Source organism: Streptomyces sp. NPDC056160 (assembly GCF_042268205.1).
Classification (GTDB): domain Bacteria; phylum Actinomycetota; class Actinomycetes; order Streptomycetales; family Streptomycetaceae; genus Streptomyces.
In genome coordinates, this window is sequence record NZ_JBHJUW010000004.1 from 1 (window position 1) to 113297 (window position 113297).

Below are 113297 nucleotides of genomic sequence, written 5' to 3' on the forward strand. Positions count from 1 at the left end.
GCCCGGGACCGGGCCCGCCCCCGGCGCGCGTGCCCGCGCACCCGTGCGGCACCGCCAACACGCCGGCCGCGGGCCGCCCGAACTCCTCGCACGGCCGGGCGTGTTGCCCCGGCTCCTCGCACACGCGCGCGGCGGGCGGCGCCGGTTCGGCCGTACGACCGGGCGCGCGTGAGGGGAGGGCCGGGGCGGGGCCCCGGGCCGCCGTTACTCGGGGACGGTGAAGTAGCGGGCGAAGGCGGGCACGATCTCCTCTTCGCCCACCCGGCCGTCGGCATCGGTGTCGAGCGCGGCGGCGGTCGCCCGCGCGACCTCCTCGGGCACCCCGAGCACCCTCAGCACCCGCACGGTGTCCTCGACGGTCGCGGCGCCGTCGCCGTCGGCGTCCGCGACGGCCAGGGCCGCGTGCAGGAAGGGGCGGGCGATCTCCGCGAACCGGCCCGGGTTGTCGCGCAGCCGCTTGACCGCGCCGGTCACGAACTCCTGCCGGGTGATGCGCTGGTCGCCGTCGCGGTCGGCGATCCCGGCCATGCCCTGCCAGAAGGCCTCCGCACCGGCGTAGAGGGCCTGGCCCTTGTCGGAGCGGGCGGCGATGTGGAACTCGGTGAGCAGCGCCTTGGCCGCCACGCTGAAGTCCCCGCGGTCGATGTAGCCGTTGCCGTCCTGGTCGAAGGTGGCGAACCGGGCCGCGATCCTGCGCTCGTACTCGCTGCTGACCATGTCTTCTGGGGCCGCCTCACGTGTGGGGGTGCAATTGGCAGGGAGCGTACGACGCGAGCGGCCGCCCGGGGACGGGAAAGCCACGGTTGTGCCAGGACCGGGTGAATTCCGGGAGCCGGAACAGGGCCGTGGGGCGCAGGGGTGGCGGGGTTGCGGGGGCTGTGGGTGCTCAGGCCGACAGGGGTTCCTGGGGTTCCTCGTCGACGGCCGCCGCGAGATCGGGGTAGACGTCGAAGAGGCGGCGGACGCCGAGCGCGCCGAGCACGCGGTTGACGTGGGACCCCTCGACGGCGCCGCCGGCCGGCAGGATCAGCCGCAGCCGGCCCTGGCAGGAACGGATCAGGCGGCGGGCGGCGATGAGCACGCCGACGCCGCTGGAGTCACAGAAGAAGACGTCCGAGAGGTCCAGCACGAGGTCGTGCCGGCCGTCGGCCACCACCTCGTGGATGCGCTGGCGCAGCATCGGCGAGGTCACGAGGTCCAGTTCGCCCGCGACCCGCAGGACGCTCCACCCGCCCTGCTCGTCGCCGGTCACGTTCAACGCCACGGCCTGCCCTCCGCTCGCCGGATCTTCCCCGGAACCGCCCGGAAACGGAAGCAGTTCCTACGCTTCTTTCCGCGCGGCTGCCCAGCGGCCGTTCCCCCAAACACCGTGCTGCAAACGACCATGATCCTCCACAGGTCTTGTTTCGGTCACCTTCCATCGTGTTCGATCAGACTTGATCTAAAACGATGGGGTAATCGCCTATCCGTGCGCCCCTCTACCACCTGGGGCTCTTCAGGGGGCGCACATCACCATAAAGGGGCGTGCGCGGGTGAACGTGCCGACTACATTCGAGGAGACCGGACAGACACGCTGGACCAGGAACCGGCCGGGGCAGCCGCACGGCACGGCCGGGCGTGAAGGGGGCCGCATGGCGAAGAAGGACGCACCGCCCCACTGGGACCGCAGGATGCAGCAGCGGCTGGCGCGCGGGGAGGCGGCCGCCCTCGGCGAGCTGTACGACCGGTTCGCCTCGCTCGTGCACAACCTCGCCCACCGCGTACTCGGGGACGAACGGGCTGCCGACAGCGTCACCCGCGAGGTCTTCGTCCACGTCTGGCAGCACCCCGGCGCCTACGACCCCGCGCAGGGCCCGCTGCGCTCCTGGGTGGCCACGCTCACCCACCGGCTCGCCGTGCAGCGCCTGCGCACCACCGGGGCCGCCGCCCTCGCCGACGGCGGGCCGGGCTCACCCGAGGAACTGGAGCGCAAGGTGCGCCGCGCCTCCGTGGCCGCCCGCGCCGACTACATCGTCCACTCCATGCCGGCCCCGCTGCGCGCCGCCCTCGAACTGGCCTACTTCCAGCGGCGCGACTACCGCCAGACCGCCGCCGACCTCGGGGTCGGCGAGGACGAGGCCCGCCGGCGCCTCCGCCTCGGCCTGCAACTGCTGTCCACCGCCCACGACGCCGGCGGCCTCGGCGCGCCGCCCGGGTACGGGGGCGCGGCATGAGCGGCGCGCGGGCGCCCTGGGCCGGTGCACAGCCGCCGCCCGCCCGGGGAGGACCGACAGAGCGGAAGGACGGGACCGTGCTGGAGCATCACGTCCTGAAGTCGCTCCTCGGAGCCTGGGCGCTGGCGGCCTGCTCCGCCGAGGAGGCGACGGCAGTCGAGGAGCACCTGGGCGGGTGCGGCGACTGCGCGGACGAGGCGCTGCGGCTGCGCGACGCGGTCGGCCTGCTGCACCGGCCCGACAGCCTCGACCTGGACCCGGGCCTGCGCACCCGAGTCCTGGACGCCTGCCTGGAGCGGCGCCCCGCGCAGATCCCGGTGCCCGGCTGGGCGGCGCCCTACGACACGGAGACCGCGCGGCTCGACGCGCTGCTCCAGGACTTCGGGGACGCGGAGTGGCACGCGCCGGTGCGGCTGCGGTGGTTCGAGGACGGGCAGGCGGAGAGCCGCCGTACGACGGTCGCCGGGGTCATCGCGCACCTGCTGAGCGTCGACGGGCTCGTCGCCCTCTCGCTCGGTCTGGAGGACCCGCTCGGCGAGGCGCCCGCGGCCGGCCCGACACCCGCGGCCCGCACCGAGGCCCGCCGGCGGGCCTCGCCCTTCCCGCCGACCCGCTCCGTACGCGGCCCGTGGCGGGACCAGACGCACGCGATCGTACGGACGGTGTCCCTCACCGGAGGGGACGGCGGAGCACGTACGGCGGGGGCCGCGGCTGCCGGGGCGTCCGCCGGCGCGGGGGCGACCGGTGCCACCGGGGCGGCAGGCGCCGCCGTGGCCGCCGGCGGGGCGGGGACGACCGCCATGGCGGGGGCCGCCCGTGCGGCCGGTGCCGCCACCGGGGCCTGGGGGCCGCCGCCGGTGCCCTACGGCGGCTTCGCGCTGCCGCTGCGGGACGCGCTGCTCGACCGGGCCTTCGAGTGCTGGGTGCACGCGGAGGACATCGCGGAAGCGGTGGACTACCCCTACGACCCGCCCGCCCCGCGGCACCTGCACGAGATGATCGACCTCGCCGCCCGGTTGCTGCCGGGCGCGCTGGCCACGCGGCGCCGGGCGGGTCTCGCGGCGCCCGCCCGCGCCCGGCACCTCGTCCCCGCGGGCGCACCGGGGCGCAGCCTGCGGCTGGAGATCGAGGGCAGGGGCGGCGGCGAGTGGCTGATCCCGCTCGACGCGCCGGGCGCGGCGGGCTCCGCGGAGCACCAGGTGGCCCACGTGGCGCTGGACGGGGTGGAGTTCTGCCGACTGGCCGCCGGGCACGTCGCTCCGGGCGAGGCGGCGGCCGGCCGGGTCGGCGACCCCGACGCGATCAGCGACGTGCTGTACGCGGCCGCGTCCCTGAGCCGGATGTGACGCCCCGGGGGAGAGGCCGCACGCGGCTGCCCCGACGTCGGGTGCCGGTGCCGCGACCGGGAACGTTCACCGGCACGCGACGCCGGCGACCCTGTCCGGGCACAGCGCTGGTCAGGCGAAGACCACCGTGCGCCGGCCGTTCAGCAGGATGCGGTGCTCGGCGTGCCACTTCACCGCGCGGGCGAGGGCCTGGCACTCCACGTCCCGGCCGATCGCGACGAGCTGGTCCGGGTCGACGCCGTGGCCGACCCGCTCGACCTCCTGCTCGATGATCGGGCCCTCGTCCAGGTCGGCGGTGACGTAGTGCGCCGTCGCGCCGATCAGCTTCACGCCCCGGGCGTGCGCCTGGTGGTACGGCTTGGCGCCCTTGAAGCTCGGCAGGAAGGAGTGGTGGATGTTGATGATCCGGCCGCTGAGCTGCTTGCACAGGTCGTCGGAGAGGACCTGCATGTAGCGGGCGAGGACGACCAGTTCGACGTTCTCCTCGCGCACGATCTCCAGCAGCCGCGCCTCGGCCTCGGCCTTGGTGTCCCGGGTCACCGGGAGGTGGTGGAACGGGACGTTGTACGAGCCCACCAGCTCGGCGAAGTCCGTGTGGTTGGACACCACCGCCGCGATGTCCACCGGCAGCGCGCCGATCCGCGCGCGGAAGAGCAGGTCGTTCAGGCAGTGCCCGTACTTGCTGACCATCAGGACGATCCGCATCTTCGTCTCGGCCCGGTGGAGCTGCCAGTCCATGCCGAAGGAGTCGCCGACCGCGGCGAAGCTGGCGCGCAGCTTGTCCACGGTCACCGGGGACTCGGCGGAGAAGTGGACGCGCATGAAGAACAGTCCCGTGTCCTGGTCGCCGAACTGCTGGCTGTCCACGATGTTGCAGCCGGTCATGAACAGATAGCTCGACACGGCGTGCACGATGCCCTTTTTGTCCGGGCAGGAAAGAGTCAGGACGTACTGGTCGGCCGGGGCCGCCTCGGATCGGGGGGACTGCTCAGTCATGCAGGACAGGTTCCCACACGGGCGGCCCGCCGCGGACGCCCGTCCGCAGGACGGGACGGGCGCGACGGCACGGCGGGACGGCCGCGCGACGCGCGGACGCCGCTCCCCTACGCGGCGTGGGTCATGAGGCGCAGCGCCTCCAGGCTGCGCGGCGCGGCCTGCGGGTCGTCGCCGTCGCCGGCCGCCAGGCGCAGGTGCGCGTCGCGCGCCGCCCGCACCGCCTCGGGCCAGCCGTGGTGGTCGAGGTACGCGGCCACCGGGGCGTCCGGACCTACCTGGTGCATGATCCGCAGCACCCGCAGCACGGCCGTGTCGACGAGTGCCGCCTCCTGCGAGTCCCGGAAGATGGTGCCGACGTACTTCTCGGCGGACCAGTTGTCCAGCCAGGTGTCCTCGACCAGGCGGTAGACGGCGTCGGTCACGTCGCCGTACCCCTCGACCCCCGCCAGCCAGACGTCCCGCTGGAACACCGGGTCGGAGAGCATGTGCAGCGCGGAGCGCACATTGCTGCGCCAGCGCCACCACGGCATGTCGTTGAGTGGCATGCCGCCCATGGTGGAGGAGCGACGGCCGCGACGGGAAGAGTTCTCCGAACCTTGCACGGTCATCGATCGTACGTTCTCCTTACCGGCGTCCCCGCCGCCCCCCGCAATTCACCCGTACGTCACCCATTGTCGACCACGAGTCACTCCGGGGTTGGCGATGTGCCGGAATCGTGCGGAACATGACCGGCAGGCGACACAGGCGCACCGCACTCCTCCCCGCCCCCGCACGGGCCGCCGGAAGAGGAAGGCGCCTGCTGACCGCGGGCGCGCTGGCGGCGTGCGCGTCGCTGTCCGCCGGATGCGGTGTCGTTCCCGGTGCCACGGGGGGCTCCGGGAACGACACCGTCACCGTGATGACCTGGGCGCCGGATGCCACCCCGGCGACCAACAAGCCCGGCATGCCCGCCCTGGCCCGCGCCTACGCCCGCTGGGTCAACGCGGCGGGCGGCATCGCCGGGCACAAGCTCAAGGTCGTGACCTGCAACGAGAGCAACGACAGCGTGGCCGCGGCGAAGTGCGCCCGGCTCGCCGTCAAGGAGGGCGTCGCCGCCGTCGTCGGCTCGTACAGCCAGTACAGCGACTCCTTCTTCCCTCCGCTGGAGAGCGCCGGCATCCCCTACATCGGCGGATACGGCGTCACCACCGCCGAGTTCACCCGTGCCCTGTCCTACCCCGTCAACGGCGGGCAGCCCGCCCTGCTGGCCGGACTCGGCCGGGAACTCGCCGCGCGCTGCGGCCCGGTCGCCCTCGTGCGGCCCGACAGCATCGCGGGCGACGAACTGCCCGGCCTGCTCGACGCGGGGCTCGAGGCCGGCGGCCACGCCCCGGCCCACGACCTGCTCGCCGCCGACGACGCCACCGCGTACACCGGGCAGGCGGCCACGGCACTGGCACGGGCGGCCTCGGTACCGGGGAAGAAGGGCTGCGTGATCCCGGCCCTGGGGGAGCGCACCAACATCTTCATGGACTCCTTCCGCCGGGCCCGGCAGAAGTACCCGGCGGTGCGCACCGCCGCCGTGCTCGGCAGCGTCGACCAGACCGTGATCGACGCGAGCGGCGGGCGGTCGGGGCCGTACGAAGGGGCGTCCATCACCGGCTGGTACCCGGTGGCGGACGATCCGCGCTGGGACGCGATGAAGAAGGTGATCAACGAGCAGGCCTTCGGCGACAACCGCGTGGATCCCACGGACGCCGGGGTGCAGACCACGTGGATCGCCTACACCGTCCTGCGGGCCGTCCTGGAGAAGATCGGCTCCGGGCCGGTGAACGCCGACACCGTACGGCGCACCCTCGACTCCGGTCTGGCCGTCGAAACGGGCGGCCTGACCCCGCGGCTGCGGTGGCCCCTGTCGGGCCCCTTCGCCTCCACCGGCTTCGCCCGCCTGGCCAACGCCGACGTGACGCTCCAGGTCGTCCGCCAGGGCCGCCTGGTGTCGGCCACCCACGGCTTCGTCGACGTGACGGCGTCGCTCCAGGCCGCCGACACGGAGTGAGCCGCGGCACGGGCCGGAGCCCCTGAGTCCCTGCCACGGACGGGAGCCCCCGCCACGGGCCGAACCGGGGCACGGGGTGCACTGGGGCGCGGGGTGCACCGCGGCGCGGGGAGCATCGCGGCGCGGGGAGCATCGCGGCAGGGACGGAACCGCCTCGGTCCGGGCTCAGAGCTGGGTCGGCTGGCGTTCCGTCAGGCCGTACTTCTTCGCGATGGCGTTCCACAGCCGCGCGGCCTTGTTCTTCTGCGCGCTGGCCACCCCGCTCTGGCGGTTGCCGGCCTGGGCGTGGCTGGTGTTACGGGCGTGGCCCTTGTCGCACCCCTTCTTGCCGTGCGCCTGGTCGGCCCAGGCCGCGTAGTGCTGGTCGGCCGACTGGGACGCCTTCCAGGCGCTGGTGAGCGCGCTGGTCAGCGCCGCGTGGTCGGGCAGCTTGTCCACGGGCAGCGACCCCAGCCGCGTCACCAGCGAACCCCGCTGCTTGGCAGCGCCGCGCAGGTCGGCGGCGGCCTGGCCGAGGTTGTCGCACCCCTTGACGTCGGCCACCGCCTTGATCACGGAGGCGCGGCTGCTGCCGCTGTCGGCCAGCAGCTTGTCCAGCGCGACGGCCTGCTGCCGGGCCGGGTCCGGGGCGGGGGCCGAGGCGGAACCGTCGGTGGCGGGAGCGGTCGCGGAGACGCCGGCGGTCTTGTCGGTGTGCCCGCCGCTGTCACCGCCGCCACCGCTGAGCAGCGCACCGGCGCCGACGCCGAGCACGACGATGCCGGCTCCGACGGCCGCGATCAACGGCACCCGCGACCGGGTCCGCCGGCCGCCGCCGTCCCCGCCGCCCTCCGCCTGCCCGGCGTACGGCGTCCCGCCCGGGCCGCCAGGACCGGGCTGACCGTACTGACCGGACGGGACGCCCGGCCCGGGGCGGGCGCCGGGACCCGGCCTGCCGTCGTGCGGCTGCTGGAAACGCGGGAGGTGCTGCGTGGCCGGGGCGCCGCCGCCCGCGCCGTCGCGGAAGAGGTTGTCGAACTCGGCCGGGGTCTGCCGGCCGCCCTCGGCGCCGGGCACCGCGCCGTAGGGCGCCGCCCCGCCGGTCCGGGCGTCCACCGGGGCAATGAACTGGGTGGCCTCGGCGTCCGGGCCGGTGCCGGGCGCGCCGGGCGCCGGCGTGCCGCCGTCTGGCGGTACGTGCCCGAGGAACCGGGTCGACGGGTCGCCGGCCGCCGGGGGCATGGCGCCCGCTGTGACCGGCGGTATGAACTGCGTCGCGCCCTCGTCCGCCGGTGCGGCGGCCACGGGCGGCAGGTACTGGGTGGCGCCCTCGTTCACCGGGGCGGGGGCGACCGGGGGCAGGAACTGGGTCGCGCCCTCGTCGCCGGGCGCGCCGGGGCCGCCGCCCTGCCCGGCCGGCAGGCCGTAGGGGGCCGGACCGGCGGGCGGCAGCGGGACGCCGTGCTGCGGGGCGCCGGGGGCCTGCGGAGTGCCGTACGGGGTGGCCGGACCCGCCGGAGGCAGGGGCGCCGCCTGCCCGGGAGCACCTTGATACGGCTGGTGCTGCTGGTGTGGCTGGTGCTGCTGGAACCCTTGGTCCGCCCCCGGGAACCCCTGGTTCTGCTGGTACGGCGGCTGGGCGCCGCCGCCGTGCGTGCCGTGGGCCGGCGCTGGGGCGCCCTCCGGGGGAAGCGGGCCCGCGCCGGTGTGCCCGCCGGGGCCGCCGGTCTGGCCGTGGGCGTCCCACTGGGCCGGTGGAGTCTGCGGGTGGGGCTGGGTGGAGTCCCAGTGCTGGGCGGGCGGCGTCGGCCAGCCCTGCCCGGACTGCTGCGGCGGCGCCTGCCCCGCCTCCGGGCCCCACGGCTGGCCCCAGGACTGGCCGCCGGCCGGAGCCTGGGCCGGGCCCTGCCCCGGGGGCTGCGCGGGTGCCAGTCCGCCCGGTCCGCCCGGTCCGCCCGTCGTGCCCGGCAGCAGGGGCTGCCCACCGTCGGAAGGCAGCACGATGCCTTCGCGCGCGGGCCGCGCCGAGGGCTCCTCGCCCTGTCCACTCTGCGTCACCGGGACTCCTACGAATGGGGGACTTGCGGAATCGTCGGCTCACGCTACCGGGTCCCCCGAGCCCGGTGCTACGCAGCACAGGGCTCGACCTCCTTCCCCGCCTCCCCAGTAACAAAACCCGCGGTCGGCACGCTGTTATATGGGTCACGGCGCCGCTCTCACGCCGCCATCTGCACCTCCAGCCGGGCGCCGAACTCCCGTACCACCGCCTCGTCCCGGTACGGATCGAGGCGCTGCTGGAAGTCCTCCAGGTACTCCGCACCCCGGTTGGACCGCAGCGTCTCCAGCAACTCCACCGCCTTCAGACCGGTGTTGCAGGCCTGCTCGACCTCCCGCTGCTGCACCTGCGCCGTGGCGAGGAGCACGTACCCGATGGCGCGGCGCCTGGCCCGCGAGGCCGGATGCCCGCTCAGCGCCTGCTCCGCGTGGCGCGCCGCCGCCTCCGCCTGCCCCAGATCGCGGTGGCAGTGCGCCAACTCGTCGGCGAGGTAGGCCTCGTCGAAGTGCGCGATCCAGGCCGGGTCGTCCCCGGTGTCCGGCTCGGCCCGCTCCAGCGCGGCGACCGCGCGCCCGCACGACACCTGGGCCGCCCGCGCGTCCGCCAGCAGCGCGTGCCCGCGCGCCTCCGCCGCGTGGAACATCGCCTCCGCGCGCGGGGTCACACGACCGCGCGCCCCCTCCTGCGCCGCGCGCGCCAACTGGGCGATCTCCCGCGGGTTCCCGAGCTGGGCGGCGAGGTGGCTCATGGAGGCGGCCAGCACATAGCCGCCGTACCCGCGGTCCCCGGCCGCCTGGGCCAGCCGCAGCGCCTGGATGTAGTAGCGCTGGGCGAGCCCCGGTTGCCCGGTGTCCACGGCCATGTAGCCGGCCAGTTCCGTCAGCCGCGCCACGGCGGCGAAGAGATCCCGGCCCACCGCCTCCCGGTACGACCCGGCCAGCAGCCCGGAGACGACGCTGTTGAGGTAGTGCACGACCACCGGGCGCACGTGTCCACTGCCGTAGCTGTGGTCCAGGTCGACCAGCGCCCGCGTCATGGCCCGTACGGCCGCCACGTCGCACTGCCCCACGCGCGGGCCGGCCGAGCGCGCGACCTGCCCGTCCGGCGCGGTGATCAGCCAGTCGCGGCTGGGCTCCACCAGCGCCGAGGCGGCGACCGAGGAACCGGACAGGAAGTCCCGGCGGCCCACGTCACTGCGCCACAGCTCGCAGACCTGCTCGATGGCCCCCAGGACCGTCGGCGAGAACTGGAGGCCCACGCCCGAGGCGAGGTTCTTGCCGTTGGCCATGCCGATCTCGTCGATCGTGACCGTACGGCCCAGTTTGCGGCCCAGCGCCTCGGCGATGACCGCCGGGGCGCGCCCGCGCGGCTGCTGCCCGCGCAGCCAGCGCGCCACGGACGTCTTGTCGTACCGCAGGTCGAGGCCGTGCTCGACGCCGCACATGTTGACCCGGCGGGCCAGCCCGGCGTTGGAACAGCCCGCTTCCTGAATGAGCGCCTGCAGCCGTTCGTTCGGCTGCCGCGCGACGAGAGGCCTGGCGGCCATGGCGTAAACCCCCTGCTTCCTGGCGGCTCGCGTGGCTGCGGTGCCCTGCCCACGCACCGACTTTGACGTGTCTTGCGCGACCGGATCCCGCCGTGTTCCGGCGGAGTTGTCCGTTCGTGAAGATCAATGCCCCACGGACATGACGAAAATGCGGGACATGCGAAGATTGCCGGAGTACCGGAACGGAAAGTGCAGCGGATCCCCCCTCGTGGCCTCCCCCTGCGGCCCTCCCTCCACAGGCCTCCAACAGCCCGTCCCCCTAGGCCTCCACGCCCTTCCGCACCCACGCGGACGTCCCCCCACAGCCCTACCCAGCACCCCCCGGTGCCCCTCCCGCGCGCCCCCGCGGATGCACCCGTGCGCCCCGGGCGCCGACCGGGTGCCCCTCCCCGCGCGCGGGCCCGTCACGGACCGGTGCCATCCGCCCGTAACTCCAGGTGGGCACGGAAGTTGAGAGGAACGTGGAAGAGACGATCCCGGGCACCGAAGCCGCACAGATTGCCGGCCAGATCCCCAAGCAGCGCGGAGACTCGCTGCTGGAGACCGCCGTTCGCTACGCCGAGGAGCGCCACTGGGACGTGTTCCCCGGCACCTGGCTGGAAGTCGTCGACGGCACCCAGCGCTGCTCCTGCGCCGACCCCGCCTGTGCCGCGCCCGGCGCACACCCCGCGCGCGACGACTGGACGACCCAGGCCACCGGCAGCGCCACCGTGGCGCGCAGGATGTGGCAGAAGCAGCCGGCCGCCTCCATCCTGCTGCCCACCGGCCGCTCCTTCGACGCGCTCTGCGTCCCCGAGACCGCCGGGTTCCTCGCGCTGGCCCGGCTGGAGCGGAGGGAGCTGACCCTCGGACCGGTCACCCTCACCCCCGAGCGCCGGATGCAGTTCCTCGTACTGCCCGGCGCGTGCGCGAAACTCCCCGACCTCGTGCGCAAGCTGGGCTGGTCGCCGGGCTCCCTCGACCTGGCCGCGCTCGGTGAGGGCGCGTACATCGCCGCACCTCCCACCCGGTACGGCTCGCGGGGAGCCGTGCAGTGGGCCTGCCGTCCCACCGCCGCCAACCGGTGGCTGCCGGACGCCGAGGAACTGGTGTCGGCACTGGCGTACGCGTGCGGCAGGGACAAATAGCCGCATAAGAGGGCACTTGGCGGAACGGCACGGTACAACGGCGCCCGTGGGCGCCCCGGCCACTCCCCCGTAGGGTTCTTCCTGACGGAGGGAGCACAGCAGTGGTGGACACCAGCGCCGTACGGATCCAGGGACTGTGGAAGCGGTTCGGGCAACAGGTCGCCGTGGCCGGGATCGATCTGGAACTGCCGGCCGGCAGGTTCATCGGGCTGGTCGGGCCGAACGGAGCGGGGAAGACCACCACGCTCTCCATGGTGACCGGGCTGCTGCGGCCCGACGCCGGCAGCGTCGAGGTCGTCGGGCACGACGTGTGGCGCGACCCGGTCGCCGTGAAGGCCCGGATCGGCGTCCTGCCCGAGGGCCTGCGGCTCTTCGAACGGCTGTCGGGCCGCGAACTGCTCTCGTACTCCGGCCGGTTGCGCGGCCTGCCCGCCGCCGAGGTGGAGCGCCGGGCTACGCAGCTGCTCGACGTGCTCGACCTGGCCGGCGCCCAGCACAAGCTGGTCGTCGACTACTCGACCGGCATGCGCAAGAAGATCGGACTCGCCGCGGCGCTCCTGCACAACCCCGAAGTGCTCTTCCTGGACGAGCCGTTCGAGGGCGTCGACCCGGTGTCCGCGCAGACCATCCGGGGCGTCCTGGAGCGGTACACCGCCTCCGGCGCGACTGTCGTGTTCTCCTCGCACGTCATGGAACTGGTCGAGTCCCTGTGCGACTGGGTGGCCGTACTCGCCGCGGGCCGGATCCGCGCCCAGGGCCCGCTCGCCGAGGTGCGCGGCGAGGCACCCACCCTCCAGCAGGCCTTCCTCGAACTCGTCGGCGCCCAGGGCCGCGACGCCGGCTCCGACCTCGACTGGCTCGGCGGCGGCACCCGATGAGCACGGACCCGAAGGACGCGGACCCGATGAGCCCGGACCCCGTGAGCGCAGACCTCAGGAGCGCGAACCCCCTGAGCACGGACCCGATGAACGCGGACGCGATGAACGCGGGGCGCGCACCGGAGGGCATCACGCCCGTTCTGGTGCGGTTGAAACTGTCCCTGCTGCGCAACGGGCTGCGCCAGTCCGGCGGCCGACGCGCCGCCTACCTCACCTCGGCCGTGTTCGCGCTGCTCTTCGCCGCCTTCCAACTGCTCGGGTTCGCGTTCCTGCGCGGCCACGCGCACGCCGTCTCCGTGGCCGTGCCGAGCGCGGCCGTGCTCGCCCTCGGCTGGGCGGTGATGCCCCTGTTCTTCCCCAGCGGCGACGAGACCCTGGACCCGACCCGCCTCGTGATGCTGCCGCTGCGTCCGCAGCCGCTCGTGCGGGCACTGCTCGCGGCCTCGCTGGTCGGCATCGGACCGCTGTTCACGGCACTGCTGCTGGTGGGCTGCGCGATCTCGGTGGCGCACGGCGCGGCGGCGTACGCCGTCGCCGTCCTCGGCGTCGCCCTGGCGCTGCTGGTGTGCGTGGCGCTCGCCCGGGCCGTGGCCGCCGCCAACACGCGGCTGCTGTCCAGCCGCAAGGGCCGCGACCTGGCCGTGCTCAGCGGACTCGTCGTCGCGGTCGGGGCCCAGCTGGTCAACTTCGGCGCGCAGCACCTGGGGTCCTCGGGGCTCGGCAAGCTCGACCCGGTGACCTCCGTGCTGCGCTGGGTGCCGCCCGCGTCGGCCGTGGACGCGATCAACTCGGCGAGCGAGGGCTCGTACGCGGTCGCCGTGGCGCAGCTCGCCCTGACCGCCGTCGCGCTGGCCGCGCTGCTGGGCCTGTGGTCCCGCAGCCTGACCCGGCTGATGACCTCCCCCGACTCCTCCACCGTCCAGGCCTCCGACGCCACCGCCCGCAAACGCTCCCGCGACGGCAGCCGTCCCCGACTGCTCCCGGCCGGCCGCACCGGCACCGTGATGGAACGCTCGCTGCGCTACGTCCTGCGCGACCCGAAGACGAAGGCGTCCTGGGTGACCTCGCTGGCCATCGGCCTGATCGTCCCCGTCTTCAACGCCCTCCAGGGCACCGGCTCCGTCTACCTGGCCTGCTTCGCCGCCGGCATGCTCGGCGTCCAGATGTACAACCAGTTCGGCCAGGACACCTCCGCGTTCTGGATCGTCGCGCTGACGATCTCCTCCCCACACGACGCCTACCTGGAACTGCGCGGCCGGGCCCTGGCCCTCCTGGCCGTCACCCTGCCCTACGCCGTCCTCGTCACCGTGCTGACGGCGGCGCTGGTCGGCGACTGGGCACAGCTGCCCGAGGTGCTCGGCCTCTCCCTCGCGCTGCTCGGCGCGATGCTGGCGACGGGCGCGTGGGCGTCGGCGCATTTCCCGTACTCCATCCCGCAGGAGGGCTACAAGAACGTCGCCCCCGGGCAGGCCGGCCTGGCCTGGATCGCCATCTTCGGCGGCATGCTCGGGGCGGCCCTGTTGTGCGCCCCCGTCATCGCCCTGGCCATCTGGACGAACGTCAGCACGACCGGCGAAGGCCTCGGCTGGCTCCTGCTGCCCGTGGGCGCGGCCTACGGCGCCACGATCACCCTCCTGGGCCTACGCCTCTCCGCCCCCCGCACCGCGACCCACCTCCCGGAAATCCTCACCGCGGTGAGCAAGGGCTGAGACGGCTCGCTCGCCTGACAGACATCGCGCGCCTGAGGGGTCTGATGCGGGGCTTGTCCGCCCCCTGACGCGAGGCACCTGGGCGGGCGCGGCCGGGTGGCGGGCGTTGCCCGTGACCGCCGGGTGCTCGGCGTGGAAGGCCCTCAGGAACTCCTCCTGGACGGCCGACGGCACGAAGGGAACCGCGGAGGGTGTCGCGCTCATGGGGTGAGGACCGCCTCCAGGAAGGGCATGACGGCCGCCCGCCAGGCATCGGGCTGGTCGTAGTGGATGAGGTGGCCGGCGTCGGCGACCTCCGCGTACTCGCCGCGCGGCAGGACACGGACCATCTCCTGCGCCTCGGCGCGGCCGAGCTCACCGTCGAGGCCGCGCACGACGAGGGCCGGGCACCGCACCTGGGCCAGCTCCTCCCAGTGCGCGTCGTAGACCCACGTCTCCCTGGAGGCGAGCATGTGTTCGGGCTCGAACACGGGACGCCAGCCGTCCGCGCACTCGTGCATGATCTCGGCGTAGAAGGCGCCCCGGGCCGGATTCGGCCGTTCCACCCACGGGTCGTCCTCGCCGAACCACTTGCGGACGTCGGCGAGCGTGGCGAAGGGCGTCGGCCAGGTCTTGAACCAGTCCTCCCACTCTCGCTGGGAGGAGGCGCCGAGCGCGGAGGCCCGCATGTCGCAGACGACCAGCCCGCGCACCAGGTCGGGGCGCTGGGCGGCGAGCTGCCAGGCCGTCAGTGCCCCCATCGCGTGACCGACGAGGACGACGGGTCCGAGACCGAGCTGCTCCACGGCCGCCGCGGCGTCCTCGACGTAGGCCTGGCGGGTGTGGGCGCCCGGCGGGGGCTTCTCGCTCTGGCCGTGGCCCCGCTGGTCGAGGGCGACGGCCCGGTGCCGCTCGGCGAGCCAGCGGGCCGTCGGCGCCCAGTGCGAGGCCCGGCCCATCAGTCCGTGGAGCAAGAGCACCCCGCCGCTCCGCCCGGCCGGGGCGACCTGCGCGGGACCGTTCGGATCGGGCGGCCCCGGCAGTCGCTGCGGCACGTCGTGCCGGTGCGCCCCGTTCTGGGCCGGTACGAACGGCGGGCCCTTGGGGGGTTCGGCGAACTCCCAGGCGGCCAGCCGTACGCCGCCCGCCCCGGTCACATCGATGCGTCGCGCCATGTGGTCCGGCACCCCCTACCTCTGACCCAGCCCTGACCCAGCTCTGTCCCGGCTCCCGGAAGCCGCGGTTCCACCCGCCGGTTCCGCTGGCCAGATTATCGAATGCTCATTCGAAAAAGCCGCTTGCGCCACGAACTCCCCTCGTTCGAGTGACCCCCCACAAGGAATGATCGCCGCCGCCGAGGGGAGATCTTCAACGGGAGGCGGACCACTCGGGGAAAAGCGGTCCGAGGGGGACGACCCTGAGAGCTCGGGGCTCCGGGTCGTACAGGGGAGGACAGGCCCCGGCGCCACACGGCGCCGGGGCCCTACCCCTGTCTGCGGCACATCCTCCCCCACCCCTGAGCGTCATATGCCTCCGGAGACCGGCGGCGCAAGCCACCGGGCGGCCGCCCCGGGTCCGCCACCGGATCAGCGCTTGGCGACGAAGACGTGCGAGGCGACCTCCGCCTCCAGCTCCGCCGCCTCACCGCCACTGCCCACCAGCACCCCGCCCGCCGACTCCGTCACGCTCACCACCGAACCGGGCTGCACACCCGCCCGGCGCAGCGTGTACATCAGCTGCGCGTCCGTCTGGATCGGCTCGCCGATCCGGCGCACCACGACCGTCTTCCCGTCGGCCCCCGGGTCCAGCTCGGCCAGCGACACCAGCCCCGCGTCCAGGAACGGGTCCGCGCCGTCCTTCTCGCCCAGCTCCTCCAGGCCCGGGATGGGGTTGCCGTACGGCGACTCGGTCGGGTGCCGCAGCAGCTCCAGCACCCGCCGCTCCACCGCCTCGCTCATCACGTGCTCCCAGCGGCACGCCTCGGCGTGCACCTGCTCCCACTCCAGGCCGATCACGTCGACCAGCAGACACTCCGCCAGCCGGTGCTTGCGCATCACGCGCGTGGCCAGCCTGCGGCCCTCGTCCGTCAGCTCCAGGTGCCGGTCCGCGGCCACCGAGACCAGGCCGTCGCGCTCCATCCGCGCGACCGTCTGGCTCACCGTCGGCCCACTCTGGTCCAGGCGCTCCGCGATCCGGGCGCGCATGGGGACGACGCCTTCCTCCTCCAGCTCGAGGATGGTGCGGAGATACATCTCCGTGGTGTCGATCAGTCCGGACATACGTGCCCCTCGATTACCTCTGCCGGAAGCCCTGCGACTCCGCGGCGCGTGCGCTGGCCCTGGACTCAATTCTGACGCATACCACTGACAACCGGAGCGCTCCGCGCGAACGCCGGGCCGGGCACGGGCGGGCGCAGCGTTCCTTGCGGACGCAGACGACCCGCGAGCTGGGTCCCTCCGCCTGACGGCGGAGAAGCCGGCCGGACGTACCGGCAGCTCGCGGGTCGGGTGACTGCTTGGGATTGGGCCGGCCGCACACGCGTCTCACGTGCTGGTCCGGCACCGCACTGGATGTGGTGACGGGCCGCTAGCCCGCAGCCACCTCACGCGTCCGGGATTCATACATTCTCCGGATCACCTCCTTTCGGTGTGAGCCCCACACTAGGAACCGCGCGGCCGCCGCTCAACTGTTTTTTCATCCGGACCGAATGCGTGGCCTGCCCCGTCACCTCCCCGGGCGCCCGGGCTCCAGCAGTGCCGCCAGGTCCAGGGCGGTCGCGATGCGTACGGCGACGTCCTCGGCGTGGGCCGCGTCGGTGCGTTCGAAGGGGGCGCGGCCGGCGGTGCGCAGGAAGGTGACGACGCCCAGGGTGCGGCCCCGGCTGCGCAGTACCGCGCACAGGGCGTGCACGGTGTCCGCCGGCCACTGCCGGGCCAGGGCCCATTCGCGTGCCTGGTCGGCCGGCGCGGGTCCGACGGTGGCCCGTACCGAACCGTTCCGTTCGACGCACTGCAGGGCAGGGTGCCCGGCGGCGTAGCGGACGGGGAGGCCGGGGCCGCCGGTGGGCAGGCTGGGGCCCTGGCCGGTGGTGGGGGTGGCGGCGGCGCGGACCAGGCGTACCGGTGCCGCGGGGCCGTCGTCGGGCGGGGTGCCCGCCCCGGTGCCCGAGGGGGGCCGCACCCGGTCGACCAGGGCGTGGTCGGCGAAGCCGGCGAGGGCGAAGTCGAGGTGGACGGTGGCGGCTTCCAGGGGGTCGTCGCACTCGGCGGCGGCGCGGGCGGCGCGGTGCAGCTGGTTGGTGCGGAACCGCAGCAGGGAGGCCTCCTGCTCGGTGTGCCGGGAGTCGGTGACGTCGACGAAGAGCCAGGCGACGCCGAGGGGGACGGGCTCCTCGGCGAGGGGTGAGGCGAGCCGTACGAAGCCGCTGCGCCAGCAGCGCCGCCGCTCGCCCTCGGGGGTGCGCACGCCCACCCAGATCTCGGCGGGCGCGGGCGGTGCGCCCTCGGCCAGGACGTGGGTGAGTACGCCCTCCAGTTCCTCCACGCCCTGGGAGAGGAGTTCGCCCAGGGGGCGGCCGAGGGGGGCGGTGCGGCCGGTGCCGAGGGCGTGGGCGGCGTGCGCGTTGACGATGGCGGGGCGCAGGTCGGCGTCGATGAGGACGACGCCCCAGGAGGCGTCCTCGAAGAGGGCCTCGCTCAGCGCGATGGACCGTTCCAGGTCGATCTGCGCGTGCACCTCGCTGAAGGCGCAGTACAGGCCCGCGGGCGTGCCGTCGGGTCCGCGGACGGCGGCGGACTGGGTGCGCACCAGGACGCGCCCGCCGTCCTTGGTGACCAGGGCGAACTCGTGGACCTGCCGTCCGGGGGCGTGCATGGCGGCCATGAGCCGCCGTTCGACCTCCTCGGCGTCCGCGCTGCGCACGGCCCATCCGGCGAAGCCGTGCCGTCCGACGGCTTCGGCGGCGCTCCAGCCGAGGATGCGTTCGGCCTCGCGGTTCCAGTGGGTGACGACGCCGGCCGCGTCGAAGGCGCACAGGGCCGCGTCCATGCCGTCGAGCAGGGCGGCGAGCAGGTCGGAGCCGTCGGGCCCGTCGGGGACGTGCTGTCCCCCGGGACCGTCCCGGCGGCGCTCGGGCTCGTCCGGCCCCAGCTCGTCGGTGGTTCCTCTACGCCGGGAAGCACTCACCTGAACCCCCTGCAGGCTGCGTCCGCACGTACGGCGCGTCGGTTCACTCACTGGCCATCATTCAACTTGAACGTGATGCAGCACACATCGAGTTCCCCAAGATTGGGAGGAATCGTTGTACGCGGAGATGTTCGGGAGGCGTCCGGGAATCGTCCGGGACCTCTGTGCGCGGCGTCCGCGGCTACGGCGTCGGGGCGGCCGTCAGCCGCAGGGTCAGCCATTCGTCGGTCTCGCCGGGCAGCACGTACCGTTCGGTCTCGGTGAAGCCGTGGGCGGCGGCGAAGCGCACGCCGTCCTCGTCGGCCGCCAGGACGACGGTCTCGATGCTCCGGGCGCCGAGCACGCGCGCGTGTGCCAGGCCGTTCTCGTAGAGCGCGGTGCCGATGCCGGTGCGCCGGTGGGCGGGGAGCACGCGCGCGATGACGGTGGCGACGGCGTCGTCGCCCGTGGGCGGGCGCACGGTGGAGCAGCCCACGAGGGTGTCGCCGCGGTAGGCGTTCTCCAGGCGGTTGCAGCCCGCTCGCCCGCGTACCTCGTCGAGGGTCATGGCGGCGGGCGGCACGATCACGTTGTGGACGTGCCGCCAGTCACGAAGCGTGCTTTCACCGGACACGGGTTCGATACGGAGATCAACATCGGGCACGGGGGCAGCGAACCGTACCTCCCGCGCGCGGTCAACCGCATTCGGCCCCGGCGCCGCCGGCCTGACGGCGCGGGCCACCGTGCTCAGCGCCGGTAGAAGATGCGGTCCGCGTACCGCTCGAAGATCCGTCCGTTCCATTCGTGGCCGCCGTCGACGTTGCCGGAGCGCAGCAGCGGGGGTTCGATGCCGCGGTCGGCGAGGACACCGGCGGCGGTGGCGACGACCGCCTGGAGGAGGGCGGAGGTGACGACGGTGGAGGCCGGGGCGAAGGGTGCCGGGACGGTGTCGAGGGTGAGTTCGGCGTCGCCGACGGCGATCTTGGAGTCGAGGACGAGGTCGCAGTGGTCCTTCAGGAAGGTGCCGGAGGCGTGCCGTGAGCTGGTCTCGGTGGCGTAGGCGACCGAGGTGACGCCGATGACACGCACGCCGCGCGCGCGGGCGTTCATCGCCATCTCGACGGGGAGGGCGTTGCGGCCGGACAGCGAGACGACGACCAGGGTGTCGCCCGCGCGCAGCGGCGAGGTGTCGAGGACGGCGGCGGCGAGGCCGTCGACGCGTTCGAGGGCGGAGCCGAGCGTGGCGGGCACGACGTCGACGCCGACGGCGCCGGGCACGGTCAGCAGGTTGACCAGGGCGAGACCGCCGGCGCGGTAGACGAGGTCCTGGGCGGCGAGGGAGGAGTGGCCGGCTCCGAAGGCGAACAGGCGTCCGCCGGCGGCCACCGTGTCGGCGAGGAGGCCTCCGGCGGCCGCGATGGCGTCGGCCTCCTCGTCGCGGACCCGCTGGAGGAGGCCGATGGCGGCGTCGAAGTACTGGCCGGCCAGCGTGCGGTCGCTCATGCGAGGTCCGTCCCTTCGGGGTGGCTGCGTGTCGCGGATCACGGTGAGGTCTAAACCACAGCCGTGTCAATACGGCACCGCCGCGCGCGTCGCGGGCCCACCGGGCCCCGGGGCGTGGCGGATCGGCCGCTCAGGAGTCCAGGAACACAGCCGCCCGAAGACGCACGCCGCAGCGCTCAGGGGCCCGGGTCTCAAGGGCCCAGGACCTCAGAACTCAGAACTCAGGGCTCAGGGCCAGGGCTCAGGGGCCGGGGGCTCAGGGCTCACGACCCCGGCATCAGGGGCTCAGCCGCTCCACGCGCCACCCGCCGTCCGCCTCGGCCACGTAGCGCAGGCGGTCGTGGAGGCGGTTCTCGCGGCCCTGCCAGAACTCGACTGTCTGCGGGGCGACGCGGAAGCCGCCCCAGTGGGGCGGGACGGGGACCTGTTCACCTTCCGGGTAGCGGTCGGCCAGTTCGGCGTAGGAGGCGTCGAGGGCGCCGCGGGTGGCGATGACCGTGGACTGGGCGCTGGCCCAGGCACCGAGCTGGGAGCCGTGCGGGCGGGTGCGGAAGTAGGCGGCGGTCTCGTCGCGGCCGGTGCGGCGGGCGATGCCCTGGACGATGACCTGCCGGGCCATGGGGTGCCAGGGGAACAGCAGGGAGACGTAGGGGTTGGCGGCGAGGTCGCGGGCCTTGCGGGAGTCGTAGTTGGTGTAGAAGACGAAGCCCTGTTCGTCGAAGCCCTTGAGCAGGACCGTGCGGGAGCTGGGGCGGCCCTCGGCGTCCGCCGTGGAGACGATCATGGCGTTGGGCTCGAAGAGGTGCCCTTCGGCCGCGGCCTGCTGGAACCAGCGGGCGAACTGCGCCACGGGCGTGTCGGCCAGGCCGGCCTCGGTCAGGCCCTCGGCGCGGTAGTGCTTGCGCATGGAGGCGAGGTCGAACGGCGCGGTTTCTCCGGCTTCTCGGTCGGTCACGCGGTCATCTTGCCGTATGGGTGACCGGCACCGGCGAAGTGTCCTTCGTCACTGAGTGGCACTGAGTGCCGCACACTCTCCCCAAAGGTGGCACTCAGGGATATCGTGCTGTTGCCGACCCGGTGGGGTGACCGCGGACCGCACGGGGCATGACAGGGATGACCGCCCTCGGACCGCGAGTCATCACCTGCGCGACCGCGGATCCGTACGGCGCCCCACTTCCGACCTCCGACACCTGGTCGTCGTCTCCGTCGCACCATCTGTCGCACAGACCACGAGGAGCCGCCTGATGTCCGACTTCGTACCCGGACTCGAGGGAGTCGTCGCGTTCGAGACGGAGATCGCCGAACCCGACAAGGAGGGCGGCGCCCTGCGGTACCGGGGCGTCGACATCGAGGACCTCGTCGGTCACGTCTCCTTCGGCAACGTGTGGGGGCTGCTCGTCGACGGCGCCTTCAACCCCGGCCTGCCGCCCGCCGAGCCGTTCCCCATCCCGGTGCACTCGGGTGACATCCGGGTGGACGTGCAGTCGGCGCTGGCCATGCTCGCGCCGGTGTGGGGTCTGAAACCGCTGCTGGACATCGACGCCGAGCAGGCCCGTGAGGACCTGGCGCGGGCGGCCGTCATGGCGCTGTCGTACGTCGCCCAGTCGGCGCGCGGGCAGGGCCTGCCGATGGTGCCGCAGAGCGAGATCGACAAGGCGGCCTCCATCACCGAACGCTTCATGATCCGCTGGCGGGGCGAGCCCGACCCGCGGCACGTGGCGGCCGTGGACGCCTACTGGTCCTCCGCCGCCGAGCACGGCATGAACGCCTCCACGTTCACCGCCCGCGTCATCGCCTCCACCGGCGCCGACGTGGCCGCCGCCCTGTCGGGCGCGGTGGGCGCGATGTCCGGCCCGCTGCACGGCGGCGCCCCGTCCCGGGTGCTCGGGATGATCGAGGAGATCGAGCGGACCGGGGACGCGGCCGGGTATGTGAAGCGCGCGCTGGACCGCGGTGAGCGGCTGATGGGCTTCGGCCACCGGGTGTACCGGGCCGAGGACCCGCGCGCGCGGGTGCTGCGCCGCACCGCCCGGGAGCTGGGCGCGCCGCGCTACGAGGTCGCCGAGGCGCTGGAGAAGGCCGCGCTGGAGGAGCTGCACAACCGCCGCCCGGACCGGGTGCTGGCCACCAACGTGGAGTTCTGGGCGGCGATCATGCTGGACTTCGCCGAGGTGCCGGCGCACATGTTCACGTCGATGTTCACGTGCGCCCGTACGGCGGGCTGGTCGGCGCACATCCTGGAGCAGAAGCGGACCGGCCGCCTGGTGCGCCCCTCCGCCCGCTACGTCGGTCCCGGCCCGCGCAGCCCGCGCGAGGTGACGGGGTACGACGCCATCGCGCACTGAGACGCCGTCGCGCACCCAGAGGTGACGCGGCCGTCCCCGCCCCTCAGCCGAGCGCCTCGTCGAGGACGACCGCCCACTGGGCGACGACGCGGTCGCGGCGGGCCGCGTCGTCGGTGAGGAGGTTTGCCAGGCCGAGGCCGCGGGCCATGTCCAGGAAGCCCTGCACGGTCTCGCGGGTGCCGGGGCGGCTCTCGTCGGCGCCGAGCAGGTCCACGGCGATGCGGTGGGTCTCGCGGCCGACGCGGGCCTCCAGTTCGGTGACGCGCCCGCCGAGCTGGTCCTCGTTGGAGGCGGCGACCCACAGGTGGAGGGCGGCGCGGAAGAGGGGGCCGGTGTAGAGGTCGACGAGGGCGTGCACGACCGCGCGCCGGTCGCCCTGCGCGCCCTCGGGGAAGAGGGCGCGCAGGGCGGTGGAGCGTTCCTCGGCGACGTACTCGACGGCGGCGGTGAACAGGTCCTCGCGGGTGGGGAAGTGGTGCTGGGCCGCGCCGCGGGAGACACCGGCGCGTTCGGCGACGACGGAGACCGTGGAGCCGGCCCAGCCGCGTTCGGCGAGGCACGCGACGGCCGCCTGGAGGAGCCGTTGCCGGGTGGCCCGGCTGCGGTCCTGTTTGGGTGCGCGGTCCGCCGCGGTCACGCCCATGGCGTGCTCACCGCCCGTCTCACAGCACCCATGCGGCGTCCCGTCGTTCGAGGAAGGCCGTCATCCCCTCCCTGGCCTGGGCGGAGGCGAACAGCCGGGCCGAGAGCGCGGTCAGGCCGGCCGCGTCCCGGTCGAAGGTCTCCAGCACCTTAGCCGTGAGCAGCCGTTTCGTCTCGGCCAGGGCCTGCGGCGAGGATCTGCGCAGGCCGTCCAGGACGGGTTCCAGTACGGCGTCCACGTCGTCGCCCGCCGCCGTGAGCAGGCCGGTCCGCACCGCCTCGGCCGCGTCGAAGCGTTCGCCGGTGAGGTAGTGGCGGGCCAGGGCGCGCGGATCGGCGCGCGGCAGCACCGTCAGCGAGATCACGGCGGGCGCGACGCCGATGCGTACCTCGGTGAAGGCGAAGGTGGCCGTGGTGGCGGCGGCCGAGATGTCACAGGCCGCGAGCAGTCCGAGGCCGCCCGCGCGCACGTGCCCGCTGATCCGGGCGAGCACCGGTTTGGGCAGTTCGACGAGCCGGCGCAACAGGGCGACCAGGGCGTCCGGGCGGGGAGGGTCGCGCAGGTCGGCGCCGGCGCAGAAGGTGGTTCCGGTGTGGGTGAGGACGACGGCGCGTACGCCGGGGTCCTCACCGCAGTCGGCGAGCGCGTCGGCGAGTTCGGCGACGAGGGCCGCGGACAGGGCGTTGCGGGTGTCCGGGGAGTCGAGGCTGAGGGTCTCGATGCCGCGCGCGCGGGTGCGGCCGATGAGGGGGGCGTCGGTGGTCATGGGTGTTCCCTGAGCTGTCGCCGCAGGATCTTGCCGGAGGCGGCCCGCGGCACGGTGTCGATGAAGGTGACGCGACGGACGCGCTTGTAGGGGGCGACGCGCTCGGCGACGTACGCCATGACCTCCCCTTCGGCGAGGCCGCTCGCGGACGGCCGGCGCACCACGTGGGCGTGCGGTACCTCGTTGCCGTCGCCGTCGCGCGCGCCGATGACGGCGGCGTCCGCGATGTCCGGGTGGGTGAGCAGCAGGGCCTCCAGCTCGGCGGGGGCCACCTGGAAACCCTTGTACTTGATCAGTTCCTTGACCCGGTCGACGACGAACAGCCAGCCGTCGCCGTCCACGTGTCCGACGTCCCCGGTGTGCAGCCAGCCGTCGGCGTCGATCAGGGCGGCGGTGGCGTCGGGGCGCCCCAGGTAGCCCTTCATGACCTGGGGGCCGCGGATGAGGATCTCGCCCGCCTCGCCGGGGCCGAGATCCTCGCCGGCGTCCGTGCCGGTGCCGTCGAGGGAGACGATCCGCATCTCGGTGCCCGCGATGAGCTTGCCGACGGTGCCGGGGGGCGCGTCGTGCAGGGCGGCGGGCGGGACGACGTGGGTGCCGGGGGACAGTTCCGTCATGCCGTAGGCCTGGCCGACCGGCGGCAGGCCCAGGCGCCGGGAGCAGGCCCGCGCCAGGTCCGCGTCCAGGGGCGCCGCCGCGCTGATGACGTACTTCAGCGACGACAGGTCGTACCGGTCGACCACCGGGTGCTTGGCGAGGGCGAGCACGATCGGCGGGGCGACGTACAGGATGCCGATGCGGTGGTCCTGGACTGCGGCGAGGAAGGTGTCCAGCTCGAAGCGGGGCAGGACGACGACGGTGGCACCGTTGCGCAGCGGCGCGTTCATCAGGGCGGTGAGCCCGTAGATGTGGAAGAACGGCAGGACGGCGAGGACGCGGTCGCCGGGGCCGACGGAGATCGCCGGTTCGAGCTGGGTGAGGTTGGTGGCGATCTGCCGGTGGGTGAGCATGACGCCCTTGGGGGTGCCGGTGGTGCCCGAGGAGTACGGCAGTACGGCGACGTCCGCCACGGGGTCGACGGCGACGGCCGGTTCGGGTGCGGTGGAGGCCGTCATGTCGAGCAGCGAACGGTGTCCCGGCACGCTGTCGCAGACCAGGATCTCCCGGACACCGCCCGCGAGTTCGGCGGCCCGGCGGGCCGTGCCGAGCAGGGGTGAGACGGTGACGACCCAGCGGGCCGCCGAATCCCTCAGTTGCCCGGCGAACTCCTCGGGTGTGGCGAGCGGGTGCACGGTGGTGACCGTGGCACCCGCGCGCGTGGCCGCGTAGAAGGCGAGCGGGAAGGCGATCGTGTTCGGGCTGTGCAGGGCGAGGACGTCGCCCTTGCGCACGCCGGCCTCGGCGAGCGCGGCGGCGACCCGCCGGTGGAGCCGGTCCACCTGCGCGTACGTGAGGGTGGTGCCGTCCGTGCCGTCGACCAGGGCGGGCGTGTCGCCGAAGTCGGCGGCGTGCCCCAGCACGGCGTCGTGGATGGGCAGTTCAACGGGGGGAACGTCTGCGTACTCGCTGCGGAACACGGTTCCTCCTCGCCCCGCCGGCGCGGGGTCGTCGCGGCTCGGTGCGGCTCAGTACGACTTGGGCAGGCCCAGGCTCTGGTGGGAGACGTAGTTGAGGATCATCTCCCGGCTCACCGGGGCGATACGCGCCACACGGGCGGCCGTGATCAGGGAGGCGAGTCCGAACTCGCGGGTGAGGCCGTTGCCGCCGAGGGTGTGCACGGCCTGGTCGACGGCCCGCACGCAGGCCTCCCCGGCCGCGTACTTGGCCATGTTGGCGGCCTCCCCCGCGCCGATGTCGTCGCCGGCGTCGTAGAGGTGGGCGGCCTTCTGCATCATGAGGCGGGCGAGTTCGAGGTCGATGTGGGCCTGGGCGAGCGGGTGGGCGATGGCCTGGTGGGCGCCGATGGGCGTCTTCCACACGGAGCGTTCGCGCGCGTACTCCAGGGCCCGCTCCAGCGCGTAGCGGCCCATGCCGATCGCGAAGGCGGCCGTCATGATGCGTTCGGGGTTGAGTCCGGCGAACAGTTGCAGCAGGCTGGCGTCCTCGTCGCCGACGAGCGCGTCGGCGGGCAGCCGTACGTCGTCCAGAACCAGCTCGAACTGCTTCTCGGCCGCGCTCAGTTCCATGTCGATGGGGTGGCGCCGAAAGCCCTCGGCGTCCGGCGGGACGATGAACAGGCAGGGCTTGAGGCGTCCGGTGCGGGCGTCCTCGGTGCGGCCGACGATCAGGACCGCGTCCGCGATGTCGACGCCGGAGATGAACACCTTGCGGCCGGTGAGCAGCCAGTCCCCCCCGCCGTCGCGGCGGGCGGTGGTGGTGATGCGGTGGGAGTTGGAACCGGCGTCGGGTTCGGTGATGCCGAAGGCCATCGTGCGGGTTCCGTCGGCGAGCCCCGGCAGCCAGGTCCGCTTCTGGGCCTCGGTGCCGAAGCGGGCGATGACGGTGCCGCAGATGGCGGGCGAGACGACGAGCATCAGCAGGGGCGCCCCGGCCGCGCCCAGTTCCTCCAGCACGATGGACAGTTCGGCGACGCCGCCGCCTCCGCCGCCGTACGCCTGCGGCAGGTTGACGCCGAGGTAACCGAGCTTGCCGGCCTCCGCCCACAGTTCGGTGGGGTGGCGGCCCTCGGCGACGGTGCGGGTGATGTAGGGGCGGCCATAGCGCTTGCCGAGGGCGGCGACCGCGGCGCGCAGGGCCTTGTGCTCGTCGGTTTCCAGCATGACGCTCACTGATCCTCCTGGGGTGCCTGTACGACGGTTTCCTCGACGACGGCGAGCAGGGCGCCGACCTCCACCCGGTGGCCGGGCGCGGCGTGCAGGACGGCGAGCGTCCCCGTGACGGGCGCGGTGATCTTGTGTTCCATCTTCATCGCCTCCAGCCACAGCAGGGGCTGACCGGCCTGTACGGCGGCTCCCTCGGAAAGGCCGTCGGCGAGGCGGACGACGGTGCCGGGCATGGGCGCGAGCAGCGACCCGGGGGCGCGCTCGGCGGCCGGGTCGGGGAAGCGGGGCAGGGCGGTCAGCACGGTGCCGCCCACGTGCACCTGGTCGCCGTGGCGGGCGACCTCGAACCCGCGCCGCACTCCGTCCACCTCCAGGACGACCCGGCATGCCTCCACGTGCACGACCCGCACCCCGTCCTCGTCGGCGGCGAGCCCCGCGCGGGTGTGCCGGTAGCGCGCTTCGTGCTCCTCGCCGGCCATCAGGTACCGCTTGACGTGCGGCTGCGAGGGAACGTTGCGCCAGCCGCCGAACCGGGAGCGGCCGCAGGCGTCGGCGAGCGCGGCGGCCAGCGGCGCGTACGGATCGCGGGCGGGCTCGGTCAGCGTGGCGAGGTGGCGGTCGTAGAAGCCGGTGTCCATACGGGCGCCCGCGAACTCCTCGTGCCGCAGCGAGCGGACGAGCAGGTCCCGGTTGGTGACCGGGCCGTGGACGGCGGCTCGCTCCAGCGCGCCGGCCAGCTTGCGGACGGCCTCCGCGCGCGTGGGGGCGTGGGCGACGGCCTTGGCGAGCATCGGGTCGTAGTGGACGCCGATGGTGTCGCCGTCGGTGTACCCGGTGTCCAGGCGGACACCGTCCGGGACGGCCAGGCGGTGCAGGGTGCCGGTCTGCGGGGCCCACTCGCGGGCCGGGTCCTCGGCGTAGAGGCGGGCCTCGACCGCGTGCCCACGCGCGCGTGGTGGATCGTTCGCCAGTGCGTGGCCCTCGGCGACCCGGATCTGCTCGGCGACGAGGTCGATGCCGAACACGGCCTCGGTCACCGGGTGTTCGACCTGGAGACGGGTGTTCATCTCCAGGAAGTGCGCCCGGCCGCCGGCCACCAGGAACTCGACGGTTCCGGCGCCGACGTAGTCCACGGCCCGCGCCGCGCGCACGGCCAGCTCGTACAGCTCGCGCTCCAGCTCGGCCGGGAGTCCGGGCGCGGGGGCCTCCTCCACGACCTTCTGGTGGCGCCGCTGGAGCGAGCAGTCCCGGGTGCCGAGCGCCCACACGGTGCCGTGGGAGTCGGCGAGGACCTGCACCTCGACGTGGCGGCCGTTCTCCAGGTACGGCTCGACGAACACCTCCCCGTCACCGAACGCGCTCGCCGCCTCCGCGCGCGCGGCGGCCAGTTCGGCCGCCAGGTCCTCCAGACGCCGTACGACCCGCATCCCGCGCCCGCCGCCGCCCGCCGCCGCCTTCACCAGGACGGGCAGGTCGGCCTCGGTGACGTCCCCCAGGGGCGCGATGCCCATGAGTTCCTTGGCGCGGGTCTTGGACGCCATCGCCTCGATCGCCCCGGGCGGCGGGCCGATCCACACCAGACCCGCGTCCAGGACGGCACGGGCGAAGCCGGCGTTCTCCGACAGGAAGCCGTAGCCGGGGTGCACGGCGTCCGCGCCCGCCGCGACGGCGGCCTTCACGATCAGGTCGCCGCGCAGGTACGTCTCGGCGGGCGTGTCCCCCGGCAGGCGTACGGCGGCGTCGGCCACGCGCGCGTGGAGGGCGTTCGCGTCGGCGTCCGAGTGCACGGCGACCGTGCCGATGCCCAGCTCACGGCAGGTGCGGAAGACACGGCAGGCGATCTCGCCCCGGTTGGCGACGAGCAGGTTCGAAATCACGGGGTCCCTCACATCCGGAAGACGCCGAAGCCACCGCGCGCGCCCTCGTAGGGCGCGGTGTGGACGGCCGACAGGCACAGGCCGAGCACGGTGCGGGTGTCGCGCGGGTCGATGACCCCGTCGTCGTACAGCCGCCCGGACAGGAACATCGGCAGCGACTCGGACTCGATCTGCTGCTCGACCATCGCGCGCAGCGCCGCGTCCGCCTCGTCGTCGTAGGGCTGCCCCTTGGCCGCCGCCGACTGCCGCGCCACGATCGACAGGACGCCCGCGAGCTGCTGCGGTCCCATCACCGCCGACTTGGCGCTGGGCCAGGCGAACAGGAAGCGCGGGTCGTAGGCCCGCCCGCACATGCCGTAGTGCCCGGCGCCGTAGGACGCCCCCATGAGCACGGACAGGTGCGGGACACGGGAGTTGGAGACGGCGTTGATCATCATGGCGCCGTGCTTGATGATGCCGCCCTGCTCGTACTCGCGGCCCACCATGTAGCCGGTGGTGTTGTGCAGGAACAGCAGCGGGATGTCACGCTGGTCGGCGAGCTGGATGAACTGGGCGGCCTTCTGCGACTCCTCGCTGAACAGCACGCCCCGGGCGTTGGCGAGGATGCCGACCGGATAGCCGTGCAGGGCCGCCCAGCCGGTGACCAGGCTCGTCCCGTACAGCGGTTTGAACTCGTCGAAGTCGGAGGCGTCGACGATCCGGGCGATCACCTCGCGCGGGTCGAAGGGGACCTTCAGATCGCCCGGAACGATCCCGAGCAGCTCCTCGTTGTCGTATTTAGGCGGTTCTGCGAAGGGGGGATCGGGATGAGCCTTGCGGTGGTTGAGGCGGGCGACGACGCGACGCGCCTGCCGGAGCGCGTCCCGCTCGTCGACGGCGAAGTGGTCGGCGAGACCCGACACGCGCGCGTGCATCTCGGCGCCGCCCAGCGACTCGTCGTCGCTCTCCTCGCCGGTGGCCATCTTCACCAGCGGCGGCCCGCCGAGGAACACCTTGGCGCGCTCCTTGACCATGATCACGTGGTCGGACATGCCGGGGACGTAGGCGCCCCCGGCGGTCGAGTTGCCGAAGACGACGGCGACAGTGGGGATACCGGCCGCCGAAAGCCGGGTCAGGTCACGGAAGACGGCGCCCCCGGGGATGAAGATCTCCTTCTGGGAGGGCAGGTCGGCGCCGCCCGACTCGACCAGGCTGATGCAGGGCAGCCGGTTGGTGAGCGCGATGTCGTTGGCCCGCAAGGCCTTCTTCAGGCTCCACGGATTGCTGGCCCCGCCACGCACGGTCGGATCGTTCGCGGTGATCAGGCACTCCACGCCCTCGACGACCCCGATCCCGGTGACGAGCGATGCGCCGACCGTGTACTCGGTGCCCCACGCGGCCAGCGGCGACAGCTCCAGGAACGGCGTGTCCGCATCGAGCAGCAGCTCGATGCGCTCGCGGGCGAGCAGCTTGCCGCGCCGGCGGTGCCGCTCGACGTACTTCGGGCCGCCGCCCGCGAGCGCCTTGGCGTGCTCGGCCCGAAGGCCGGCGAGCTTGCCGAGCATCGCCTCGCGATGGGCCCGGTAATCGGCGGACGCGATGTCCAGGGAGGAGGAGAGGACGGTCACAGGAGGGCCTCCGGAATGTCCAGGTGGCGGGAGCGCAGCCATTCCCCGAGGGCCTTGGCCTGCGGATCGAAGCGGTGCTGGGCGGCGACGCCCTCGCCGAGGATCCCCTCGACGACGAAGTTCAGCGCGCGCAGACGCGGCAGCACGTGCCGGGTGACGGGCAGCGGCCGGCTCTCGGGGATCAGCTCCCGGAACCGGTCGGCGGTCAGCTCGTGCGCGAGCCACCGCCAGGCGTCGTCCGTGCGCGCCCACACCCCCACGTTGGCGTCCCCGCCCTTGTCCCCGCTGCGGGCCCCGGCGACCAGACCGAGCGGCGCCCGGCGCGTGGGACCTGCGGCAAGCGGCTGCGGCAGCGGCGGCTCGGGTACGTCCGCCGGCACGCGCGTCTCGTGGGCCGGCGACACGGCAACACGCCGGCCGTCGTGGAGGACGGCCACCTGACCGACGGTGTCCTGGGGGACGTACGCGGCCTCGAAGACGCCGTAGGGCACGCCCTTCCCAGGAGGCGCGAGCACGTGGAAACCGGGGTATCCGGCGAGCGCCAGCTCCACGGCGGCCCCGCTGAACGCCCGCCCCACCGCCTGCGGATCCCCGTCCCGTACGACGAGCCGGAGCAGGGCGCTCGCCCTCTCCTCGGTGTCGGCGTCGGCCCTGTCGGTGCGCACGAGATCCCAGCGGACCTCGGCCGGCCGGACCTCGGCCGCCGCGAGCGCGTCGTCCATCTGCCGCCGCACGAGGACGGCCTTGCGTTCGATGTCGAGGCCGGTCAGGACGAAGGTGACCTCGTTGCGGAAGCCGCCCAGCCGGTTGAGACCCACCTTGAGGGTGGGCGGCGGCGCCTCCCCGCGCACGCCGTCGACGCGCACCCGGTCCGGCCCGTCCTGGCTCAGCCGCACGGTGTCCAGCCGCGCGGTGACATCGGGACCCGCGTAGCGGGCGCCGCCGGTCTCGTAGAGGAGCTGGGCCGTCACCGTGCCGACATCCACGACACCGCCGGTGCCGGGGTGCTTGGTGACGACACAACTGCCGTCGGCTTGGATCTCGGCGAGCGGGAAGCCGGGGCGCCTGAGGCGTTCGAGGGCGTGGTCGGCGAAGAAGGCGTAGTTGCCGCCGGTGGCCTGCGCGCCGCACTCCAGCACGTGCCCGGCGACGACGGCACCCGCGAGCCGGTCGTACTCACCCGGCCGCCAGCCGAAGTGCGCCGCGGCCGGACCGGTGACCAGGGACGCGTCGGTGACCCGCCCGGTGACGACGACGTCCGCGCCCGCGCGCAGACACGCGGCGATCCCGAAGCCGCCGAGGTAGGCGTGGGCGGCGATGCTGCCCGGGTGGCGGGCGGTGAGATCGTCGCCCTCGACGTGCGCCACCCGCACCGGCAGCCCGAGCCGCCCGGCCAGCTCCCGCACCCGCTCGGCCAGCCCGGCGGGGTTCAGCCCGCCCGCGTTGGTCACGATCCGCACGCCCCGCTCGTGCGCGAGCCCCAGGCACTCCTCCAGTTGCCGCAGGAAGGTCCGGGCGTACCCCGCGTCGGGGTCCTTCAGCCGGTCCCGGCCCAGGATCAGCATGGTCAGCTCGGCGAGGTAGTCACCGGTGAGGACGTCGAGTTCCCCGCCGGTGAGCATCTCGCGCAGCGCGTCGAAACGGTCGCCGTAGAACCCCGAGGCGTTGCCGATCCGCAGTGTCATGCCCCCGCCTCCCCCTCGCCCGTCCGTGGCGCGCGCCCGGCGCCGGGCGGGCCCGCGAACGCCTGCGCGATGTCCAGCCAGCGGTCGGCGTCCGGCCCCTCGGCGCGTACGGCGAGGTCGGCGCGGTGGGCGCGCTGGGTGACCAGCAGGCAGAAGTCGAGGGCGGGCCCGGTGACCCGCTGGGCGGCGTCCTCGGGGCCGTACGCCCACACCTGCCCGGAGGGGCCGGTGACCTCCACCCGGAACTCCTCCCCCGGCACGGGCAGCCCCCGCACCCCGAACGCGAAGTCCCGTGCCCGCACCCCGATGCGCACCACATGCCGAAGCCGGTCCGAGGGTGCGCGCACCACACCCGACGCGTCCGCGACGTCCTGCCCGTGCGCCCACGTCTCCATGAGCCGCCCGGTGGCCACGGACGCGGCCGACATGGGCGGCCCGTACCAGGGAAATCGGGCACCGGGCACCGCCGCCCGCAACGCCGCGCCCAGTCGGGCCCGGCCCTCGCGCCACCGTGCCAGCAGCTCGGCGGGCGGCAGCCCGGCCCCTTCCTCCGCCCCTTGGTCGACGAACGCGTCGGGTGCGGCGAGCGCCTTCTCCGCCAGCGCGCGGAATCCGTCCGCGTCGGTGACGGCGAGCAGCGCGGAACGGTCGGTCCAGGCGAGGTGCGCGATCTGGTGCGCGACGGTCCACCCCGGCGCGGGAGTCGCCAGACCCCACCCCTCAGGCCCCAGAGCGGCGACCATCCGGTCCAGCTCCTGGCCTTCCTCACGCAGATCGTCGAACACATCGGACACGGCGGGGACGTCGGACGCGGGCGTCGGCTCGGGCATGGCTGGGAGCATGGCAGCGCGGGAAAAAACAATCAAGCGTGCTTGCATGATTTTTTCCGCGCTCTACGGCCGGACCGGAGGGCGCCGCCAGGGTCACATGAGGGGATCGGAGGTGATCTGCCAGATGGGGACGAGTTGCCTTGGCGGGGCTCCGATCAGGCGTCGGCGCGTAGCACCCGGCCCAGCCCCGACCCTCAGGCCCTTCGGCGCCCCTTTTCGCCGGGACAGGGTCCTGGCGCCCGCGGTCAGGAGTCGGTCCGGGGCGCGGCGGCTTTCCCCCGGCCCACCTGGGTCCGGACCGCACCCATGCTCGCCGCGATGACCAGGGCGATCGCCACGATCTCCAAGGGGGCGAGGGACTGACTCAGGATGAGGAATCCGGCCAGGGCGGCGATGGCCGGTTCCAGGCTCATGAGGATCGCGAAGGTGGGGGCGGGCAGGCGGCGCAGCGCGAGGAGTTCGAGGGTGTACGGGAGCACGGAGGAGAGCACGGCCACCGCCGCGCCCAGACCGAAGGTCGTCGGGTCGGCCAGCTTCGTGCCCGACTCGGCGATCCCCAGCGGCAGGAACAGGATCGCGCCCACCGCCATCGCCAGGGCCAGCCCGTCGGCCTGCGGGAAGCGCCGGCCGGTGCGGGCACTGAAGACGATGTACGTCGCCCACATCGCGCCCGCGCCCAGCGCGAAGGCGGCTCCGGCGCCATCGAGGCTGCCGAAGCCCCCGCCGCCGAGCAGGAAGACGCCGCCGAGGGCCAGGCCCGCCCAGACGGCGTTGACCGCCCGGCGCGAGGCCACGACCGACAGGGCGAGCGGGCCGAGGACTTCGAGGGTGACGGCGGGACCGAGGGGGATGCGGGCGACGGCCTCGTAGAAGAGGCCGTTCATCGCGGCCATCGTGACTCCGAAGGCGACGACCGTGCCCCAGTCGGCGCGCGAGTGGCCGCGCAGCCGGGGCCGGCAGGCCACCAGCAGCACGATCGCGGCCACCAGCAGGCGCAGGCTCACCACGCCGAGTGCGCCGGCCCTCGGCATCAGCGTCACCGCCAGCGCGCCACCGAACTGCACGGAGACGCAGCCCGCCAGCACCAGCCCCACGGGACCGAAGGAGCCGAGGCGCCCCGGGCCGTCAGAGCCACCAGGCGCGCCCGGCCCTCCGGGTGCGGGTGCACCCGGCGTCGGCGCGGACGCGGCCGTGAGCACCGAGGTCGCCGCGGGGGACGGCGGTGCGGGGCGCGGGGACGGAGGCGTGGGTGCGGCGTCGGGGGTGCTCACGGGCGATCCTGGGGTGGTTCAAGGGCGGCCCCGGGCGCTCGGGGCGAGTCCGGGGATTTGTTCATCACGGTGTACCGATTCGTCCACGATAGTGGACCGCGTCAGGCGTGTGAACCTCTTATGGAACTTACGCTCCCACCCCGGAGGCTGTCATTTTGGAGGGACGCGGCTCCGGAAGAACTCCAGCACCTCCGTGTCCGTCGCCCGAGCGTGCAGGAAGTAGTCGGCCCAGGCGGCGATGTCCTCGTAGCCGCACTCCGCGACCAGCCGGGCGGTCGCCGCATCGATGTCGAACGGTGTCACCCGCAGATCGACGCCCGGGCCGAGCAGACACCAGTGGGCGCCGGGCCGACCGTAGGGCATGCCGACGCTGCCGGGGTTGACGACCAGCCGGCCGTGCGCCAGGCGGACGAACGGCATGTGGGTGTGGCCGCAGACCACCGTCCGGATCTCGTCGGCGAGGCCGGCGAAGACCTCCGACCACCGCGACGGGCCGGAGTCGACCAGGACGATCTCCTCGTCGTCACGCGGGGTGGCGTGGCAGAACAGCACCCGGCCCAGTCCCCGCACGGTGAGGGTCAGCGTCGCCGGCAGCCCGGCCAGGAAGTCGACCTGGTCCGCACGGAGCGCCCCGGCCGCGAACGCTCCGATCGGGTCGGGGATCTCCGTCCGCCGCCCCCGCCGCAACTCGACCAGTTCCCGGTCGGCGTTGCCCGCCACCCACAGCACCCTCTCGCCCTGGGCCCGCAGCAGGTCGAGCACCTCGGCAGGCTGCGGACCCGCCGTGATGTCGCCGGTGAGCACGATGCGGTCGGCGGCGGCCACCTCCGGTTCGGCGAGCACCGCCTCCAGGGCGGGAAGGACTCCGTGGATGTCGGAGAGGACGGCTACACAGTTCAGCTGCATGGACTCATCCTGGGCACCGGACCGGCGGTCGGGGCGTGGTGTTCGCCGCGCGCGTACCCGGCCATCGCTCGCTTCCCGCTCCCCCGGGGGCCCTCCCCCTCCCTCCCTCCCCCTCCCTCCCTCCCTCCCCCTCCCGCCCCCTCCGCCCTCCCCCCCATCCCCTATCCCGCCCCTCCCCCCCGCCCCTCCCTCTCCAGCGCCTCCGCCAGCACCTCCGCCAGGTGGCGCCCCCGCACCCCCGCCAGTTGCTCCAGTTGTGTGCGGCAGGAGAAGCCGTCGGCCAGGAGCACCGTGCCGTCCGGGGCGTTGCGCACCGACGGAAGGAGTTGTTCCTCGGCGCAGGCCGTGGAGACCTCACAGTGGCCCTTCGCGAAGCCGAAGTCGCCTGCCAGGCCGCAGCAGCCGCCCGCGAGGTCGCCGGTCAGGCCCGCCGCCGCGCGCAGCCGCCGGTCGGCGTCGTCTCCGAGTACGGCGTGCTGGTGGCAGTGGGTCTGGCCCGTGACCGGGCGGTCCAGGCGGGGTGGCCGCCAGCGCGGGGCGTGGCGCTCCAGTGTCTCGGCGAAGGTGAGGACGCGGTCGGCCAGGCGGCGGGCGCGCGGGTCGTCGGGGAGCAGGTCGGGCAGGTCGGTGCGGAGGGCGGCGGCGCAGCTCGGTTCGAGGACGACGACCGGGGCGGCCGCATCCAGGACGGGCTCCATCAGGTCGAGGGTGCGGCGCATGACGGCGCGGGCCTGGTCCAGCCGGCCCGTCGAGACGTACGTCAGGCCGCAGCAGACCCGGCCCCGGCCCCGTAGGAGGGACAGGGGGTTCAGCGTCGCCGACCTTCCGTCGCCGATCCGCGCTCCGGGCAGTCGCAGGGTCGGCGGCAGTGCCACGCGCAGCCCGGCCGCCTCCAGCACCTGTACGGCGGCCTGTCCCACGGACGGCGAGAGGTGTTCGGTGAAGGTGTCGGGCCACAGGACGACAAGGTCACCGCCGATCTCCCGGCTCCGCCGCCGTCGTCTGCGCCACCAGCGGGTGAAGGGTTGTGCGGCCAGGCGCGGGATCTCCCGTTCGGGTGCGATTCCGGCGAGCCGTTTCGCCACGGCGGCGAGGGGGCGCAGGGAGGCGAGTGCGTTGAGGGCGGGCGCTGTGCGGGTGGCGGCCGCCCAGCGCAGCCAGCGCGGGAGCAGGCCCATGGAGTAGTGGGCGGCGGGGCGGCGCCGGCCGGCGTAGTGGTGGTGGAGGAACTCCGCCTTGTAGGTGGCCATGTCGACGCCGACCGGGCAGTCGGAGCGGCAGCCCTTGCAGGACAGGCACAGGTCGAGCGCGTCCCGTACCTCGGTGGACCGCCAGCCGTCGGTGACCAGTTCGCCCGCGAGCATCTCGTGCAGCAGCCGGGCTCGCCCGCGGGTGGAGTGCTCCTCCGCGCCGGTCGCGCGGAAGGAGGGGCACATCACGGCGGCGCCGGGCGCCTGGGTCGTACGGCATTTGGCGACGCCGACGCACCGGCGCACCGCCGCCGCGAAGTCGCCGCCGTCGGCCGGGTACCCGAAGGCCACGTCGACGGGCTCGCGCGGCAGTGCGGCGAACCGGAGGTGCGCGTCGAGCGGGGCCGGGCGGACGAGGATCCCCGGGTTGAGCAGGTCGTCCGGGTCCCAGACGGCCTTGGCCCGTTCGAACAGGGCGACCGTTTCGGGGCCGTACATCCTCGGCAGCAGTTCGGCGCGGGCCTGCCCGTCGCCGTGCTCCCCGGACAGGGAGCCGCCGTGTGCCACCACCAGGTCGGCCAGTTCCTGCGAGAAGTGCCGGAAGCGGCCGACGCCCGCCGCGCTCAGCAGGTCGAAGTCGATCCGGACGTGGATGCAGCCGTCCCCGAAGTGGCCGTAGGGGGTGCCGCGCAGTCCGTGGTCCGCCAGCAGGGTCCGGAAGTCCCGGAGGTAGGCGCCGAGCCGGGCCGGCGGTACGGCGCAGTCCTCCCATCCCGGCCATGCCTCGGTGCCGTCCGGCATGCGCGTCGCCGTGCCGGCCGCGTCCTCCCGTACGCGCCACAGCGCGCGCTGTGCGGCCGGATCGGTGACGGTCAGCGTGTCCACGGCGTCGGCCGCGTCCGCGATCGCCCGCGCACGCGCGTGTGCCTGGGCCTGCGTGTCCCCGCCCGTCTCCACGAACAGCCAGGCGTGGCCCCGGGGGAGTCCGGTGGTCGCGGGGGGCACCAGGTCGCGTGCCATGCCCTCCACGGTGAGCGGCCGGTGGGGCAGGAGGCCGGCCGCCGCGTCGGCGGCGGCGCTCTCGTCGGCGTACCCGAGCACGGCCAGCGCTCGCGCGCGGGGCGCTTCGACGAGTCGTAGGACCGCTTCGGTCAGTACGCCCAGGGTGCCCTCGGAGCCGCAGAAGGAGCGGGCCACGTCGGCGCCCCGCTCGGGCAGCAGGGCGTCCAGTGCGTACCCGGAGATGCGGCGGGGCAGGTCGGGGAAGCCGGTGCGCAGGCGGGCCAGTTCGTCCTGCGCCAGCTCCCGCAGCCCTTGCGGTGCCCCGGCCCACTGCTGCGCGAGCCGCAGCCGCCGCCCGCGCGCGGTGAGCACGGACAGCTCCCGCACGTTGTCCGCGGTGGTGCCCCACGCCACCGAGTGCGAGCCGCACGCGTTGTTGCCGATCATTCCGCCGAGCGTGCACCGGCTGTGGGTGGAGGGGTCCGGTCCGAAGCGCAGCCCGTGCTGCGCGGCGGCCTCCTGGAGCCGGTCGAGCACCAGGCCGGGCTGGACGACGGCGGTCCGCGTCTCCGTGTCGAGGGACAGCAGCCGGTTCATGTGCCGGGTGAAGTCCAGGACCACGCCCGTCCCGGTCGCCTGGCCGGCGATGGACGTGCCGCCGCCGCGCGGCACCACCGGCACGCCGTGCTCCCGGCACACCTGGAGCACCGCCGCCACGTCGTCGGCGTCCCGCGGGGCCACCACGCCCAGCGGGACCCTGCGGTAGTTGGAGGCGTCCATGGTGACCAGCGCCCGGGAGGTGGCGTCGAAGCCGACCTCGCCCCGGACGGCAGCCCGCAGTTCCGCCGCGAGGGCCGTGGGATCCGTCATGGGTCCAGAATGCATCCGGCCACGGATCGTCACCGTGAGTTGTCCACAGCAACGCCCATCTTGTCGTACGAACTCACCATCACATCACTCGTCGGTCTCGTCTCATCGGACGGACACGGTTACGTCCGGTTTGGCCCACCGGCTACCCTCCGACTCGTGGCCGACATCCAGATCCCCGCTGACATCAAGCCCGCCGACGGACGTTTCGGCGCGGGCCCCTCCAAGGTGCGCACCGAGGCGCTGGACGCCCTCGCCGCCACCGGTACGTCCCTCATGGGCACCTCCCACCGCCAGGCTCCCGTCAAGAACCTGGTCGGCAAGGTGCGCGAGGGCATCAGCGAGCTGTTCCAGCTCCCCGAGGGCTACGAGGTGGTCCTCGGCAACGGCGGCTCCACCGCGTTCTGGGACATCGCGACGCACGGTCTGATCGAGAACAAGTCGCAGCACCTCACCTTCGGTGAGTTCAGCTCGAAGTTCGCCAAGGCCGCCAAGCTCGCGCCGTGGCTGGCCGAGCCCACCGTCGTCTCCGCCGATCCGGGGACGCACCCCGAGGCGCGAGCCGAGGCCGGCGTCGACGTCTACGCCTTCACGCACAACGAGACCTCCACCGGTGTCGCCATGCCCATCAGGCGGGTGGCGGGCGCCGACGAGGGCGCGCTGGTGCTCGTGGACGCCACCAGCGGCGCCGGCGGCCTCCCCGTCGACGTCTCGGAGACCGACGTCTACTACTTCGCCCCGCAGAAGTCCTTCGCCTCCGACGGCGGCCTGTGGATCGGCGTGTTCTCCCCGGCGGCGATCGAGCGCGCCGAGCGCGTCCACGCCTCCGGCCGCCATATCCCGGAGTTCTTCTCGCTCCCCACGGCGATCGACAACTCCCGCAAGAACCAGACGTACAACACCCCGGCGCTGGCCACCCTCTTCCTGCTCAACGAGCAGCTGGAGTGGATCAACGGCCAGGGCGGCCTCGCGTGGTCCACGGCCCGCACGAAGGACTCCTCGACGCGCCTGTACACCTGGGCGGAGGAGTCCAAGTACGCCACCCCGTTCGTCACCGACCCGGCCAAGCGCTCGCAGGTCATCGGCACGATCGACTTCGCCGACGAGATCGACGCCACCGCCGTCGCCAAGGCCCTGCGCGCCAACGGCATCGTCGACACCGAGCCGTACCGCAAGCTCGGCCGCAACCAGCTGCGCATCGCGATGTTCCCGGCGGTCGACCCGGCGGACGTCGAGGCGCTGACGAAGTGCGTCGACTACGTGATCGAGAAGCTGTAGCCGTGCTGTAGCCGTTTCGCCCACGCCGACGAAGGGCGCCCCGCGGAGTACGTCACCGTCTCCGCGGGGCGCCCTTCGCGCGTGTGCCGCAGGTCAGAATTGCCGCAGGAACGCCTGCCAGCTGTCACGGGAAACGGTGAGCAGGGGGCCGCCCTGCTGCTTGCTGTCGCGGACGGCGCGGCCCTGGCCGGTTGTGGGGGCCACCTCTACACAGTCGCCCTGCTGAGCGGAGTACGACGACTTGCGAAAGGTACCCACAACCTCGGTCACGTCACTCTTCTTTCAGGTTCCTCAGTACGTCCCGGATGAGCCGCGCGCTCGCGTCCGGCGCCAGTGCCGCCGATCGTAGTAGGTCGTAGGCATTGCCGTAAGCCGCCAGATCCTCAGGCGCTTCGAGAACCGACGTCCCACGGAGGTTCTCGATCGTCACGGCCTCGACGGCCGGTTCGGAGTCGAAGCTGAAGGACGAGAAGGCGGGGATCGAGGCCACCAGAACACCAGCGCTGAAGGGCAGTACCTGCACGGTGACGTTCTTCCTCTTCGCGACCATGAGAATCGCGGACAGCTGCTCCATGTGAGTGTCGACGCCCACCAGCGGGTGCACAATCGCTGTCTCCCAGAAGATGGCGGTGTACGAGGCGCCGCCTTCGCCGATCTTGGCTTGACGGGCCTCGCGCACCTTCACCAACTGTTCGAGGACTTCCGGCGCAACGTAGTCGGGTCCCGCCGAGATGACCGCTTCGGCGTAGGCGGGTGTCTGCAACAGGCCGGGCACCAAAGCCGGTTGCCACTGCCGAATATAGGTGGCGTCGTCCTCCAGTGCGATGTGGTCCAGGTAGTCCGGCCGCACGTGCGCCGCATGCTCCACCCACCAGCCACGGTTCTTTGAGTGCTTGGCCAAGTCCTCCAACTTGTCGCGCACTTCCGGGTCGGTGACACCGTACGCATCCAACAGCAGGCGCACCTCGATGACGCGCGGAGTGGCATGCCCGCTCTCAACACGACTGATTCTCGCCTGGCTCGACGCGATGACCTCGGCGGCCTGCGGCTGGTCGAGCTTGGCTGCCAGTCGGTACTGCCTGAGCGCGGTACCCAACCGCCTACTGCGAACTGTCGGCCGTCCACCTGCGGGCATGGGCGCCCTCCCCTCTCTTTCGGCAACCATGTCACAACGGGCCACAACTCCGGTCCTGCATCACACGATCGAGCGATATCGCTGCATGTATTTCGCAGTTTCGATTGCCTGGGTTCTGAATGCCGCCATAGCTTCGCCCCATGCCCGAAACCACCACCTTCCGCTTCCCCAAGCACCGAAGGCACGTGCCCGCAGCACGGCAACGCACCGGGAAGGCCCTCTCCGACTGGGGCGTCACCGACGGACTGGCCGACGCCGTAGCGCTGTCGGCCAGCGAACTCGTCACCAACGCGGTGCTCCACTGCCGCGTCTCCCACGCCCAGATCAAGGTCACGCTGACCTTGGACGAACCGGTGCTGCTCCTGGAGGTCTCCGACCCCGACCGGGACAGGCTCCCCCGGCTGCACGACGCCGCCCCGGACGAGGAGGGCGGGCGCGGGCTGGCGCTCGTAACGGCGTTGGCCGATGTGTGGGGGTGCCGGCAGGAGCCGTACGCGAAGTGCGTGTGGGCCCGGTTCACGCTGGCGGAGCTGACAGAGGGGGAGAGTGCCCGTGCCGTTCCGGCTGGTGCGTGACGCGTTGCGCCGCCTGTTCGCAAGGCCGTACTCGCGCGGTCGCGGGGCGGGCGACCGGGACCTCGGGCGGGAGGTCCGCACGCCGGACCCGTACGTGTGGCGGTTGCCGAGCCCGTACGAAGCCCGGTGGCGTCGCTGGTCCAAGCGCTGCCGGGCAGCCGGGCATTACCTGCCGGTGCCGCGCGAAGAGGCGTGCTGGGTGGTGAACCCGGAGTCATCGCAGCCGGTCACCTGGCCGTGCGAGGAGGACGTGGTGCGGCCGTACGTCCTCAGATTCTGATGCGACGGGGGAGCGCGCCGTCGACCACGAGAACTGCACCGCGTGATGTGCTAGTTGCCGCGTCCCTGACCAGACGTGCGGCCCCGCCCCCCCCTGCCCCCTCACCCCGCGAACCACGGCACCCGGCACGCATGAGTGGCGTGGCCCTCGGGGCCCAGGGAGTTGAGGACCGTCTTGCGGTTGGCGCGCCAGGTGCGCAGGGAGCAGGTCAGGCGGACGCGGAGTTCCAGGGATTCGCGGGTGCCCGGGATCGCCCCGGGTGTTCGAGAGCCCACTCTTGCGCGAGGAAGTCGTACATCTCGGCGGTCGCCAGGCCGCTGCCCGCGTCCACGACGCCACCGACCACCGTCTGCCCTACGAGCCGGGCTCCACGTGCCCGCGACGCCTCCGCGACGAGGCCGCCCACCCAGGCCAGTCCCTCCTCGTCGGCGTACACGCCGAACTTCAAAGTCCGTGTCCTCATCCGACGCCGTCTCGGACGATACGGCGGGCCACCTCGGTGCGCGCGCCGGCGAGTTCGGCGGTGATCCGCCGGAGGCGGTCGTCGTCCAGAAAGACGGCCGCCTCCGACGGCGGGCCGGCGAGGAGGCAGGCTCGTCTGAGGTGGGTCGGCGGATGGGTGGCGTCGACGCTGTGGCCGCGCCGGGCCCCCGCACGCCGCTGGCGCTCGTACTCGTGCTCCGGGACGGACGCCATGTGTGCCGCCAGCCGGGTCCAGAGCCCGTCCGGGGCGTCCGCGGAGGCTGCCGCGGTCCCGCGGGCCGAACGCGCCCCGGTCAGCGCCGCGTTGTTGCGCTCGCGCCGCAGGAAGACGTCGACGGACTCCACGATCAGAAGTTGGTCCATGAGGCCCGCCGCGGCCTCGGTGGAGGCGACACGGGCGGCCTCCCGGTCGGCCAGGTACTCGCCGCGCTGGGTCGCCCGCAGCGTCAGGTGGTCGAGGAGGACCAGCGTGCCCTGGACGAGCAGCAGGGGCACGGCGTAGACCGCGTTCACGACCATCTCGGTCCCGGTCGGCCGCGGGATCGGTGCGAAGTAGTAGCGCCACGTGACCAGTGAGCGCAGCGCCGTGCCCACCACCACGCCGTGCCGGGTGTCGCCGTTGCCGTAGTGGCCCAGTTCGTGGCCGAGCAGGGCGACCCGCTGCTGCGGGGTCAGCACCTCCCACAGCGGCAGGCCCAGGGAGAGGACCCGGCGACCGCGCAGGCCCCGGGACGCGACGCTCGCGTTGATCTCCTTGCCGACCGCGATCGTGTCCACGCCGCGGGTGCCGACGACCCGGGCGACCTCGTCGACGAGCGCGTACAGCTCAGGCGCGTCGGCACGGTGCACTACGGTCCCGTCGGCGGGCGGCCCGGACAGCCGGGGCCGCAGTGCGACGGCCACCGCCAGCAGCACCACCCCCAGGAGCACCAGACCCCCGCCCCAGCCCCACACGATGCAGAAGACGCCGCCGGCCAGCAGCGCCGCGGTGACACCGTGCACGGCGAGGGCGATCGCGTAGGCGAGCATCGCGGCGCCGTCCCGCCGCGCGCGCAGCTCGGCACCGCCCTGCGTCACCTCGGCATGGAGCTTCTCGCCGTACCGCTGGGCCAGGGCGCGCCGGGCCTCTTCCAGCCTGCCCTGCCTCACCCGCTTTCCCCGCTTGCCCCGCGCCCCCTGCTGCTCCTGCCGCTCCCGCTTCTCCTGCTGGTCTTTCGGGTCGACGTTCCAGTCGCAGGCCGCGCACCAGATGGTGAACCGGTTGTCAGCGTGGATCTCCGCCCCGCATTCCGGGCACGGCTGGATCGTTTCCCCCACGGCGGTAGGCATGAAGGTCCTGCTCTCCCCTCCCCGCGGCCCCTCCCCAAGGGCCGCCCGAACATGGCAGGGGAATCTGATCACGCGGACCGGCCCGCGTAAAGCGGCGCGGTTCAGGACCTCCGCCGCCGCAACCGCCCCACCCCGAACACCGCCAGCACCGCCACGAGGACCGCCACCGCGCCCGTCGTCAGTTTGCCCGAGGTGCCGCCTTTGTTGTCCGAGGGGCTGGAACTGCTCTTGCCGGCGGGGGATTTCGCGTCGCCGCCCCCTCCGTCGGGCGCGTCCCGCACCTGTACGGGGCTGTCGGCGCCCTCGCTGCCGTACAGGAGCTTGGTGCCGTCGACGCTGTAGGTGATCGACTCGCCCTGCCGTTGCAGCGGGACGTCGAGGCGGCCGAGGCGTTTGATCCTGCCGCCGTTCCAGTCGTAGTAGATGCCGCCGAAGTAGCCGCGGACGGCGAGCCGGGTGCCGTCGGGGGAGAACGCGGCGTCCGTGGCCCACAGGTCGACGGGGGCGACGGGCTTGAAGACGTTGGTGCCGGAGGCGGACAGGTGGGGCGGGCCCTCGAACAGGTGGCCGCCGTCCTCCTTCTTGTCGATGATGTACACGCGCCCCGTCTTCGGGTGCACGATCAGCGACTCGGCGTTGCGGGCGCCGTCCGCGTACTTCACCACGTACTGCGTGGCCCGCACCGTCTGGTCCTTGAGCTCCTTCGGCTCGGGCAGCTTGTAGATCCACACGTGCGGCCAGGTGCCGTCGAGGTTGTCGCCGATGTCGCCGACGTAGATCTCGTTGCCCGGTCCTATGGAGATCGCCTCGACGTCACGGGGGCGGCCGACGCCCTTGAGGGTGACGGTGGCGACGGTCTTGCCGGTGCGGCTGTCCACCGCGTAGATGTACGGCCCGTCGTCGCTGTCGTTGTGGGTCCAGTAGATGCCCGGGTGCAGATGCGAGGCGGCCAGGCCGCTGGACTCCTTGATCCTCGGGTCCTTGATCGTGAACCCGCCGTCCCCGCCGGCGGCGAAGGCGGGCAAGGCGGCGGTGGGCACGGTGAACGCGCCCACGAGCAGGGCCCCGGCAAGCAGGGCGGACGGTCGGCGCATGCCCCAAGCCTGCCATCCCGCGGGCGCGTTCACGTGAGGTGGCAGGCCTCACCCCTCTCCGCGCACCCCTCGTGCACCACCCGCCGCCCCGATCGTTCATCATGAGCGGATGCTCAGGTTCATGCCCGTCGGTGACTCCATGACGATCGGGAGCGCGGGCGAACACACCTGGCGCTACCGGCTGTGGCAGCACCTGCGCGACACGTACGGGAGGCCGTTCGCCCTGGTCGGTCCGCGCGAGACGCTGTACGACAAGGCGGCGGACGCCCCCGTCTCCTACGAGTACGCCGACCCGGACTTCCCGCGCGCCCACCTGGCCGGGTGGGGCGAGGGCTGGACGCACATGGCCCCGCTGATCGGCGAGGCGGTGCGCGCGCACCGGGCGGACGTGCTGCTCGTCTCCCTCGGCCTGATCGACCTCGGCTTCTACACGGACGCCGAGCAGACGGCGGCGAACGTGCGCGCCTTCGTCGCCGGGGCCCGCGCCGCCAACCCCCGCGTCCGGATGGTCCTGCTGCCCGTCATACCCAACGTCCGCGCCGACACCGACGCGCCCTTCGCCGCGCAGGTCTCCCTCTTCAACGAGCTGCTGGCGAAGGCCGTGGCCGACCTGGACGAGCCGCGCTCGCCGCTGCTGCTCGCGGCCCCGCCGGACGGCTACGACATCCACCGCGACACCTACGACGGCACCCATCCCAACGCGAGCGGCGAACACGCCATCGCGGGGGCGTTCGCGGAGGCGATGTACCACGAATGGGGAATCGGACAGCCGTACGTGGCTGGAACAGGTTGACCGGATTCCGGCGTCTCCTCGTCACGGTGCGTATCGTTGTTCTACGCGGTTGCCCTCTCCGTGAGGCGACCGGGGAGGAGCGCCACGATGACCGTCCTGGAAGACAGGATCGAGATGACCGACGCCGGCACCGAGCAGTTGGACGCGTGGTTCGAGCGTCTTGAGCGTATGCCCGTCCCCGAAGGATTCAGGGTCGAGATCGTCGGGGGCAGCGTCTTCATGACACCGCAGCGGGACACCCACTGGAACATCATCCTCCGTATCGCGACGGTTGTCGCAGCCAAGTTCGGGACGGAAAGGGTGTTCTCCGACGTCCGCATCGACTTCCCGGGCCACCAGAACGGCCTCTGCCCGGACATCGCCCTGCTCAAGGACGCGACGAAGAAGGACGACACGGGCCACTGGCGCCACCAGGACGTCGAGTTCGTCGCCGAGGTCATCTCCGAGGGCACGGCCCAGAACGACTACGGCCCGAAGAAGGCCGCCTACGCGGAGGCCGAGGTTCCCCTCTACGTCATCGCCGATCCTTACCAGGGGCGGTGTTTCGTGTACACCGATCCCAAGGACGGCGACTACGGGGACAGGACCGTGGTCGACTTCGGTGAGGACATCGACCTGACGGGCACGGTGGTCGACCTCGTCCTGAAGACCGACGCCTTCCCCCGCGACTGAGCCGGGTCGCCCTTGCCTGGAGCGCACTCCAAGCCGTTGGCTTGGTGGTCATGAAGTACACACAGCTCGGACGCACCGGACTCAAGGTCAGCAGGCTGGTCCTCGGCACGATGAACTTCGGTCCGCAGACCGGCGAGGCGGACAGCCACGCGATCATGGACGCGGCACTGGACGCCGGGATCAACTTCTTCGACACCGCCAACGTGTACGGCTGGGGCGAGAACAAGGGCCGCACCGAGTCGATCATCGGGAACTGGTTCGCCCAGGACAGCGCCCGCCGGGACAAGGTCGTCCTCGCCACCAAGGTCTACGGCAACATGGGCGCCGACGGCGAGGCCTGGCCCAACCACGACAAGCTCTCCGCGCTCAACATCCGGCGAGCCGTGGACGCCTCCCTCAAGCGGCTCCAGACCGACCACATCGACCTGTACCAGTTCCACCACGTCGACCGGAGCACTCCCTTCGAGGAGATCTGGCAGGCCATCGACGTCCTCGTCCGGCAGGGCAAGATCCTCTACGCCGGATCGTCCAACTTCGCCGGCTACAAGATCGCCCAGGCCAACGAGACCGCGGCCAGGCTCGGCTCGTACGGACTGGTCAGCGAGCAGTGCCTGTACAACCTGGTCGAGCGGCGCGCCGAGATGGAGGTCATCCCGGCCGCGCAGGACTACGGGCTCGGCGTGATCCCGTGGTCGCCGCTGCACGGGGGGCTGCTGGGCGGCGTCCTCAAGAAGCAGGCCGAGGGCGGCCGGCGCGCCGGCGGGCGGGCAGTGGACTCCCTCGCCGACCCGGCGCTGCGCGCGCAGGTCGAGGCGTACGAGGAACTGCTCGACAAGCACGGCCTCGAACCGGGCGAGACCGCGCTGGCCTGGCTGCTCACCCGGCCGGGGGTGACGGGGCCGATCGTCGGACCGCGCACCGGCGAACAGCTCGCGTCCGCACTGCGGGCGGTCGAGCTGGAGCTGAGCGAGGAACTGCTGGCCGAACTGGACCGCGTCTTCCCGGGCCCGGGCCCGTCCCCGGAGGCCTTCGCCTGGTGAGCAGGCCGCGTGCGTGAGCGCCGGTGCGAAACGTGAGTGCGCGGGCGCGGCGGGCATCTCCGCCGCGCCTGCCGTCACCGGCCGAGCGCGGCCGCCACGGCGACGACAGCCAACATCAGCACAAGCGTACCGGCCATGATCCGGTTCCGGGTTTTCGGGTCCACGCCTTCGAGACTAACCGGCCCCGCCGAAAGCCTGTCCGGCGGACCCGAGCGGCCGGCGGGCGACGGGCTCGTAGCGGGGCTGCTCGCCGGGGACACCCGACGTCGGCAGATTGCTGCGGACGAGGACGATCTCGCCCACCGTCCAGGTGCAGCCGGTGAAGTCGGCGAGCATCCGGACGTGCGGCCGTACGTCGACGCCGTCCCGTCCCCGCGCCAGCGTCAGGTGGGCCTTGTACCGGCGGTGCTCCCCCATCTCGACGCCCGCCCTGCGCGCCGCGGCCTCCGCGCGCCCGGCGAGCAGCCGCAGGGACTCCAGGTCGCCCTCCACGCCCGCCCACAGCGCCTTCCCGCGCCCGAACCGGCCGCCGCCGCGCAGCGCGAGCGGGAAGGGCTCCGTCCGGCGCGCCGCTTTCGCCAGACGCGCCTCCAGCTCGGGTACGACGTCGTCGCCCACCTCGCCGTAGAAGGCGAGGGTGAGGTGCCAGCCGGGGCGCCCGGTCCAGCGCAGCCGCTCCGCGCCGGGCAGCCCGCGCAACGCCGCCACCTCGGCCGCCAGGGCGTCCAGGACGTCTTCCGGGGGCAGCACGGCGGCGAAGAGTCTCATGGGGCCAGTGTCCCCGCCGCCGGCCCGGGCGTGCCCCCGCTCACCGTGCGTACCGCCGGAGCGGGGACCGCCCGGGCGGCTCACGCCGCCGCCGTCAGTTCCTCTCCGCGCTCGCGGGGTACGAAGTCGACCCTCGGGTGGCCGCGGTGCCAGCGCACCGACAGGCGCAGGTCGCCCATGCGGGCCAGGACCAGGCCGATGGTGGCGGCGGCGGTGAGCGAGATCAGGCCGCCGAGGGCGAAGCCGACCCGGGCGCCGTAGGCGTCGGTGATCCAGCCGACCAGGGGGGCGCCGAGCGGCGTGCCGCCCACGAAGACCATCATGAACAGCGCCATCACCCGGCCGCGCATGGCCGGGTCGGTGGCCATCTGGACCGCGGTGTTGGCCGTGACGTTGACGGTCAGGCCGAAGACGCCGATCGGTGCCATCAGCAGCGCGAACAGCCAGTACGACGGCGCGAGCGCCGCCACGACCTCCAGCACGCCGAAGACGGCGGCGGCGCCGACCAGCACGCGCAGCCGGGCGGTGCCGCGGCGGGCCGCGAGCAGCGCTCCCACCAGGGAGCCGACCGCCATGACGGTGTTGAAGAGGCTGTACGCGCCGGCGCCCGCGTGGAAGACGTCGTCGGCGAAGGCCGACAGCCACACCGGGAAGTTGAAACCGAAGGTGCCGATGAAGCCGACCAGGACGATCGGCCAGACCAGGTCGGGACGGCCGGCGACGTAGCGCAGGCCCTCGCGGAGCTGGCCCTTGCCGCGCGGGGCGCGCTCGACGACGTGCAGCTCGCGGGCGCGCATCAGCAGCAGTCCGGCGATGGGCGCGACGAAGGACAGCCCGTTGGCGAGGAAGGCCCAGCCGGTGCCGACGCCGGTGATCATGAGGCCCGCGACGGCGGGGCCGACCAGCCGGGCGGACTGGAAGTTCGCCGAGTTGAGGCTGACCGCGTTCTGCAACTGCTTCGGGCCGACCATCTCCGAGACGAAGGACTGGCGGGCCGGGTTGTCGACGACCGTGGCGAGGCCCATGGCGAAGGCGGCGAGGTAGACGTGCCAGACCTGGACGTGCCCGGTGAGCGTGAGCGCGGCGAGCGCGAGGCCGGTCAGGCCCATCGCGGTCTGCGTGCACAGCAGCGTCGGCCGCTTGGGCAGCCGGTCCACGAGGACGCCGCCGTAGAGGCCGAAGAGCAGCATCGGCAGGAACTGCAGGGCCGTGGTGATGCCGACGGCCGCGGAGGAGCCGGTGAGGCTGAGCACGAGCCAGTCCTGCGCGATGCGCTGCATCCAGGTGCCGGTGTTGGAGACGACCTGCCCCAGGAAGAACAGGCGGTAGTTCCTGACCTTCAGGGAGCTGAACATCGAGGACTTGCGGGGGGTGTCGGGGGCGGGCTGGGAGTCGTGGGCGGTCGGTGCGGGGGCGGAAGCTGCTCCGGATCCCGTACTCAAAAGGGTTCGCCTCCTTGCGGCTGCTGACGTTCTACAGGTGTGCGAGCTTCTCCAGCACGGGGGCGGCAGCGCGCAGCTTGGCCCACTCGTCCTCGTCGAGGCCGTCGACCAGGCCGGCCAGGAAGGCGTTCCGCTTGCGGCGGCTCTCCTCGAGCATGGTCTCGGCCTGCTCGGTCTTGGTGACGACCTTCTGGCGCCGGTCCTCGGGGTGCGGCTCCAGGCGGACCAGTCCCTTGGCTTCGAGCAGCGCGACGATGCGGGTCATCGACGGGGGCTGCACGTGCTCCTTGCGGGCCAGCTCGCCGGGTGTGGCGCTGCCGCAGTTGGACAGGGTGCCCAGCACCGACATCTCGGTGGGGCTGAGCGACTCGTCGACCCGCTGGTGCTTGAGCCGACGGGACAACCGCATCACGGCTGATCGCAGGGAGTTCACGGCGGCCGCGTCGTCGCCATGGGTAAGGTCCGGCATGTTCTTTAGAGTAACTCATTACTCTCGCTAAAGACCACCGCGGACACGCACATGGTCCGTGACTCCGGCCACTCCCGTGCGCCCACATCACTCATATGGGTGATACGGACGGGGAACGTGACACCTCATGCGGAACCGTGCCGGGACCCTCGTCTCCATGGGGACCAGCGTGCTCAGCCTGCGCATGGACCGCGAGTTGCTCGAACGGCTCCGGTCCCACGCCGCGAAAAGAGGAATGAGCGTCCAGGACTATGTCGTCCGGACGCTCATTCGAAATGATTTCGACGAACGGTTCCAGGCCGCCGTCGAGGAGACGGACCGGTTCTACGGGGTCACCTGAGCGACCCGGCCGAGGGGCCCCGGGCCGCGGATCAGGTCAGCCCCAGGGCCGGCATCAGGTAGTAGAAGGCGAAGACCGCCGAGACCACGTACATCGCCACCGGGATCTCGCGGGCGCGGCCCACGGCCAGGCGCAGCACGACGAAGGTGATGAAGCCCATGCCGATGCCGTTGGTGATCGAGTAGGTGAACGGCATCATCAGCATCGTCACGAAGGCCGGGACGGCGATCGTGTAGTCCGACCAGTCGATCTCGCGGATCGAACCGGACAGGATCAGGAAGCCGACCGCGAGCAGCGCCGGGGTGGCCGCCTGGGACGGGACCATGGTGGCGACCGGCGTGAGGAACAGCGCGACGGCGAACAGCAGGCCGGTGACGATGTTCGCGAACCCGGTGCGGGCGCCCTCGCCGACGCCCGCCGTGGACTCGACGAAGCAGGTGGTGCCGGAGGAGGAGGTGGCGCCGCCGGCCGCGACGGCGATGCCGTCGACGAAGAGCACCTTGTTGATGCCGGGCATCTGGCCCTCGGCGTTGGTCAGCTTGGCCTCGTCGCCGATGCCCATGATCGCGCCCATCGCGTCGAAGAACGACGACAGCAGCACGGTGAAGACGAACAGGACGCCGTTCAGCACGCCGACCTTGTGGAACCCGCCGAACAGGCTGACCTGGCCGACCAGGCCGAAGTCGGGGGTGGCGACGGGGTTGCCGGGCCACTTCGGAGTGGTCAGGCCCCAGGACGGCACGTGCGCGATCAGGTTGACGACCACGGCCAGCACGGTCATGGCGATGATCGAGATCAGGATGGCGCCGGGAACCTTGCGCACCAGCAGGGCGAGCGTGAGGAGCACGCCGAGCACGAAGACGAGGACCGGCCAGCCGTTGAGGTGGCCGTCCGCGCCCAGCTGGAGCGGGACGGTGGTGTTCGCCTCGTTGGGGATGCGGGAGACGAAGCCGGAGTCGACGAGGCCGATCAGCATGATGAACAGGCCGATGCCGATGGCGATGCCCTTGCGCAGCCCGAACGGCACGGCCGCCATCACGCGCTCGCGCAGCCCGCTGGCGACCAGCAGCATCACCACGAAGCCGGCCAGGACGACCATGCCCATGGCGTCGGGCCAGGACATGCGCGGGGCGAGCTGGAGCGCGACGACCGTGTTGACGCCGAGCCCCGCGGCGAGCGCGATCGGGACGTTGCCGATGACGCCCATGAGCAGCGTGGTGAACGCCGCCGTCAGGACGGTGGCGGTGACCAGCTGGCCGTGGTCCAGCTGGTGGCCGTACATGTCCTTCGCGCTGCCCAGGATGATCGGGTTCAGCACGATGATGTAGGCCATCGCGAAGAAGGTGGCGAATCCGCCGCGGACCTCACGGGCCAGGGAGCTGCCCCGCTCGGAGATCTTGAAGTAGCGGTCGAGAGCGCCGAGGAGGGGCGGCGTTCCCGGCTTCTGGGGGGCGGGAACCTTGGCGGTGGCCGAGGTGGACATGCGGATGACCTCAGGGATGCGGGGAGTACGTGAGTACCGGGCCGGGAAGGGGACCAAACGTGAACGAGTCCCGCCACTTCCGTCACCAGCAGGTTCCCCCCGGTCGCCCTGTTGGTGTTTCATACGAAGAGAAGTAGCCAGACTCAGACTGTTTCAGTATGAACATATGAAGCGCAAAAGGCTATCTCCGCGCGTAGACCCCTGTCCTGTTTGCGTCCGGCCAGGTACCTCGCCCGGGCCACAGACCGGCGCCCGCTCCCCACGCGGGCGGTGCGGACCGGCACCCGGGCCCACGGGCGCCGGGCCGTAAGCTGAGCCCATGGCGAAGTGGACCCCCAAGCACGAGGCGCCGGAGCCCCTGGAGGGCCCCGTGGTCGCCACCATCACCGGCGGCACGATCGTCTGGTTCGTCCTCTTCCTGGTCCAGATCCCCTTCTACGGCTGGTTCGACGACCACCACCACACCTGGTGGCTGTGGACCTGCCTGGCCGGCGGCTGCCTCGGCCTGGTCGGCGTCTGGTACGTGCGCAAGCGGGACGCGGCGATCAAGCGCGCGGCGGCGCAGCGCGACACGGCCCCGGCGGGCCGCCCCGCGTCGGCGGAGTAACCGCCACGCCCCCCGGGCCCCGGGGGCGCGAACGCCGCGTACGGCCGCGACGCCTCCCCCGGTGGCCACCGCTTCCCCCGGCCGCGACCGCCGCGTAGGACGGCGCACCACCGCACCGCGTACAACCGCCGCAGGACGTCCCTCATCCCCAGGTCGGATCTTGCCCCCGCCGGCCCGTGCTCTGCCCCCGCTCGACGAGTGAAGCCGCACATCGGCACGTACCGTCGAAAGCATGAGCCACACCGACGCGGGCGCGGAACTGGACCCGGTGCACCCCATACCCGTCCCGCCGGCCAGGACGGGCGGCCTGTCCTCCGCCGAGGTCGCCGAACGCGTCGCCCGCGGCGAGGTCAACGACGTCCCGGTGCGCAGCAGCCGCTCCCTCGCCGACATCGTCCGCGCCAACGTCTTCACCCGCTTCAACGCGATCATCGGCGTGCTCTGGCTGATCACCCTGTTCGTCGCGCCGATCCAGGACAGCCTCTTCGGCTTCGTGATCATCGCCAACACCGGCATCGGCATCGTCCAGGAGTGGCGGGCCAAGCAGACCCTGGACTCGCTCGCCGTGATCGGGGAGTCCCGGCCCACCGTCCGCCGCGACGGCACCGCCGCCGAGATCGGCACCTCCGAGATCGTCCTGGGCGACGTGATCGAGATCGGTCCCGGGGACAAGGTCGTCGTCGACGGCACCTGCGTCGAGGCCGACGGGCTGGAGATCGACGAGTCCCTGCTCACCGGCGAGGCCGACCCGGTCGTCAAACGCCCCGGCGACCAGGTCATGTCCGGGAGCTTCGTCGTCGCCGGCGGTGGCGCGTTCCAGGCGGTCAAGGTCGGCCGCGAGGCCTACGCCGCCCAGCTCGCCGAGGAGGCCTCCCGCTTCACCCTCGTCCACTCCGAACTGCGCACGGGCATCTCCACGATCCTCAAGTACGTCACGTGGATGATGGTGCCGACCGCGATCGGCCTGGTCATCAGCCAGCTGGTGGCCAAGAACGACGACCTCAAGGACTCCGTCGCCCGCACCATCGGCGGGATCGTCCCGATGGTCCCGGAAGGGCTGGTGCTGCTCACCTCCGTCGCCTTCGCCATCGGTGTCATCCGGCTGGGCCGCAAGCAGTGCCTCGTGCAGGAGCTGCCCGCCATCGAGGGCCTGGCCCGCGTCGACACCGTGTGCCTGGACAAGACGGGCACGCTCACCGAGGGCGGCATGGACGTCACCGAGCTGCGGATGCTGAACGGCCACGCCGAGCCGTACGTGCGCCAGGTCCTCGGCGCGCTCGGCGAGTCCGACCCGCGCCCCAACGCCTCCCTCCAGGCGATCATCGACGCCTGCCCGGACAGCGAGGAGTGGCGCTGCGTGGAGTCGCTGCCCTTCTCCTCCGCCCGCAAGTACAGCGGCGCCAGCTTCAGCGAGGGCGACGGCGAGTCCAGTACGTGGCTGCTGGGCGCCCCGGACGTACTGCTGCCCGACGGCTCCCCCGCCCTCGCGGAGACCGGGCACCTCAACGAGCAGGGGCTGCGCGTGCTGCTGCTGGCCCGCGCCGGCCGTGAGCTCGACGACCCCGAGGTGGCCGACGACGTCACGCCCGCCGCCCTCGTCGTCCTGGAGCAGCGGCTGCGGCCCGACGCCGCCGACACGCTGCGCTACTTCGCCGACCAGGAGGTGCGCGCCAAGGTCGTCTCCGGGGACAACGCCGTCTCGGTGGGCGCGGTGGCCGCCAAGGTCGGGCTCACCGGCTCCGCCGTCGACGCGCGCCGGCTGCCCGCCGAACGCGACGACCTGGCCAGGGAACTGGACGGGGCGACCGTGTTCGGCCGGGTCACCCCGCAGCAGAAACGGGACATGGTGGCCGCCCTCCAGTCGCGCGGGCACACCGTCGCCATGACCGGTGACGGCGTGAACGACGTCCTCGCCCTCAAGGACGCCGACATCGGCGTCTCCATGGGCTCCGGCTCGGAGGCCACCCGGGCGGTCGCCCAGATCGTCCTGCTGGACAACAGCTTCTCCGTCCTGCCGTCGGTGGTCGCGGAGGGCCGGCGGGTCATCGGGAACATCACCCGGGTCGCGACCCTCTTCCTGGTCAAGACGGTCTACTCGGTGCTGCTGGCCGTGCTGGTGGTGTGCTCGCAGGTGGAGTACCCGTTCCTGCCCCGGCACCTGACCCTGCTGTCCACGCTCACCATCGGCGTCCCCGCCTTCTTCCTGGCCCTCGCCCCCAACACGGAACGGGCCCGCCCGCACTTCGTCCGGCGGGTCATGCGCTACGCGGTCCCGGGCGGCGTCCTGGCCGCCGTCGCGACCTTCGTGACGTACCTGATCGCCCGCCACCACTACACCGGCCCGGACGCGCTCGACGCGGAGACCAGCGCGGCCACCCTCACCCTGTTCCTGATCTCCATGTGGGTGCTGGCGATCGTCGCCCGCCCCTACACCTGGTGGCGGGTGCTCCTGGTGGCCGCCATGGGCGCGGCCTTCCTCGTCGTCCTGGCCGTGCCGGCCCTCCAGCGGTTCTTCGCGCTGAAGCTGGTGGGGACGGCGATGCCCTGGCTGGCGGTGGGCATCGCCGTCGTGGCGGCGGTGGTGCTGGAGTTCCTGTGGAAGTGGGTGGGGCGGCGCTCCACGGTGTAGCCCCTTTGGCCGTAGGTCAGTCGAACCAGCGGTCGCGGGCCAGTTCCTCCGTGCGGGACGGGTCCTCCAGCAGGGCGGCGACCTCGAAGCGGCGGGGCCACTGGCCCGCCGCCCAGGCCAGGCCCGCGGCGACACCCTCCAGGGTGGCCGCGTGCAGGACGCCGTCGGGCGTGAGGCGCCAGTCCAGTTCGGTGCCGTCCACGACGAGTTCCTCGTGCTCGACGTAGGTGACGGGCGTGCGCGGCCCGAGCAGGACCCCCACCGCCTCCGGTACGTCGTGCTCGGTCCCCTCGGAGTCCACCGAGCCGGTGACCGACTCGCTCAGGCGCCGCACCTGGAACAGGTCGGCCAGCTCGGCGGCGAGCGCGGGCCGTACCGGCAGCAGCGGGACGCCCGAGGTGAAGGGCAGCAGGTCCGGGGAGTCGCAGACCACGGCGTCGGCCGCGTCCACGACCTCGACCCGGCCGTCGACGACGGCCCGCACCTCGTCCGGCAGGGTGACCCGCTCCGGGTCCAGCTCGGCCAGCGCGCCGTACAGTGCGTGCAACTGGGCGGCCGTCACCCGGCGTTCGGGGTCGGCGAGGCGGTCGAGCAGTTCGGCGGCGCCGCCCGGTTCGTCGAGCAGGGCGGCGACGGAGGTGTTCACCCCCAGGGCGCGCAGCACCTGTTCGTCGTCGAAACCGGTGGCGTCGGCCTCGTCGTACAGGCCGCGCAGCAGCGGGTCGGAGCCCGCTGCGCGCAGACCGGCCGGGCGGCGTCCGCCGAGCACCGGGTGCCCGCGCAGCCACCAGGCGGTGTAGGGGCGTACGACCTCGTGGGTGCCGTCCGGCAGCAGGATCCGCACCGGCTGGGTGAGGGCGTCGCGCAGCGGCGGCCGGGCGAGCAGGGCGAGGGCCTGCGGCCACTGCTCGTCTTCCACCAGGTCCAGGTCGCGCACGGCGACGATCTCGGTGGCGACCGGCGGCACCGGGGTGTCCGGGAAGCGGTCCAGGACGTCCTCGCACCACACGTCGACCGCGTCGAGCAGCCCGGGGTCGTCGGGCTCGGGGAAGTCCCCTTCGCGCGGCTCCAGTTCGTCCGGGTCGAGGACGACGTCGGTGGCGCGGACGAGCGCGAAGTCCACGAGCACGCCGCAGGCGGCCAGCGGCTCCTCGCCCCACTTGGCGGCCAGTTCGGCGTCCACGGCGGGGAGTTCGCCCTCGCGCACGACCCGGGCGAACGGGCCGCCGGGGAAGACCAGTTCACCGGCCGGGGCGAGTTCGCCGTCCTCGTCGGCCAGGGCGAGCGCCCCGAGCCAGGGCTCGTCGCCCGGTTCCAGTCCCGCGTCCCTGACCAGGGCGAGGACGGTGTCGGCGAGTTCCTCGGCGTCCGGGGTGTCCTCATCCCACGCGCCGGCGTCCTCGTCGAGGGAGGCGGCGACCGCGGCCCGCACCTGCGGGGTGGTGAGCACCGCGCGCGGCGTGGCGGGCAGCGCGCCCAGCTTCTCCAGGATCGGGTGGGCGGCGTCGGGGTGGGCGACCTTCAGGCCGAGGCGGGCCAGCACGTCCGGGTCGGCGAGGGCGGCGGCGTCCGCGGTGGGCAGCAGCACCTGCCGGGGGCCGATCGTCGTACGCCCGTCCGCCAGGGGCACCGGCAGCCCGGAGAGCCGGTCCGGGTCGACGCCGGCCAGGCTGTCGTACAGCCGCCGCCACCAGTCCGGTTCCTTCTCCAGACCGGCCAGCCGGTCCACGGCGTCGGTCAGCGGCACGCGGGCCACGCCCAGGGTGCGCAGCTCCGCCCGGCGTTCGAGTCCGGCGGGCAGCAGAGTGGGCAGCACCTCGGCGAGGACCCGTACGGTCTCGGCGCCCGCGCCCTCCACGACCTCGGCGTCGCGGGGCCGCAGCGAGACGGGCAGGTCCTCCGCGTCCTGCCCTTCGGTCCGCTCGGCGGCGGGTGGCAGGAAGGAGGTCCGCGGCAGCCGTTCCAGGATCGCCTGGCGCAGCGTGCCGTCCAGTTCGCCCTTGCCGAGCGGGCCGGGCACGAGGCCGATGAGGGCCTCGGTCACCGGCCGCCACTCGGCGAGCAGTCCGGCGTAGGCGTCGGCGGCGCGCTGCGCGAGGAAGTCGGTGAGCACTCCCGGCGCGGTGTGCCGGCGGGTGGTGTCCAGAGGGAAGGAGGCGATGAGCAGGGCGGGCACGCCGAGCGGTTCGTCGCTCGGGGTGGGGGCGTGCAGGACCGGGCTGGTGCGCGGGGCGAGCGGGCCGCCGTCGGCGTCCACGGGGACGGCCCAGGTCAGGGACCAGTGGGGCCGCAGCCGCTCCTCCACCGGCCGGTCGGCGAGCAGGTCGGGGGTGAGCGGCCCGTGCGCGGCGGCCGTACGCCACCGGGTGGTGCCGTGCGCGCTGTCCTCCACGACGCTCAGCGGGCCCTCGGTGCGGCGGCGCAGGGTGCGTGCGGCGGCGGCACCGATCTCGACGACGACCTCCTGAAGGCCGGGCAGGGCGAGGAGCAGCGCGTCGTCGACGGCGTGCAGCAGCCGTTCGGCGAGGTCGGCGGCGGCCGCGTCGCGCAGCGGCAGGATGACGACCGTGTCGTACGGGTCGGGCGCGGTGCCCTCGGCGGCGAACGGGAGCCGCAGCAGCGGCACGTGGCCGTCGCGGCGGCGGATCTCGTCGCCGAGGCCGGGGCTGTGCCGGGCGGTCTCCTCGGCCAGGCCCCGGGCCTCGGCCAGGGACCAGCGCACCCCGCCGTGCCGGCCGATGACGGCGGGTTCGTCGGTGACAGCGAGCACGGCGGCGAAGCCGACGCCGAAGCGGCCCACGGAGGGCAGGTCGGACGCGGCGGTGTCCCGCTTGGCGGAGGCGCGCAGCGTGGACAGCGACTCCACGCCCGACGCGTCCAGCGGGGCGCCGGTGTTGGCGGCGACGAGGACCCCGTCGCGCAGGGTCAGGCGCAGCCGGCCGGGCACGCCCGCGCGGGCGGCGGCGTCGGCGGCGTTCTGCGCCAGCTCGACGACGAGCCGGTCCCGGTAGCCGCCGAGGACGAGGTCCTCCTCGGCGTTGGCGTCCTCACGGAACCTGGCCGGGCTGGTCGCCCAGGCGTCCAGCACACCGCGCCGCAGCCGCACGGTCCCGAACGGGTCCGCCCCGGCGGAGGGCTGCACCAACATGCTCACGTTGTTCCTCCGGCGATTACTCGCTCGCATACTTAGGGTAAGATGTTCGGCACGCTGAGCGAGAACCAAGCCAGCGCAACGGCTCGTTGCCAGAACCAAGCACGAGCTACCTCGATTGTGCAGTACCGAACCGGGCAGGTTCCGTCCCGGCTGATGTTGAGGGAAGTTGAGGGAACAAGACCTTTCAGGTCGCGGACCTGCGGGGCTTTCCTGAGTCAGGAATCCCCTCGCGTCAGCTGGGGAGGGTTCAAGTCGTGCATTCTCCTCACGACGAGGGTGAGGACGAAGGTACCGCGCGGGGGAACGGGCGGGGCAGGCGGCGAGCGGTGGACGGGCGGCAGGCGGTGGTGTGCCCTGCGAGTGCCCCAGCTCCGCCGTGTCCAAGAAGGCATGTACCTCTGCGCGATCCTGAATACGCCAGCATTGACCGGGGCCGTTCGCCCTCTGATGTCCTACGGCAAGGACGAGAGGCACGTTGACAAGGCCGTATGGCAGCTCCCCATCCCGGAGTTCGACCCGGCGAACCCGAATCACCAAGCTGCGCCAAGCAATCCGTTCCGTCATCGCCGACTCCCCGGACGCCGAGGAGCTCGACCAGCTGGTCCGCCTGCTGCTGGAGTAGCGGGCGGACCAGGCAACGTGATCAGCTCCCGGACACCTACGGCACGAACCGTGCCCACGTGGCCGGGGCAAACCCCAACCGGGCCCCTTCCACGTTCTCGGAGTCACGGACGTGCACCGTGCCAAGCGTGGTCGCGACCTCGACACACTCGTCGAGTCGCTCCGCCTGGTCCTCCGAATGCGCCGGTCACCGCATCTCGAACAGCGCGCGCATGCAGTCCTGCGTCTGCGGCAGTCCGTGAAGGTTGCGCGTCCCATACGCAGTCACCTCGACAGCCTGCGCCTCCATCCGCGCCAGATCCCGCATCGTCTTCGGATACCGGACCTTCTACACGTCCTCCCACATCGCCGTGCCGAGCCCACCGGCGTTCAACACCTGGTCGGACATGACGAGATAGTCCCGCCGGGGGATCCGCCTGCCGCCCTCGACCTTGTAAACCATGTCCTCGCCGTAGCCGATGGCCTTGCCGAACTCGGAGGCACGCAGGCCGGCCGCCTACGACGCGACTACCTGGCCGTCAACCGGCGCCTGATCGAGGGGGGCGGGACGGTGCAGAGGCTGTTCATCTGCTGGCAGGACGATCTCGTCAAGCACGAGTTCGCCCGCTCCCTGCTGGCGCTCATCGACCACCACCGCTCTCTGGGCGTGCAGTGCGCGCTCGCCGTACGGGACCGGTTGCGCGCCGACCAGGCCGTGGACTTCGTCGTGATATCGAAGGCGGCGGTCCTGCTGGAAGAAGAACAAGGCGACAGCGACTACCGGCGGGGTCGCAGTTCCGTCTACTTCAAGCAGGTCGAGCGCTGGGCCGGCCGCTTCGAGTCCATCTGGGGTCACGGCTCGGACTCGGCACCGTTCATCCTCCAGTCGTACGAGGCCACCGCACGGCCCATGCTCGACGCCGGAACGTGGAACGAAGACACCGTGCGGGAAGCAGCGGCGCGGCTCTGATGTGCTGCCCACAGCCCGCCGCGGAGCACCGCTCGCCGATCCGTGCGCACCGACCCCTTGCACGCGCTTCGATAGCATGAAAAGACAGCCGGTCCGGACCTGGCGGGACCGCGCGAAGTCACAGCGCGACGGAAAGTACCTGATGTCCACTCTCTCGCTCACCAAGGCCCACGGCTCCCGGAACGACATCTTCGTGGTCGACGGGGCGCCCCTCGATCACTTCACCACGGCGGACGAGCTCACCCGGGCCGTCGGCCTGCTGTGCGACCGCAAGCGCGGGCTGGGCGGTGACGGCGTGTACTTCGTGGCCGATCACGGTGACGGCACCGCGCGGGCCTGGTTCTACAACCCGGACGGGTCCGAGGCACTGCTGTGCGGAAACGGAATGCGATGCGCCGGCCGCATACTGCTGGACCGCCACCAGGCGGAGTCCGTCGTCGTGGACCAGGGACCGTACTCCTTCACCGTCCGCGACCGGGGCCGTACGCCGCACGGCGTGCGTCAGGTCTCCGTCGAGCTGCCCGCCGTCGACTTCGCCCCTGTCCACCCCATCGTTGCGGAGGCGGGTGCAGGTGGCGCATATGTCGACCGGTTGCTGCCCGCCTTCCACCCGTCGCGCCGTGTGACGGCGGTCGCGGTGCCGAACTCGCACCTGATCACGGTGATCGACAACTACGACGAGGCGGAACTGATCGAGACGGGGCAGCGGGTGGCCGCATCACCGTCCGTGTTCCCCATCGGCGCCAACCTGTCCTTCGTGCTGCCGCTCTCGGACGACGAAGTGTTCATCCACACCTATGAGCGCGGAGCGGGACTGACGCCGTCATGCGGTTCGGGCATCGCGGCCTCCCGCGCGGTCCTGTCCCGCCTCGGGCTGGTGGAGCCCGAGCGGCCGGTGACCGTACGCAACCCCGGTGGAGTCGCCCGGAGCATGCTCCAGCCCGTCGGTGACGTGTGGCAGCCCGTCCTGGAGGGCAACGCCACCATCGTGTACGAGGCCGAGCTGGACCCCGCCGTGCTCCTCGGGGACGGTCCGGTGGGATACGCGGGCTCCGCGCACATGGCTGAAATCGGCGCGTTCGCGGAGCTCAACCGGGAAAACATGAAGGTGTTGCACGAGGCCGGAATCCACCCGACCGAGATCTGACCACCGCCCGTCTCCGCAGGCCTGGCCGGCAAGGAGCGCGGCACCGCGTCTGCTCGGCCGGGCCCCCGACCGAGTGCGGGGCCGGGATTTACGGGGAGGGGACGGCGTGGGGGCACTGTCGGCTGGCCTGGTGGTCATCGCGGTGGGGATCGTGCTGCGGCAGGCGGACCGGTGGTGGTTCAGTCCGGTACGGACGGCAAGAGGGCGGCCCGAGCCCGCCTCGCTTCGGGCGGTGATGTCGCTCCAGCGCGAGCGGCTCAACAACGTCACGCCCGTGCTCCTGCTCCTGGGCCATTGGCTGGAATTCGCCGGATGGTGCGCGGTGGCCGTGCACGGCGGTGCGTGGGGATGCGCGGTCGCCGCACTCGCGGGCGCGGTGAAATTCCGCCATCTGCAGGAGGTCAGCCATTTCGCGGTGCACGGCGTCCTGACGCGCTCCGGCCGGCTGAACACGCTGCTCGCCGAGACGGCCGTCCATGTCCCACTCGGGTTCGTTCCGGTGCCCGTACGCCGCCGTCGGCACGTCCGCGAGCACCACCCGAACGCGACGGTCTCCGGGGCCGACCCCAACCTGGCGGAGTTGCACCGGGCAGGCCTGCGGACCGGGACCGGAACGGCACGCTACGTGCTCGGCACGGTCCACCCGCTCACTCCGGCCGGGATGTCCGGCACCGTGCGGAGCCTGGCCGCTCTGGGGCGGGAGCCGGGCGCCGGGCGCCTTCGGGCGGCCGGTCCGGCGGCAGTGACAGCGTCCTTGGCTGCGGGATTCGGCTGGCAGGCGGCCCTGTTCGTCTTCCTGCTGCCCCGGCTGCTGCTCTATCCGCAGCTCGCCTGGATGTCGCTGCTGGTGGAACACCGCTGGTTCGATCCGGAGCAGGTTACGAGGCCGCCGGTTGCCGTCGAGGCCGGACGGTGCCTGCGCCTGTACCCGCGCAACATGCTGCTCGCCCTGCTCGCACGCGGTACGTGGCTGCCGTACGGGGACCTGTACCACTTCGCGCACTCCGCGCACCCGGCGGTGCGCTGGAACTACCTGCCCGCGCTGGAACGTTCCCTGATCGGCCCGGGCTACCGGCCGCACGCGCTCGTCCTCGGCGAGTCGGCTGTACTGCGCCGCCACTGGCACGCTCTCGCGGCCCCAGCGGCTCCCGTGGCCCACGCCGACGGCCCGGCCAGCAGCGGCCAACCCAGCGGCAGCCAGGATGCGCAACCACTCAGCCACTCGCCACAGTAGGCGCGCTCGGCGATCCCGAGTGATGAGTGACATGAACGCGCGCGAAGCGCGAGGGAGGCGCCCAGGACGGCTTCTCTCAGGATCACCCGGGCAGAACCGCGCGCGGCCCCTGACCGAAGCGCTCGCCCAGGGGAAGGCGGCCGCTTCGGAGTTGTGCGGCACGGGCCGCCCCGTGCCGCCACCGCAGTCCTACGAGTGCCCCAGCTCCGCCGTGTCCTCGTCGGAGGTGTCCGGCACGGAGCCCGAGTCCCGGGCCGGGCGCAGCGGGAACGGGTCCACGCGGGTCTCGTCGACCACGGGCGCGGCCGGCTGGGGCGGCTTCGGCATGACGGCGGCCTCGGAGTGGCCCCCGCACCCGTACGTCAGGGAGACGACGCGGCCGTCCGCCGGGGCGAACTCGTTGGCGCAGACACCGAAGGCCTGACCCAGCGAGCCGCCGATCGGCACCAGGAAGCCGCAGCTCACGCAGGCTGCCGGGGCTGCCTGGGCCATCGGGGTCTTCGCGCCGTACGCCTCTTCCCAGCGGTCGGCGGCGACGTGCAGCCCGTAGCGGGACAGGACGCGGGCGCGGCGCATGCCCAGTTCCTCGGCGACCGCGGCGATCGAACCGCGCGAGGGGGCCACGGGCAGGTTGCGCGGGGGGCCCGCGGTGACGTCGGCGTCCTCGGCCTCCGCCAGTTCCGCCATCCCCGCGGAGACGGCGGAGTTCGGCGCGGGCTCGTCCTCGCCGGAGAAACCGGGCTCGAGGCGCAGGTCCTCGGCGTCGGTGGGCAGCAGGTCGCCGGGCCCCATGTCGCCGGGGCGCAGCCGCTCGCTCCAGGGCACCCACTCGGGGGCGAGGAGCGCGTCGGGGCCGGGCAGCAGGACGGCCTCGTCCAGGGTGACGATCTTCGCGCGGGAAGCCCGGACCACGGTCACCGCCCAGCGCCAGCCGCGGTAGCCCGGCTCCTTGCACTCGAAGAAGTGCGTGACGACGCGGTCGCCCTCGGACATCAGTCCCGCGTGCTCGCCGACGACGCCGGGAGCGGCCGCCTCCTCGGCGGCGGCACGGGCGAGGTCGACCGCCTCGGCGCACAGGCGGTCGGGGGTGCGGCTTCGCGTGGTCGCTGCGCTCACAGGTATCGCTTCTCTCCTACGCCGTCTGACGGGTGCGCCGGCCTGAAGGCGGCGGGGCGGACGGAGCGGACCCTGGACCGCGTCGACGTCCGCGCCCGATCGCGCTCGGGCGCACCTACGTCATCCATTCTGCGGTATGCACGTAAGGCGCGCGGCCGAGAACGTTCGCCACGGCGCGCTACGCACGCTACCTTCTCGCCGCCGCTGGGCCTACACCGACGGTCCCTTCACCACCACGCGGCGGGGATCCGTCGCTCGGGGCGGAGGGGGTTCGGGGGCGGGCGAGGGGGCCGGAGACGGCCGGTGGGGCGGCCCGGGACCGGCCAGGGGGCGGGTGCAGCGGCGGCAGGGGGGCGGATTCGGAGGCGGCAGGCGGGGGCGGTTCCGGAGGCGGTTAGGGGCAGTGCGGGGCCTGCCGGGGCCGGTACGGAAGCGATCCAGGGGGCCGGGGACCGCCGGGGACCGGCACGGAGGCGGCCAGGGCGCGGTACGGGAGCGCCGGGCCGGTACGGAAGCGATCCAGGGGGCCGGGGACCGCCGGGGACCGGCACGGAGGCGGCCAGGGCGCGGTGCAGGAGCGCCGGGCCGGTACGGAAGCGATCCAGGGGGCCGGGGACCGCCGGGGACCGGTACGGAGGCGGCCAGGGCGCGGTGCAGGAGCGCCGGGCCGGTACGGAAGCGATCCAGGGGGCCGGGGACCGCCGGGGACCGGGACGGAGGCGGCCAGGGGCGGACGGGATCCGCCGGGGAGCTGCTCCGGGATCGGTACGGGATCAGTCCGGGGCGGCATGGGGCGACATCGGGATCCGCCGGGGGCCGGGCCGGGCGGTGCGGGGGCGGGTGCGCCGCCGGGGTGCCCTGCCGGGTGCGTCCCGCGTGGCCCGCGGGGGCGTTCGTCGGTCTCGGCGGCCTCGGCCGGGAGGCGCGGTTCGGGATCTGTGCGGTTCGGGATCTGTGCGGTTCGGGATCTGCGTAGGGCCGGGCCCGAGGGGTCGCTCCGAGCCGGGCGGAAGCCGGACGAGGGCGCCTTGCCGGGTGCGTCCCGCCGGACCGGGGGCCGTCCGCAGGGGCGCGCCCGTCAGCCTCGGACGGGGGACGGCCGGGGAGCAGCCCTGGCCGGGCCGGGGATTCGGCCGGGGCCGGGCGGAGGGCGGGCGACGGTGCCCGCCAGGGTGCCCTCTCGCGTGCGCCCCGCCTGGTCGTCCGCAGGGGCGCACCCGTGGGGGGCCGTCATCGGGGCCGTCGTCGGGGCGCGGCCGTCGAGGATGTCGTAGAGGCGCGCCCCTGGAAGTCGTCATAGGGGCCCGCCCGTGGAGGTCGTCGTAGGGGCCCGCCCGTGGAGGTCGTCGTCGGGGCCCGCCCGTGGGGGTCGTCGTCGGGGCGCGGCCGTCGGGGACGTCGTAGGGGCGCGCCCCTGGAAGTCGTCGTAGGGGCGCGGCCGTCGGGGTCGTCCGTCGGGGGTGTCGTCGCCGTTCCGTGCCGTAATGGCGCTACCTGCGGCCGTATCGGGGCACTATGACGGGGTGGCAGCCGCGAGGACGCCCCCGGAGACCACAGGGCTCGGTGAGCCCGAGGAGGTGGCGGGGGGAAGCAGCCGGGGCAGCGGTTCGGGCCGGTTCGGCGGGTCCGTCCGCGCGGTGGGCCGTGCCCTGCGGCTGCCGTTCGCCGGTGCCGCGCGCGGGATCCGCCGGGTCACGCACGCGCACGGCGCGGGCGAGTCCGGGCTCGGCAAGCTGATCGAACTGCACGCGGTGAACGGCGCCGGTGACGTCATGATCACCGTGGCGCTCGCCTCCACCGTCTTCTTCTCGGTGCCCACCGACGAGGCCCGCGGCCGGGTCGCGCTCTACCTGGCCATCACGATGGCGCCGTTCACGGTCCTCGCACCGGTGATCGGCCCCCTGCTGGACCGGCTGCCGCACGGGCGGCGCGCCGCCATGGCCGCCGCGATGCTGGCCCGCGCGCTGCTCGCACTGATCATCGCGGGCGCCGCGGCCGGCGGCGGCCTCGAACTGTATCCGGCGGCGCTCGGCGTACTGGTCGCCTCTAAGGCGTACGGCGTGGTCAGGAGCGCCGTGGTGCCACGGCTGCTGCCGCCCTCGTTCTCGCTGGTGAAGGCGAACTCCCGGGTCACGCTGGGCGGGCTGCTGGCCACCGGCGTGGCCGCGCCCGTCGGGGCGGGGCTCCACATGGTCGGGCCGCGCTGGCCGCTCTACGGCGCCTTTGTGATCTTCGTCGCGGGAACGTTCCTGTCCTTCTCGCTCCCCCGCAAGGTCGACTCGGCCAAGGGCGAGGACCGGGCGCGGCTCGCGGCGGACGCCGAGCGGCCGCACGGGCCGCGCCGCACACCGCCCCGGCGGCCCGGGCTGCGCAGCGTGGGCACGGCCGTCACGCACGCCTTGGCGGCGAACGCGGCGCTGCGCTGCCTGTCCGGCTTCCTGATCTTCTTCCTCGCCTTCCTGCTGCGCGAGCACCCGCTGACCGGCGAGAGCGCGGCGGTCTCGCTGGGGATAGTCGGCGTCGCGGCGGGCGCGGGCAACGCGCTCGGCACGGCGGTGGGCGCGTGGCTGCGCTCGCGCGCCCCGGAGCTGATCATCGTGACGGTCGTCGCGATCGTGCTCGGGGTGGCGGTCACGGCGGCCGTGTTCTTCGGCGCGTTCCTGGTGGCGTGCCTGGCCGCGTTCGCCGGGTTCGGGCAGGCGCTGGCCAAGCTGTCGCTGGACGCGCTGATCCAGCGGGACGTACCGGAGGCGGTGCGCACGTCGGCGTTCGCCCGCTCCGAGACGCTGCTGCAGGTGGCCTGGGTGCTGGGCGGCGCGATCGGCATCGCACTTCCCCTCAACGGCGTACTGGGCCTGTCGGTGGGCGCGGCGATCGTCGCGGCCGGCTGGCTGTCCACGGCCCGCGGCCTGCTCGCCTCGGCCCGCCACAGCCCCCCGAGCCGCCCCCACCCGGCCTGACCGCCGCCCGTCCCGGCCGGCCCGCCGGGGCCCTGACCGCCACCCCGTCCCGGCCCGCCGGGGGCCTGCCGGCCGCCGTCCGGGGGCGGGGCCGGGGGCCGGGCGGGCTGCGGGGGATCAGGTCACGGGCGGGTGGACGGGCGGCACGCCGTACCCCCGCGTGGGCGGTGGGCTGGACGCGCCCGATAGCCTTCCGCCATGACCTCGCTGCAATCCGCTGTGCGACGCCGCCGCGCCGTCGCCGCCGCCGGCGCCGTTTCCGCCGGACTGCTTCTCCTGACGGCCTGCGACAAGCCGACGCCGATGGCCACGATCACCGTCGGCGACAACTCGGTGCACTCGGAGGCCACCTGCTACAACAACGGCAAGGCGATCAAGACCGCCGACCTGCCGAAGTGCCTGAAGTCGGACAAGACCATCAAGGTCGACACCGACGAGACCGTCCGCTTCGGCGTCGACCCGGACATCGCGGACAAGGGCTGGACCATCCTGATGAACGGTCAGCCGCTGACCGAGACCAGCAAGAAGACGTACACGACCATCCCGGGCAGCGTGTTCTTCAACCCCCAGTACGGCGCCAGCGGGAACTCCACCTGGATCGCCGTCAAGGAGGGCGACAAGGACGTGACGGGCGTGTGGTCCTTCAAGCTGCAGAAGGACTCCTGACACGTCCTCCGTACGCGTACTCGTCGCCACCGCGGTCCCCGTCGAACGGGACGCGGTGGCACGGGCGTTCACCTGCGCCGGGCCGGCCCGTGAGGTGCTGCTGCCCGGCGTGACCGTGCACCGCTTCGGCGGCCACGACCTGATCGCGGCCGGGGTCGGCCCGGCCCTCGCCGCCGCCTCCACCGCGACCGCCCTCACCGCGGCGGCGCTCGGCGGCACCCCGTACGACCTGGTCGTCTCCGCCGGCATCGCGGGCGGCTTCGCACCGGCCGCGGGCGGAAGCCGCGCACCGGCCGCGGACGTAGGCCTCCCACCGGCCGCGGGCGCCGGCCATCCCTCGCAGGCGCCCGCCGGCGCACCCGTCGGCTCACTCGTCCTCGCCGACGAGATCACGGCCGCCGACCTGGGCGCCGAGACCGGCGAAGGCTTCCTGCCGGTGACCGAACTCGGCTTCGGCACCGTCACCCACCGTCCGCCCGCATCACTCGTACGGGCCGCCGGTGCCGCGACCGGCGCGGCCACGGGCACGGTGCTGACCGTCTCGACCGTGACCGGCACCGCCGCCCGCGCCGACGTCCTGCGCGCCCGCCATCCCCGCGCCCTCGCCGAGGCCATGGAGGGGTTCGGCGTCGCCGAGGCGGCCGGCGCGCACGGCGTCCCCGTACTGGAGCTGCGCGCGGTCTCCAATCCCGTCGGCCCGCGCGACCGCTCCGCCTGGCGCATCGGTGACGCGCTCGCGGCCCTCACCGAAGGCTTCGGGAAGCTCGTCCCCGTACTGGAGAGTTGGAACCCACATGAGTCCGCAGAACGCTGACCGCCCGCAGAACGCCGACCGCCCGCAGGGCCCCGGCAGCCTGCGGATCGCCTACTCGCCCTGCCCCAACGACACCTTCGTCTTCGACGCCCTCGCCCACGGCCGCGTCCCCGACGCGCCGGCCCTCGACGTCACCTTCGCCGACATCGACGTCACCAACGGCATGGCCGAGCGCGGCGAGCACGACGTGCTGAAGGTGTCGTACGCGGTGCTGCCGTACGTCCTGGGCGAGTACGCGCTGCTGCCGTGCGGCGGCGCGCTGGGCCGGGGCTGCGGTCCGCTGGTGCTGACCAGGGAGCCGGGCACCGACCTGAAGGGCCGTACGGTGGCGGTGCCGAGCGAGAGGTCGACGGCGTACCTGCTGTTCCGGCTGTGGGCGGCGGACACCGTGCCCGGCGGGGTCGGTGAGATCGTCGTGATGCCGTTCCACGAGATCATGCCGGCCGTGCGGGACGGGAAGGTCGACGCCGGCCTGGTGATCCACGAGGCCCGCTTCACCTACCAGAACTACGGCCTGCACAAGCTCGCCGACATGGGTGAGCACTGGGAGGACACCACCGGGCTGCCCATCCCGCTCGGCGCGATCATCGCCAAGCGGTCGCTGGGCGCGGACACCCTGGACCGGCTCGCCGCCTCGATCCGCGCCTCCGTGCGCGCCGCCTGGGACGACCCCGAGACGTCGCGTCCGTACGTCATGGAGCACGCCCAGGAGATGGACCCGGCCGTCGCGGACCAGCACATCGGGCTGTACGTCAACGAGTTCACCGCCGACCTCGGCGAGGACGGTTACGCGGCGGTCCGCGGACTGCTCACCCGTGCGGCGGCCGAGGGCCTGGTCCCGCCCCTCGGCCCCGACGCGCTGGCCTTCCCGTGAACGCGGACGGGCCCGAGAAGCCCGTCACCAGGGCTGGGACCGGGACGACCGTCACCGGGACCAGGACGGCCGTCGCTGGGGCGGGGGCTGGGGCCCGGACCGGGGCCGGGAGCGGCGGGGCGCCGCGTCACACGTCCAGTTGGTCGGCGACCGCCCGCAGCAGCCCGGCGACCTTCTTGCCGGAGGCCTTCTCGGGGTAGCGGCCACGCTCCAGGGTCTGGCCGACGCTCTCCAGGAGGGTCGTCAGGTCCTGCACGATGGAGAGCAGTTCGTCCGGCTTCTTGCGCTGCGCCGCCGCGACCGAGGGGGCCGGCTCCAGGAGCGTCACCGTCAGGGCCTGGTCGCCGCGCTGGCCGGCGACCACTCCGAACTCCACGCGCTGTCCCGGCTTGAGCGTGTCTACTCCGGCGGGAAGGACCGAGGAATGGACGAAGACGTCGCCGCCGTCGTCGCGGGAGAGGAAGCCGAAGCCCTTCTCGCTGTTGAACCATTTGACCTTGCCAGTCGGCAAAGCACACACTCCCTCGATCGGTCCCGGACGCCGTTGAACTGCCGTCGAACCACCTTACCGGGGCTCTCCCCACCCCATCACGCCCTTAACCACGCCCCGTGACAAGGCCTCTCGCCCGTGCGCCCCGAGTGGCGCAAAAGAGGCGTGGCGCGGTGGGGGGAAGCGATGGCGACGGTCCGCGCCCGCGTGCGCGCCCGCTCACGCGGCCGGCGATGTGCGCCGCCACCCACGGGCGTGAGCCGGACGGCGCCCGGCCCGTTCACCCGCGCGGGGAACTACCCTGGACCGGTGCGTGACAAGACCCAAGCGAATCCCGCTCCCGGTGACCGGCTGATCCGTGCCGGTGCCATCGTGTTCTCCATCGGCGCGCTGGCCACCATGGTGACGGTGGCGCCCCTGTTCTTCGGGGCGAAGCCCTTTCCGACCTACATGTTCGGGTTGAGCATGCTCATGGCCGTCGGTTTCGTGATCGCCGCCGGCGGAGTGCTCCGGTCGATCGCGGCGGGCCGCCGTCAGGCCCGCGGCGAGGCGGGGTAGGCAGCGCCGCCGGGGCCGTTCTCGGCCGAAATGCGCGCGTTGCGCTCCGTGTACTCGGTAAGCCACGCCGGGAACGCGGTCAGATCGGTGAGGACGACGTCCGCGCCGGCCGTCCGCAGCGCCTCCTCGTCGCACGGCCCGCTGGCCACCGCCACCGACAGGGCATCGGCCGCGCGGGCACCGCGTACGTCGCCCACGTGGTCGCCGACGTACACCTGGGCGCCGTACTCGCGCAGCGCCTGCGCCTTCTGCTCCGCCCACAGGCCGCCGATCACCGCGTCCGGCTCGATGCCGAGGTGCTCCAGGTGCAGCTTGGCGTTCGGCTCGTACTTGGCGGTCACGACGATCGACCGCCCGCCGGCCCGCCGCACGGCCGCGACCGCCTCCCGCGCGCCCGGGAGCGCGAGCGTGGGGGCGATGGCGGTCGCCGGGTAGATCTCGCGGTACAGATCCGCCACGGCCGGGACCCGCTCGGCCGGGAACCAGTTGACCAGCTCATCCTCCAGCGGCGGCCCGAGCCGCGTGACCACCAGGTCGGCGTCGACGGGTGTCCCGGTCCGCTCGGACAGCTCCACGTAGCAGGCGTGGATGCCCGGGCGGGAGTCGATGAGGGTCATGTCGAGATCGAAACCGACGGTCAGCAGGCGCGAGGTCATGCAAGCCATTGTGCCCGCGCACCACCTCCGACCGACCCCCGGTCCCCGACCACGAACCCGGCCTCCAGCCTGCCCCGGCCCCCGGCCCCCAGCTCTCGCTCCCCCGCCGCTCGGTCGCGCTCCCCAGTCGCTCGGTCCCGGCCCCGACCGCCGCTCCCCGGCTCCCGGCCGCACCCCTCGGCGCCCGAGTCGCCGCTCGACTCCCCCGCTCCTCAGTCCCGTCCGCCGGTCCTCGGCCCCGTCCGCCCCCACTCGGTCCCGGCCGTTCGCGCTCGGTCCCGGTCTCCCGGCGCTCGGTCCCCAGTCCTCAGTCCCGTCCGCCGGTCCTCGGCCCCGGGTTCCGGTCCTCGCTGCCCGATCCACCGCTCGGTCCCCGGTCCTCGGCCCCGTCCGCCGGTCCGGCCCCCGGGCCCTTGGCCCAGTCCCCGTCGCCCCCGGCCGGCGATGCTCACCGTCGGCGTTGTGAGCGCCACAGGAGGAACAGGGCCGACAGGACGGCCGCCGTGCGGACCACCCAGGGCCAGGTCTGGCTGACCGCGTCGTTCATGTGGCCCTGGGCGATGGGGGTGCCCCAGCGGCCGTCGTTGCGGCCCCACAGCCAGAGGAGGCCCGCGGCCAGGGCCAGGCCGGGCATGCCCACGACCGCCCACTTGGACTCCGTGGGGGTCAGCCGCCGGGAGCCGTACGCGATGACCCAGCCGAACAGCAGCGCGAACAGGTTGCCGGTCACCGCGCCGCCCACCAGCAGCGCGGCGGCGAGCAGGAGCAGCGGGTTGCTCCATCTCCCGGCGCGGCCCGCCGCCTTCGGCGCCCGCCGGGGCAGCAGCGGGAAGCGCCGCCGGGGGGCGGTGCCGGCTCCGGCCGCGTCCGGCCCGGTCGCCTGCGCCTCTCCCGGCGCGTCGGCCGCGGGGACGGCCTCCGCCGCCTCGGCCGGCGTCTTCGGCGGCGGGGCCTTGAGCAGGTCCGGGATCTCCACCCCGCCCACGAAACCCGCCGGCACGTCGTCACCGAGCCCGAAGGGGCTGTCGTCCGTGCGCCACCAGTCGGGGCGGGGGCCCGCGCCGCCGCCCAGTTGGTCCGCGGTCGCCAGGTGCGGCGGGACCGCACCGCCCGCCGGCGGTGCGGGGTCCGTCTCCGGGCGGGCGGGGCGGCCCGGGCGTGGTCGTGGTACGACCCGGCGCAGGCCCTTCGGCCGCCGGCGCCCCGGGGCGGCGGCCTCGTCGTCGGTCCCGGCCGCCTCGGCCGCCTCGGCCGTGCGGGCGGGGCCGGGCGCGGGCCTGGACCAGGGTGCGGAGCCGGGCACGGCTCCGGTTTTGGGGGCCGGCTCGCGCTGTACGGGCACGGCGGGACCCTGGGTCCGCGCCTCGCCGTGGGAGCCGGCGGTCCGGCCGTCCGCACCGCCCGCCGCGGCGACGATGTCGTCGGGGCTGCCCAGCCGGACCAGGATGCGCCGCACCGCGGCGGGGCTGTCGACCGCGGCCCTGGCCCGGCACCGGTCGATCTCGTCGCGCAGCTCCGACACGAGCCGCATCCGGGTGGCCGAGGACAGCTGGCGCTGCTGGGCCACGTCCCCGACGCGGCTCAGATACTCGTAGACGACCTGGTCGCTCTCGATCCCCACGAACCCCTCCGGGGCGGCTGGCCGATGACCCCGTGGGACGACGGTACCGCGTGCGCGGCGGCCGCCGTAGCCACCCGCGACGCGCGGCCGTCCGTGCCGCCGGACCCGGCCGTGGCCGCCCGCGGTCGCGCCGCCGGCCGCACCGCCCGCGCGCCGGAAGCCTGCTGCGGTGTCGTACGCACCCGCTACCGTGGGTCGGATGAGCAGCGATGAGAAACCGGCGGCGGCCCCCCGCTCGCTCGCGGAGGCGCTTCGCGCGCGGGACGACGCCTCCCTGAGCGCGCTCCTGCGCAGCCGCCCGGACCTCATCACGCCGGTCCCCACCGACCTCACCCAGCTGGCCACCCGCGCCGGTACCCGCGCCTCCGTGGTGCGTGCCCTGGAGCGGCTGGACCGGTTCGCCCTCCAGACGGCGGAGGCGCTGGCCGTGGCGGCGGACCCGGCGGCCTACGCCGAACTGCTCGCTCTCATGGCCGGCGACGAGGGGGAGCCCGCCGTCGCCGCCGCGCTGCCGCGCGCACTCGGCACGCTGCGCGAACAGGCCCTGGTCTGGGGCGGCGACGACCGGCTGCGCCTGGTGCGCACCGCCCGTGAGCTGCTCGCCCCCTCCGCACAGCACCCCTCCCCCACCGGGCTCGGCCCGACGGTGCAGGAGGCCACGGCAGGCATGTCACCGGGCCGGATCCAGGAGATCGTGACCGCCGCCGGGCTGCCCTCCACCCATGACTCGGTCTCCGCGGTGGCCTCGCTCACCGCGCTGTTCGGCGACCGGGTGCGGATGGCCGCGCTGCTCGCAGACGTACCGGACGACTCCCTCGACGTGCTCGACCGCCTCGTGTGGGGGCCACCGTACGGGCAGGTCACCGCCGACCCGGCCCCGCGCCTGCGGCGGCTGCTCGACCGCGGGCTGCTGCTGCCCACGGCGCCCGGCACGGTCGTCCTGCCCCGCGAGGTGGCACTGCACCTGCGGGCGGGCCGTGCGCACCGCACGCCCGAGCCGGTGCCGCCCGCCGTGGAGCCGGCGGCCACGCACCGCGCCCAGGTGGTGGACGCGACCGCCGCCGGACAGGCGTACACCGCGCTGGCCACCGTCGAGGAACTGCTGAAGGACTGGGACGAGGGCGGTCCGACGGTGCTGCGCGCGGGCGGCCTGAGCGTGCGCGACCTCAAGCGCACCGCCGTCGCCCTGGACGTGTCCGAGCCGGTCGCCGCCTTCTGGGTCGAACTCGCCTACGCGGCTGGGCTGCTGGCCTCCGACGGCGACGTCGAGGAGCGGTTCGCGGCGACCCCCGCGTACGACGAGTGGCGGGAGCGGGCCGCCGCCGACCGCTGGGCGCGGCTGGCCCGGGCGTGGCTGTCGGCGACGCGGACGCCGGGTGTGGTCGGCGGGCGGGACGCGAAGGACCGCACGCTGTCCGCGCTCGGCCCGGGTCTTGACCGCTCGGCCGCCCCGGAGGTACGGCGCCGCGTGCTGTCCCTGATGGCCGGACTGCCGGAGGGGGCCGCCCCGGCCGTCGAGTCGGTCCTGGCCCGGCTTCGCTGGGAGCGTCCGCTGCGCGGGCCACAGCGCGACCACGACCTGCGCGAACGCCTCGCGCGGTGGACGCTGTCCGAGGCCGAGCTGCTGGGCGTCACCGGGCGGGGCGCGCTGTCCGCGCACGGGCGGGCGCTGCTCGGCGCGCCTCCTGCCCCTGCCCCGGCACGCCCGGCCGGATCCGCCGGCCCCGGCGACAAGCTGCCCGTCCACCATCACCACCGGGCCGACGCCGGGGAGCCGGGAGCCGCCTCCCCCACCCCGATGTCCGCCGCCGAGCAGGAGACCGCCGCGGCCGACGCCGCCCGGCTGCTCGCGCCGCTCCTGCCCGAACCGCTGGACCACGTCCTGCTCCAGGCTGACCTGACGGCGGTGGCACCGGGCCCGCTGCAACGGCCGCTGGCGGACGTGCTCGGCGTGCTCGCCGACGTGGAGTCCAAGGGCGGCGCGACGGTCTACCGGTTCACCCCGGCCTCGGTGCGGCGCGCCCTGGACGCCGGCCGCACCGCCGCCGACCTGCACGCCTTCCTCGCCCAGCACTCCCGTACGCCGGTTCCGCAGCCGCTCGCGTACCTGATCGACGACGTGGCCCGGCGCCACGGGCACCTGCGGGTCGGTGCCGCGTCGGCCTACGTGCGCTGCGACGACGACGCGCTGCTGAACGAGATCCTCGCCGACAAGCGGTCCGCCGGGCTGCGCCTGCGGCGGCTGGCCCCGACCGTGCTGGCCACCCCGGCCGACCCGGCCACCCTGCTGGAGGGCCTGCGCGCGATGGGCTACGCCCCCGCGGCCGAATCCGCCGAGGGGGACGTCCTGATCGCCCGGGCCGACTCCCACCGCACCCCGCCGCGCACCGCCCCCGAACCGGTCCCGGACGGCCCACCCGTCCCCGACACCACGCTGCTGTCGGCGGCCGTGCGCGCGATCCGGGCAGGTGACCTGGCCTCCACCGCGCCGCGCAGACCGACCGCTTCGGCCCCGGCCGACGGCGACCTGCCCCGCACCAGCTCCGCCGAGACCCTGGCCACCATGCAGGCCGCCGTCCTCACCGGCGAGGCCCTGTGGATCGGCTACGTCAACGCCGAGGGCACCGCGGGCCAGCACGTCATCGCCCCCATCCGCGTCGAGGGCGGCTTCGTGACGGCGTACGACCACACGGCCGACGAGGTACGCACCTACCCCCTGCACCGGATCACGGGCGTGGCAGAGCTGGAGCCGGACGCCGGCTGAGGGCGCCGGAGTCCCGCAAGGTCCCGGTGCCGGTCCGGACGGCCGGTCGGCCGGTCGGTCGCACTTCGTGGCGGGCTCGGCCGACCGGCCGCACGTCGTGAGGGGCCCGGCCCGTGCGGCCGGTGGTGCACACTGGAGTTTTGGCCGAGCCGTCCGGCCGCGTCAGCGAAAGGGTGCCGCGCGTGAATGGTCCGTTGATCGTCCAGTCCGACAAGACCCTGCTCCTGGAGGTCGACCACGAGCAGGCCGACGACTGCCGCCGCGTCATCGCGCCCTTCGCCGAGCTGGAGCGGGCGCCCGAGCACATCCACACCTACCGGGTGACCCCGCTGGGCCTGTGGAACGCGCGGGCGGCCGGCCACGACGCCGAGCAGGTCGTGGACGCCCTGGTGCAGTACAGCCGCTACCCGGTGCCGCACGCCCTGCTCGTCGACATCGCCGAGACGATGGACCGGTACGGGCGGCTGACCCTCAGCAAGCACCCGGCGCACGGACTGGTGCTGACCACCACCGACCGGCCGGTGCTGGAGGAGGTCCTGAAGTCCAAGCGGATCGCCCCGCTGGTGGGGAACCGCATCGACGCCGACACCGTGGCCGTGCACCCCTCCGAGCGCGGGCAGATCAAGCAGGTGCTGCTGAAGCTGGGCTGGCCCGCCGAGGACCTGGCCGGGTACGTCGACGGCGAGGCGCACCCGATCGAGCTGGCCGAGGACGGCTGGGCGCTGCGGCCCTACCAGAAGCAGGCCGTGGAGAACTTCTGGCACGGCGGCAGCGGTGTGGTCGTCCTGCCCTGCGGGGCCGGAAAGACCCTGGTCGGCGCGGGCTCGATGGCGCAGGCCAAGTCCACCACCCTGATCCTCGTCACCAACACCGTCTCCGCCCGGCAGTGGAAGCACGAGCTGGTGAAGCGGACCTCGCTGACCGAGGACGAGATCGGCGAGTACAGCGGGACCAAGAAGGAGATCCGGCCGGTCACCATCGCCACGTACCAGGTCCTCACCACCCGGCGGAAGGGCGTCTACCCGCACCTGGAGCTGTTCGACTCCCGGGACTGGGGGCTGATCGTCTACGACGAGGTGCACCTGCTGCCCGCGCCGGTCTTCAAGTTCACCGCCGATCTGCAGGCCCGGCGGCGGCTCGGGCTGACCGCGACGCTGGTGCGCGAGGACGGCCGTGAGTCCGACGTGTTCTCCCTGATCGGCCCGAAGCGGTTCGACGCGCCCTGGAAGGAGATCGAGGCGCAGGGCTACATCGCGCCCGCCGACTGCGTCGAGGTCAGGGTGAACCTGACCGACACCGAGCGGCTGGCCTACGCCACCGCCGAGACCGAGGAGAAGTACCGCTTCTGCGCCACCACCGCGACCAAGCGGAAGGTCACCGAGGCGATCGTGCGCCGCTTCGCCGGGCAGCAGATCCTCGTGATCGGGCAGTACATCGACCAGCTCGACGAGCTGGGCGAGCACCTGAACGCCCCGGTCATCAAGGGCGAGACGTCCAACGCCCAGCGGGAGAAGCTCTTCGACGCCTTCCGCGAGGGCGAGATCAACGTGCTCGTGGTGTCGAAGGTGGCGAACTTCTCCATCGACCTGCCGGAGGCGACGGTCGCGATCCAGGTCTCGGGCACCTTCGGCTCGCGCCAGGAGGAGGCCCAGCGCCTGGGCCGCGTGCTGCGCCCCAAGGCCGACGGCCACCAGGCCCACTTCTACTCGGTGGTCGCCCGCGACACGATCGACCAGGACTTCGCCGCGCACCGCCAGCGCTTCCTGGCCGAACAGGGCTACGCCTACCGGATCATGGACGCTGACGAGCTGCTGGCCGGGGAGGCCTGACCGGGGCGGCGCCCACGCCGTCCCGTCCGAGGTGTCCCACGGCGATCGCCGTCAGCAGGACCAGCCCCAGCAGCGGGTAGGGCGCGGCGAGCGGCTCCTGCCACCACGGCAGGCGCAGGTCCAGGTCACCGGCGTGCGGGACGAGCCACAGCGTGCGGGCCGTGAACACGAGCGCGGTGAGGGCCGCCCACGCGCGGTGCCCCTCGGCCAGGAGCACGGCGGTCAGCGGGACGCACCACACCCAGTGGTGGGACCAGCTGATCGGGGAGACCAGCAGCGCGGTGAAGGCGGTCACCAGGACACCCCACCGCTCGCCGGGGGCCCGGCGGGCCAGCCACAGGCCGGCGGCGGCCACCGCGAGGGCCGGCAGCAGCCAGGCGAGCCCGGGATCGGGGTCGCGCAGCAGGCGGGCGATCAGGCCCTGGAGGGACTGGTTGTCGACGATCCACAGTTTCCCCACTCGGTCGGTCTCGAAGACGTGACGGGTCCAGTAGGCGAGGCTCGCCGCGGGTTCGGCGAGCACACCCACGAGGACGGTCCCCGCGAAGGCGGCCGCGGCGGTGGCCGCCTCGCGTCCGCGCCCCCGCAGCAGCAGGTAGACGGCGAAGAGCCCCGGGGTGAGTTTGATGCCGGCCGCGAGGCCGATCGCGGCGCCCCGGCAGCGCGCGCCGGGCGGCAGGGTGAGGTCCCACAGCACCAGGCAGGCGAGGGCGAGGTTGATCTGCCCGTACCGGAAGGTCTGGAAGACCGGTTCGCACCACAGGGCCAGGGCCGTCGCGGTGCACAGCGTCGCGGGCCCGGCCGGGCGGCCCGCCAGGCGCGCGGACAGGTGGACGAACCAGGCCAGCAGGAGCGCGTTGCCCGCGAGGAAGGCCGGCTTCAGCAGCGGCACGGGAAGCAGTGCCGTCGGCACGAACAGCACCGCCGCGAACGGGGGGTAGGTGGCCGGGAGGTGCCCCGCTGTGACCGCGAAGCCGTACAGGTCGCGGCCGTGGAGGACGGCCGCACCCTCGGCCCGGTACACCAGCGCGTCCGGCATCGGCAGGCGCAGGAAGGCGAACACGGCGCCGAGCGCGAGGAAGGAGACGGCGAGGAGAACCGGGGGCGTCGCCGCGTGTGACCGGAGGGCCACCGTCCGTTCTGTCACGGACCGACCCTAAAGGGTCACTTGCGGCGTATGCCCGCTTCCTCGCCGTACTCCCCGAGGATGATCACGTCGAACGCGGCTCCCGCGAACACCTTCACGGCGTGCAGGGTGTCGCCCAGACGGTGGTGGCTGCCCTGGACAGCCGTGGCACCGGCCGGGCGAGCGGCGGGTGCCGGATGGATGGTCGCTGCACTCATGACTCAAGAATGGATCCCGGAGCACCTGGTCGGCATCGGTCTGTGGAGCCAACCTCCCTGCCTTCCGCGTACCCCTCTGGAGGGAGCCCGTCCCCTACACCGGGCGGACTGCTTCCCCTAGGGGACCCGGCCGGACGCCCTGGCCGGGCACCCCGCCGGACGCCCTGGCCGGACAGATCCACCCGACGGACCCACCCGGCACGCCCACCCGACAGGCCCAGCCGCCGGGTCCGTCCGGCCACTGGGCCCGGCGGGCCGCCGGAAAAACGGTTGGCCCTCCCCACCCCCCGCCCTCTACAATCTCCGCTCTTGCCCGCCTCCCCACGGAGTGCCGCCGACCGGACGGAAACCGGCCGGCAGTTCCCGCGCGCCCGCGCCGCACGGCACCGCGTCACCCGCCGCCGCGCGCACGGCAACGCGCCGCGCCGCCTGTCCCGTAGGTCTTCCGGAGGCACCCCCTTGTCGTCGTCCACGCCCACCGACCCCGAAGCACGTCCCGCGGCACCCCGGACGGCCGCGGCAGCGGCCACCGCGCCCCCCGGGGACGACCCGCTCGCCCGTGAGCGGTCCCACCTGGCCGACTCCCGCACCGCCCTGCGCGCCATGCGCGAGGACGTCCAGTCGCTCGACATCCGCGACGTCAGCGCGAACTGGGTCAACGCCGAGGTGCTGGCCCGCCAGATCGACGAGCGCATCAAGGCGCTGGCCGACCTGAGCGACACCCCGCTCTTCTTCGGCCGCCTCGACTACCTGCACGCCCCTGGCGCCGACCAGGCCGAAGGGGCCGACGGCGAGCGCTTCTACATCGGGCGGCGGCACGTGCACGACGCCGACGGCGACCCCATGGTCATCGACTGGCGCGCGCCGGTCTCGCAGCCGTTCTACCGGGCGTCGAAGAAGGACCCGATGGACGTCGGGCTGCGCCGCCGCTTCGGGTACACCGGCGGCGACCTCACCGCCTACGAGGACGAGCACCTGTCGGACCCGGCTGATCCGTCGGAGGCCGCCACCACCAGCAAGCTGCTCCAGCAGGAGATCGAACGCCCGCGCGTCGGCCCGATGCGCGACATCGTGGCGACCATCCAGCCCGAGCAGGACGAGATCGTCCGCTCCGGCCTGGGCGGCACCGTCTGCGTCCAGGGCGGCCCGGGCACCGGGAAGACCGCCGTCGGCCTGCACCGGGTCGCCTACCTCCTCTACGCCCACCGCGAGCGCCTGGCCCGCACCGGCACCCTCGTCATCGGCCCGAACCGGTCCTTCCTGCACTACATCGAACAGGTGCTCCCGGCCCTCGGCGAGCTGGCCGTCCAGCAGGCGACGGTGGACGACCTGGTCGCCCACGCCGAGGTGCGCGGCACGGACGACGCGGCGGCGGCGCTGGTCAAGGGCGACGCGCGCATGGCCGAGGTGCTGCGCAGGGCGCTGTACTCGCACGTCACGATGCCCGCCGAACCGGTCGTGGTGGTGCGCGGTTCGCGCCGCTGGCGCGTCCCGGCGTACGAACTGGAGGAGCTGGTCCGGGAGTTGCTGGACCGCGGCATCCGCTACGGGGCGGCCCGCGAGGCCCTGCCGCAGCGCATCGCGCACGCCGTGCTGGTGCAGATGGAGCGGGCGGGCGAGGCACCCGACGACCGCGTGCAGGACACCGTGGCCCGCAACACCGCGGTGAAGGCCGCCGTGAAGGCCCTCTGGCCGCCGGTCGACCCGGCCAAGCTGGTGCTGCGGCTGCTCACGGACGCCGAGTTCCTCGCCGAGCACGCCGCGGGGGTCCTCACCGAGGAGGAGCAGAAGACGGTCCTGTGGGCGAAGCCCGTGCGGTCGGTGAAGTCCGCCAGGTGGTCGGCGGCCGACACCGTGCTGATCGACGAGGCCGCCGACCTGGTGGAGCGCACCCACTCCCTGGGGCACGTGGTCCTGGACGAGGCGCAGGACCTCTCCCCCATGCAGTACCGCGCGGTCGGCCGGCGCTGCACCACCGGCTCCGCGACCGTCCTCGGCGACCTGGCGCAGGGCACCACGCCGTGGGCGACCCGCACCTGGGAGGAGGCCCTGGCCCACCTCGGCAAGACCGGGGGCGTCATCGAGGAGCTGACGGCAGGTTTCCGCGTGCCGACGGACGTCATCACGTACGCCTCCCGGCTGCTGCCGCACATCGCGCCGGGGCTGACGCCGGTCGCCTCGGTCCGGGAGAACCCGGGCTTCTTCCAAATCCGGGCCGCCGAGGGGGACGCCGACGTGGTCGCCGCCTGCGAGGAGCTGCTGCGCCACGAGGGGTCGACCGGCCTGATCGCCGCCGACGCCCGGATCCCGGCCCTCGCCGACGCCCTGGCCGCGGCGGGCCTGGCCCACCTCTCCCCCGGCGAGGAGACGACGGCCGAGACCCGGCTGACCCTGGTCCCGGCCTCCCTCGCCAAGGGCCTGGAGTACGACTACGTGGTCCTGGACGAGCCGCAGGCCGTGGTCGACGGCGAGCCGGACGAACGGACCGGCCTGCGCCGCCTGTACGTGGCGCTCACCCGTGCCGTGTCAGGCCTGATCGTGACCCACACGGCACCGCTCCCCGCGCAGCTGGCCTGACCGCCCCTGCGGTCCGTACGGCCCTCACCGCTCGGACCGTGAGCTGCGGTCCGTACGGCCCGCACGGCTCAGAGCGCGAGCTGCGGGGCCGTCTGCCCGTCCAGGACCGAACGCCACTGCGCGACCGCCTCGGCGCAGACCGCTCCGGCCCAGCCGCCGGAGCGGGCGGCGCCGCCGATGTGGAAGGCGTCGATCCCGGCGGCGCGCAGCGGCGGCACGTGTTCCAGGCGCAGTCCGCCGCCGACCATGATCCGCTGGTCGTAGCCGGGGTGGCCGCCGCGTGCCGCCTCGGCGACCAGCGTGGGCAGTCCGCTGTCCACGCCGCCCGCCGAGCCCGCGGTCAGGTACGTGTCGAGGCCCGGCAGCCCGTCCAGCTGCTTGCGCACCGCGTCGCGGTCGGCGGAACTGTCGATCGCCCGGTGGAAGGTCCAGGGGCAGCCGGCCAGCTCGGTGACCACGCGTTCCACGGCCGCCATGTCGACCAGTCCGCCCGCGTCCAGGAATCCGAACACGAACTCCTCGGCGCCCGCGGCCCGCATGTCGCGCACGGTTTCCGCCAGCCTGTCCAGGCCCCCGGCGCCGCCCGCGGCGAACCCGTCCGCGAGGCGCACCATCACGCGCAGCGGGATGTCGACGGCGGCGCGGATCGCGGCGACGGTCGCGACCGGCGGGGTGAGTCCGTCGGCCGCCATGTCGGTGACCAGCTCTAGGCGGTCCGCGCCTCCGGCCTGGGCGGCGATCGCGTCCCCGGCGTCGAGGGCGATCACCTCCAGGACTGCACGCATGCTCATAGGACCCCTTTCCTCGGTTTCCCCTGGGGCTTGACAGGTCTAGTCCAATATCAGGGTACGCCGGATGGGTCCCCGGGCGCAGAAGCGGTCAGCAGAACGGTGAACGGGTCAGGAGAACGAGCCGGCGAGCCCGTCGGCAGGACCCCTCGGCAGGACCTGTCGACAGGCCCTGCCGGCAGAGACTTGGCGGCAGGCATTGCCGGAAGGACCGTTCGCAAGACCCGTCGGCGGAACCGGTCGCCGCAACCCGTCACCCGAAGATGTTCAGCTCGCCCTCCCGCGCTCCCGCCAGCTCGTAGCCCCTCTCGTGCACCGGGCGTCCCGCGCAGAGCCGTACGAGCGTGGCGGCGTCGCCGATGTAGCGCGCCGGGGTCCGCTCGCCGCTCACGTCTCCGAGCCGCAGCGGCTCGTCGACGTCGTCCAGGTCGGCGTGGAGCGGCAGGTGCCCGCCCTCCCGGGTGAGCCGGGCGAGCAGCGGCAGCGCGTACGGCAGCCCCGCCCCGGCGTACGCGCCCGGCGCACCGAAGGCCTCGCGCACGTCACCGGCGTGCACCCACTCGCCCAGGGCGAGCTTGTCCAGCGCCCCGTCCGCCCGCGCGATCAGCGGCCCGGCCTCGCTCATCCCGCGCTCCAGCTCGTCCACCACCCGCGCGTGGGTCCAGTCGGCCCGCTCAGCGATGTCCCGCGCGTTGGACTCGGGCGAGAAGACGCCCTTCTCGAACCGGCTCTCCACCACCCGGGTGAGCGCGGCGGAGCAGTGCGCGAGCACGTCCCGCACCGTCCACCCCGGGCACCCGGCGGCCGGCAGCGCGAAGTCGGCCTCCGGCCGCGCCCGCAGCAGCGGGATCAGCGCGTCCCGCTCCATGGTGAGCAGCCGCCCGGGCAGCTCGGGGTCACGTACCTCGTGCAGCAGGTCAGCAGAAGTCATGGGGTCCACGCTAGGGCGTGTTGCCGGAAAGGTCTGCCGGGAAGCTCGCGACGTCCGGTGCCGGGGGCAGCTCCCACCCCCTTCGGGCAGTGGGGGAGCATCGCAGGGCGGAGCATTACCCGCGTACTGGATGTACTCGGGTGATGCGACAACGCGGCGGCTGGGGGTCCCCCCTGCTCGAAGAGCTTGGGGGAGCCGTGCCGGGCGTCGCGAGCCGGTGAACCTTCCGGCCGCAGCACTGGGGGTTTCGTCCCCTCCCGCGACGGGAGAATGAGCGCATGGCCGATCACGTCGACATCGACGCCCTGCGCATCCGATGGACCCGTGCCCTCGAGGGCGCCCGTGGCCCCGGTGGCGGACCGGACCCGGTGCCCTACGCGGACAACCTGCTCGCCCGCTGGCGGGAGCCGCAGCGGCGCTACCACACGCTCACCCACCTCACCACGGTCCTGGACCACGTCGACGTACTGGAGGAGTACGCCGAGGACCCGGACGTGGTCCGGCTCGCCGCCTGGTTCCACGATGCCGTCTACCTGCCCGAGCGCTCCGAGAACGAGGAGCGTTCGGCACGGCTGGCCGAGCGGGCGCTGACCGAGGCCGGGGTGCCGGCCGCGAAGACCGCCGAGGTGGCCCGGCTGGTCCGCCTCACCGTCGGCCACGACCCGGCCGGCGACGACAGCGACGGCCAGGTGCTGTGCGACGCCGACCTGGCGATCCTGGCCGCGCCGCCGTCGGCGTACGCCGCCTACACGGCCGCCGTCCGCGAGGAGTACCACTTCGTCCCCGGCGACGCCTTCCGCGAGGGCCGCTCCGCGATCCTGCGCCGGCTGCTCGCCCAGCCCCTGCTGTTCCGCACCCCCTACGGCCAACGCCACTGGGAGGCGACGGCGCGCTACAACCTCGGCGGGGAACTGGATCTGCTGACGCGGTGACCGCGACCTGAGTAGCGACGCACGCACCCCCTGCACCCAGGAAGGATCACGTTCCGTGAGCGAACTGCCCGCGGCCGGAGGTTCTGCCGAGCCACCGCCGCCGCGGACGCTCGGCGAGCTACGGGCAGCACTCGCAGCCGGGCCCGGCTTCCCCGGCGGCCCGGCCCGCCCCGAAGCCGAACCGGCGGCGATGATCGGTCGTGGCGACGGACCCGCGAGGGCGGTTTGCCGTCGGGGGCCGAGTGGTGCCCCACGCGCTCGGCCCGAGAATTGACCGTTCGTCAGTCGCCGCCACTGGGTTCTCCGGCACGTCCGGCACGTCCGGCCGAAACGGCCGAAGCCTGACAGGGCGCACATGCCCCACGCCTCCGAGTTCCGGACCGGGACGGATTTGCGTTAGCGCGCACTCCAACTCCTAGCTTCGGAAGCATGCGCTACATCAAACTCGGAACGACCGGGCTGGAAGTCTCCGCCATCACCCTCGGCTGCATGAGCTTCGGCGAGCCGGACCGGGGCGGCGAGCCCTGGTCGCTGGGCGCGGACGCCGGCCGGGACATCATCAAGCAGGCCCTCGAGAGCGGCGTCAACTTCCTCGACACGGCCAACGGGTACAGCGCCGGAAGCAGCGAGGAGATCGTCGGCCGGGCGGTCAAGGACTTCACCCGGCGCGAGGAGGTCGTTCTCTCCACCAAGGTCTGGATGCGGATGCGCCCCGGCCCGAACGGCGCCGGGCTGTCCCGCAAGGCGATCTTCACCGAGCTCGACGCCTCCCTGAAGCGACTGGGGACCGACTACATCGACCTGTACCAGATCCACCGCTGGGACTACGACACCCCGATCGAGGAAACCCTCGAAGCGCTGCACGACGCGGTCAAGTCCGGGAAGGTCCGCTACATCGGAGCCTCTTCCATGTACGCCTGGCAGTTCGCCAAGGCCCTGTACCTGGCTGACCTGAACGGCTGGACCCGGTTCGTGTCGATGCAGGACCACTACAACCTCATCCACCGGGAAGCAGAGCGGGAGATGCTCCCGCTCTGCGCCGACCAGGGCATCGGCGTGATCCCGTGGAGCCCGCTGGCGCGGGGCAGGCTGACGCGGGCTGGGGACACCGCCACGGCGCGTGCCGCGACCGACCCGGGTGGCAAGATCCTCTACCACGACGGGGACCAGGCAGTGGCCGAGCGTGTCCACGAGATCGCGGGCAAGCGGGGTCTGTCCCCGGCCCAGGTCGCCCTGGCCTGGGTCATGCGCAACCCGGCGGTGACCTCGCCCATCGTCGGGGTCACCAAGCCGGCCCAGCTGGCCGACGCGGTCGCCGCGGTGGACGTCGAACTCGACGAAGACGAGGCCGCCTACCTGGAGGAGCCCTACCAGCCGCACGAGGCCGCCTACCTGGAGGAGTCCTTCTACAAGCAGCGGCCCGCGGCGGGCTCCCGGTAGTCCGGGCTGCCGCCGGGCCTTCGACGAGTCCTCGGCCTCGTCCCTCACGGTCCTGCGGTCGGCCCGGCGGTGCTTGCGGGCGGTCGCGCGCACCTGCGTGATCCGCGCGCTACCCGCCGGCGCAGTGCTCCTACGTGCACCTCCCCCACCCGGGGCTCCCCCGACCTGTGCCATCGTGTCGGTGGTACCGGACGACACGGGGGACGAGGATGAACAGCCCTGACGCGCACCAGAACACGATCCGCATACCCGCAGACCGCCTCACCCTGGAAGGTGTCACCCCCGCCGCCGCGCGGGACCTGGCCGGTGGCGGGGACGGCGGGTTCCGGTGGGTGGCGGGCGGACCCTTCGACGGCACGCGGGACGCCGCCGGGATGCTCGTGAAGGCGTACGAGGGCGGGGTGCACCGGCCCGAGTGGGGCATGTTCGCGCTGGTGCGGCGCGAGGACGGGCGCGCGGTCGGCGGCATGGGCTTCCACGGCGCGCCCGACGAGGACGGCTGCGCGGAGGTCGGCTACGACCTGGCCCCTTCCGCCCGCGGCCACGGCTACGCCACCGAGGCGCTGCGCGCCCTGTCGGCGTGGGCGCTGGCCCGCGACGGCGTACGGCGGCTGTTCGCGACGGTGGAGCGGGACAACGGCCCCTCCCAGCGGGTGGTGACCCGCGCCGGTTACGTCCGGGTGGCCGACGCCGGGGACCTGCTCGCCTACGAACTGCGGCCCTGAAAACCCACCCGTAGGGGCACCGCTACGAACTGCTTTCCCGCAGACGGCGTTTGCGGCGGCGCAGCCCGGCCGCGTGCAGCAGCCGCACCACCTCGCGGCTGCTGACCTCGACCGCGCCGGCCGCCACCGCGTCCGGGTAGCGGTGCGCGGGCAGGTCGTAGTGGTCGCGTTCGAAGGCCCGCGCCGGCACCCCCAACGCGGCGGCGAAACCGTGCAGTTCGCCGTAGGAGTCGTCGCTGACCAGGTGCGACCACATGCGGCCGTGTCCGGGCCAGGTCGGCGGGTCGATGTAGACGGTCACGGCGCCACCGTGCCACGGGCGGCCCTCACGACGACGTCTTCCCGCCGATCGCCTGCGCCAGCGCGCCCACCGGCGCCACCTTCACGCCCGCCTGCGCGCACACCCAGTGCGGATCGGGGCCGAGTTCGGGCTCGACGTCGAGGGCGTGCGGGTCGCCGTAGCCGCACACCGGGCACAGCGGCCAGCGGCCGTACCGCTCCAGCAGGGCGTCCTGGACGTCCTGCGCGACCAGCCCGGCCACGTACCGCGCCCCGTCCGGCCACTGCTCCACCCACCAGCGGCGCTGGACGACGGAGTCCTCCACGAGCGAGACCACGTCGGCCTCGGCGACGTCGCCGGCGACGAGATCGGCGAGGACGAGGGCGCGCGCGGCGTGCAGGGCCTGCTCCAGAGGGCTGAGGGATTCCATGGCTCCATTGTGCGCACGCCCGCGCTGCGCGCACGCCTGCGCCCGGGGTGCGCATGTGCGCACCCTTGACCGCGGACCCGGACAGAAAATATCTTTCATACGTGACCCAGGACGTGAAGGAAATTTTCGCAGGCTCGGGCACCGCCGCAGGCCTCACGCCTCCCGCGCCCGCCGCCCTCGCGGCCAAGGTACGCACGCTCGCGCCGTCCATGACCCGCTCCATGCAGCGCGTCGCCGAGGCCGTGGCGAACGACCCGGCCGGCTGCGCGGCCCTGACGGTCACCGGCCTCGCCGAGCTGACCGGCACCAGCGAGGCCACCGTCGTGCGGACCGCCCGGCTGCTCGGCTACCCCGGCTACCGCGACCTGCGCCTCGCGCTCGCGGGCCTCGCCGCCCAGCAGCAGTCCGGCCGCGCCCCCGCCATCACCACCGACATCGCGGTGGACGACCCCATCGCCGACGTCGTCGCCAAACTCGCCTACGAGGAACAGCAGACCCTCGCCGACACCGCCGCCGGACTGGACACCGTCCAGCTCGGCGCGGCCGTCGCCGCCCTGGCCGCCGCCCGCCGCACGGACGTGTACGGCATCGGCGCCTCCGGCCTGGTCGCCCAGGACCTCACCCAGAAGCTGCTGCGCATAGGGCTGATAGCGCACGGGCACAGCGACCCGCACCTGGCCGTCACCAACGCGGTGCAGCTGCGCACGGGCGACGTGGCGATCGCGATCACCCATTCGGGCTCGACGGGGGACGTGATCGAACCGCTGCGGGCGGCCTTCGAGCGCGGCGCGACCACCGTCGCCATCACCGGCCGCCCCGACGCGCCCGTGACCCAGTACGCCGACCACGTCCTGACCACCGCCACGTCCCGGGAGAGCGAGCTGCGCCCGGCCGCGATGTCCTCCCGGACCAGCCAACTTCTCGTGGTGGACTGCCTGTTCGTCGGAGTGGCCCAGCGGACGTACGAGACGGCGGCACCCGCGCTCTCGGCGTCGTACGAGGCACTGGCCCACCGGCACAGCCCACGGGGCGGCTCGCAGCGTTCGTGACCGCCCCGCCCGGGCCCGGCGAGCTCCCCGGGCCCGGGCCGGCCCCACCTCTTCAAGCCCCAGCGCCACCGCACCCGCACCGCACCGCACGGAGAGAGCCGCCCCTCATGACCTCCCCCTCCCCCTACCGTCAGCTGCGCACCGAGCTGGAGTCGCTGACGACCGAGGCGTTCCGCCCCGAACTGTCCGAGATCGACCGGCTGCCCACGGCGGAGATCGCGCGGCTGATGAACGCCGAGGACACGGCCGTGCCCGCCGCCGTCGCCGAGCGGCTGCCGCAGATCGCCGCCGCGATCGACGCGGTGGCCGAGCGGATGGCGCGCGGCGGCCGGCTCATCTACGCGGGCGCGGGCACCGCGGGACGGCTCGGGGTGCTGGACGCCTCCGAGTGCCCGCCGACCTTCAACACCGAGCCGGGCCAGGTGGTCGGCGTGATCGCGGGCGGCCCGGAGGCGATGGTGACCTCCGTCGAGGGCGCCGAGGACTCCCGGGAGCTGGCCGTCGAGGCGCTCGGCGCCCTCGGCCTCACCCCCGACGACACCGTGGTCGGCATCTCCGCCTCCGGCCGTACCCCGTACGCCATCGGCGCCGTCGAGCACGCCCGCGCACGCGGCGCGCTGACCATCGGCCTGGCCTGCAACGCGCACAGCGCGCTGGCCGCCGCCGCCGAGCACGGCATCGAGATCGTCACCGGCCCCGAACTCCTCACCGGTTCCACCCGGTTGAAGGCGGGCACCGCCCAGAAGCTCGTCCTGAACATGATCTCGACGATCACCATGATCCGGCTGGGCAAGACGTACGGGAACCTGATGGTCGACGTCCGCGCCTCCAACGAGAAGCTGCGCGCCCGCTCCCGCCGGATCGTGGCCCTCGCGACCGGCGCCCCGGACGAGGAGATCGAGCGGGCGCTGACCGCCACCGACGGAGAGGTGAAGGACGCCGTCCTGGTCCTGCTCGCCGGGGTCGACGGCCCGGAGGCGGCCCGGCTGCTCACGGAGTCGGACGGTCACCTGCGCGCCGCGCTGACGGCGAGCGAGGCGCTGCGGCCGGAAACCGGCGGCACGCCCCGTCCGCTGTAGGTCCCGCCGCAGATCCCGCTGCGGAGAGGGCCGCAGACCTCGCTGTAGGTCAGGATCTGACCTCTATCGTCTCTACCGTGGTCCTCGACCGAGGGACACCGAGGGACCTCGGGAAATGCGGAACGCGGCGAAGGGCTGGGACCATGAACGAGACCACGCACAACGACACCGTGAGCACCGACGCGCCGGCCGTCACCGGGGAGCGCGCGGAGCTGCTGGAGGCGCTGGCCAAGCAGCGTCACTTCCTGAACTTCACCACGCGCGACCTCACCGACGAGCAGGCCGGCCGGCGCACCACCGCGAGCGAGCTGTGTCTGGGCGGCCTGATCAAGCACGTCACGTCGGTGGAGCGGAACTGGGCGGAATTCATCGTGCGGGGCCCCTCCGCGATGCCCGACTTCTCGGCCATGACCAAGGAGGACTTCGCGCGCCGGGCCGACGAGTTCCGCATGCTGCCCGGCGACACGCTGGAGGGCGTACGGACCGCGTACGCGCAGGTGGCACGCCGTACCGACGAGCTGGTCGCCTCCCTGCCCGACCTGGACGCCGACCAGCCGCTGCCCTCGGCCCCGTGGTTCGAGGCCGAGGCCCGCTGGTCGGCCCGCCGGGTGCTGCTGCACATCATCGCCGAGACCGCCCAGCACACCGGCCACGCCGACATCATCCGCGAGGCGCTGGACGGCGCGAAGAGCATGGGCTGACCGCCCCGGGGGCCGCCGCCCGGGCGGTGGCGTGTGCGACGCTGGCCGGTATGAACCACGCACAGCTCACCGCGCTCGGGCGGGCCCTGCGGGTGGTCGGGGAGCACGGTGAGGAGCTGACCGCCGAGACCCCCGACGCCCGGCTGCACGAGATCAAGGCCGACCTGAGGCGGGCCCTGGACCTGCTGGAGGAGAGCGTCTCGCAGGAGCGGCCCGCCACCCGGTGCGCCGAGCATCCCGGCGGTCCCGTCGACCAGGACGCGCCCGACCTGTGCCTGCTGTGCGAGACCCGGCGCCGCGCCGCCCGCCGGGCCCGGTACGACGGCGGCCCCCGGCGCCCGCCCCTGCCCGCCGACGAACCCGCCCCCACCCGCTACGGCGTGCGCGAGGACCGGCCGCAGCCCCAGCAGCGCTGGCTGCCGGAACTGTGGAACGGCCGGGAGTGGCAGCTGTGCGGCACCCCGCGCCGCGAGCGGCGCGAGGCGGAGCTGTTCATCGCGGCGCAGCTGCGCGCGCCCCGCGCGGCGATGGCCTACCGGCTCGTGCACGAGTTCACCGACTACGAGGTGGTCCGGATGTGGGGTACGCCCGTGCGCGTGGACGTCGAGCCGATGGGCAACGTGTAGCCGCCCGCCCCCTCGCCGGGCCGGTGCGGGCTACGCCTTGACCTGGGGCGCCATCGCCTCCCCGGCCGCCGCCACCGGTGTGCCCGCCGCCGCGGCGCCCCGGCCGGGGATGAAGGCGGCGATGAGGAAGCCCAGCAGGGCGGCGCCCGCGCCCAGCGCCAGGACGGTGCGGAAGCCGTTCTCCGAGGGCAGCGCGTAGGGGCCGAACCGCGTGGTGAGGTGGGCGAGGACCACACCGGCGACCGCGCTGGCGGTGGACGTGCCGATGGAACGCATCAGCGTGTTGAGGCTGTTGGCGGCGCCCGTCTCGGAGGCGGGCACGGCGCCCATGATGAGCGTGGGCATCGCCCCGTAGGTGAAGCCGATGCCCGCGCTGATGACGCAGGGCGCCAGCACGAAGTGCCACACCTGGTCCATGAGGACGATGTTCAGACCGTACCCGGCGGCCACGACGAGGGCGCCGGTCATCAGGGTCACCTTCGGTCCCCGCGCCCGCGACAGGGACGCCGAGAACGGGGCGACCGCCATCATCACCAGGCCGGAGGGCGCCATCACCAGGCCGGTGGTGAGCAGCGACTTGCCGAGGCCGTAACCGGTCTGCGCGGGCAGCTGGAGCAGCTGCGGGATGACCAGGGACATCGAGAACATCCCGAAGCCGATCGCGATGGAGGCGAGGTTGGTCATCAGCACCTGGCGGCGGGCGGTGGTGCGCAGGTCGACCAGCGGGGCCGGCACGCGCAGTTCGTAGACGCCCCAGGCGAGCAGGATCACGACCGCCGCGGCGAACAGGCCCAGGGTCAGGCCGCTGCCCCAGCCCCAGTCGGCTCCCTTGGAGACCGCCAGGAGCAGACACATCAGGCCTGCCGCCATACCGGCGGCGCCCACGGCGTCGAACCGGCCGCCGGAGCGGACCTCCGACTCCGGTACGAGCACCCGTACGAGGACCGCCGCGACGGCGCCCAGGGCCGCCGAGGCCCAGAACAGCACGTGCCAGTCGAAGTTCTCGGCGATGACCGCGGCGGCGGGCAGGCCGAGGGCGCCGCCGACGCCGAGGGAGGCGCTCATCATCGCGGTCGCCGAGCCGAGCCGCTCGGCGGGCAGTTCGTCGCGCATGATGCTGATGCCGAGCGGGATCACACCGGAGGCGAGGCCCTGGAGGGCACGCCCGACGATCATCGGGGTGAGCGAGTCGCTGAGCGCGGCGGTGATCGAGCCGATCACCAGCATGCCCAGGCTGAGCAGCAGGATGCGGCGCTTGCCGTACATGTCGCCGAGACGGCCCATCACGGGGGTCGCGATGGCGGCGGCGAGCAGGGTGGCGGTGACGACCCAGGCGGCGTCCGACGCGGAGGCGTGCAGCAGCTTCGGCAGCTCCGAGACGATCGGGATCACCAGGGTCTGCATCAGCGAGACCACGATGCCGCCGAAGGCCAGGACGGCCACGATGGCGTTGGGTCTGGGCAGGGCCGCGGCCGCGGTGGGCCGGGTGGGTCCGTCGGACATGGAAGAGGTCTCCGTCGCGCGCAGGTGTACTTGACTCAAGCAACCATAATTCCATTTGATTGACTTAAGCAAGCTAAATGCGGGCGCGCCTCGGCCGGCCGCCCCCGCGCCCAGGGGGACGGCCGGCCTGCCCCGACGCCCGGCCGGCCTGCCCTGACGCCCGGCCCGGCCCGCTCTGCCGGCCGGGCCGGCTCAGCTCAGGGTGGCCAGCGCCGCGGCGTCGAACGGCTTCAGCTCCGCGAAGCGGTCACCGAGCACCTTCGCCGCCCACTCGGGGTCCTGGAGCAGCGCCCGCCCCACGGCCACCAGGTCGAACTCGTCGCGCTCCAGCCGGTCCAGCAGGTTGTCGATGCCGCCGACCGCGGCGCCCTCCCCCTGGAGCCCGCGGAGGAAGTCGCCGCCGTCCAGGCCGACCGAGCCGACGGTGACGACCGGCCTGCCGGTGAGCTTCTTCGTCCAGCCCGCGAGGTTGAGGTCCGAGCCCTCGAACTCCGGGAGCCAGTACCGGCGGGTGGAGGCGTGGAAGGCGTCCACCCCGGCCGCCGCCAGCGGGGCCAGGATCGCCTCCAGCTCCTGCGGTGTCCCGGCGAGCCGGGCGTCGTAGGCCTCCTGCTTCCACTGCGAGTAGCGGAAGAGGACGGGGAAGCCGGGCGAGACGGCCGCGCGGACCGCCTCGACGACCTCCGACGCGAACTTCGTCCGCGCCACCGGATCGCCGCCGTAGGCGTCCGTACGGCGGTTGGTGCCGGCCCACAGGAACTGGTCCAGCAGGTAGCCGTGGGCGCCGTGGATCTCCACGCCGTCGAAACCGATGCGCTCCGCCGCGCCCGCCGCCTCGGCGAAGGCCCCGATCACGTCGTCCAGGTCGGTCCGCGTCATCGCCCGGCCGCTCCCGGTGCCGTCCGGGCGCAGCCCGGAGGGGCCGACCGGCGGCGCGTCCGGGAACGGGGGCCTGCCCTCCCGGCGGACCATGCCGACGTGCCACAGCTGCGGCACGATCGTGCCGCCCGCGGCGTGCACGGCCTCGGCGACGCGTGCCCAGCCCGCGAGCTGCTCCTGCCCGTGGAAGCGCGGCACCCTGCTGCTCGCACCGGCCGAAGGGTGCCCGACGTACGTGCCTTCGGTGATGACCAGCCCCACCCCGGCGGCGGCCCGGCGGGCGTAGTAGGAGCACACGTCCTCACCCGGGACCCCGCCGGGCGAGAACTGGCGGGTCATCGGGGCCATCGCTATCCGGTTGGGGACGGTCAGGCCGTTGAGGGTGACGGGCCGGGAGAGGATGCGGGCCGCGCGGGAGGCGGACTGCGGCCCGGGAACGGATCCGGGGGCGGTGGTGTCGGTCATACGAGGGGCTCCTCGGAGGGACGGCGAAGACCTGCCAACTGCATACCGCATGGTATGTGGACGTGTCCCCGCCCCCTCTTCCAGGGCGCGCCCCACGGTGTGCCCCCGGCACGCCCGAGGGCGGCACCCCCTGTCGCCAGGGAGTGCCGCCCTCGGAAAGGACGAGCCCGATCCGTGCGGATCAGAAGTCCATGTCACCGCCCGGCATGCCGCCCGGAGCGGCCGCGGCGGCCTTCTCCGGCTTGTCGGCGATGACGGCCTCGGTGGTCAGGAACAGCGCGGCGATGGAGGCGGCGTTCTGCAGGGCGGAACGCGTCACCTTCGCCGGGTCGATGATGCCCTCGGCAACCAGGTCGACGTACTCGCCGGTCGCGGCGTTCAGGCCGTGGCCCGGGGTCAGGTTGCGCACCTTCTCCACCACGACACCGCCCTCGAGGCCGGCGTTGACGGCGATCTGCTTCAGCGGGGCCTCGAGCGCCAGCTTGACGGCGGCGGCACCGGTGGCCTCGTCGCCGTCCAGCTCCAGCTTCTCGAACACCTGGGAGGCCTGCAGCAGGGCCACGCCACCACCGGCGACGATGCCCTCCTCGACGGCCGCCTTGGCGTTGCGCACGGCGTCCTCGATGCGGTGCTTGCGCTCCTTCAGCTCGACCTCGGTGGCGGCACCGGCCTTGATGACGGCCACGCCGCCCGCGAGCTTCGCCAGGCGCTCCTGGAGCTTCTCGCGGTCGTAGTCGGAGTCGCTGTTCTCGATCTCGGCGCGGATCTGGTTCACCCGGCCGCCGACCTGCTCCGAGGAGCCGGCACCGTCGACGATGGTGGTCTCGTCCTTGGTGATGACCACCTTGCGGGCCTTGCCCAGCAGGTCGAGGGTGGCGTTCTCCAGCTTGAGGCCGACCTCCTCGGAGATGACCTCGCCGCCCGTGAGGATGGCGATGTCGCCGAGCATGGCCTTGCGGCGGTCGCCGAAGCCCGGGGCCTTGACGGCGACGGACTTGAAGGTGCCGCGGATCTTGTTGACGACCAGGGTCGACAGGGCCTCGCCCTCGACGTCCTCGGCGATGATCAGCAGCGGCTTGCCCGACTGCATGACCTTCTCCAGGAGCGGGAGCAGGTCCTTGACCGAGGAGATCTTGGAGTTGGCGATGAGGATGTACGGGTCCTCGAGCACCGCCTCCATGCGCTCCATGTCGGTCGCGAAGTAGGCGGAGATGTAGCCCTTGTCGAAGCGCATGCCCTCGGTGAGCTCGAGCTCCAGACCGAAGGTCTGCGACTCCTCGACGGTGATGACGCCTTCCTTGCCGACCTTGTCCATGGCCTCGGCGATCAGCTCGCCGATCTGGGTGTCGGCGGCGGAGATGGAGGCGGTGGAGGCGATCTGCTCCTTGGTCTCGACCTCCTTGGCCTGGTCGAGCAGGGCGGCGGAGACGGCCTCGACGGCCTTCTCGATACCGCGCTTCAGGGCCATCGGGTTGGCGCCGGCGGCCACGTTGCGCAGGCCCTCGCGGACCAGGGCCTGGGCGAGCACGGTCGCGGTGGTCGTACCGTCACCGGCGACGTCGTCCGTCTTCTTGGCGACTTCCTTGACCAGCTCGGCGCCGATCTTCTCGTACGGGTCCTCGAGCTCGATCTCCTTGGCGATGGAGACACCATCGTTGGTGATCGTGGGGGCGCCCCACTTCTTCTCGAGGACGACGTTGCGGCCCTTGGGGCCGAGCGTCACCTTGACGGCGTCCGCGAGCTGGTTCATGCCGCGCTCGAGGCCGCGCCGCGCCTCCTCGTCGAACGCGATGATCTTGGCCATGTGAAGTGGTCCCTCCAGGACTGGGGGTGATTCCTTCGGACCGCGCCCGCGCCCGCGACGGACGGCTCGCCGGCCCTGTGGTTCCTTGCCCCACACGGCCTGCGGGCCTCACCGACCCGGTCCTTCGTTGTCACTCTCACCTTCAGAGTGCTAACGCAATGATTAGCACTCGGCATGGTCGAGTGCAAGCGCCTGCGGGGTGGACCCGCAGTGGATCAGCCGGGGGCGAACGGAGGCGTACCGGCGTGGCCCGGCGAGGCGGGGACGGACGAAGGGCCCGCACCCCCGAGGGAGGTGCGGGCCCTTCGCGTGAAGTACGTTCAGGCGGTGACGCGAACCATGTCGGCCTGCGGGCCCTTCTGACCCTGCGAGATCTCGAACTCGACCCGCTGGCCCTCTTCCAGCGTGCGGTAGCCGTCCATCTGGATCGCGCTGTAGTGGACGAAGACGTCCGCACCACCGTCGACCGCGATGAAGCCGTACCCCTTCTCCGCGTTGAACCACTTGACGGTGCCCTGAGCCATGCCTAACTCCCCTATTACTGGCCCTTGCACAGATCCGCACTTCGCGGATCCGGGTCAGACCTCACCCCCCGTGGATCGGGGGCGTGCGCCGGAACGCGTCGACCGCGGCTGAATGTATCTGTCCAACTGCCGTCTGCAACAGGTCAATCGGACGAGAATTCCGGGCGGGAGCGGTCCGGAATGTGACGAGAATTCAGCCGAACTCAGGGCAAGTCGGGCCCCATAAATCACGACAAATGCCGCAGAATACCCGCGGATTTTGGCTGCTTCTCATCGGCGGACGGCAGGAATCACCAGGCGCTCACCCCGGAGATCCAGGGGCGCGTTCCCCAACTCTACCGTGCTCAATCCCATGGAATTACCCCCTCCGCTTCTCTTGCGGAGGGGGCAATTCGCGGCACGCTCGGTCACCGCCATTACCGAAGGTAATGATCAGCCGCCGGCGACCGCCGGAATGATCGAGACGCCCGCGCCGTCGGGGGTGACCGTCTGAAGGCCCTGCTCGAAGCGGACGTCGTCGTCGTTGACGTAGACGTTGACGAAGCGGCGCAGCTTGCCCTGGTCGTCCAGGACGCGCGCGGCGATGCCCGTGTGGTTCTTCTCCAGGTCGGAGATGACGTCGGCGAGGGTGGCGCCCTCGGCGCTCACCTCGGCCTGTCCGCCGGTGTAGGTGCGCAGGATGGTGGGGATGCGAACGGTCACGCTCATGATGCGAGGCCAGCCTCTCGGAAGGAGTCCAGGGTCGGGCGGATGGTGGCGGTCAGGCCGGTGCCGGCCACCGCGTCCAGGGTCTTCAGGCCGTCACCCGTGTTCAGGACGACGGTGGTCTTCGTCGGGTCGAGGACGCCGGCCTCGATCAGCTTCTTCGTGACGCCGACCGTCACGCCGCCCGCGGTCTCCGCGAAGATGCCCTCGGTGCGGGCGAGCAGCTTGATCGCGTCGACGACCTGCTCGTCCGTCACATCCTCCACCGCTCCCCCGGTGCGGCGCGCGATGTCCAGGACGTACGGGCCGTCGGCGGGGTTGCCGATGGCCAGGGACTTGGCGATGGTGTTCGGCTTCTGCGGCCGGACGACGTCGTGCCCGGCCTTGAAGGCGGTGGACACCGGCGAGCAGCCCTCGGCCTGCGCGCCGAAGACCTTGTACGGCTTGTCCTCGACCAGGCCGAGCCGGACCAGCTCGCGCAGGCCCTTGTCGACCTTGGTGAGCTGCGAGCCGGAGGCGATGGGGACGACGATCTGGTCGGGCAGCCGCCAGCCGAGCTGCTCGCAGATCTCGTACGCCAGCGTCTTGGAGCCCTCGGCGTAGTACGGCCGCAGGTTGACGTTGACGAAGCCCCAGCCCTCGCCGGCCGGGTCGCCGATCAGCTCGGAGCAGAAGCGGTTCACGTCGTCGTAGTTGCCCTCGATGCCGACGAGTTCGCCGCCGTAGATCGCGGCCATGACGACCTTGCCCTGCTCCAGGTCGTGCGGGATGAACACGCACGAGCGCAGGCCGGCGCGGGCGGCGGCGGCGCCGACGGCACCGGCGAGGTTGCCGGTGGAGGAGCAGGACAGGGTGGTGAAGCCGAAGGCGCGGGCGGCCTCCAGGGCCTGGGCGACGACGCGGTCCTTGAAGGAGTGCGTCGGGTTGCCGGAGTCGTCCTTGACGAAGAGCTTGCCGGCGTCGACGCCGAGTTCGGCGGCGAGGTGGTCGGCCTGGACGAGCTTGGTCCAGCCGGGGTTGAGGTTCGGCTTGCCGGCCACGTCGGCGGGGACGGGCAGCAGCGGGGCGTAGCGCCAGATGTTCGCCGGGCCGGCCTCGATCCGCCCCCGCAGCTCCTCGGTGTCGTAGGCCGAGAAGTCGTAGGCGATCTCCAGCGGGCCGAAACACTCCTCGCAGGCGAAGACCGGGCCGAGGGGCACACGGTGGCCGCACTCGCGGCAGCTGAGCGCCGCGGCGGGACCGAGGTCGACGGTGGAGTCGGTGCTGCTTGCAACTGTCTGCACAGCCATGTGAGGCGAGGCCCTTTCTCCTCATCTTCCTCACGACGCATCTCGCCGTGAGACGGATTTGGCACCTTCCCTAGCCGGGAGCCTCGCGGTGGCGACCGGAGCGCCGTCGTGCGGCGATCCGTCGGTACGAGACCGGCTGGAGGGTTGCCGGGGCTTCATCGGGCCGTGTCCCTCTGCCCCTCTGGATGAGCGGTATTCGGTTGTGGTCACGCGGTTGTGGTCACGCGGTTGTGGTCATGCGGTGACGGGTCGCGGCGACCCCGGCATGCGAGCGTCGTCCGCGTTGTTCAAGACTGTAACCGACGGCCCGGACGGGGAGAGATGGTCGTCCGAACCGCGAGACAGATCACACGATGATGTGATCCGGGCCGGGCAGCGGGCCGCGGCGAGACGAGCAGGAGCGAGGAGTCACCGACCGTGCTGGAAGAAGTCGAGCGCTGGCTGAGGACACGGTCCTGGTCCGTCGCCGATCGACCGCTCGACGGCGTCCTGGCCGCCAAACGGGCGAGCGGCTCCGCCGTCAGCGTCGTGCTGCCCGCGCTGAACGAGGAGGAGACGGTCGGGGACATCGTCGCCGTGATCCGCCGCGACCTGATGGCGCGGGCCCCGCTGGTCGACGAACTCGTCGTGGTCGACTCCGGCTCCACCGACCGCACCTCCCAGGTGGCCGCCGCGGCGGGCGCCCGGGTCGTGCACCGCGACGCGATCCTCCCCCGCATCCCCGCGGTGCCCGGCAAGGGCGAGGTGCTGTGGCGCTCGCTGCTGGTGACGCGCGGGGACGTCGTCTGCTTCGTCGACGCCGACCTGCGGGAGTTCTCCGCCGACTTCGTCACCGGCATCGTCGGCCCGCTGCTCACCGACCCGGAGGTGCAGCTGGTCAAGGCCATGTACGACCGTCCCCTGGGCACCGCCGCCGGGCAGGGCGGCCGGGTCACCGAACTGATGGCCCGCCCGCTGCTCAACATGCACTGGCCGCAGCTGGCCGGATTCGTACAGCCGCTCGGCGGCGAGTACGCGGCCCGCCGCGCCCTGCTCGAACAGCTGCCCTTCCCCGTCGGCTACGGCGTGGAGCTGGGCATGCTCGTCGACGCGCTGCACCTGGTCGGCCTGGACGCGCTCGCCCAGGTGGACGTGGGCGAGCGCATCCACCGCCACCAGGACGGACAGGCCCTCGGCCGGATGTCCGCCGCGATCTACCGCACCGCCCAGCTCCGCCTGGCCCGCGGCCACCTGATCCGCCCCACGCTCACCCAGTTCGAACGGGGCGAGGACGGCTTCGAGCCACGGACGTACTCCGTCGACACGGAGGAACGGCCCCCGATGACGGAGATCGCGGAGTACGCGGCACGGCGGGTGGCCTGAGCGGGCCTGGTACGGCCCCGGCGGGCCCGGGGCGGACGGCCGGAAGTACCCCCGGCCCGCTCCCGCGTACGTTTGAGCGTTCGAGACCCGGGCTAGGTTGAGGACCATGGCTGCAACGCACGGTGCCGAGGTGCTGGTCGCCTCCAATCGCGGGCCGGTCTCGTACGAACTGGACGAGGACGGTTCCCTGCACGCGAAACGCGGTGGCGGAGGGCTGGTCTCCGGGCTCTCCGCGATCGGCCCGGACGCGGGCGCGGTGTGGGTGTGCGCCGCGCTCGGCGACGCCGACCGGGAGGCCGTACGGCGCTTCGAGGACGGCCGGCGGCTGCCGGCCGAGGACACCGGCGGTCAGCGGGTCCGGATGCTCGACATCGCCCCGGACGTCTTCTCCGACGCCTACAACGGCATCGCCAACTCGGTGCTGTGGTTCGTGCACCACATGCTCTACCAGACCCCGCTGGAACCCGTCTTCGATACGGAGTTCCGGCGGCAGTGGGCGTCGTACGAGGCCTACAACCGGGCGTTCGCCGAGGCGCTGGCCGAGGAGGCCGCCGAGGGCGCGGCCGTGGTCGTGCAGGACTACCACCTGACGCTCGTCCCGGGCATGCTGCGCGATTTCCGGCCGGACCTGCGGATCGGGCACTTCTCGCACACGCCGTGGGCGCCGGTGGACTACTTCCGGATGCTCCCCGACGACATCGCCGAGCAGGTGCTGCGCGGCATGCTGGGCGCGGACCGGCTGGGCTTCCTCACCCAGCGGTGGGCGGACGCCTTCGCCCAGTGCTGCGAGACGCTGGCCGGCGGGCTCGGCGGCACCCGCGTGGGGGTGCACGGCCTGGGCGCGGACGCGGAGTTCCTGCGCGAGCGCTCACACCGGGCCGACGTGAAGGAGCGGATGGCGGCGCTGCGCGAGGAGATCGGCGCCGCTCCGGACGGCGGCGCGCGCAGGACGATCGTCCGGGTGGACCGCACCGAGCTGTCGAAGAACATCGTGCGTGGGCTGCTGGCGTACCGGCAACTGCTCGAGGACCGCCCCGAGTGGCGCGAACGGGTGGTGCACATCGCCTTCGCCTACCCCTCACGGCAGGACCTCGCCGTCTACCGGGAGTACACGGCCGAGGTGCGGCGGCTGGCGGAGGAGATCAACCAGCGGTTCGGCACGCCCGGGTGGACGCCGGTCGTCCTGCACGTCAAGGACGACTTCGCCCGCTCGCTGGCGGCCTACCGGATCGCCGACGTGGCGCTGGTCAACCCCATCCGGGACGGGATGAACCTGGTCGCCAAGGAGGTACCGGTGATCTCCGACTCGGGGTGCGCGCTGGTGCTGTCACGGGAGGCGGGCGCGTACGCCGAGCTGGGCGGGGACGCGCTGGTGGTGAACCCCTACGACGTGGCGGGCACGGCGGCGGCGCTGCACGAGGCCCTGAACATGCCCGGGACGGAACGCTCCGAACGCACGAACCGCCTGGCCGCGGCAGCCACCGCGCTCCCCCCGGCCCAGTGGTTCCTGGACCAGTTGCACGAACTGAACGCGGGCTGAACCGGCGGCGCCGCCGTGCCCCGGGCTCCGGGGCCGGGGGCCGGGGCCGGGGCCGGGGCCGGGGCCGGAACTCGCCGGGGCCCCGGGGGTCACATGTGGGCCGCCAGTGCCCCCAGCAGTTGCACCACACCCGCCGGGCCCGGTACCACCAGGTCCGCGCGGTCCGACAGTTCGGTCACCTCCGTGCTGCCGCTGCACACGAGGACGCCCGGCAGGCCGTCGGAGCGGAGTTTGTCCAAAGCGGTGAAGGCGGGCAGGTCTCCGAGGTCGTCACCGGCGTAGAGGACGGAGCCGGCGCCGAGGTCGCGGACGTACTCCAGGAGGGCGACGCCCTTGTCCATGCCCGGCGGGCGCAGTTCGAGGACCATACGGCCCGGTTCGACGATCAGGCCGTGCCGGGCGGCCAGGTCGGCGAGCGGGCCGCGCAACGCGTCGAAGGCGGCCTGGGGGTCCTGGGCGCGGCGGGTGTGGACGGCCAGGGAGCGGCCCTTCTCCTCGATCCAGGTGCCGTGCCAGGCGCCGATCCGGTCGAGGAAGCCGGGCAGTTCCGCGCGGACGGCGGCGACGCCGGGGTGCGGGGCCGGGGCGGTGACCGTCGCGGTGGCCGCGTCCCAGCGTTCGGCGCCGTAGTGGCCGAGGACGACGAGGTGGTCGAGGCCGGCCACACCGGCGAAGCCGCCGTGGCGCACCGCGACCCCGGCGGGGCGGCCGGTGACCACGACCACGGCGGCCACCTTCGGGGCGAGCGCGGCCAGGGCCAGCACCGCGTCCGGGTGGGCCCTGGCCCGGTCCGGGTCGGGCACGATCGGCGCGAGCGTGCCGTCGAAGTCGAGCGCGATCACCGCGCGTTCCGGGCGTGCGAGCAGCGCGGCGAGCCCGTCCCGCCCGGCCCGGGTGACCGGGGTCGGCAGGGCGGGGGCGTCGGGGGCGGGGTTGGTCGGATCCGTGTCGTGGCCCATACGCCGAACCTATCCACACACGGCCGGGCCCACTCCTCGGCGGCGGCCGTGGCTCAGCGCTCGGACCGCCGCGCGTCGCGCACCCGGCGCAGCCGGTTGACCGTCACCGGGTCGTGCGCCAGCGCGCGCGTGTCGTCGAGCAGGGCGTTGAGGAGCTGGTAGTAGCGGACGGGGGAGAGGCCGAGTTCCTCGCGTATCGCGCGTTCCTTCGCGCCGGGGCCCGTGAAGCCGCGCCGCTCCAGGGCGAGGATGTCCCGCTCCCGTCCCGCGAGGCCCGGCTCCCGCACCCCGTCCGGCTCGTCGCTCACGTCCATACGGGCACCGTAACCCTCACCGCCGACAGTGGCCCAGGAGCCCCTCGGGCCGGCCCCCGCCCCTGAGGCTCACCCCGCGCTCTCCTTCGCCTCCGCCTGTGAGGCCTGGGTCTGCAGTTGGTTGAGGACGCCCGTGGGGTCGCCGCCGGGGGTGACCGTGCCGCCGATGCGCTTCTTGATCTCGGCGCTGACCTGGGCCCAGGACGTCTTGCCCGCCGGGTAGAGCTGGGCGAGTGACAGTTCCTGGAGGAAGGGCCACAGGTTCTTGTCCTGCGGGGCCGCGGCCATCGCCTCGGACGCGGAGGTGGTGACGGGCAGCAGGTCGTACTCGCGGGAGAAGTCGAGGACGTTCTTCTCGCTGTAGACGAAGTCGAGGAAGTCGCCGACCTCCTTGCGGTGGCCGTTCTTCTTGAAGGCCATCATCCAGTCGGTGACGCCCATGGTGGCCTTGGGCGTGCCGTTCCTGCCCGGCACCGGCACCATGCCGAACTTCACGCCCGCCTGCGTGGCCTTCTGCATCAGCGTGGGGTGGCCGTTGAGCATGCCGACCTGGCCCTTGGCGAAGGCGTCGAAGGCGTCTGCGCGGTTGAGCTTGCCGGGGGCGACGGGGCCGGTCAGACCCTTGCCGACCAGCTCGTCCCTGAGCCAGGTGAACGTCTCGGCGTTCTGCGGGGAGTTGATCGTGTACGTACCGATGTCGTCGGTGTAGCCGGCACCGCCGCTGAGCAGCCACTGCATGGTCTCGGCCTGCGCCTCCTCGGGGCCGAGCGGCAGCGCGTACGGGTACTTCACGCCCTTGGCCTTCAGGGCCTCGGCGTCGGCGGCGAGGTCGTCCCACGTCTTGGGCGGGGTGAGGTTCGCCTGGGAGAAGAGCGTCTTGTTGTAGAAGAGCACGCGGGTGGAGGCGGCGAACGGGATGCCGTACTGCAGGTGCCGTACCTGCCCGGCCTCGGAGAGCTGGTCGAGGAAATCGGCCTGCACGGCTATGGAGAGCAGGTCGTCGGCCTTGTAGAGCAGGTCCTGGGCCGCGTAGTCGGCGTACGCGCCGATCTGGGCCATGTCCGGCGGGTCACCGGCGTCGACCATCTCCTTGACCTTGCGGTCCACGTCGGTCCAGGAGTAGACCTTGACGTCGACCTTCACGCCCGAGTGCTGAGCTTCGTAGGCCCGGGCCAGTCGGTCCCAGTACTTCTGCGAGCCGTTGGCCGAGGAGTCGCCGTAGTCCGCGGCGACCAGGTGGAGGGTGACGTCGGAGGATCCGGTGCTCCCGCAGCCGCCGAGAACCGAGGTCATCCCCAGCGCGGACGCCGCCGCGATCATTCCTGTCCTACGCCGCTGCACCGTTTTCCCGCCCCAACCGTCTCGTGTTCACCATGCGGACAAGATAGGTCTACACCAGCGCAGTGGACTAGACCTCTCGCGGGTCGAAGGGCCACACTGTCCCCTGTGAGACACGTCATCGCGCTCGATGTGGGCGGCACCGGCATGAAGGCCGCACTGGTCGATGAGAACGGCGGGCTGCTCCACCAGGCGCGCCGGCCCACCGGCCGCGAGCGCGGCCCCGACGCCGTCGTCGAGGGCATCCTCGGCTTCGCCGCCGAACTGCGCGCGTACGGCGCCGGGCGCTTCGGCGAACCGGCCGCGGCCGCAGGCGTCGCCGTCCCCGGCATCGTCGACGAGGAGCAGGGCGTCGCCGCCTACTCGGCCAACCTCGGCTGGCGCGACGTACCCCTGCGCGACCTGCTCGCGAAGCGGCTCGGCACCCCCGTCGCCCTCGGCCACGACGTGCGCACCGGCGGACTCGGCGAGGGCCGGATCGGTGCGGGCAAGGGTGCCGACCGGTTCCTGTTCGTCCCGCTGGGCACCGGGATCGCCGGCGCCATCGGCATCGACGGCCGGGTGGAGGCGGGCGCGCACGGCTTCGCCGGCGAGATCGGGCACATCGTCGTCCGGCCCGGCGGCATCCCCTGCCCCTGCGGACAGCACGGCTGCCTGGAACGGTTCGCGTCCGCCTCCGCGGTCAGCCTGGCCTGGGCCGAGGCCTGCGGCGAGATCGGCGCGGACGCGGCGGACTGCGCCAAGGCCGTGGAGTCCGGCGACGCACGGGCACAGGCGGTGTGGCAGGAGGCCGTGGACGCCCTCGCGGACGGCCTGGTCACCGCGCTCACCCTGCTGGACCCGCGCACGCTGATCATCGGTGGCGGACTCGCCGAGGCCGGGGAGACACTCTTCCGCCCGCTGCGGGAGGCCGTCCGACGCCGGGTCACCTTCCAGAAGCTGCCCACGATCGTCCCCGCGGCCCTCGGGGACACCGCCGGATGCCTGGGCGCGGGCCTGCTCGCCTGGGACCTCCTCGCCGCAGCCGCCCCGGCCCCCTCTCCTTCCCCTTCCACGACTGACCGGAGGTAGCCACCAGATGGCCCCCAGCAAGGTTCTCGACGGAGCCCGGGTGGTGCTGCCCACCGGGATCGCGGACGGCGGTCGCGTGATCGTCGACGGCACGCGGATCACCGACGCCGCCCCCGAGCACGCCGAGACCGTCGACGTCACCGGGCACTGGCTCGTCCCCGGCTTCGTCGACCTCCACAACCACGGCGGCGGCGGCGCGGCCTTCTCCGGCTCGGCCGACGACGTCATGACCGCCGTCCGCGCCCACCGCGCCCACGGCACCACCACCGTCGTCGCCTCCACCGTCACCGACGACATGAAGATCCTCACCCAGCAGGCCGGACTCCTCTCCGAGCTGGCCGAACAGGGCGAGATCGCGGGCATCCACTTCGAGGGACCGTTCATCTCCCCGTGCCGCAAGGGCGCCCACTCCGAGGCGCTGCTGCGCGAGCCCGACCCCGCCGACGTGCGCAAGCTGGTCGACGCGGCCCGCGGCCACGCCAAGATGGTCACGCTCGCCACCGAACTGCCCGGCGGCCTCGACTCCGTACGGATGCTCGCCGAGCACGGCGTGATCGCCGCGATCGGGCACACCGACGCCACCTACGAGCAGACCGTGGCGGCGATCGACGCCGGAGCCACCGTCGCCACCCACCTGTTCAACGCGATGCCGACGCTCGGCCACCGCGCCCCCGGCCCGATCGCCGCCCTCCTGGAGGACGAGCGGGTCACCGTCGAGCTGATCAACGACGGCGTCCACCTGCACCCCGCCGCCCTGGAACTGGCCTTCCACCGCGCGGGCGCGGCCCGGGTCGCCTTCATCACCGACGCCATGGACGCCGCCGGCTCCGGCGACGGCCGCTACCTGCTCGGCCCGCTGGAGGTCGAGGTCACCGACGGAGTGGCCCGGCTCGTCGAGGGCGGCTCCATCGCGGGCTCCACCCTCACCCTGGACCGTGCGTTCCGGCGCGCGGTCACCGTCGACCGGCTGCCGGTCGAGGACGTCGTACGGGCTCTGTCCGCCAACCCGGCCCGGCTGCTCGGCATGGACGACCGCGTCGGCTCCCTGGAGCCCGGCAAGGACGCCGACCTGGTGCTGCTCGACGAGGACTTCGTCCTCAAGGGCGTGATGCGGCGCGGCGAATGGGTGGTCGATCCCCGACTGGGCTGATCCGTCCGCCCCCGCGACCGCCCGGCCGGACGCGGTGACCGGTACGAGGGGTGGGCGGCACGCCGTCCGTTTGGCATGATCGAAACTCCGGCGGACGGCCGGAGCTTCGTGACAGGCGTACTTGCGTGACTAGCGCACCTACTGGGGGAGGCCGGCCCACGTGATCCTCACGGTCACGCTGAACACCGCTCTCGACATCACCTACCGGGTGCGGTCCCTGCGGCCCCACACCTCGCACCGCGTGTCGGAGGTGGGCGAGCGGCCCGGCGGCAAGGGCATCAACGTCGCCCGGGTCCTCGCGGCCCTCGGCCACGAGGTGACGGTCACCGGTTTCGCGGGCGGCGCCACCGGAGACGAGGTGCACGCCGGGATCGCGGCCGAGGCCGGCCTGACGGACGCGCTGGTCCCGGTGGCCGGCGCGACCCGGCGCACGGTGGCGGTGGTGGACGAGCACACCGGCGACACCACCCAGCTCAACGAGCCGGGCCCCCTCGTCACCGCCGCCGAGTGGGCCGCGTTCCAGGACGCCTACGAGGGCCTGCTCCCCTCCGTGTCGGCGGTGGCGCTGTGCGGCAGCCTGCCGCCCGGCCTGCCGGTGGGCGCGTACGCCGTCCTGGTGCGCGCCGCACGCGCCGCGGAGGTACCGGTCCTGCTGGACACCAGCGGGGAGGCGCTGCGCCGCGGCCTGGCCGCCCGCCCCGACGTCATCAAGCCGAACGCCGACGAGCTGGCCGAGCTGACCGGCTCCCACGAGCCGCTGCGCGCCACCCAGGACGCCCGCAGGCGCGGCGCCCACACGGTCATCGCCTCCCTCGGCGCCAAGGGCCTGCTCGCCCACACCCCCGAGGGCATGTGGCGGGCCGCCCCGCCCGCCCGCGTCCACGGCAACCCGACCGGCGCGGGCGACTCGGCGGTCGCGGGCCTGCTCTCCGGCCTGGTGGAGAACCTGCCCTGGCCGGACCGCCTGGCCCGGGCGGTCGCCCTCTCTGCGGCCACGGTCCTGGCCCCGGCGGCGGGCGAGTTCGACCGCGCGGCGTACGAGAAGCTGCTGGGGCGGGTGGAGGTGACGGGGGAGGTCAGCGCGGCGTGAAGGCCGCCTGGATCAGGCCCCGACCCAGCCCTTGACCAGCCACAGCTGGTCGAGGTAGGCATCGCACTGGTCGCCCTGCTCGCACGAGACCTTGAGGGTGTTCGTGCCCTTGTTGAGCTGGAGCCAGTTGTAGGTCTTCGTCCAGCCCTTCTCGTAGTCGCCCTCGCCGGCGTTCGTCCAGTTCTTCAGCTTGACGGCCGTGGTGGACGGGGTGCCGTTGACCGTGAGGGTGGCCTTGCCGTCCTTGCCGGGGACGCTGTAGCCGATGTAGACGCTGTACTTGCCGTCCTCCGGGATGCCGTTGACCGTCCAGGTGACGGAGGCGCCGGGCTTGTCGAAGTTGTTGACGTAGACGCCGCCTGCCGCCTGGGCGCCCTTGACGTCCGAGGCGGTGGTCGCGCCGCCGCCCAGCAGCAGCGCCTTCGCGTCGATCTTCGGGAGTTCGCCGTCGGCGGCCACGCTGCTGCTCGCCGACGGGCTGGGCCCGGTGCTCTGGGGGGCCGTGGGGGTGGAGTCGCCCGCCTTGGCGCCACCCTTGTCGTCGGACTTGTCGCCGATCATGGCGACGCTGATGCCGATGACGACGGCGGCGACCACCGCGACGGCGCCGATCAGCAGACCCTTGGTGTTGGGGCCCCGGCGGCCACCGCCGCCGCCCGGAGCGCCGTGGCCGCCCTGCCGGGGCGGCTGCTGGCCGCCGGGCAGGGTCTCGGGCGCGGCGTAGTGGGCGTTCGGCTGGCCGTACGCGCCCTGCTGCGGGACCTGGCCGTAGGCCGCCGTGGGGGCCTGGGGGGCCTGCTGGGTCTGCTGGCCGTACTGACGCTGGCCGACGGCACGGACCCGGTTGACCGAGCCGGGGTAGCCGTAACCGCCGGAGGGCGGCTGGGCTCCGTTGGCCTGCCCGTCGGCGTACAGGTAGCCGAACGGGTCGTCGTCCTCGGGCGTGCTCGGGCCGTTGTCGCCGGGCGTCATCCTGAGGTCTCCTCAACAATGCGGGTCGGGTGCAGTACGTCGTGAGATTGGACCGAGCCTACCCGCTCCCCGGGGACCGAATGGGTGACTCACCCCGCACCATGCCGCTGACCAGCGGCTTATCCGGCCCGCCGATGTTGTTTGGGACGAGATCGTTTCTCGACGTACATCCGCTCGTCCGCGGACTTCAGCACTTCGTCCGCCGTCATCCCGCAATGTGCCCATCCGATGCCGAAGCTGGCACCGACCCGGACCGCCCGGCCCTCGGCGCGGATCGGCTGGATGATCTCGTTGCGCAGCCGGACGGCGAGGTCCTGGGCGTCGGCGCGGCCGAGGCCGTCGGCGAGGATCACGAACTCGTCGCCGCCGAGCCGGGCCACGGTGTCGCCGTCCCGCACCCCGTTGGACAGCCGCCGGGCCACCTCGATGAGGACGGCGTCGCCCGCGTTGTGCCCGAACCGGTCGTTGATCGACTTGAAGCCGTCGAGGTCGCAGAAGAGGACGGCGAGTCCCTTGGCGCCGTCGTCCCGGTCGTCCTCGGGGGCGACGGTGTGCACGTGGTGGTCATAGGCGTCGTAGGCCTGCGGACCGGAGTCGAAGTCGAAGCCGTGGTCGTGTCCGGCCTCGACGGCGGCGTACGCCGGGTGCCCGTACGCGGCGTCCAGGGAGTCGAGGTCGCCGCTCAGCGCGGAGTGGGGGCGCCGGCACAGGCGCGCGGCGAGACGGGAGCGCAGTTCGGCGGAGTTCGGCAGGCCGGTGAGGGAGTCGTGGGAGGCGCGGTGGGCGAGGTGCAGCTCGCGGCGCTTGCGCTCCTCTATGTCCTCGACGTGGGTGAGCAGGAAGCGGGGGCCGTCGGCGGCGTCGGCGACGACGGAGTTGCGCAGGGACACCCAGACGTAGCTGCCGTCGCGGCGGCCCAGCCTCAGCTCCGCCCGGCCGCCCTCGGCGGAGGTGCGCAGCAGGGTGCCTATGTCCTCGGGGTGGACGAGGTCGGAGAAGGAGTAGCGGCGCATCGCGGAGGCGGGGCGGCCCAGCAGGCGGCACAGGGCGTCGTTGGTGCGCAGGATCCGGCCGTGCTGGTCACCGCCCATCTCGGCGATCGCCATGCCGGAGGGCGCGTACTCGAACGCCTGCCGGAAGCTCTCCTCGCTGGCGCGCAGTGCCTGCTGCTCGCGCTCCAGGCGGAGCAGGGCGCGCTGCATGTTGGCGCGCAGCCGGGCGTTGCTGATCGCGATGGCCGCCTGGAACGCGTACACCTGGAGGGCCTCGCGGCCCCAGGCGCCGGGGCGGCGGCCGTTGCGCGGGCGGTCCACGGAGAGCACGCCGAGCAGTTCGCCCGGGGAGCCGCCGGGCGCGCCGGGTGAGTACATGGGGGCGAAGAGGCGGTCGGAGGGGTGCCACTCGTCCTCGAAGCGGGGAGCGGGCCCGTCGGTGTACCACTGCGGGACGTCGTCGTCGTCGAGGACCCAGCCCTCGGTGTGCGGGATGAAGACCAGGTCGCCCCAGGCCTCGCCCATGGTCAGCCGGCGTTCCCAGGACTCGCGGGAGCCGGCCCGGCCGGTGATGAGGGCCTCGGCGGCGGTGTTGCCGGAGAAGGCGGCGACCACGAGGTCTCCGTCGGAGCGTACGAGGTTCACGCAGGCCAGTTCGTAGCCGAGGCCGGTCACGACGCCGTCGGCGACGGTCTGCAGCGTGTCCGCCAGGCTCCGAGCGGTGTTCATGTCCGCCATCACCTGGTGCAGTTGCCGCAGGGCCGCAAGACGGACGTAGGGCTCCGACTCGGTCTCCATGCTCGCCCTCCCCCCGAGACCTCGCAGTGAATCAAAGGGTTCTCTTCGGCGTATCGTGCCGTGCGGTCTACGCCACTGAATCACAGCGTGAAGCCCACTCGGTACACAGGGTCAACAATTCACGCTCCTTGTGACTCAAGTCACAGATGAACGTGAACAATTGAGTGGAGTTTCTGCTTTTTTCCGAAGCGTTGACTGAACGCAAACTCCGCGACGTGCGGCCATGATGCACGAGCGGGCCCGGGAACGGGCTGGAATCACCGGTTCCGTCGGCTCCTGATCGGCCCATGGTCCTAGGTCCGGGCTCGGGCCGAGGCCCGATGCGGGCGGCGCGGGGCGGTCATTAGCGTTGATGTGTGCTGAACACTTCCCACGCCCTGTCCTCCGCCCTCGCCGCCGCCTCCCCCGGGCATGCTGAGGGGGTGACCGACGACGAGTTCCGAGCCGCGATGTCCCGACTGGCCGCGGGCGTGGTCCTGGTGACCGCGCAGGAGCCGCCGCTCGACCCGGAGGACCCGCTGGCGCCGCGCGGCGAGGACGTGGGGATGACCGCGACGGCGTTCCTGTCGGTGTCCCTCGACCCGCCGCTGGCCCTGGTCAGCCTGCGCGAGGGCTCCCGCATGGACGACCTGCTCGCCGAACAGCCGCTGTGGGCGGTGTCCGTGCTGGCCGAGAGCCAGCGGCACATCGCCGGCCGCTTCGCCATGAAGGGCCGCATCAGCGACCGCCTGCTCTTCGAGGACATCCCCTACGTCCGCGGCGAGGTGTCCGGCGCCCCGCTGGTGGGCGGCGCTCTGGCCACCCTGGAGCTGCGCACCGAGCAGCGGGTCGTGGCGGGCGACCACACGCTGGTCGTCGGCCGCGTCCTGTCCGCCCGGCTGCCGAGCGCCGAGGGCGGCCCGCTGCTGTACTTCCGGGGGCGGTACCGGCACCTCGGCTGATCCACTCACCCGAGGGCGGTACCGGCACCCGGGCTGATCCGCACCTCCGGGACCGACACCAGCACCCGGGCTGATCCGCACCTCCGGGACCGACACCAGCACCCGGGCTGATCCGCACCTCCGGGGCCGCCGCCGGCGCCCGGGCTGTCGCGTAATCCTGTGGCCGGACGGCAGCCGCCCCGCCTACGGTGCGCCGGTGACCATCCCTGACCCCGGCACCGACACCGGCACCGACACCGCTCCGGTCCCCGTCGCCGCCTCCGCCGCTGCCGCGCCCCGCCTCGAAGAGATCACCCCCGCGAACCTGGACGCCGCGCTCGGCATCCGGGTCCGCCCCGACCAGGAGCACGCGGTCGCACCGGTCGTGAAGTCCCTCGCCGAGGCCTACGTCCATCCTGACGTCGCCTGGCCGCGGCTGATCACCGACGGGGGGCGGCCCGTGGGCTTCCTGATGGCCTTCTTCGACATCGACTGGCGCCTGGACGGCAGCGTGATCCGCTCGGGCCTGTGGCGGCTGAACATCGCGGCCGGCGAGCAGGGCCGCGGCTACGGCCGGTTCGCCGTCACCGCCGTCGCCGCCGAACTGCGCCGCCGGGGCACCAAGCGGATGTACGTCACCTGGCACCCGGGCCCCGACGGCCCGGAGCGCTTCTACCTCGGGCTCGGCTTCCGCACGAACGACGAGACGAGCGGCGGCCAGACGGTAGGCGTCCTGGACCTGACGCGAGAACCGGGCCGCTGAGGCGGCGCGGACCCGGTCGCAGTACTACCCCCAGTCGCGCCCCGACCGCCCCCGCTTCGTCTGCGAGCGCTGCTTCTTCTCGCGCAGGCGGCGTTCGTTGAGGCCGCGGGGGACACGGGTGGGCCTGCGGGGCTTGGGCGGGGGCGCGGTCGCCTCGGCGAGGAGGGAGGCCAGGCGGACGGCGGCGGTCTCTCGGTTGCGCCACTGGGAGCGGTGCTCGGAGGCGCGGACGGTGACGACCCCGTCGACGAGCCTGCCCGCCAGCCGCCGCAGGGCGCGCTCCTTCCACACCTCGGGCAGCGCCTCGGTGCGCGCCAGGTCGAAGCGCAGTTCCACCTGGCTGTCGGTGGTGTTGACGTGCTGGCCTCCGGGTCCCGAGGACCGCGAGAAGCGCCAGGCCAGCTCGGCCTCGGGGAGCGCGACGGAGCCGCGGATGACATAGGGACCGGACATGTCCTCCATGGTCCCGCGCCGGTCCGGGCCGCGTCACCGGGTTTTCCCGGAACCGGCGCGGCGGCGTCCCGTCCGACCGGTCCGGCCGTTCGAACCCGGCTTGGTAAAAAAGGTAAAGACATCCGGAACCATGGGGACCCCTCTCGGCGTTCCTAGAGGTGGCGGTAGCTTCGTCCGCACACGCAACGAGGGAAGGGACTCCCAACAATGGCTGTAAGCCTCTCCAAGGGCGGCAACGTCTCGCTCACCAAGGAAGCCCCGGGCCTGACCGCCGTCACCGTGGGCCTCGGCTGGGACGTCCGCACCACCACCGGCACGGACTTCGACCTGGACGCCTCCGCCATCGCGGTCAACACCCAGGGCAAGGTGTACTCCGACGCCCACTTCGTCTTCTTCAACAACAAGCAGACCCCGGACAGCACCATCGTCCACACCGGTGACAACCGCACCGGCGAGGGCGCGGGCGACGACGAGGCGATCAACGTCAACCTGGCCGGGCTCCCGGCCGACGTCGACAAGATCGTCTTCCCGGTCTCCATCTACGACGCCGAGAACCGCAGCCAGAACTTCGGCCAGGTCCGCAACGCCTACATCCGCATCGTCAACCAGGCCGGCGGCGCCGAGATCGCCCGCTACGACCTGTCGGAGGACGCCGCCACCGAGACCGCCATGGTCTTCGGCGAGCTGTACCGCAACGGCGCGGAGTGGAAGTTCCGCGCGGTCGGCCAGGGTTACGCCTCGGGCCTGGTCGGCATCGCCCAGGACTTCGGTGTGAACGTCTGACGGGCCGTCACACCACGCCCGGAGCCCGGCCCTGCGCGTCAGCCGTCGCGGGGCCGGGCTCCGGCGCCCTCCCGCACCGGGCGACGCCCGGACACCGCCGCCGCGTACGGTGCGCGCATGATCCTCCAGCCTCTGCCGCTCTCCCCCGAGCACGGCCTGCCGGGCGAGCTGCTGACCGAACTCACCGCGCTCTACGCCTCCCAGCGCGACTTCCACGCCCTCAGCGGTGACTTCCCCGACCCGGACGACATCCGCCCCGAGCAGGTCGCCGCCGCGCTCGCGGACGAGCTGGCCCACCCGGGCGCGCAGGTGCTCCTGGCCCGCGGCGCGGGCACTCTCGTGGGCATCGCCGTCACTCTGGACCACCACCCCGACCCGGCCGACCCGGACCCGTGGATCGGCCTGCTGATGGTGGACGCGGCGGCCCGGCGCCAGGGCCACGGCAGGCGGCTCGCGGCTCTGGTGGAGGACCGTTTCCGCGAAGCGGGCCGCACCGGCGTCCGCCTCGCCGTCCTGGACGGCAACCACACGGGCCTCGCCTTCTGGACCGCCCTCGGCTACACCGTCGTCGACCACCGCGAGGACCGGGGCCGGGGCCGTCCCTGCGCGGTGCTGCGCAAGGAACTGGGCCGATGAACCGGGCTGAGGAAGCGAGCAGGGGAACCGGGCAGGCGACCCGGGCAGCACGAGCGAGAACCCCTCGGGACGGTCCCGGCAGCTTCCTCACGGACGTGCGGGCTTGCCCTTCCCGTACAGCCAGTCCCGCCAGATCGCGCTGAAGTCCTTGCCGGGGACCTTCTTCTCCACGTAGGACGTGAAGTCGGCGGTGGAGGCGTTGCCGTGGCGGTGGGCCGCGGCCCAGCCCTGGGCGATGCCGTAGAAGGCGTCGTCCCCGACGGTCTGGCGGATCCTGTGCAGGACCATCGCGCCGCGGTCGTACACGGGCGCGTCCGAGAGGACCGCCGCACTGCTCGGCCGGCCGGGCGGATAGGCCCAGATGTCCGTCCCGTTGTCGCCGTCGCCGCGGTAGACGGTGTCGAAGGTCTCCTGCGCGCTGGGGCCGTCGTGGTCCTCCTTCCACAGCCACTCCGCGTACGTGGCGAACGACTCGTTGAGCCACATGTCCCGCCAGGTCTTCGGGGTGACGGAGTCGCCGTACCACTGGTGGGCCAGTTCGTGGACGAGGGTGCTGGTGTCGGGGGCGCTGGGGAACGCGGGCCGGTTCTGGGTCTCCAGCGCGTAGCCGACACCGGGAACGCGGTCGACGATCGCGCCGGTGGAGGAGAAGGGGAAGGGGCCGAAGTTGTACTCCGCCCAGTCCATGATCTCGGGGATCTGCGCGAGCACCGGGTCGCCGGCCCGGGCCAGGGCGGGATCGACGGCCGTGTACACCGGCAGGCCGTTCGCCAGGGTGGAGCGGCGCACCTCGAACTCGCCGATGGCGACCGTGGCGAGGTAGGTCGCCATCGGCTCGCCGACGTGCCAGCGGTACGTCGTACGGCCCCCGCTGGTCGTCGTGTTCTTCAGTTCGCCGTTGGAGACGGCGGTCAGCTTCCGGCTCGCGGGCACGGAGACGGAGATGTCGTACGTGGCCTTGTCGGAGGGGTGGTTGTTGCTGGGGAACCACGCCATCGAGCCGACCGGCTGACCGAGCGCCAGCGCGCCGTCGGCCGTGGGCAGCCAGCCCTCCTTCGCCCCGTCGGCGTCGGTGACGGTCCGGGGGGTGCCGGAGTAGCGGACGGTGGTGCTGAAGGTCTCGCCCTCGTCCAGCTCGTCGTGCGGCCGGACGGTCAGCTCCTGGCCGGCCCGGTGGAAACGGGCGCCCTTCCCCTCGACGGTCACGCTCCCCACGTCCATCCCCAGGAGGTCGAGGTCGAAGGCGGACAGGTCCTCGGTGGCGCGGGCGGTGACGACGGCCGTGCCGGTGAGGCGGCGGTGGTCCGGGTCGTAGGCGAGGGTGAGGTCGTAGTGGGTCACGTCGTACCCGCCGTTGCCCGCCTTGGGGAAGTACGGGTCACGCAGACCGTAACCGCCCGGACGGCCGTGGACGCCGCCGTCGCAGGCGGTCAGCGGGAGGGCGCACAGCAGTAACGCGCCGGCAGCTCGGACAAACAGCGCTGTTCGGGACACGAGTGCGATCCTATGCGGCGGCCGTGGCACCATCCCTACGTGCTCGACATCGGCTACGCCCTCTCCAACCGCTTCCCCGACCCTCCGCAGACGGACTACCGCCGGGCGGACGTCCACGCCCTGCGCCACGACCTGTTCTGCGGCGACGTCTACCTCGCGGACACCAAGTCGGACCAGGAGCTGGCCACGGCCTGGGGCTGGGTACCGGTGCTCGACTTCGCGTGGGCGCTGTGCGACATCGTGGAACAGGTGGACCGGGACCCGGCCGGCTCCCGGGCGGCCCGGCCCCAGCGGGCGGAGCTGGACTTCACCGAGTCCACCGACCGCATGCTGTTCGAGCGCCGGTTCGGGTGGGTGGACATCGAGGCCGACTGGATGCCGGCCGAGGAGCCCCCGCTGTCCTTCTCCCACGCCGAGCTGCGCCGCGAGGCACGGGACTTCCTGCACGACCTGATCGCCGACCTGTGCGACCTGCACGAGGACCTCGCGGAGAACCCCGCGCTGTGGACCCTCCAGGCCCGCTTCCCCCGCATGTCCTGACTCCCTGTCCCCGCCCCTCCCCTGCCGCGCCCCCGTCCGCCGCGCCCCCGTCCGCCGCGCGCCGGTGCGACGCGCGCCGGTCCGGCGTACGCCTGCCCGGCGGCCCCCGTCCGCAGGCGTCACGCGTCCGCCCCTCAGTCCTCCACCCTGACCCCCAGTTCCGCCGCCAGCACCGGCGCCAGGTCGAGCAGCTGACCCGTGCTGATCACCGCCCCCGCCAGCCGGTCCACGCCCCGCGCGATCTCCAGCGAGGCGGCCCCGCGCAGGTCGACGTCGCTGAGCGTCGCCCCGCCGAAGTCGACGCCCTTGAGCACGCAGTCCACGAACTCGACCCGCTCCAGCCGGGCTCCCCCGAAGTCCGGCTCGACCAGGACGCAGCCCTCGAAGACCACGTCCCGCAGCTTCGCCCTGCGCAGGTTCAGGTAGCCGATCTTGCCGCCGCGGATCCACACCCGCTCCAGGACCGCACCGTGCAGCTGCACCCCGCCGAGCCGGGCGTCGACCAGCTCGGCGTCGCGCAGAGTCGCGTCCGCGAGGCTCGTACCGACGCCCCGCACGCCGGTGAGGACCGTGTCGAGCAGACGCGCGTGGCGCAGTGACGCGTCGTCCAGGACGCACCCCCGCAGCGCGCAGTCCATGAACCGGGCGCCCGCGCCGTCCTGCCCCGAGAGGTCCGCCTCCCGGAACTCCACCCCGTCGTAGTCGCCGTCCGGCGCCAGTCCCGCGCCGTCGTACGCCTGAAGCGCGGGCAGCCGCACCTCGGGCCGCCGCGCCGCCTTCACCCCGCCCCGGCCGGTGCCGGACCCGCCCGTCCCGCCGGCTCCGCCCGTCCCGCCGACCGCTCTCCTCGCCATGCCCCCATCCTGCACCCCACC

At 73.3% G+C, this 113297-nt stretch carries 99 protein-coding genes, 3 pseudogenes and 1 riboswitch; of the genes and pseudogenes, 43 read left to right on the plus strand and 59 right to left on the minus strand.

The features are described from left to right. Nucleotides 1–204: 204 nt before the first annotated feature. A complete protein-coding gene (locus ACFC02_RS02260; RefSeq protein WP_360967049.1) occupies nt 205–717 on the minus strand; it encodes an EF-hand domain-containing protein in 513 nt (170 codons plus the stop codon). Nucleotides 718–886: 169 nt separating this feature from the next. Then, complete coding sequence (locus ACFC02_RS02265; protein ID WP_376350940.1) at nt 887–1264, minus strand: STAS domain-containing protein; 378 nt, start codon at nt 1262–1264, stop codon at nt 887–889. 367 nt (nt 1265–1631) lie between these two features. Here ACFC02_RS02265 and ACFC02_RS02270 point away from each other — a divergent pair, with 367 nt between their 5' ends. Beyond that, nucleotides 1632–2213: a sigma-70 family RNA polymerase sigma factor gene (locus ACFC02_RS02270; RefSeq protein ID WP_376350943.1), complete on the plus strand. Its 582-nt coding sequence runs from the start codon at nt 1632–1634 to the stop codon at nt 2211–2213. Then, entirely contained in the window at nt 2210–3559 is a 1350-nt protein-coding gene (locus ACFC02_RS02275; protein ID WP_376350946.1) for a zf-HC2 domain-containing protein, read from the plus strand. The genes ACFC02_RS02270 and ACFC02_RS02275 overlap by 4 nt, the downstream gene beginning before the upstream one ends. A 111-nt stretch (nt 3560–3670) precedes the next feature. Here the strand turns inward: ACFC02_RS02275 and purU are convergent, their stop codons facing one another. Together purU and ACFC02_RS02285 are read right to left on the minus strand one after the other, a co-directional pair. Further along, complete coding sequence (purU, locus tag ACFC02_RS02280) at nt 3671–4555, minus strand: formyltetrahydrofolate deformylase (RefSeq protein WP_376350949.1); 885 nt, start codon at nt 4553–4555, stop codon at nt 3671–3673. A gap of 107 nt (nt 4556–4662) precedes the next feature. After that, on the minus strand, nt 4663–5163 hold the full coding sequence (locus ACFC02_RS02285; RefSeq protein ID WP_376350952.1) for a hypothetical protein: 501 nt from the start codon (nt 5161–5163) through the stop codon (nt 4663–4665). Between the two features lie 116 nt (nt 5164–5279). Between ACFC02_RS02285 and ACFC02_RS02290 the strand changes: the two genes are divergently transcribed. Beyond that, nucleotides 5280–6593 (plus strand): ABC transporter substrate-binding protein, encoded by a 1314-nt coding sequence (locus tag ACFC02_RS02290; protein ID WP_376350955.1) that lies wholly within the window; start codon nt 5280–5282, stop codon nt 6591–6593. Between the two features lie 165 nt (nt 6594–6758). On the opposite strand, the gene ACFC02_RS02295 is transcribed toward ACFC02_RS02290, so the two are convergent. Together ACFC02_RS02295 and ACFC02_RS02300 are read right to left on the minus strand one after the other, a co-directional pair. Next, complete coding sequence (locus ACFC02_RS02295) at nt 6759–8630, minus strand: hypothetical protein (protein ID WP_376350957.1); 1872 nt, start codon at nt 8628–8630, stop codon at nt 6759–6761. A gap of 158 nt (nt 8631–8788) precedes the next feature. Further along, nucleotides 8789–10174 (minus strand): transcriptional regulator, encoded by a 1386-nt coding sequence (locus ACFC02_RS02300; protein WP_376350960.1) that lies wholly within the window; start codon nt 10172–10174, stop codon nt 8789–8791. Between the two features lie 461 nt (nt 10175–10635). On the opposite strand from ACFC02_RS02300, the gene ACFC02_RS02305 reads away from it, so the two are divergent. The 3 genes from ACFC02_RS02305 (at nt 10636) to ACFC02_RS02315 (ending at nt 13888) form a co-directional block, all read left to right on the plus strand. Then, complete coding sequence (locus tag ACFC02_RS02305) at nt 10636–11301, plus strand: bifunctional DNA primase/polymerase (RefSeq protein WP_376350963.1); 666 nt, start codon at nt 10636–10638, stop codon at nt 11299–11301. Nucleotides 11302–11402: 101 nt separating this feature from the next. Next, nucleotides 11403–12179 carry an ABC transporter ATP-binding protein gene (locus tag ACFC02_RS02310; RefSeq protein WP_360967072.1) on the plus strand — a complete coding sequence of 259 codons (777 nt, stop codon included), beginning with the start codon at nt 11403–11405 and terminating at the stop codon, nt 12177–12179. 86 nt (nt 12180–12265) lie between these two features. Further along, nucleotides 12266–13888 carry a transporter gene (locus tag ACFC02_RS02315; RefSeq protein ID WP_376351226.1) on the plus strand — a complete coding sequence of 541 codons (1623 nt, stop codon included), beginning with the start codon at nt 12266–12268 and terminating at the stop codon, nt 13886–13888. Nucleotides 13889–14088: 200 nt separating this feature from the next. On the opposite strand, the gene ACFC02_RS02320 is transcribed toward ACFC02_RS02315, so the two are convergent. From ACFC02_RS02320 to pdxH, 6 genes are all read right to left on the minus strand, one after another. After that, the gene (locus ACFC02_RS02320; protein WP_376350965.1) at nt 14089–15042 is read right to left on the minus strand and encodes an alpha/beta fold hydrolase; all 954 of its coding nucleotides are present in this window, start codon (nt 15040–15042) and stop codon (nt 14089–14091) included. A gap of 411 nt (nt 15043–15453) precedes the next feature. Next, nucleotides 15454–16146 carry a metal-dependent transcriptional regulator gene (locus ACFC02_RS02325; protein WP_360967081.1) on the minus strand — a complete coding sequence of 231 codons (693 nt, stop codon included), beginning with the start codon at nt 16144–16146 and terminating at the stop codon, nt 15454–15456. Between the two features lie 445 nt (nt 16147–16591). Then, a complete protein-coding gene (locus tag ACFC02_RS02330) occupies nt 16592–18052 on the minus strand; it encodes a PAS domain-containing protein (RefSeq protein WP_376350969.1) in 1461 nt (486 codons plus the stop codon). A 181-nt stretch (nt 18053–18233) separates the two neighbouring features. Next, nucleotides 18234–18695, minus strand: coding sequence for a GNAT family N-acetyltransferase (locus tag ACFC02_RS02335; RefSeq protein WP_376350972.1), 462 nt, complete (start codon nt 18693–18695; stop codon nt 18234–18236). 83 nt (nt 18696–18778) lie between these two features. Beyond that, complete coding sequence (locus ACFC02_RS02340) at nt 18779–19534, minus strand: SIS domain-containing protein (RefSeq protein WP_376350974.1); 756 nt, start codon at nt 19532–19534, stop codon at nt 18779–18781. 277 nt (nt 19535–19811) lie between these two features. Continuing rightward, nucleotides 19812–20489, minus strand: coding sequence for a pyridoxamine 5'-phosphate oxidase (gene pdxH, locus ACFC02_RS02345; protein ID WP_376350977.1), 678 nt, complete (start codon nt 20487–20489; stop codon nt 19812–19814). Nucleotides 20490–20778: 289 nt separating this feature from the next. Here pdxH and ACFC02_RS02350 point away from each other — a divergent pair, with 289 nt between their 5' ends. Beyond that, the gene (locus ACFC02_RS02350) at nt 20779–21879 is read left to right on the plus strand and encodes a citrate synthase 2 (protein WP_376350980.1); all 1101 of its coding nucleotides are present in this window, start codon (nt 20779–20781) and stop codon (nt 21877–21879) included. 43 nt (nt 21880–21922) lie between these two features. On the opposite strand, the gene ACFC02_RS02355 is transcribed toward ACFC02_RS02350, so the two are convergent. From ACFC02_RS02355 to ACFC02_RS02405, 11 genes are all read right to left on the minus strand, one after another. Beyond that, nucleotides 21923–22522, minus strand: coding sequence for a TetR/AcrR family transcriptional regulator (locus tag ACFC02_RS02355; RefSeq protein ID WP_376350983.1), 600 nt, complete (start codon nt 22520–22522; stop codon nt 21923–21925). Between the two features lie 19 nt (nt 22523–22541). Beyond that, nucleotides 22542–23288, minus strand: a complete 747-nt coding sequence (locus tag ACFC02_RS02360) for an enoyl-CoA hydratase family protein (protein ID WP_376350985.1) — start codon at nt 23286–23288, stop codon at nt 22542–22544. Then, nucleotides 23285–24865 (minus strand): 4-coumarate--CoA ligase family protein, encoded by a 1581-nt coding sequence (locus tag ACFC02_RS02365; RefSeq protein ID WP_376350987.1) that lies wholly within the window; start codon nt 24863–24865, stop codon nt 23285–23287. The genes ACFC02_RS02360 and ACFC02_RS02365 overlap by 4 nt, the downstream gene beginning before the upstream one ends. A gap of 48 nt (nt 24866–24913) precedes the next feature. Further along, nucleotides 24914–26068: an acyl-CoA dehydrogenase family protein gene (locus tag ACFC02_RS02370; RefSeq protein WP_376350990.1), complete on the minus strand. Its 1155-nt coding sequence runs from the start codon at nt 26066–26068 to the stop codon at nt 24914–24916. A 5-nt stretch (nt 26069–26073) separates the two neighbouring features. After that, nucleotides 26074–27948, minus strand: a complete 1875-nt coding sequence (locus ACFC02_RS02375) for an acetyl/propionyl/methylcrotonyl-CoA carboxylase subunit alpha (RefSeq protein ID WP_376350993.1) — start codon at nt 27946–27948, stop codon at nt 26074–26076. A gap of 8 nt (nt 27949–27956) precedes the next feature. Beyond that, nucleotides 27957–29555: an acyl-CoA carboxylase subunit beta gene (locus ACFC02_RS02380; RefSeq protein ID WP_376350996.1), complete on the minus strand. Its 1599-nt coding sequence runs from the start codon at nt 29553–29555 to the stop codon at nt 27957–27959. Further along, nucleotides 29552–31240 (minus strand): acyclic terpene utilization AtuA family protein, encoded by a 1689-nt coding sequence (locus ACFC02_RS02385; protein ID WP_376350998.1) that lies wholly within the window; start codon nt 31238–31240, stop codon nt 29552–29554. The genes ACFC02_RS02380 and ACFC02_RS02385 overlap by 4 nt, the downstream gene beginning before the upstream one ends. After that, nucleotides 31237–32070 carry a TIGR03084 family metal-binding protein gene (locus ACFC02_RS02390; protein ID WP_376351001.1) on the minus strand — a complete coding sequence of 278 codons (834 nt, stop codon included), beginning with the start codon at nt 32068–32070 and terminating at the stop codon, nt 31237–31239. Before ACFC02_RS02390 ends, ACFC02_RS02385 begins: the two co-directional genes overlap by 4 nt. Nucleotides 32071–32315: 245 nt before the next feature. Further along, entirely contained in the window at nt 32316–33269 is a 954-nt protein-coding gene (locus tag ACFC02_RS02395) for a DMT family transporter (RefSeq protein WP_376351229.1), read from the minus strand. 222 nt (nt 33270–33491) lie between these two features. After that, entirely contained in the window at nt 33492–34247 is a 756-nt protein-coding gene (locus tag ACFC02_RS02400) for a metallophosphoesterase family protein (RefSeq protein ID WP_376351003.1), read from the minus strand. A gap of 161 nt (nt 34248–34408) precedes the next feature. After that, the gene (locus tag ACFC02_RS02405) at nt 34409–37309 is read right to left on the minus strand and encodes an FAD-binding and (Fe-S)-binding domain-containing protein (protein ID WP_376351006.1); all 2901 of its coding nucleotides are present in this window, start codon (nt 37307–37309) and stop codon (nt 34409–34411) included. Nucleotides 37310–37465: 156 nt separating this feature from the next. Here ACFC02_RS02405 and serC point away from each other — a divergent pair, with 156 nt between their 5' ends. Then, entirely contained in the window at nt 37466–38584 is a 1119-nt protein-coding gene (serC, locus tag ACFC02_RS02410; protein WP_376351008.1) for a phosphoserine transaminase, read from the plus strand. Nucleotides 38585–38677: 93 nt separating this feature from the next. Here serC and ACFC02_RS02415 read toward each other — a convergent pair whose 3' ends face one another. Both ACFC02_RS02415 and ACFC02_RS02420 read right to left on the minus strand, forming a co-directional pair. Continuing rightward, complete coding sequence (locus tag ACFC02_RS02415) at nt 38678–38854, minus strand: DUF397 domain-containing protein (protein ID WP_376351011.1); 177 nt, start codon at nt 38852–38854, stop codon at nt 38678–38680. Nucleotide 38855: 1 nt separating this feature from the next. After that, nucleotides 38856–39719: a helix-turn-helix domain-containing protein gene (locus ACFC02_RS02420; RefSeq protein ID WP_376351014.1), complete on the minus strand. Its 864-nt coding sequence runs from the start codon at nt 39717–39719 to the stop codon at nt 38856–38858. Nucleotides 39720–39859: 140 nt separating this feature from the next. On the opposite strand from ACFC02_RS02420, the gene ACFC02_RS02425 reads away from it, so the two are divergent. After that, the gene (locus ACFC02_RS02425; RefSeq protein ID WP_376351017.1) at nt 39860–40294 is read left to right on the plus strand and encodes an ATP-binding protein; all 435 of its coding nucleotides are present in this window, start codon (nt 39860–39862) and stop codon (nt 40292–40294) included. A gap of 488 nt (nt 40295–40782) precedes the next feature. On the opposite strand, the gene ACFC02_RS02430 is transcribed toward ACFC02_RS02425, so the two are convergent. The 3 genes from ACFC02_RS02430 to ACFC02_RS02440 form a co-directional block, all read right to left on the minus strand. Beyond that, a complete protein-coding gene (locus ACFC02_RS02430) occupies nt 40783–41022 on the minus strand; it encodes a hypothetical protein (protein WP_376351020.1) in 240 nt (79 codons plus the stop codon). 11 nt (nt 41023–41033) lie between these two features. Continuing rightward, entirely contained in the window at nt 41034–42386 is a 1353-nt protein-coding gene (locus ACFC02_RS02435; RefSeq protein WP_376351023.1) for a M48 family metallopeptidase, read from the minus strand. A gap of 101 nt (nt 42387–42487) precedes the next feature. After that, nucleotides 42488–43480 (minus strand): WD40 repeat domain-containing protein, encoded by a 993-nt coding sequence (locus ACFC02_RS02440; protein WP_376351026.1) that lies wholly within the window; start codon nt 43478–43480, stop codon nt 42488–42490. A 109-nt stretch (nt 43481–43589) separates the two neighbouring features. Between ACFC02_RS02440 and ACFC02_RS02445 the strand changes: the two genes are divergently transcribed. The 3 genes from ACFC02_RS02445 to ACFC02_RS02455 all read left to right on the plus strand — a co-directional run bounded on the left by ACFC02_RS02445 (nt 43590) and on the right by ACFC02_RS02455 (nt 45985). Continuing rightward, nucleotides 43590–44273, plus strand: coding sequence for an SGNH/GDSL hydrolase family protein (locus tag ACFC02_RS02445; RefSeq protein ID WP_376351029.1), 684 nt, complete (start codon nt 43590–43592; stop codon nt 44271–44273). An 87-nt stretch (nt 44274–44360) separates the two neighbouring features. Beyond that, complete coding sequence (locus tag ACFC02_RS02450) at nt 44361–44945, plus strand: Uma2 family endonuclease (protein ID WP_376351031.1); 585 nt, start codon at nt 44361–44363, stop codon at nt 44943–44945. A gap of 50 nt (nt 44946–44995) precedes the next feature. Continuing rightward, a complete protein-coding gene (locus ACFC02_RS02455) occupies nt 44996–45985 on the plus strand; it encodes an aldo/keto reductase (protein WP_376351034.1) in 990 nt (329 codons plus the stop codon). A gap of 174 nt (nt 45986–46159) precedes the next feature. Here ACFC02_RS02455 and thpR read toward each other — a convergent pair whose 3' ends face one another. The 3 genes from thpR to ACFC02_RS02470 all read right to left on the minus strand — a co-directional run bounded on the left by thpR (nt 46160) and on the right by ACFC02_RS02470 (nt 48664). Continuing rightward, entirely contained in the window at nt 46160–46753 is a 594-nt protein-coding gene (gene thpR / locus ACFC02_RS02460; RefSeq protein WP_376351037.1) for an RNA 2',3'-cyclic phosphodiesterase, read from the minus strand. 80 nt (nt 46754–46833) lie between these two features. After that, on the minus strand, nt 46834–48195 hold the full coding sequence (locus tag ACFC02_RS02465; RefSeq protein ID WP_376351040.1) for an MFS transporter: 1362 nt from the start codon (nt 48193–48195) through the stop codon (nt 46834–46836). A gap of 31 nt (nt 48196–48226) precedes the next feature. Further along, a complete protein-coding gene (locus ACFC02_RS02470; protein WP_360967156.1) occupies nt 48227–48664 on the minus strand; it encodes a MarR family transcriptional regulator in 438 nt (145 codons plus the stop codon). 157 nt (nt 48665–48821) lie between these two features. Between ACFC02_RS02470 and ACFC02_RS02475 the strand changes: the two genes are divergently transcribed. Next, nucleotides 48822–49004: a ribbon-helix-helix protein, CopG family gene (locus tag ACFC02_RS02475; protein WP_360967159.1), complete on the plus strand. Its 183-nt coding sequence runs from the start codon at nt 48822–48824 to the stop codon at nt 49002–49004. A gap of 31 nt (nt 49005–49035) precedes the next feature. On the opposite strand, the gene ACFC02_RS02480 is transcribed toward ACFC02_RS02475, so the two are convergent. After that, the gene (locus ACFC02_RS02480) at nt 49036–50487 is read right to left on the minus strand and encodes an NCS2 family permease (protein WP_376351045.1); all 1452 of its coding nucleotides are present in this window, start codon (nt 50485–50487) and stop codon (nt 49036–49038) included. 319 nt (nt 50488–50806) lie between these two features. Between ACFC02_RS02480 and ACFC02_RS02485 the strand changes: the two genes are divergently transcribed. Together ACFC02_RS02485 and ACFC02_RS02490 are read left to right on the plus strand one after the other, a co-directional pair. Further along, a complete protein-coding gene (locus tag ACFC02_RS02485; RefSeq protein ID WP_376351048.1) occupies nt 50807–51094 on the plus strand; it encodes a DUF2530 domain-containing protein in 288 nt (95 codons plus the stop codon). A gap of 232 nt (nt 51095–51326) precedes the next feature. Beyond that, on the plus strand, nt 51327–53723 hold the full coding sequence (locus tag ACFC02_RS02490; RefSeq protein WP_376351051.1) for an HAD-IC family P-type ATPase: 2397 nt from the start codon (nt 51327–51329) through the stop codon (nt 53721–53723). A 16-nt stretch (nt 53724–53739) separates the two neighbouring features. On the opposite strand, the gene ACFC02_RS02495 is transcribed toward ACFC02_RS02490, so the two are convergent. The 3 genes and pseudogenes from ACFC02_RS02495 to ACFC02_RS02505 form a co-directional block, all read right to left on the minus strand. Beyond that, nucleotides 53740–56877 (minus strand): sacsin N-terminal ATP-binding-like domain-containing protein, encoded by a 3138-nt coding sequence (locus tag ACFC02_RS02495; protein ID WP_376351054.1) that lies wholly within the window; start codon nt 56875–56877, stop codon nt 53740–53742. A 658-nt stretch (nt 56878–57535) separates the two neighbouring features. Further along, nucleotides 57536–57652, minus strand: a pseudogene (locus tag ACFC02_RS02500) (DUF397 domain-containing protein); the annotation flags it as partial. A gap of 36 nt (nt 57653–57688) precedes the next feature. Then, nucleotides 57689–57994 (minus strand): annotated as a pseudogene (locus ACFC02_RS02505) (Scr1 family TA system antitoxin-like transcriptional regulator); the annotation flags it as partial. A 54-nt stretch (nt 57995–58048) separates the two neighbouring features. Between ACFC02_RS02505 and ACFC02_RS02510 the strand changes: the two are divergent. The 3 genes from ACFC02_RS02510 (at nt 58049) to ACFC02_RS02520 (ending at nt 60828) form a co-directional block, all read left to right on the plus strand. After that, a complete protein-coding gene (locus ACFC02_RS02510; protein WP_376351056.1) occupies nt 58049–58447 on the plus strand; it encodes a hypothetical protein in 399 nt (132 codons plus the stop codon). Nucleotides 58448–58589: 142 nt separating this feature from the next. Next, on the plus strand, nt 58590–59594 hold the full coding sequence (dapF, locus tag ACFC02_RS02515; protein WP_376351058.1) for a diaminopimelate epimerase: 1005 nt from the start codon (nt 58590–58592) through the stop codon (nt 59592–59594). A gap of 106 nt (nt 59595–59700) precedes the next feature. Further along, entirely contained in the window at nt 59701–60828 is a 1128-nt protein-coding gene (locus ACFC02_RS02520; RefSeq protein WP_376351060.1) for a fatty acid desaturase, read from the plus strand. A gap of 189 nt (nt 60829–61017) precedes the next feature. Here ACFC02_RS02520 and ACFC02_RS02525 read toward each other — a convergent pair whose 3' ends face one another. Next, complete coding sequence (locus tag ACFC02_RS02525; RefSeq protein WP_376351062.1) at nt 61018–61944, minus strand: DUF3027 domain-containing protein; 927 nt, start codon at nt 61942–61944, stop codon at nt 61018–61020. A 1523-nt stretch (nt 61945–63467) separates the two neighbouring features. Between ACFC02_RS02525 and ACFC02_RS02530 the strand changes: the two genes are divergently transcribed. The 4 genes from ACFC02_RS02530 to ACFC02_RS02545 all read left to right on the plus strand — a co-directional run bounded on the left by ACFC02_RS02530 (nt 63468) and on the right by ACFC02_RS02545 (nt 67258). Then, a complete protein-coding gene (locus tag ACFC02_RS02530; RefSeq protein ID WP_376351064.1) occupies nt 63468–64904 on the plus strand; it encodes an MFS transporter in 1437 nt (478 codons plus the stop codon). 198 nt (nt 64905–65102) lie between these two features. Then, nucleotides 65103–65570, plus strand: a complete 468-nt coding sequence (locus ACFC02_RS02535; RefSeq protein ID WP_376351067.1) for a DUF2771 domain-containing protein — start codon at nt 65103–65105, stop codon at nt 65568–65570. Between the two features lie 55 nt (nt 65571–65625). Further along, nucleotides 65626–66384: a futalosine hydrolase gene (locus ACFC02_RS02540; protein WP_376351070.1), complete on the plus strand. Its 759-nt coding sequence runs from the start codon at nt 65626–65628 to the stop codon at nt 66382–66384. Beyond that, nucleotides 66365–67258 carry a 1,4-dihydroxy-6-naphthoate synthase gene (locus ACFC02_RS02545; RefSeq protein WP_376351073.1) on the plus strand — a complete coding sequence of 298 codons (894 nt, stop codon included), beginning with the start codon at nt 66365–66367 and terminating at the stop codon, nt 67256–67258. Before ACFC02_RS02540 ends, ACFC02_RS02545 begins: the two co-directional genes overlap by 20 nt. 127 nt (nt 67259–67385) lie before the next feature. On the opposite strand, the gene ACFC02_RS02550 is transcribed toward ACFC02_RS02545, so the two are convergent. Further along, nucleotides 67386–67769, minus strand: coding sequence for a cold-shock protein (locus ACFC02_RS02550; RefSeq protein WP_037856949.1), 384 nt, complete (start codon nt 67767–67769; stop codon nt 67386–67388). A 288-nt stretch (nt 67770–68057) separates the two neighbouring features. Here ACFC02_RS02550 and ACFC02_RS02555 point away from each other — a divergent pair, with 288 nt between their 5' ends. Continuing rightward, a complete protein-coding gene (locus tag ACFC02_RS02555; protein ID WP_376351077.1) occupies nt 68058–68306 on the plus strand; it encodes a hypothetical protein in 249 nt (82 codons plus the stop codon). On the opposite strand, the gene ACFC02_RS02560 is transcribed toward ACFC02_RS02555, so the two are convergent. Together ACFC02_RS02560 and ACFC02_RS02565 are read right to left on the minus strand one after the other, a co-directional pair. After that, the gene (locus tag ACFC02_RS02560; RefSeq protein WP_376351080.1) at nt 68282–68962 is read right to left on the minus strand and encodes an HAD family hydrolase; all 681 of its coding nucleotides are present in this window, start codon (nt 68960–68962) and stop codon (nt 68282–68284) included. The two genes, ACFC02_RS02555 and ACFC02_RS02560, sit on opposite strands and share 25 nt — an antisense overlap. A gap of 448 nt (nt 68963–69410) precedes the next feature. Beyond that, nucleotides 69411–70583, minus strand: a complete 1173-nt coding sequence (locus ACFC02_RS02565; protein ID WP_376351083.1) for a hypothetical protein — start codon at nt 70581–70583, stop codon at nt 69411–69413. A 199-nt stretch (nt 70584–70782) separates the two neighbouring features. Between ACFC02_RS02565 and ACFC02_RS02570 the strand changes: the two genes are divergently transcribed. After that, nucleotides 70783–73347 (plus strand): helicase-associated domain-containing protein, encoded by a 2565-nt coding sequence (locus ACFC02_RS02570; RefSeq protein ID WP_376351086.1) that lies wholly within the window; start codon nt 70783–70785, stop codon nt 73345–73347. A 182-nt stretch (nt 73348–73529) separates the two neighbouring features. Continuing rightward, a complete protein-coding gene (locus ACFC02_RS02575; RefSeq protein ID WP_376351089.1) occupies nt 73530–75176 on the plus strand; it encodes a DNA repair helicase XPB in 1647 nt (548 codons plus the stop codon). Here ACFC02_RS02575 and ACFC02_RS02580 read toward each other — a convergent pair. Together ACFC02_RS02580 and ACFC02_RS02585 are read right to left on the minus strand one after the other, a co-directional pair. After that, complete coding sequence (locus tag ACFC02_RS02580) at nt 75139–76323, minus strand: glycosyltransferase 87 family protein (protein WP_376351093.1); 1185 nt, start codon at nt 76321–76323, stop codon at nt 75139–75141. The two genes, ACFC02_RS02575 and ACFC02_RS02580, sit on opposite strands and share 38 nt — an antisense overlap. Before the next feature lie 17 nt (nt 76324–76340). Next, entirely contained in the window at nt 76341–76520 is a 180-nt protein-coding gene (locus ACFC02_RS02585) for a hypothetical protein (RefSeq protein ID WP_376351095.1), read from the minus strand. A gap of 459 nt (nt 76521–76979) precedes the next feature. Between ACFC02_RS02585 and ACFC02_RS02590 the strand changes: the two genes are divergently transcribed. Next, the gene (locus ACFC02_RS02590; protein ID WP_376351232.1) at nt 76980–79097 is read left to right on the plus strand and encodes a HelD family protein; all 2118 of its coding nucleotides are present in this window, start codon (nt 76980–76982) and stop codon (nt 79095–79097) included. 68 nt (nt 79098–79165) lie between these two features. Here ACFC02_RS02590 and ACFC02_RS02595 read toward each other — a convergent pair whose 3' ends face one another. Further along, on the minus strand, nt 79166–79888 hold the full coding sequence (locus ACFC02_RS02595; RefSeq protein ID WP_376351098.1) for a copper homeostasis protein CutC: 723 nt from the start codon (nt 79886–79888) through the stop codon (nt 79166–79168). 250 nt (nt 79889–80138) lie between these two features. Next, nucleotides 80139–80816 (minus strand): maleylpyruvate isomerase family mycothiol-dependent enzyme, encoded by a 678-nt coding sequence (locus tag ACFC02_RS02600; RefSeq protein ID WP_376351101.1) that lies wholly within the window; start codon nt 80814–80816, stop codon nt 80139–80141. Nucleotides 80817–81094: 278 nt separating this feature from the next. Here ACFC02_RS02600 and ACFC02_RS02605 point away from each other — a divergent pair, with 278 nt between their 5' ends. The 3 genes and pseudogenes from ACFC02_RS02605 to ACFC02_RS02615 form a co-directional block, all read left to right on the plus strand. Continuing rightward, nucleotides 81095–81748, plus strand: coding sequence for a hypothetical protein (locus ACFC02_RS02605; protein ID WP_376351103.1), 654 nt, complete (start codon nt 81095–81097; stop codon nt 81746–81748). Between the two features lie 429 nt (nt 81749–82177). Next, the gene (locus ACFC02_RS02610) at nt 82178–83188 is read left to right on the plus strand and encodes an aldo/keto reductase (RefSeq protein WP_376351106.1); all 1011 of its coding nucleotides are present in this window, start codon (nt 82178–82180) and stop codon (nt 83186–83188) included. 233 nt (nt 83189–83421) lie between these two features. After that, nucleotides 83422–83913, plus strand: a pseudogene (locus ACFC02_RS02615) (GNAT family N-acetyltransferase); the annotation flags it as partial. A 22-nt stretch (nt 83914–83935) separates the two neighbouring features. On the opposite strand, the gene ACFC02_RS02620 reads toward ACFC02_RS02615, so the two are convergent. Then, entirely contained in the window at nt 83936–84214 is a 279-nt protein-coding gene (locus ACFC02_RS02620; RefSeq protein ID WP_360967247.1) for a DUF4031 domain-containing protein, read from the minus strand. 25 nt (nt 84215–84239) lie between these two features. Then, complete coding sequence (locus tag ACFC02_RS02625; RefSeq protein WP_360967250.1) at nt 84240–84623, minus strand: hypothetical protein; 384 nt, start codon at nt 84621–84623, stop codon at nt 84240–84242. Nucleotides 84624–84724: 101 nt separating this feature from the next. Between ACFC02_RS02625 and ACFC02_RS02630 the strand changes: the two genes are divergently transcribed. The 4 genes from ACFC02_RS02630 (at nt 84725) to ACFC02_RS02645 (ending at nt 88078) form a co-directional block, all read left to right on the plus strand. Further along, entirely contained in the window at nt 84725–85672 is a 948-nt protein-coding gene (locus ACFC02_RS02630) for a MurR/RpiR family transcriptional regulator (RefSeq protein ID WP_360967252.1), read from the plus strand. Between the two features lie 107 nt (nt 85673–85779). Then, nucleotides 85780–86751, plus strand: coding sequence for an N-acetylmuramic acid 6-phosphate etherase (gene murQ, locus ACFC02_RS02635; protein WP_376351111.1), 972 nt, complete (start codon nt 85780–85782; stop codon nt 86749–86751). Nucleotides 86752–86894: 143 nt separating this feature from the next. Further along, complete coding sequence (locus ACFC02_RS02640) at nt 86895–87452, plus strand: DinB family protein (RefSeq protein ID WP_376351113.1); 558 nt, start codon at nt 86895–86897, stop codon at nt 87450–87452. Between the two features lie 50 nt (nt 87453–87502). After that, entirely contained in the window at nt 87503–88078 is a 576-nt protein-coding gene (locus ACFC02_RS02645; protein WP_376351116.1) for a hypothetical protein, read from the plus strand. A 30-nt stretch (nt 88079–88108) separates the two neighbouring features. On the opposite strand, the gene ACFC02_RS02650 is transcribed toward ACFC02_RS02645, so the two are convergent. From ACFC02_RS02650 to thrC, 6 genes are all read right to left on the minus strand, one after another. Beyond that, nucleotides 88109–89581 carry an MFS transporter gene (locus tag ACFC02_RS02650; RefSeq protein ID WP_376351118.1) on the minus strand — a complete coding sequence of 491 codons (1473 nt, stop codon included), beginning with the start codon at nt 89579–89581 and terminating at the stop codon, nt 88109–88111. Between the two features lie 192 nt (nt 89582–89773). Next, the gene (locus ACFC02_RS02655; protein ID WP_376351121.1) at nt 89774–90925 is read right to left on the minus strand and encodes an NADH:flavin oxidoreductase; all 1152 of its coding nucleotides are present in this window, start codon (nt 90923–90925) and stop codon (nt 89774–89776) included. A 181-nt stretch (nt 90926–91106) separates the two neighbouring features. After that, nucleotides 91107–92729 (minus strand): chaperonin GroEL, encoded by a 1623-nt coding sequence (gene groL / locus ACFC02_RS02660; protein ID WP_360967270.1) that lies wholly within the window; start codon nt 92727–92729, stop codon nt 91107–91109. A 320-nt stretch (nt 92730–93049) separates the two neighbouring features. After that, a complete protein-coding gene (locus ACFC02_RS02665) occupies nt 93050–93253 on the minus strand; it encodes a cold-shock protein (protein WP_004986573.1) in 204 nt (67 codons plus the stop codon). Nucleotides 93254–93685: 432 nt separating this feature from the next. Beyond that, nucleotides 93686–93961: a MoaD/ThiS family protein gene (locus ACFC02_RS02670; RefSeq protein WP_376351126.1), complete on the minus strand. Its 276-nt coding sequence runs from the start codon at nt 93959–93961 to the stop codon at nt 93686–93688. Continuing rightward, complete coding sequence (gene thrC / locus ACFC02_RS02675) at nt 93958–95247, minus strand: threonine synthase (RefSeq protein WP_376351129.1); 1290 nt, start codon at nt 95245–95247, stop codon at nt 93958–93960. The genes ACFC02_RS02670 and thrC overlap by 4 nt, the downstream gene beginning before the upstream one ends. 18 nt (nt 95248–95265) lie before the next feature. Next, a riboswitch (SAM riboswitch) is annotated at nt 95266–95439 on the minus strand. Nucleotides 95440–95664: 225 nt separating this feature from the next. Between thrC and ACFC02_RS02680 the strand changes: the two genes are divergently transcribed. After that, nucleotides 95665–96609, plus strand: a complete 945-nt coding sequence (locus tag ACFC02_RS02680) for a glucosyl-3-phosphoglycerate synthase (protein ID WP_360967281.1) — start codon at nt 95665–95667, stop codon at nt 96607–96609. Nucleotides 96610–96715: 106 nt separating this feature from the next. Continuing rightward, nucleotides 96716–98149, plus strand: a complete 1434-nt coding sequence (locus ACFC02_RS02685) for a trehalose-6-phosphate synthase (RefSeq protein WP_376351132.1) — start codon at nt 96716–96718, stop codon at nt 98147–98149. A gap of 89 nt (nt 98150–98238) precedes the next feature. On the opposite strand, the gene otsB is transcribed toward ACFC02_RS02685, so the two are convergent. The 3 genes from otsB to ACFC02_RS02700 form a co-directional block, all read right to left on the minus strand. Beyond that, the gene (gene otsB / locus ACFC02_RS02690; protein ID WP_376351134.1) at nt 98239–99108 is read right to left on the minus strand and encodes a trehalose-phosphatase; all 870 of its coding nucleotides are present in this window, start codon (nt 99106–99108) and stop codon (nt 98239–98241) included. Nucleotides 99109–99161: 53 nt separating this feature from the next. Continuing rightward, nucleotides 99162–99422 carry a DUF3263 domain-containing protein gene (locus tag ACFC02_RS02695; RefSeq protein WP_376351137.1) on the minus strand — a complete coding sequence of 87 codons (261 nt, stop codon included), beginning with the start codon at nt 99420–99422 and terminating at the stop codon, nt 99162–99164. 69 nt (nt 99423–99491) lie between these two features. Then, nucleotides 99492–100742: an ABC transporter substrate-binding protein gene (locus ACFC02_RS02700; protein ID WP_376351140.1), complete on the minus strand. Its 1251-nt coding sequence runs from the start codon at nt 100740–100742 to the stop codon at nt 99492–99494. Nucleotides 100743–100868: 126 nt separating this feature from the next. On the opposite strand from ACFC02_RS02700, the gene ACFC02_RS02705 reads away from it, so the two are divergent. From ACFC02_RS02705 to ACFC02_RS02715, 3 genes are all read left to right on the plus strand, one after another. After that, on the plus strand, nt 100869–101831 hold the full coding sequence (locus tag ACFC02_RS02705; protein ID WP_376351142.1) for an ROK family protein: 963 nt from the start codon (nt 100869–100871) through the stop codon (nt 101829–101831). Between the two features lie 7 nt (nt 101832–101838). Then, nucleotides 101839–102981 (plus strand): N-acetylglucosamine-6-phosphate deacetylase, encoded by a 1143-nt coding sequence (gene nagA, locus ACFC02_RS02710; RefSeq protein ID WP_376351145.1) that lies wholly within the window; start codon nt 101839–101841, stop codon nt 102979–102981. Between the two features lie 160 nt (nt 102982–103141). Beyond that, nucleotides 103142–104071 (plus strand): 1-phosphofructokinase family hexose kinase, encoded by a 930-nt coding sequence (locus tag ACFC02_RS02715; protein ID WP_376351148.1) that lies wholly within the window; start codon nt 103142–103144, stop codon nt 104069–104071. Between the two features lie 12 nt (nt 104072–104083). On the opposite strand, the gene ACFC02_RS02720 is transcribed toward ACFC02_RS02715, so the two are convergent. Both ACFC02_RS02720 and cdgB read right to left on the minus strand, forming a co-directional pair. Next, nucleotides 104084–105043 carry a carbohydrate-binding protein gene (locus ACFC02_RS02720; protein ID WP_376351151.1) on the minus strand — a complete coding sequence of 320 codons (960 nt, stop codon included), beginning with the start codon at nt 105041–105043 and terminating at the stop codon, nt 104084–104086. 119 nt (nt 105044–105162) lie between these two features. Next, nucleotides 105163–106833 (minus strand): diguanylate cyclase CdgB, encoded by a 1671-nt coding sequence (cdgB, locus tag ACFC02_RS02725; RefSeq protein WP_376351153.1) that lies wholly within the window; start codon nt 106831–106833, stop codon nt 105163–105165. Between the two features lie 422 nt (nt 106834–107255). On the opposite strand from cdgB, the gene ACFC02_RS02730 reads away from it, so the two are divergent. Together ACFC02_RS02730 and ACFC02_RS02735 are read left to right on the plus strand one after the other, a co-directional pair. Continuing rightward, nucleotides 107256–107774, plus strand: coding sequence for a flavin reductase family protein (locus tag ACFC02_RS02730; RefSeq protein WP_376351234.1), 519 nt, complete (start codon nt 107256–107258; stop codon nt 107772–107774). Between the two features lie 289 nt (nt 107775–108063). After that, nucleotides 108064–108516: a GNAT family N-acetyltransferase gene (locus ACFC02_RS02735; RefSeq protein ID WP_376351237.1), complete on the plus strand. Its 453-nt coding sequence runs from the start codon at nt 108064–108066 to the stop codon at nt 108514–108516. A 24-nt stretch (nt 108517–108540) separates the two neighbouring features. On the opposite strand, the gene arfB is transcribed toward ACFC02_RS02735, so the two are convergent. Then, nucleotides 108541–108978 carry an alternative ribosome rescue aminoacyl-tRNA hydrolase ArfB gene (gene arfB / locus ACFC02_RS02740; RefSeq protein WP_360967660.1) on the minus strand — a complete coding sequence of 146 codons (438 nt, stop codon included), beginning with the start codon at nt 108976–108978 and terminating at the stop codon, nt 108541–108543. A 198-nt stretch (nt 108979–109176) separates the two neighbouring features. Here arfB and ACFC02_RS02745 point away from each other — a divergent pair, with 198 nt between their 5' ends. After that, the gene (locus ACFC02_RS02745) at nt 109177–109752 is read left to right on the plus strand and encodes a TerD family protein (RefSeq protein WP_279539912.1); all 576 of its coding nucleotides are present in this window, start codon (nt 109177–109179) and stop codon (nt 109750–109752) included. Between the two features lie 117 nt (nt 109753–109869). Continuing rightward, on the plus strand, nt 109870–110388 hold the full coding sequence (locus ACFC02_RS02750; RefSeq protein WP_376351157.1) for a GNAT family N-acetyltransferase: 519 nt from the start codon (nt 109870–109872) through the stop codon (nt 110386–110388). Nucleotides 110389–110475: 87 nt separating this feature from the next. Here ACFC02_RS02750 and ACFC02_RS02755 read toward each other — a convergent pair whose 3' ends face one another. Continuing rightward, on the minus strand, nt 110476–111915 hold the full coding sequence (locus ACFC02_RS02755; protein ID WP_376351160.1) for a M1 family metallopeptidase: 1440 nt from the start codon (nt 111913–111915) through the stop codon (nt 110476–110478). Nucleotides 111916–111921: 6 nt separating this feature from the next. Between ACFC02_RS02755 and ACFC02_RS02760 the strand changes: the two genes are divergently transcribed. After that, nucleotides 111922–112422, plus strand: coding sequence for a hypothetical protein (locus ACFC02_RS02760; protein ID WP_376351162.1), 501 nt, complete (start codon nt 111922–111924; stop codon nt 112420–112422). A 134-nt stretch (nt 112423–112556) separates the two neighbouring features. On the opposite strand, the gene ACFC02_RS02765 is transcribed toward ACFC02_RS02760, so the two are convergent. After that, nucleotides 112557–113276, minus strand: a complete 720-nt coding sequence (locus ACFC02_RS02765) for a pentapeptide repeat-containing protein (RefSeq protein WP_376351164.1) — start codon at nt 113274–113276, stop codon at nt 112557–112559. Between the last annotated feature and the right edge of the window lie 21 nt (nt 113277–113297).

Coding starts and splice junctions, on each gene's coding strand:
- ACFC02_RS02260 (WP_360967049.1), bottom strand. CDS start 717: ATGGTCAGCAGCGAGTACGAGCGCAGGATCGCGGCCCGGTTCGCCACC.
- ACFC02_RS02270 (WP_376350943.1), top strand. CDS start 1,632: ATGGCGAAGAAGGACGCACCGCCCCACTGGGACCGCAGGATGCAGCAG.
- ACFC02_RS02275 (WP_376350946.1), top strand. CDS start 2,210: ATGAGCGGCGCGCGGGCGCCCTGGGCCGGTGCACAGCCGCCGCCCGCC.
- purU (WP_376350949.1), bottom strand. CDS start 4,555: ATGACTGAGCAGTCCCCCCGATCCGAGGCGGCCCCGGCCGACCAGTAC.
- ACFC02_RS02285 (WP_376350952.1), bottom strand. CDS start 5,163: ATGACCGTGCAAGGTTCGGAGAACTCTTCCCGTCGCGGCCGTCGCTCC.
- ACFC02_RS02290 (WP_376350955.1), top strand. CDS start 5,280: ATGACCGGCAGGCGACACAGGCGCACCGCACTCCTCCCCGCCCCCGCA.
- ACFC02_RS02300 (WP_376350960.1), bottom strand. CDS start 10,174: ATGGCCGCCAGGCCTCTCGTCGCGCGGCAGCCGAACGAACGGCTGCAG.
- ACFC02_RS02315 (WP_376351226.1), top strand. CDS start 12,266: ATGAACGCGGACGCGATGAACGCGGGGCGCGCACCGGAGGGCATCACG.
- ACFC02_RS02320 (WP_376350965.1), bottom strand. CDS start 15,042: ATGGCGCGACGCATCGATGTGACCGGGGCGGGCGGCGTACGGCTGGCC.
- ACFC02_RS02325 (WP_360967081.1), bottom strand. CDS start 16,146: ATGTCCGGACTGATCGACACCACGGAGATGTATCTCCGCACCATCCTC.
- ACFC02_RS02340 (WP_376350974.1), bottom strand. CDS start 19,534: ATGAGCGACCGCACGCTGGCCGGCCAGTACTTCGACGCCGCCATCGGC.
- ACFC02_RS02350 (WP_376350980.1), top strand. CDS start 20,779: ATGTCCGACTTCGTACCCGGACTCGAGGGAGTCGTCGCGTTCGAGACG.
- ACFC02_RS02355 (WP_376350983.1), bottom strand. CDS start 22,522: ATGGGCGTGACCGCGGCGGACCGCGCACCCAAACAGGACCGCAGCCGG.
- ACFC02_RS02360 (WP_376350985.1), bottom strand. CDS start 23,288: ATGACCACCGACGCCCCCCTCATCGGCCGCACCCGCGCGCGCGGCATC.
- ACFC02_RS02370 (WP_376350990.1), bottom strand. CDS start 26,068: ATGCTGGAAACCGACGAGCACAAGGCCCTGCGCGCCGCGGTCGCCGCC.
- ACFC02_RS02385 (WP_376350998.1), bottom strand. CDS start 31,240: ATGACACTGCGGATCGGCAACGCCTCGGGGTTCTACGGCGACCGTTTC.
- ACFC02_RS02390 (WP_376351001.1), bottom strand. CDS start 32,070: ATGCCCGAGCCGACGCCCGCGTCCGACGTCCCCGCCGTGTCCGATGTG.
- ACFC02_RS02400 (WP_376351003.1), bottom strand. CDS start 34,247: ATGCAGCTGAACTGTGTAGCCGTCCTCTCCGACATCCACGGAGTCCTT.
- ACFC02_RS02405 (WP_376351006.1), bottom strand. CDS start 37,309: ATGACGGATCCCACGGCCCTCGCGGCGGAACTGCGGGCTGCCGTCCGG.
- ACFC02_RS02420 (WP_376351014.1), bottom strand. CDS start 39,719: ATGCCCGCAGGTGGACGGCCGACAGTTCGCAGTAGGCGGTTGGGTACC.
- ACFC02_RS02425 (WP_376351017.1), top strand. CDS start 39,860: ATGCCCGAAACCACCACCTTCCGCTTCCCCAAGCACCGAAGGCACGTG.
- ACFC02_RS02435 (WP_376351023.1), bottom strand. CDS start 42,386: ATGCCTACCGCCGTGGGGGAAACGATCCAGCCGTGCCCGGAATGCGGG.
- ACFC02_RS02440 (WP_376351026.1), bottom strand. CDS start 43,480: ATGCGCCGACCGTCCGCCCTGCTTGCCGGGGCCCTGCTCGTGGGCGCG.
- ACFC02_RS02445 (WP_376351029.1), top strand. CDS start 43,590: ATGCTCAGGTTCATGCCCGTCGGTGACTCCATGACGATCGGGAGCGCG.
- ACFC02_RS02450 (WP_376351031.1), top strand. CDS start 44,361: ATGACCGTCCTGGAAGACAGGATCGAGATGACCGACGCCGGCACCGAG.
- ACFC02_RS02455 (WP_376351034.1), top strand. CDS start 44,996: ATGAAGTACACACAGCTCGGACGCACCGGACTCAAGGTCAGCAGGCTG.
- thpR (WP_376351037.1), bottom strand. CDS start 46,753: ATGAGACTCTTCGCCGCCGTGCTGCCCCCGGAAGACGTCCTGGACGCC.
- ACFC02_RS02470 (WP_360967156.1), bottom strand. CDS start 48,664: ATGCCGGACCTTACCCATGGCGACGACGCGGCCGCCGTGAACTCCCTG.
- ACFC02_RS02475 (WP_360967159.1), top strand. CDS start 48,822: ATGGGGACCAGCGTGCTCAGCCTGCGCATGGACCGCGAGTTGCTCGAA.
- ACFC02_RS02480 (WP_376351045.1), bottom strand. CDS start 50,487: ATGTCCACCTCGGCCACCGCCAAGGTTCCCGCCCCCCAGAAGCCGGGA.
- ACFC02_RS02485 (WP_376351048.1), top strand. CDS start 50,807: ATGGCGAAGTGGACCCCCAAGCACGAGGCGCCGGAGCCCCTGGAGGGC.
- ACFC02_RS02490 (WP_376351051.1), top strand. CDS start 51,327: ATGAGCCACACCGACGCGGGCGCGGAACTGGACCCGGTGCACCCCATA.
- dapF (WP_376351058.1), top strand. CDS start 58,590: ATGTCCACTCTCTCGCTCACCAAGGCCCACGGCTCCCGGAACGACATC.
- ACFC02_RS02535 (WP_376351067.1), top strand. CDS start 65,103: ATGACCTCGCTGCAATCCGCTGTGCGACGCCGCCGCGCCGTCGCCGCC.
- ACFC02_RS02545 (WP_376351073.1), top strand. CDS start 66,365: ATGAGTCCGCAGAACGCTGACCGCCCGCAGAACGCCGACCGCCCGCAG.
- ACFC02_RS02560 (WP_376351080.1), bottom strand. CDS start 68,962: ATGACCTCGCGCCTGCTGACCGTCGGTTTCGATCTCGACATGACCCTC.
- ACFC02_RS02570 (WP_376351086.1), top strand. CDS start 70,783: ATGAGCAGCGATGAGAAACCGGCGGCGGCCCCCCGCTCGCTCGCGGAG.
- ACFC02_RS02585 (WP_376351095.1), bottom strand. CDS start 76,520: ATGAGTGCAGCGACCATCCATCCGGCACCCGCCGCTCGCCCGGCCGGT.
- ACFC02_RS02595 (WP_376351098.1), bottom strand. CDS start 79,888: ATGAGCATGCGTGCAGTCCTGGAGGTGATCGCCCTCGACGCCGGGGAC.
- ACFC02_RS02600 (WP_376351101.1), bottom strand. CDS start 80,816: ATGACTTCTGCTGACCTGCTGCACGAGGTACGTGACCCCGAGCTGCCC.
- ACFC02_RS02605 (WP_376351103.1), top strand. CDS start 81,095: ATGGCCGATCACGTCGACATCGACGCCCTGCGCATCCGATGGACCCGT.
- ACFC02_RS02610 (WP_376351106.1), top strand. CDS start 82,178: ATGCGCTACATCAAACTCGGAACGACCGGGCTGGAAGTCTCCGCCATC.
- ACFC02_RS02625 (WP_360967250.1), bottom strand. CDS start 84,623: ATGGAATCCCTCAGCCCTCTGGAGCAGGCCCTGCACGCCGCGCGCGCC.
- murQ (WP_376351111.1), top strand. CDS start 85,780: ATGACCTCCCCCTCCCCCTACCGTCAGCTGCGCACCGAGCTGGAGTCG.
- ACFC02_RS02640 (WP_376351113.1), top strand. CDS start 86,895: ATGAACGAGACCACGCACAACGACACCGTGAGCACCGACGCGCCGGCC.
- ACFC02_RS02645 (WP_376351116.1), top strand. CDS start 87,503: ATGAACCACGCACAGCTCACCGCGCTCGGGCGGGCCCTGCGGGTGGTC.
- ACFC02_RS02650 (WP_376351118.1), bottom strand. CDS start 89,581: ATGTCCGACGGACCCACCCGGCCCACCGCGGCCGCGGCCCTGCCCAGA.
- ACFC02_RS02655 (WP_376351121.1), bottom strand. CDS start 90,925: ATGACCGACACCACCGCCCCCGGATCCGTTCCCGGGCCGCAGTCCGCC.
- groL (WP_360967270.1), bottom strand. CDS start 92,729: ATGGCCAAGATCATCGCGTTCGACGAGGAGGCGCGGCGCGGCCTCGAG.
- ACFC02_RS02665 (WP_004986573.1), bottom strand. CDS start 93,253: ATGGCTCAGGGCACCGTCAAGTGGTTCAACGCGGAGAAGGGGTACGGC.
- ACFC02_RS02670 (WP_376351126.1), bottom strand. CDS start 93,961: ATGAGCGTGACCGTTCGCATCCCCACCATCCTGCGCACCTACACCGGC.
- thrC (WP_376351129.1), bottom strand. CDS start 95,247: ATGGCTGTGCAGACAGTTGCAAGCAGCACCGACTCCACCGTCGACCTC.
- ACFC02_RS02685 (WP_376351132.1), top strand. CDS start 96,716: ATGGCTGCAACGCACGGTGCCGAGGTGCTGGTCGCCTCCAATCGCGGG.
- otsB (WP_376351134.1), bottom strand. CDS start 99,108: ATGGGCCACGACACGGATCCGACCAACCCCGCCCCCGACGCCCCCGCC.
- ACFC02_RS02695 (WP_376351137.1), bottom strand. CDS start 99,422: ATGGACGTGAGCGACGAGCCGGACGGGGTGCGGGAGCCGGGCCTCGCG.
- ACFC02_RS02700 (WP_376351140.1), bottom strand. CDS start 100,742: ATGATCGCGGCGGCGTCCGCGCTGGGGATGACCTCGGTTCTCGGCGGC.
- nagA (WP_376351145.1), top strand. CDS start 101,839: ATGGCCCCCAGCAAGGTTCTCGACGGAGCCCGGGTGGTGCTGCCCACC.
- ACFC02_RS02720 (WP_376351151.1), bottom strand. CDS start 105,043: ATGACGCCCGGCGACAACGGCCCGAGCACGCCCGAGGACGACGACCCG.
- cdgB (WP_376351153.1), bottom strand. CDS start 106,833: ATGGAGACCGAGTCGGAGCCCTACGTCCGTCTTGCGGCCCTGCGGCAA.
- arfB (WP_360967660.1), bottom strand. CDS start 108,978: ATGGAGGACATGTCCGGTCCCTATGTCATCCGCGGCTCCGTCGCGCTC.
- ACFC02_RS02745 (WP_279539912.1), top strand. CDS start 109,177: ATGGCTGTAAGCCTCTCCAAGGGCGGCAACGTCTCGCTCACCAAGGAA.
- ACFC02_RS02750 (WP_376351157.1), top strand. CDS start 109,870: ATGATCCTCCAGCCTCTGCCGCTCTCCCCCGAGCACGGCCTGCCGGGC.
- ACFC02_RS02755 (WP_376351160.1), bottom strand. CDS start 111,915: ATGGTGCCACGGCCGCCGCATAGGATCGCACTCGTGTCCCGAACAGCG.
- ACFC02_RS02765 (WP_376351164.1), bottom strand. CDS start 113,276: ATGGCGAGGAGAGCGGTCGGCGGGACGGGCGGAGCCGGCGGGACGGGC.